A 115,343-nucleotide genomic window follows, 5' to 3' on the forward strand; every position below is an offset into this window, starting at 1 on the left:
CTCGCGCTGCTGGTCCGGCTCACCCGGGCGGCCGCCGTCCTGGAGATCGGCACCTTCACCGGCTACAGCACCCTGTGCATGGCCCGCGCCCTGCCGGCCGACGGGCGACTGGTGACGTGCGACATCACCGATCGCTGGCCCTCGATCGGCGCGGAGTTCTGGAAGCGGGCCGGGGTGGACGGTCTGATCGACCTCCGGGTGGGCGACGCGGCGGAGACCCTGGAGAAGCTGCTCGCCGACGAGGGCCCGGGCGTCTTCGACCTGGCGTTCATCGACGCGGACAAGGCGAACTACCCGCGCTACTACGAGCTGTCCCTGGAACTGCTCGCACCCGGTGGCCTCGTCGTCGTGGACAACACGCTCTTCTTCGGCCGGGTCACCGATCCGCAGTTCACGGACGCCGACACCGCGGGCATCCGTGAACTCAACGCCCGCCTGCGCGCGGACGAGCGGGTGGACCTGAGCATGCTCACCATGGCCGACGGCATCACGCTCGCCCGGCGCAAGGACGCCTGAGGGCCACGAGATGCCTGGTGTGTCGTGGTTGCCGGCTTCCGCTGTCCGGCGATATTCGGACGCTATCCGTCCCGCCTAGGCTCGGCCCGGCCGGGACTGCTCGATGGCCGGCGAGCTGTCAGCTCATCGACGGGCGAGGACCACTGGCAGCAGCGGTACCTGACGCCGACCCCGGCCTGACGCCCGTCCGGCGGAGTGACGGACTCGAGGAGAACGATGCGGATCGTCCTGCTGACCATTGGTTCGCGCGGTGACGTGCAGCCGTTCGTGGTGCTCGGTGCCGAGCTGAAGGCTCGCGGGCACGAGGTGGTGCTGGCAGCCGGGGCGGAGTTCAGGAGCTTGGCCGACCGGACCGGTCTCGGCTTCCGGGCTCTCGAAGCGCTGCCCGCCGGCTACGCCGAGTCGGTGCTGCGCGATCCGAAGGTGCGGGCCGCCTTGCGGCGTGGGCCGTCGATGTACCGGATGGCCATGGCGGCGCCACGGCTGACCGGTGCCCAGCAGCAGGCTCTGATCGACGAGATGGTGGCCGCCGGCGAGGGCGCGGACATGGTCGTCAACACCACGCTGACCCGGATCGGCGCGCTGGCCCGGCCGGACGTGCCGTGGTGTTCGGTCGCGTCCTGGCCGGTGACCGAGACGGCCGCGTGGCCCGCGCTGGGCGCGCCGGAGCTGTCACTGGGCGGCGGTTACAACCGGTTCACCCACCGGGCCATGGGCGCGCTGGAGTGGCTGGTGTACCGGCCCAGCGTGAACCGCGGCCGGACCGCCGTCGGGCTGCCGCGACTCGGGCTCCGCTCGCCCTTCCGTGACGACGGGATCACCCGGCCGCTGCTGTACCAGTTCAGCCCGCACGTGGTCGCGCCGCCCGCAGACTGGCCGGAGCACTGTCACCTCACCGGGTACTGGTCGGACAACACGCGTTGGGACAATCCGGCGGAGGTGACCGAGTTCGTCGAAGGCGGCGATCCACCGCTGGTGGCCACCTTCGGCAGCGCCTGGGCGGTGGACGGTCCCGGCCTGCTCGCGGCGAGCGGGGCGGCAGCGGCGGCGACCGGACACCGGCTGGTGGTCGTCGGCGGCCCGGACGGCCCGCTGCCCGCCGGCGTCGAGGCGATCCGGACCGAAAGCGCCGACTTCGTCTGGCTGCTGCCCCGCGCCGCCGCCGTACTGCACCACGGCGGCCAGGGCACCACCGCGGCCGTGGTGTCCGCCGGCGTGCCACAGGTCGTCGTACCTTGCTATGCGGACCAGCCGGTGTGGGCGAGCCGGATGGCCGCGCTGGGCGTCGCACCGCCGCCGGTGCCGTTCTCCCGGTTGACCGGCGACCGGCTGGCCGCCGCCGTGCGCACCGCCCTCGACGATCCGGCGATCGCCACTCGGGTGGCGGCGCTGGCGGCGGCGGTACGCACTGATCGAGGCGTGGCCGCCGCCGCGGACGTCATCGAGAAGCACGCCGTCACCCGGCGCTGACGGCTTCCGGTGGCAGTCCTTCCCCAGCCGTAACTGGAGGAACCTTGACCGCTCTCCTGGCTTCGGCAGGGGGATCCGACCCTCGCGAGTCGCGCTTTCCGCTTACGAAGGAGTCCGAATGACCGCGTCCCCGGTCACCCCCGGTGGTCTTCTTCGGACCCGCGACCCGTCGGCGGCGCTGCGTGTCGTCCGATCGGCACTGTCCACCCAGGGCACCGTGACGGCCACACCGGACTTCCGGTCCTGGTTCGCCGAACGGCTGGCCGTGGCCAGGACCACCACGGTCGCCGGTATCGACTTCGCCGACCTGGTCGGCTGGCGTTTCACCGACGACACCGGCAACCTGGTGCACGACAGCGGAAAGTTCTTCGCCATCGAGGGCCTGTCGGTGGCCGCCGCTCACGGCCCGGTGGCGAGCTGGTCGCAGCCGATCATCAATCAGCCGGAGACCGGCGTGCTGGGCATCCTGGTCAAGGAGTTCGACGGGGTGCTGCACTGCCTGATGCAGGCCAAGATGGAGCCGGGCAACTGCAACGTGGTGCAACTGTCCCCGACCGTGCAGGCCACGCAGAGCAACTACACCGCGGTACACCGCGGCCGCCGGGTGCCCTATGTGGACATGTTCCTGTCCGCGCCACCGCAGTCGGTGCTCGCCGACGTGCTGCAGTCCGAGCAAGGCTCGTGGTTCTACCGCAAACGCAACCGCAACATCGTCGTGGAGACCACCGCGGACGTCGAGGTGCTGCCCGGCTTCTGCTGGCTGTCACTGGGCCAGGTGCACGCGCTGCTCGCCGAGGACCACCTGGTCAACATGAACACGCGCACGGTGCTGTCCTGCCTGTCCTTCTCCGGACCGAACCTCGTGGGCGAGCTGGGCTGTGGCGCGTCCGGGTTCCGGGCGGCCCTCGTGCGGTCGCTCGGAACGGAGTGGGGCGCACTCCACACCGACGGCGAGATCCTGAGCTGGATCACCGACCTGCGGTCCCGCCGCGAGGTCGAGGCCACCCCGATCCCGCTGTGCGAGGTGCGCGGCTGGCGCCGGCAGCCCGACCGGATCACTCACGACAGGGGCGTCTTCTTCGACGTGCGCGCGGTCGCGGTGGACGGCGGGGACCGCGAGATCGACAGCTGGACGCAGCCGGTCGTCGCCCCGCACGGGCTCGGCGTCGTGGCGTTCCTGGTCGCCCGGTTCGCCGGGGTGTTGCACATACTGGTCGGCGTCCAGGCGGAGCCGGGGCTCCTGGACTTCGTCGAGCTGGCGCCGACGGTGCAGTGCACACCGGACAGCTACGAGCACCTGCCGACCGAGGCCAGACCACCCTTCCTGGACGACGTGCTGGCCGCGCCGGCCGACCGGATCCGGTTCGACACCGAGCTCTCCGAGGAGGGAGGCCGGTTCTTCCACGCCCGCACCCGGCACATGATCGTCGAGGTCGACCCGGTGGTGGCGTACGGTGCCGGCCCGGCCCGGCACCGGTGGATGACCATGGCCCAGATCGTCGGGTTGATAGGGCACAGCCACTACGTGAACGTGCAGGCCCGCAGTCTGGTGGCGTGCCTGCACAGCCTCGTGGCTCGCCTCGACGACGACAGTCCGGTCGCGCAGGGTGGGGGTGCCTGATGGTCCGGCCTCTCGCGGAACCCGCCCCCGGAGCGGACTTCGACCCGGCGGCGACGGTGCGGATCGGTGTGCTGGGGGCGGCATCCATCGCGTGGCGGCGCATGCTGCCTGCTCTGGCCGGTACGGCCGGGGTGTCGGTCGCGGCCATCGCGAGCCGGGATCGGTCCAGGGCCGCGGCGTTCACCGAGCGGTTCGGTGGCGAGCCGGTCGAAGGGTACGCGGCGCTGTTGGAGCGCGCCGACATCGACGCCGTCTACGTCCCGCTGCCGAACTCCCTCCATCACGAGTGGGCTGCGGCCGCGCTCGCGGCCGGAAAGCACGTCCTGGCGGAGAAACCGCTGACGACGTGCGCAGCCGACACCGCTGATCTGGTGCGCCTGGCCGAAGTGAACAACCTCGTGCTGCGGGAGAACTTCACGTTCCTGCACCACCCGGTGCACGCCGTCGTGCGGAACCTGGTGACCGCCGGTCGAATCGGCGAGCCTCGGCACTTCACCAGCTCGTTCTGCTTCCCGCCGCTTCCCGCCGCCGACGTGCGTTACCGGCCCGAACTGGGCGGCGGGGCGTTGCTGGACGTCGGTGTCTACCCGATCCGGGCGGCACAAATGTTGTTCGGCAACGAGATCGAGGTCGCCGGCGCGGTGCTGCACATGGATCCGGTGACCGGAGTCGACGTGTCCGGCAGCGTGCTGCTCACGACCGGCGACGTGATCGTGACGGCCGAGTTCGGCTTCCGGCACAGCTACGGTTCCCGCTACCGGCTGTGGGGCTCGTCCGCCCAGCTGCTGCTGGAGCGCGCGTTCACCCCACCCGCGACCCACCAGCCTGTGCTGCGCATCGATGAACAGGACCATGCCGAGGAGATCGTGACGCCGGCCGCCGACCAGTTCGCCCGATCGGCTGCTGCTTTCACCGCCGAGGTCCGAGCCCGCCGAGCCGGCGTGCCGAACTCGGCAGCGGCGTCCAACGCCGACACCCTGTGCACCGCCGAACTCCTTGACGCCATCAGGGCATCCGCCCGCGTCGTCACCGTGTCCGGAGGACACTGATGCTCGTCATAGGCCGGGGCTTCATCGCAAGCCACCTCAGCACGATCGCCGACCGGCACCCGCACGCCGTGGTGGTGGCTGCCGGTGTGTCCAGCGTACGGGTGACCGATCAGGCGGAGTTCGCCAGGGAGCGGGCGCTCATGGCCGAGGTGACGCAGCGCTGCCTGCGAGAGAACCTGACCGTGGTGGTGCTGTCGACCGCGTCGCACGCCATGTACGGCTCGACCGACCACATCGTGGAGGAACGGGAACCCGTCTCGCCGAGTTCGCCCTACGGGCGACACAAACTCGGGCTGGAGCGGCAGGTGGCGGACTCGGGCGCGAACTGGCTCGTGCTGCGGCTGGCGCACGTCGTCGGCGCACGACAGCGGCCGCACCAACTGCTGCCCGCGTTCGTCGAGCAGGTGCGCTCGGGAACCGTCCGACTGTACCGGGACACCTACCGAGATCTGGTCGACGTGCGCGATGTCGTGTCCATCGTGGACGGTCTGCTGGCGGCCGGCGTGCACGGCGAGGTGGTGCACGTCGCCTCTGGCACACCGGTTCCGGTGGCCGCGATCGCCGCCGGGGTGCGGGCTCGGATGGGCCTGCCGGCCCGGCTCGAGGTCGTCGACGCCCCGCCGGTACGTACGACGGTCTCCACCGCCCGGTTGCGGGCCCTGCTGCCGACCGCCGTCCTGCCGGGCGGCGCCGGTCACCTCGATCGGCTGCTCGACCGGTACGTGGCCGACTACGCCGGCTGAGCTCGCCCCCAGGCGGTGATTCCCGCCAGCCGGAAGTCGATGGATTCGATCGCATCGGTGCCGCCTTCATGGCCACCCTGCCGGCCACGGACGCCACCGGGAGCCCTGGGCCTGCGGTATCAACTTCCGCTTCCGTACAACGAATTGTCGTCCTGACCGGGCGCGTCCGGTCCAGCCGTCGGCGATATTCATCCGCTATCCGTCCCGCCTAGGCTGCTGACGAACTCTCAGGGCCCGCGTCCACTCGGTGTCGTGGTCCGGCAGGGGCCGCCGCCTGACGGCAGGCGGTTTGTCACGTCAACGACTCATTGGGGTGGTCACGATGTTGGTGCTCGGGTTGAGCGGAAACTTCTCCGCGCGGGACTCGGATCTCGTCCCCCTCATGCCGGACCAGTTGTTCCACGACTCGGCTGCGTGTCTGGTGCGGGACGGCGAGGTGATCGCCGCTGTCGAGGAGGAACGGTTCAACCGGATCAAGAAGACCACCAAGTTCCCGGTCAACGCGATCCGCGCGTGCCTGGATGTGGCGGGGGTGACGGTCGACCAGCTCGACGGCGTGGCGTACTACTTCCCTGAGGACTTCGTCGACACCACGCTCAACTTCTTCTACACCGTCCACCCGAAGGTGCCCACGGTGTACTGCCGCCAGCTGATCAAGCAGTGGTTCGCCGAGGAGTTCGACTGGGATCTCGACGACGACAAGCTCGTCTTCACCCCGCACCACGACGCGCACGCGATAGCGGCGGTGGCCCGGTCCGGGATACCGGAGTCGCTGGTGCTGGTCCTGGACGGCCGCGGCGAGGAGAACTCCGGCACCGTCTACCGGTCGGGCGGGGGACAGTTGGAGAAGCTGGCCGACTACCCGGTCTTCAAGTCACTGGGCATGCTCTACCTCAACGCCACCCAGCTACTCGGCTACGGCTTCGGCGACGAGTACAAGGTGATGGGCCTCGCACCCTACGGCGACCCGGCGACCTTCCGCGACGCCGTCAGCTCGCTGTACCTGCTGGGCGACAAGGGCGACTACAACCTGCTGCCGAACATGACGGTGCCCGACCTGGTCGGCCCGTCGATGCTCGCGCGGGGCATCACGCCGCGCCGCAAGGGCGAGCCGTTCACCCAGCAGCACAAGGACTTCGCCGCCGCGACCCAGGAGGCGCTGGAGAAGATCGTGCTGCACGTGCTGACGCACTGGGCCGAGTCGACCGGCCTGTCCCGGCTGTGTTTCGGCGGCGGCGTGGCCCACAATTCCACCCTGAACGGCAACATCCTGCGCTCCGGGCTGTTCCGCGAGGTGTTCGTGCACCCGGCGTCGCACGACGCCGGCGCGAGCGAGGGTGCCGCTTTCCTCGCGGCCGACCAGCTGGGCGGTGCGGCCCGGCCGGTCCGCCGGTCCCGCACCGCGAGCTCGGGCCCCGCGCTGGGCACCGAGGCGGAGGTCCGCGACCGCCTGGGCGAGTGGGGTGCGGTGCTCGACTTCGAGCGGCACGAGGACATCGTGCCGGTCGCGGCCGGACTGCTGGCCGACGGTGCGGTCCTGGGCTGGGCGCAAGGACGTTCGGAGTTCGGCCCGCGGGCGCTGGGCAACCGGAGCATCATCGCGGACGCCCGGCCGGCGGAGAACCAGACCAGGATCAACGCGATGGTGAAGCAGCGGGAGAGCTACCGGCCGTTCGCGCCCGTGGTCACCGCCGAGGCCGCCGCCGACTACTTCGACCTGCCCGCCACCGAGGCGAACTACGACTTCATGTCCTACGTGGTTCCCGTCCGCGAGGAGCGCCGGCCGGAACTGGGCGCGGTCACCCACATCGACGGCACCGCGCGAGTGCAGGTCGTCGACCCGGTCGCGAACGAACGGTTCCACCGGCTCGTCGCGGCCTTCGGCGAGCGCACCGGGACACCGGTGCTGCTCAACACGTCCTTCAACAACAACGCAGAGCCGATCGTGCAGACCATCGACGACGTGGTGACGTGCTTCCTGACCACCGATCTGGACTACCTGGTGGTCGAGGACTTCCTGGTGAGCCGGCGTTCGGCGGACCCATCGGCCGACCTGGACGCACTCGTTCCCCGGTTGCGGCCGGTGACCAGGCTGGCGCGCCGACTCGGCACCGGGGCCGCCGCAGCCGGTCCCGCCTGGCACGAGATCTCCCTGGACTACGCCGGAGCTCCGGTGACCAAGGTGTCGGAGCAGCTGTTCACGCTGCTCAGCGTCGTGGACGGCGTCCGCACCGTCGGCGAGCTGGCGAAGGAGGCCGGTGTCGTCCCCGACGAGGTGCGTGCCGAGCTGTACGAAATCTGGCAGCAGCGGTATCTGACGCTGACCCCGGCCTGACGCCCGGCCGGCGGAGTGACGGACTCGAGGAGAACGATGCGGATCGTCCTGCTGACCATTGGTTCGCGCGGTGACGTGCAGCCGTTCGTGGCGCTCGGCGTCGAGCTGAAGGCTCGCGGGCACGAGGTGGTGCCGGCAGCCGGGGCGGAGTGCAGGGGCTCGGCCGACCGGGCCGGTTCAGGCTCGCGAAGCGCTGCCCGCCGGCTTCGCCGAGTCGGCGCTGCGCGATCCGACGGTGCGGGCCGCGCTGCGGCGTGAGCCGTGGATCCGAGCGGGCGCGCGCACCGGGATACGTGCCGCCGTGGCACAGCTGTCCCACTCGCAGGGTGAGCTGCGGAGGCAGGTCGACCAGGGGCCCGGCACGGTCCGTTCCCTGAACGCCAACACCTTCGACCTCCAGCACGGCATCCGGGACAACTGCGGCGCGCAGGGCGAGCAGTGGTACGAGGCGTTGGAGGAACGGATCGAGCAGGCACGCGAGGAACGCCGCGCGATCGTCGCTCCTCGTAGCCCGGAGACGGTGCGGCTCCCGTACCGTCGTGGACGCCCTCGGCCGGCAGGGCATGGTGCGGGACCACCGAGGAAGGTCAGCGGCGTCCCGTGGGGTGCCGTGAAGGTTCGGGAGGGCCAGTCGTCCCAGCCCGGAGGGCGTGGGTGACGATGTCCGGACAGGCACGGTCTCGCTCGGTTTCGGTTCTCATGGGTCTTCGACAAGCACGTGATCACCGGCGCCGTGCCTGTTCTGCTTCCCGGGGAACATCCCTGTCCGGGCCGGGACATGACGTCACGTCATGTACGAGACCGGCGAACCGGACCGATCCCGAGCATGCGATGCCCCTGCTAGAAGTCCCCCGCGCTGGTCGTCGGCCCCGCTCCCCCAAGACGCGCACGAGAACGGCTTGGGACGGGCCCCCGACGATGCCCAGACACCGATCACGAGGGAGCGTGGAGCGCATGAAGGGGATCATTCTGGCGGGCGGCAACGGCACCCGCCTGCAGCCCCTCACGTTCGCGGGTTCCAAACAACTCGCGCCGGTCTACGACAAGCCGATGATCTACTACCCGCTCTCCATGCTCATGCTGGCGGGCATCCGGGACATCCTCATCATCACGCGTCCTGCCGACCTCCCCGCCTTCCAGGCGCTTCTGGGCGACGGCCGGCAGCTGGGGCTGTCCCTCGACTATGCCACGCAGGACAAGCCGCGCGGCATCGCCGACGCCTTCCTCGTGGGCGAGAACCACATCCGCGGCGAGCAGTGCGCGCTGGTCCTCGGCGACAACCTCTTCCACGGCGCCAACCTGCCCGCCATGCTGCGGCGTACCGCGCTCAAGATGGGTGGCTGTGTGCTGTTCGGCCACGAGGTGGCCGACCCGGAGCGGTTCGGAGTCGCCGAGATCAACGCGCAGGGCGAACTCCTCTCCATCGAGGAGAAGCCCCTCAATCCTCGCTCGAAGCTCGCCATCCCGGGGATGTACTTCTTCGACGCCCAGGTCACGGACATCGCCAGAGACCTGGAGCCGTCCCCCCGGGGCGAGCTGGAGATCACCGACCTGCTGCGCGTCTACCTGAAGATGGGCACCGCCGAACTGGTGTGGCTCGGCAGGGGCGTCACGTGGCTGGACACCGGCACTCATGAATCCCTGCTCGAAGCCGGCACTTTCGTGAGGGACACGCAGCGCAGGCAGGGCACCCGCCTCGCCTGCATCGAGGAGATCGCCATGCACATGGGATACATCGACCCGGACGACTGCCAAGCGCTGGGTGCGAGCATGGGCAATTCGCCCTACGGCGAGTACATCATGGAGCGGGCGCGCCTGTGCAAGGCGGGCGTGCTGCCTCCGCTTCCTTCGGAGGCGCTGTGAATCTGCTGGTCACCGGCGCCGCCGGTTTCATCGGCTCCGCTTATGTACGGATGCTGCTCGCGGGCGACACCGCACAGCGCAGCGGGGTGTCGCAGGTCACGGTGCTCGACAGCCTGACCTACGCCGGGAGCCTGGACAATCTCGATCTCGGCGATCCCCGGCTGACGTTCGTCCGGGGCGACATCTGCGACGCCCCCCTCGTCGACAAGCTGATGCAACAGGCCGACCAGGTGGTGCACTTCGCCGCCGAGTCCCATGTGGACCGCTCGATCGCCTCCGCCGACGCCTTCGTGCGCACCAACGTCACGGGCACCCAGACCCTGCTGGACGCCGCGCTGCGACACGGCGTCGACCGCTTCGTGCACGTGTCCACGGACGAGGTCTACGGCTCGGTGGAGAGCGGCTCCCGCACCGAGCGGGACCCCCTCGACCCCAACTCCCCCTACGCCGCCTCCAAGGCGGCCTCGGACCTTCTGGCCCTGTCGTACCACCGCACCCACGGCCTCGACGTGCGGGTCACCCGGTGCAGCAACAACTACGGGCCACGGCAGTTCCCCGAGAAGATCATCCCGCTGTTCCTCACGACGCTGCTCGACGGTGGTGACGTCCCGCTGTACGGCGACGGTCTCAACCGGCGCGACTGGCTGCACGTCGAGGACCACTGCGCGGCCATCGAGCTGGTCCGGGCCGGCGGTGTCGCGGGCCGTGTCTACAACATCAGCGGCGGTATCGAGCTGAGCAACCGGGAACTGACCGCGCGGCTGCTCGCGGCAGTCGGCGCGACCTGGGCGCGCGTACGGCAGGTACCGGACCGCAAGGGCCACGACAGGCGCTATGCGATCGACTGCACCAGGTTGCGGACCGAGTTGGGCTACCGTCCGCGGCACGACTTCGAGTCCGGGCTGGCCGAGACCTTCGCCTGGTATCGCGACAACCGGGACTGGTGGGAGCCCCTCAAGCGCCGGCAGCCTGCCTGAGAGCGTCGCGTGGCCGGCGCGCGATCTCCGGCGAGGTACTCATCCAGGTCTACGGCACGAGCGAGACGGGCGCGATCCGCATGCTGCGGACAGCGGGAGCTGTCACACAGCCCCGTCAGCGGAGCTGCCGCGGATCTTGTGCCGGCGAGCTTGAGACACAGTGCGGCGGGCATCTGGCCTTGTCCGAACTGCCGGTATGCCTCAACGGTCGTGCCCGCTCTGGAGCAGTTCCTCGGCTCGGCGGCCGGGCTGTCGCCGGCCACTGTCGCCCGGTTGACGAAGCAGTGGACCGATGACCACGCTGCTTTCCAGGCCCGTGACCTCCGGCTCCCGGCCTCCTCGTCGAACGCCCCAAGGCGGCAGCGTGAGCAGCATCGTGGCCCAGACCATCAGCACCGCACGGCTGGACTTGCTGCCGCTTCACGTCGAACATGCCGCAGAGATGGCCGCCGTGCTGTCCGATCCCGCCCTGCACGCCTTCACCGGCGGCACACCGGACACTCCGCAGGCCCTGCGCTCGCGCTACCAGCGCATGACCGCAGGCTCTCCCGACCCGGCTGTCTCCTGGCTGAACTGGGTGATCCGGCTCCGCAGCGTGGCCTGTTTGACGGGCACGGTCCAGGCGACGATCAGCCCTTCCGGACACGGCCCCATCGCCGAGATCGCCTGGGTGGTGGGCACCCCGTGGCAGGGAAGAGGCATCGCCACCGAAGCAGCCCGAGAACTCGTCGACTGGCTCAGCCTGCAGCAGATGCAGACGGTTATCGCCCATATCCACCCCGCACATCAGGCATCCGCTGCCGTCGCCACCGCCGCAGGACTCACGCCCACCGGCAAATGGCACGAAGGCGAGATTCGATGGCGCCGCAGCATCAGGCGATGACTTCACCGATCCACAGGTCTTGACTACTACTCCCAACCCCTCCCGTAAACGCACCGGTGTTGCACGAAGCGGGACGCCATCCCGGACAGACCGCAGTGTCCCGCGGTGACGTTCCGCACCGAACCACGGACACCTGGTGGCTTGTGGCGTGGGCGTTTCGTGTGAGACGTGGATCACGGTGATGAGGAAATCCCGTTGTTCTGGGCGGGCGTCTGGAGGGTGTGGGTTCCGTGGGAGCAGTGCTGCACCAGGTGCGGTGAAGCTCCTGTTGTGAAAGCCGAGAGAAGGCAGAGGAAGTTGAACATGGTTGACATGCGGAGGCGGGACGTGAGGCGGGCAGACAGCGCACAGGCCGTCAGCCGGGCTTCGGCTGGGGGGCTGCTCTCGCGCCGTTTGAGGGCTGGGGTGCTGGCGCTGGGTCTGTCCGCCGGTTTGGCTTTCATGAGTGCCGCTCCCGCATCTGCTGCGCGCTCCATCGGCACGGACTTCCTGCGCAACTGGGCAACCGGGCTGTGTCTGGACAGCAGTGACGGCGGGGAGAGCGGCCGGGGCTTCGTCTACACGAACCCCTGTACGCAGGGGAATGACTACCAGACCTGGAGCGTGGAGTTCCAGGGCCACGACACCTACGACCAGGTCAAGATCCGGAACAAGGCGACCGGGCTGTGCCTGTCCAGGACCTTCGGTCTGTCCACGCTGTCCTGCGGCGACCCGAACACCGAATGGGACGGTGTCGGATCGGACTGGAGCAGGGTCGAGCTCAGGGCACCCGCAGCCGGCCAGTGCCTGGACAGCGACAGCAACGGGAGCGCGTACGTTCTGGGCTGCAATGGCGGCGGTAACCAGAAGTGGAAGCTGGGCTACTGACCCAGAGGGCTGCTGACGTTGTGGTAGGGCTGTCCGGCCGGGGCGGGCAGCCCTTCTCACCGTCGCCGTCGCCGACAGCCCTCGCCAGGAGCCGGGGCCGCCGCCAGCTGACAAGCCCCAGGAGCCCGTGCCCGGCGGCGGCGAAGTGCGCCCGGACCTGCGTGGCGACGGGCGGGGCACGCCGAGCGGCCCCCGGCGCCCCACCTCGTCGCCCTGGTCCGGGCCAGTGCGCGCGTCAGTCAACTCGTTGAGCGTCCCGAGCTCAGTGCAGCCTGAGCTACCTCACCTGATCCACAACTCTTGACGATGACTCCGACTTTTGTGGACCCCGAGCATCCGGGTGCGGATCGCCGCGGGTACTTCGGTCGCGAGGGTGAACAGCACAGGGGACCGGTCCTGTTCGGGCCGGACTCCGATTCGGTGCAGACGCCTGCCGATCTGACTGTCCGTGAGAGGGAGCCCCGGGTGGCCGCCCGGGAACAACCAGGGCACGTCGTCGGGGTTGCCGATCTTGGCTTTGCCGCGGCGGGTCGCGATGAGTTCGCGAACCAGGCTGGCCGGCGGTGCCGGGAGGACGACCGGCGAGGCGCCGAACGTGATGGAGGCGGTGTCGTCGTCGAGGAGGCGCCGGGCGTCGGCCCAGCGTTTCTCTCTGTCGATGGCGCCCCGGGGGCCGGTCCAGCGGACGGTGTCGTAGGTAAGTCCGTGAGCATGCCGGTGCTGTACCGACCAGCGCACGAAGTGGCCAGTCTCGTCGCGGTAGCTGACCGTGGCATCGGCCATCCCCCGTTCCAGGTCCGGCTGGGTGCACGTCCCCAGCGTGAGCCCTTCTCGGTTGAGTCAGGTCAGGAAGTTGCCGGCTGCGGTGACGTGGCAGCGAACGTTCAGATCCTGGAGTCGAGTCGTATGGTCTTCGCCGAGGCGTCGTCGGAGTCGGCGCATGTGGTGCCAGACCGCGTAGCCGTGCAGGATCCGGCGCTCGGCAAGGGCGTGAGCGAGGCTCGTGACCAGCTCGGTGAGTTCCCGCAGCGGATCGCCGTCGGTGTCAGGGCAGTTCTGACAACGTGGCTCGCCGTCGCGGTCCCGGATGACGACGCGTCGTTCTTCGCTCGGCGGGCAGATGATGTGGGGACGGTCGGGTGGCCGGTGCGTTCTCGGCGTGCCGGCCACACCCACGTCGTACGAGGCCTCGGCGGGCCCCCGGACGAGGTGGTCCGGGAGCCCGCCGTGCGCTGTCTTCGGCAGGGGACCCTCAGGCCGGGGCCACGACCGAGGTGTCCGCGGCGGGTCGCGCCGTCAGGTCGGGGGCGATCAGCCGGACGGTCGTGGAGGGGGGCCGGGGTGCGGCGACGAGATGCAGCCGCTCGACCTCCGCTGTCTCCTGCTCCTCCGCTCCCTCCGCTGCCCGTGCCGACGCGGTCCGCACGGCGTCGCGGCAGGCGCAGGGCTCCTCGTCGAAGCCCGCGAACCGGTAGGCGACCTCCATCATGCGGTTGCGGTCCGTCCGCCGGAAGTCGGCCACGAGATGGACCCCGGCCGCGGCGGCCTGGTCCACGAGCCAGTTCAGGATGACCGATCCGGCACCGAAGGACACCACGCGGCAGGAGGTGGCGAGCAGCTTCAGGTGCCAGACGGCCGGGTGCTTCTCGACCAGCGTGACGCCGACGGCCCCGTGCGGTCCGAACCGGTCGGTGAGGGTGGTGACCAGGACCTCGTGGCCGGGGTCCGCCGACAGCTCGCGCAGCGTCCGGTCGGAGTAGTGCACTCCGGTGGCGTTCATCTGGCTGGTGCGCAGGGTGAGTTCCTCGACCCGGGTGATCTCCTCCTCGGTGGCCCGTCCGATGCGCATGACCAGGTCGAGGGAGCGCAGGAACTCCTCGTCGGGGCCCTCGTAGGCGGACCGTTCGGTCTCCCTGCGGAAACCTGCCTGGTACATCTCGCGCCGGCGCCGGGAGTCCACCGTGCTCACGGCGGGGCTGAACTCGGGCAGGCCGGTGAGGGCGGACGCCTCCTCGGCCGGGTAGCAGCGGACGTCCGGGAGGTGGTAGGCGACCTCGGCCCGTTCGGCGGGCTGGTCGTCGATGAAGGCGATGGTCCGGTGGGCGAAGTTCAGTCCCTCGGCGATCCGCCGGACCGCCTCCGACTTGGGTCCCCAGCCGATCTCGGGCAGCACGAAGTACTCGGCGACGCCCAGCTCTTCGAGACGTGCCCAGGCCAGGTCGTGGTCGTTGCGGCTGCAGACGGACTGCAGGACGCCCCGCGCATCGAGTTCGACGATCGTCGCCCGTATCGCGTCGGGCAGCCGTACCTCCGCGTCCTCCAGCAGCGTGCCCTGCCAGAGGGTGTTGTCCAGGTCCCAGACCAGGCACTTCACGAGGGCCGGCGCGTCGGCGCCGGTCTTGTCGCTCATGTCGGCTCCACACTTGTCAACGCGTGCTGGGCGAGCAGGAGTTCGCACATCTCGTTGCTGCCCTCGATGATCTCCATGAGTTTGGCGTCCCGGTAGGCGCGGGCCACCGGATGGCCGTCCTGGGCTCCCGCCGACGCCATGACCTGCACGGCGGACGCGGCCCCGCGGGCGGCGTGGCCGGCGCTGACGTGCTTGGCGAGGATGGTGGCGACCACCATGTCGGGGGACCCGTTGTCCCAGCGGTGGCTGGCGTGTTCGCAGGCGCGGGAGGCGACCTGTTCCGCGACGAAGAGGTCGGCCAGGTGCTTGGCGACGAGCTGGTGACGGGCCAGCGGCTGCCCGAACTGTTCGCGGGACGCGGCGTGCCGGGTCGTCGCGGCCAGGCAGGCGCGCAGGATGCCGACGCATCCCCAGGCGACCGACATCCGCCCGTAGGCCAGGGCGGTGGTGACGAGCAGCGGCAGGGACAGGCCCTCGCCGCCCAGCACGCTGTCGGCGGGGAGGCGTACGGAGTCGAGGCGGACCTCGGCGTGTCCGGCGGCGCGGCAGCCCAGGGGGTCGGCCACCCGCCGTACGTCCACGCCCGGGGCCCGGGCGGGCACGACCACGGCGGCGGCGCCGTCGCCCATCCGTCCGAAGACGATGAGCAGGTCTGCGTAGTGGGCGGCCGTCATCCACACCTTGTGGCCGTCGACCACGACGCTGTCGCCGTCGACGGTGATCCGGGTGTCGATGCCCGACAGATCGCTGCCGGCCTGGCTCTCGCTGAAGCCGACGGCGGCCAGTTCGCCCGAGGTGAGGCGGGGCAGCAGCGCGCGGCGCTGTGCCTCGTCGCCGAGCCGTTCGACGGTCCAGGCGGCCATGCCCTGGGAGGTCATGACGCTGCGCAGGGAGCTGCACAGGCTGCCGACGTGGGCGGTGAACTCGCCGCTGGTGCGGCTGTCCCAGCCGAGGCCGCCGTACTCGGTGGGCACGCCGGTGCACAACTGCCCGGCGGCGCCGAGCTTTCTCAGCAGTTCGACGGGGAGCAGGCCCGAGCGGTCCCAGTCACCGGCCCGGTCACCGACCAGGCCGGTGACCGAGGCCGTCGCCTCGGCGAGGGGCTCACTCACCGCCGTCCCCGGCTGCCGCGCGCAGACGGCGGACCAGTGCCGCCATTCCCGTGACGGTACGGAAGTTGTCCAGCCGCAGGTCGGCGCCCCGGATCGCGATGCCGTAGGACTTCTCCAGGTGGACGACGAGTTCCATGGCGAACAGGGACGAGAGCCCGCCGGCCGCGAAGAGGTCGGTGTCCTCTTCCCAGACGGTCTTGGTGCGTACGTGCAGGAAGTCGAGGAGTTCCTTCTCCACGGTGCCCTCGGATGGCATGGTCATGACTTTCATCCCTCGTATTCGTAGAAACCACGGCCGGACTTCCGGCCGATGTCGCCCGCCCGCACCTTCTCCAGCAGCAGCTCGCACGGACGGCAGCCGCTGTCACCGGTGCGCTCGTACAGCACGTTCAGCGAGTCGACGAGGTTGTCGATGCCGATGAGGTCCGCGGTGCGCAGCGGACCCGTGGCGTGCCCCAGGCAGCCCTGCATCAGGGCGTCGACGTCCTCGGCGGTCGCGGTCCCCTCCTGCACCACCCGGGCCGCGTCGTTGATCATCGGGTGCAGGACCCGGCTGGTCACGAAGCCGGGGGCGTCCCGGACCACGACGGGCTGCCGGCGCAGGGTGGTGAGCAGGGCCCGTACGGAGTCCATGGCGGCCTCGCCGGTGCGGGCGCCGCGGATGACCTCGACCGTGCGGATCAGATAGGACGGGTTCATGAAATGCGTGCCGACGAGTTCCGCCGGACGCACGGCGGCCGAGGCCAGTTCGTCAATGGGAATGGACGATGTGTTGGACACCAGGACAGTACCAGGGGAAACGACCGCGGAAACCTCCGCGATCACTTTCTCCTTGATTTCCGCAATTTCCGTGACGGCCTCGATGACCGCGGTCGATCCGGCCGCTTCCGACAGCGATTCACCGATGACGAGCGACCCGGCGGGAAGGTCGTCCGGCAGCGCGCCCATCAGCCGCGCGAGCCGCAGTTCGTGGGCGATGCGGGCCTCCGCATCCGCACGTTTGGCCTGGTCGACGTCGATGAGCGTCACCGGCACACCGTGTCCGACCGCCAGCGTGGTGATGCCGACACCCATGACGCCGGCGCCGAGCACGGTGAGACGGGGCTTTTCACCCGGGGCATCGGAATCGTTTTTCAACATATCACTCCACTTTTCTTCGGCAGGTTCTTCAGGGTTCCGGAAGTGAATTACGAAATGACCGAATCGAGCCATTCCGTGACGGCGTCGACCGTTGTCCGCAGGTGCTGTTCCATCATCGACCAGTGATTTCCCGGAACGTCCAGGACGGAATGCGCGGACGGCCATGACGCCCGCCAGTCGATGTCGCTGTCCGGTGCCGGCTCCGCCAAGGGGCTCGATGCGCGGACCAGCAGCACGGGCGCCTCGACGGGGGGCGGCACCCAGTCGTCCAGGAGCTGGAAGTAGCGGCCCATGGCGGTCAGCCGGGTGCCGTCCATCGGGGCGGCCCGGTCCTCGCGCTCGAACATGCCGCTGACCAGGACGTCGTCGAACTGGGTCATCGCCTCGTCCCCGGACAGATAGGTGTCCAGCAGCACCACGGCGGCCGGGCCGGCCCCGAGCGCTTCCAGGCGAGCGGCGGCGGCGTGGGCGAGGGTGCCGCCCGACGAGGAGCCGAGCAGCACCTTCGGCCGGTCACCGAGGCGCCGCAGGAGGACCTCGGTCTGGAAGTCCAGCAGGGAGGACATGTCGGCGGGCAGTGGCTCGTCGGGGGCGAAGCCGGGCGCGTCCAGCGCGCTGACCCCGTAGCGGCCCTCGAAGGCGGACGCGAACCGGCTGTACTGATGGGCTCCGCCGAGCGCCACCACCGAGGCGAAGCAGACCAGTTCGGGCGCGTCGTCGCGGACGTGCAGCCGCAGCAGCTCCGGACGCCGTCCGGTCGAGCTCAGCAGCTCGGGGCCGGACCCGAAGTCGGGGCGGAGCTTCGCGGCCTGCTGGAGGATCTGGATGCCCTCGTGGATCCGGCCCACCTCGCACGCCTGCCGGAACAGGGCGCTGACCGGGTCGTGCGGCGGTTCACCGGCCTGTCGCCCGGCTCCGGGAGCGGCGCTGCGGGTCAGTTCCGCCCGCAGGTGCTCGGCCAGCCGGGCGGGGGTTCCCGAGTCGAGTACGGCGGTGGGGCGCAGCCGCAGGTCGAGCGCGGCGGCGAGGCGGTTGCGCAACTCGACGGCGGTCAGCGAGTCGAACCCGCTCTCCAGGAAGGCGTCTCCCTCGGACAGCGCGTCCGGGTCGGCGTGGCCGAGCACCTCGGCCGCCTGGGTCCGCACCAGCCGCAGCAGGATCTCGCCCTGTTCGGCCTCCGGCGCGGCGGCCAGCCGGGGCCGCAGCGACGCGTCGGCCTCCGGGCCGCGCCGGCGTACGGCGGGGGTCCGGACCAGCGACCGCAGCAGGTGGGGCACCGGGCCTCCGGGCCGGGCCCGCAGGTCGAGGCCCACCGGGACGAGGACGGGGTCGTCGCCCGCCAGTGCGGCGTCGAACAGGGCCAGGCCCTCCTCGGTGGGCAGGGCGCGCACCCCGCTCCGGGCCATCCGCCGCAGGTCCGTGTCGCCGAGGCCGTCGGTGAGACCGGTGCGCTCCTCCCACAGGCCCCAGGCCAGGGAGGTGCCGGGCAGCCCCGCCCGGTGGCGGGCGGCGGCCAGGGCGTCGGTGAAGGCGTTGGCGGCGGCGTAGGCGGACTGGCCCGGACTGCCGAAGACACCGGCGGAGGAGGAGAACAGGACGAACGCCGTCAGATCCTGGTCCCGGGTCAGCTCGTGCAGGTTCCAGGCGCCGTCCGCCTTGGGGCGCAGGACGGCCGACAGCCGCTCGGGGGTGAGAGCCTCCAGCAGCCCGTCGTCCAGCACGCCGGCCGTGTGCACGACGGCGCGCAGCGGATGCTCCGGAGGGATCGCCGCAAGGCAGCCCGCGAGCGCCTCCCGGTCGGCCACGTCGCACGCCGCGACGGTGACCTCGGCTCCCGCCGCGGTCAGCTCCTCGGTGAGCGCGGCCATGCCCTCGGCTGCGGCGCCCCGGCGGCCGAGCAGCAGCAGACGCCGTACGCCCTGGGTGGTGACCAGGTGACGGGCCACCAGTCCGCCCAGGGTGCCTCCCCCGCCGGTGACGAGGACGGTGCCCTCCGGGCCGAACCCGGCGGGCCGGTCGGCGGCGGGCGGGCGGACCAGGCGGGGCGCGTACAAGGTGCCGTCGCGCAGGGCCAGTTGGGGTTCGCCCTCGGCCAGGGCGGTGGCGAGGGCCGTTTCGAGGCCGTCGCCGCCGTCGGTGTCCAGCAGGACGAAGCGGCCGGGGTGCTCCAGCTGGGCGGTGCGCAGCAGCCCCCAGGCGGCGGCGCCCCCGAGGTCCGCGGGGGCGCCGTGGAGGTCGACCGCGCCCCGGGTGAGCAGCACCAGGGGGGTTTCGGTGAACTTCGGCTCCGCCAGCCAGCGTTGGAGCAGGTCCAGTACGGCGCCCACGGTGGCGCGGGCCGCTTCGGGGCCCGCGCCCTCGGCGGGCGGGCACAGCGCCAGCACGGCGTCGGACGTGCTCGGCACGTCGGCGAGGGCCGGGCACGGGTCGGCCCGGAAGCCGGCCGGCAGCAGGCCGTCGCCGGAGGTGCCGAGCACGGCCCAGGTGCCGGTGGACGGTTCGGTGCCGGGCAGCCGGGTCCAGTCGAGGCGGAACAGGGACCGCTGGGGTGCGGCGGGGGCGCCCGCCGCCCGCAGGGTCAGCGCTCCGACGGTGACGACCGACCGCCCGGTGCGGTCGGTGATCCGTACCGACACGGCGTCACCACCCTGCGGGGCAGGACTCAGCACCACCCGCAGGACCGGGTCGGCCGCGGGAGCGAGGGTGACGTCGTGCCACGAAAACGGCAGCGGCACTCCTCCCGTACGGCCGGGGTCGGTGGAGTCGGGGCGCAGGGCCACCGTCTGCAGCGCGGCGTCGAGCAGGGCCGGGTGGACGGCGAAGCCGCTCTCGCGGGTCCCCGGTGCCGACTCGGGCAGAGCCACCTCGGCGCGGATCTCGTCGCCGACCCGCCAGGCGGCGCGCAGGCCCTGGAAGAGCGGGCCGTAGTGGACGCCGGCCGCCTCGAAGTCGGTATACAGGCTGTCGAGTTCGAGCCGCTCGGCACCGTCGCCGGGCGGCCACCGGCCGGGGTCACCCGACGCGGAGGCGGGCGTCCCGGCCAGGGTGCCACCCGCGTGGCGTACCCACGGTTCGGTGGACTCGGGGTCGTCGGGGCGGGAGTACAGCGCCACGACCCGGCGGCCCTCGGGGTCGGGCGCGTCCACGGTCAGGCGGAGCCGTCGGGCCTCGTCGGGGGCGAGGACCAGGGGCGCGGCCAGGGTGAGTTCCTCGACCGTGGTGCAGCCGACGTGGACGGCGGCGTGGGCGGCCATCTCCACGAAGGCGACGCCGGGCAACAGCACCGTGCCGGAGACAGCGTGGTCCGCCAGCCACGGATGGGTGCGCGGCGACAGGCGCCCCGTGAAGAGCACTCCGTCGCCGTCCGGCAGATCCACGGCGGCGGTCAGCAGCGGGTGGCCCGTCTCCGTCTGGCCCGCCGACTCGGGGTCCCCGGCGTGCGCGGGCACGTCGAGCCAGTAGTGGGTGCGCTGGAAGGCGTACGTCGGCAGGTCGGTCAGGCGGGCCCCGGTGCCGTCGAACGCGCGCCGCCAGTCGACGGCCACGCCGTTCGCGTGCGCCTCGCCGAGCGCCAGCAGCATCCGGTTCAGCCCGCCCTCGTCGCGCCGCAGGGTGCCCAGCACCACGGCGTCGTCCGCGCCGGCGTCGGCCGCGGTGTCGCCGATGCCGTAGGTGAGCAGCGGGTGGGGGCTCACCTCGACGAAGGTGCGGTGCCCGGCGTCGAGGAGCAGGCGTATCGCGTCGTGGAAGCGGACGGTCTGGCGGAGGTTGCGGTACCAGTACTCGTGGGTGAGGCCGCCGGCACCGATCCAGTCGGCGTCCACCGTGGACACCAGGGGCACGGCCGGGGCCTTGGGAACGACCGAGGACAGGTCCTCGCGCAGCCGGTCCCGTACGGTGCTCACGTCGTCCGAGTGGGAGGCGTAGTCCACCGGGATGCGCCAGGCCATGACGCCCTCGGCGGAGAGTTCGTCGACGAGGGCGCCGACCTCGTCGCCGGGTCCGGCGACGACGAGCACGCGTGGCCCGTTGACGGCGGCGACCGTGACCTTGCCCGAGCGGCGTTCCAGGTACGGGGCGAGTTCGGCCGCGGAGAGCACGACGGTGGCCATGCCGCCGCCACCGGCGAGTCCGGCCAGCGCCCGGCTGCGCAGCGCGACCACCCGGGCCCCGTCCTCCAGGGTGAGTGCGCCCGCGACACAGGCGGCGGCGACCTCGCCCTGGCTGTGGCCGACGACGGCGGCGGGCTCGACGCCGTACGACCGCCACAGCGCGGCCAGCGACACCATCACGGAGAACAGCACGGGCTGGAGGACGTCGACCCGGTCCAGCGACGGCGCGCCCGGCGCGCCGCGCAGGACGTCGGTGACCGACCAGTCGATGTGCGGGGCGAGTGCCTGTGCGCAGTCCGCCATGCCGGCCGCGAACGCGGGTGACTCGTCGAGGAGTTGGGCCGCCATGCCGGGCCACTGCGAGCCTAGGCCGGGGAAGACGAAGACGGCCTTGCGTCCGGGCCGCGCGCGGGCGGAGACGACCGCCGGGTCGGGCCGTCCGGCGGCCAGCGCGGCCAGGCCGGACAGCAGGGCGGGACAGTCGTCGCCGACGACGACGGCACGGTCGGCGAACCCGGACCGGGCGGTGGCCAGCGAGAAGGCCACGTCCAAGGGGTGTGCCCCCGGGGTGTCGGTCAGATGGGCGTGCAGGGCGGCGGCCTGACCGCGCAGTGCCGCCTCGCTCTTCGCGGACAGCGCCCAGGCCATGGGGCCGGGTGCCTCGTCACGTACCTCGTCCTCGGCGGGTGTGTCGGCGGGCGCCGCCTCCAGAACGGTGTGGGCGTTGGTGCCGCTGGCGCCGAAGGAGGAGATGCCGGCCCGGCGGGGGTGGCCGGTCTTCGGCCAGGGGGTGGCCGTGGTGAGCAGGGCGATGTTGCCCTCGGTCCAGTCGACCTGCGGGGTGGGCCGGTCGATGTGCAGGGTGCGGGGCAGCAGGCCGTGGCGCATCGCGAGCACCATCTTCATGACGCCGCCGACCCCGGCGGCGGCCTGGGTGTGGGTGAGGTTGGACTTGAGCGAGCCGAGCAGCAGCGGCCGGTCCGCCGGGCGGTCCTGGCCGTAGGTGGCCAGCAGCGCCTGAGCCTCGATGGGGTCGCCGAGGCGGGTCCCCGTGCCGTGTGCCTCCACCGCGTCGACCTCGGCCGGCGAGAGGCCGGCCGCCGCCAGGGCCTGCTGGATCACCCGTTGCTGGGAAGGCCCGTTGGGCGCGGTCATGCCGTTGCTGGCGCCGTCCTGGTTGACCGCCGAACCCCGGACCAGCGCGAGCACGGGGTGGCCGTTGCGGCGGGCGTCCGAAAGCCGTTCGAGGAGCAGCACGCCGACGCCCTCGCCGAAGCCGGCGCCGTCGGCGGCCGCGGCGAACGACTTGCTGCGGCCGTCCGGCGCCAGTCCGCGCTGGCGGCTGAACCCGACGTACAGGCTGGGGGTGGACATGACGGTGACACCGCCCGCCAGGGCGAGGGAGATCTCCCCCGCCCGCAGCGCCTGGCAGGCCAGGTGGAGGGCGACCAGCGACGACGAGCACGCGGTGTCGATCGTGACGGCCGGGCCCTCCAGGCCGAGGATGTAGGCGATCCGGCCGGTGACCACGCTGGGCACGGTGCCGGTGCCGATGAACGCCTCGACGTCCTCCGGTATCCGCTGCAGCCGGGCGCCGTACTCGTTGTACATGACGCCCGCGTAGACGCCGGTGCGGCTGCCGCGCAGGGACAGCGGGTCGATGCCACCGCGCTCGACGGCCTCCCAGCAGGTCTCCAGCAGGAGTCGCTGCTGGGGGTCCATGGCCAGGGCCTCACGGGGCGAGATCCCGAAGAAGCCGGCGTCGAAGCCGCAGGCGTCGTGCAGGAAGCCGCCCTCCCGGGTGTTGGACGTACCCGGGGTGTCGGGGTCGGGGTCGTACAGTGCGGCAGCGTCCCAGCCCCGGTCGACGGGGAACTCGCTGACCGCGTCGCGTTCTTCGGCGAGCAGCCGCCACAGGTCCTCCGGGGTGCTGACCCCTCCCGGGAAGCGGCAGCTCATGGCGACGATGGCGACCGGTTCCCGGGACTCGTCGCGCAGCCGTGTGTTCTCGCCGCGCAGCCGCTCGTTCTCCAGCAGGGAGGCGCGCAGCGCCTCGACCACCTTGTCCGTGGACATCCTTCTCCTCACATCCCGTTCCGGGCCGGTACGCGGTCAGGCACTCTCGCTCCCCAGTGCCAGCCGTACGAGGCCGTCCACGTCCATCTCCTCGATGCCGGACGTCCGTTCGGACGACGCCGGTGTGCCGCCGTCCCGGTTCTCCGGTCCGGCCAGGCGCAGCAGCGCCTCCAGCAGGCCGGAGTCGCGCAGCCTGTCCAGCGGGATGGTGGACAGCGCGCGGGTGATCTCGTCGTCGGCCGGGGTCGGCGCCGCCGCGGCCCGCGGGGGGCCGGCCGGGGCGAGACGGTCGGCGCAGTACCCGGCGACGGCCGCCGGGCTCGGGTAGTCGAACACCAGGGTGGCGGGAAGCCGCAGTCCGGTCGCCGCGTTGAGGCGGTTGCGCAGTTCCACCGCGGTCAGCGAGTCGAAGCCGAGCTGCCGGAAGGCGCGTTCGGGGTCGACGGCCGAGGCTCCGGCGTGCCCGAGCACATCGGCGGCGTGCGCGCACACCAGGTCGGCGAGGACGGCGCGGGCGTCGTCGGCGGCCAGGCCCGCGAGCCGCCCGCGCAGGGTGTCCGCCGCGTCGGCGGCGCCGGTGGCCGCCGTCCGGCGGGCGGCGCCGCGCACCAGTGAGCGGAAGAGGGCGGGTACGGCGCCGGTGCCCGCCCTGGCGCGCAGCCTGGCCAGGTCGAGCCGGACCGGGACCAGGACCGCGTCGTCCCGTTCGAGCGCGGCGTCGAACAGAGCGAGTCCCTCGTCGGAGGTGAGTGCCCCCACACCGCCCCGGGCGATGCGCCGCAGGTCGACCTCGTCGAGGGTGCCGGTCAGGGTGGAGCGCTCGGCCCACATGCCCCAGGCGATCGACTGGGCGGGCAGGCCCTGGGCGCGACGGTGCTGGGCGAGCGCGTCCAGGAAGGCGTTGGCCGCCGCGTAGTTGCCCTGCCCGGAGCTGCCGACGGTGCCGGAGGCGGACGAGAAGAGCACGAAGGCGGCCAGCGGCAGGTCGCGGGTCAGTACGTGCAGATTGAGCGCGGCGTCCGCCTTGGGGCGCAGGACGTGGTCGAGGCGCTCTGGGGTCAGCGAGCCGATGACACCGTCGTCGAGGACGCCGGCCGAGTGGACCACGGCGGTGAGCGGATGGGTGTCGGGGACACCCGCGAGGAGTCCGGCCAGGGCGTCCCGGTCGGCCGTGTCGCAGGCGGCGGTCTCCACCCGGGCGCCCAGGGCGGTGAGTTCGTCGACCAGGGCGGTCGCCTCGGGGGTGTCGGCGCCGCGCCGCCCGGTCAGCAGCAGGTGGCGTACCCCGTGCTCGGTGACCAGGTGACGGGCGACCAGGCCGCCGAGGACGCCGAAGGCGCCCGTGACGAGCACCGTGCCCTCGGGGTCCCACGGCTTGCCGGCCACGGCCTCGGCATCCGTCGGCGGGGTCCTGGTCAGGCGGGGTGCGAGGGCCCGTCCGTCGCGTACCGCGAGCTGGGGTTCCGTCGCGGACAGCGCGGCGGGCAGGGCCTTGAGCGCCTCGGCCGGGTCCTCGGCGTCGACGAGGACGAACCGGTCGGGGTGTTCGGACTGCGCGGAGCGCACGAGCCCCCACACGGCGGCGGCCGCCAGGTCGCCGATGTCCTCGCCGGGCGCGGTGGCGACACCGCCCCGGGTGATCAGCACCAGGCGGGTGTCGGCCCAGCGGTCGTCGGCCAGCCAGGTCTGCAGCAGACGCAGGGTGGCGGCGAGCGCGGTACGGGTCGCGTCCGCGCTGTTCCCGCCCGGCGGGCAGAGCGTGACGACCACGTCGGGCACGGCGGCGCCCCCGTCCACGGCGGCGGTGAGCGCGTCGAGGTTCTCGTGGGTCTCGGGCAGCAGGTGCTCGGTGCCGAGGGCGGCCCACCGGCCGACGGGCGGCTCGGTGGTGGCGGGCAGGGCGGTCCAGTCGAGCCGGAACAACGAGTCGCGTCCCTGCGCGGCGGCGCCGCGCAGGGTGTCGACGGCGATGGGCCGGATGGCCAGCGCCGTCACGTCGGCGACCGGTCGGCCGGCCGGGTCGGCGGCGGACAGCGCCACCGAACCGGTGTCGTCGTAGCTCAGCCGCACGCGCAGTTCGGTCGCGCCGGAGGCGTGCAGGTGGACGCCTTCCCAGGAGAAGGGCAGCCTGGCGGTGCCGGGCGCGTCGTTCTGGTCGGCACCGTCCGGGGTGGCCAGCCACAGACCGTGCAGGGCCGCGTCCAGCAGCGCGGGGTGCAGACCGAAGCCCGCGGCCCCGGTGTGCAGGTCCTCCGGCAGCCGGACCTCCACGTAGACGTCCTGGCCGAGGCGCCAGGCGGCGTGCAGGCCGTGGAAGGCGGGGCCGTATCCGTAGCCGGCGTCCGCGAACCGCTCGTAGAGGCCGTCGACGGACACGGGTTCCGCTCCGGCGGGCGGCCATGCCGCACCGTACGGGTGGGCCGCCTCGTCGGTGGACCCGGCGGGCGCGAGGACACCGGTGGCGTGCCCGGTCCACGGAGTGCCGGCGCCGTCCTCGCCCCGGGAGAACACGCCGAGGGTGCGCCGCCCGGAGTCGTCGGGCGCGCCGACCCGCACCTGGATCTGGACGGCGGCGTCCCGGTCGAACACCAGCGGTGCCTGGAGGGTCAGTTCCTCGACCCGGGGGCAGTCCGCCTCGTCGCCGGCGCGTACGGCCAGTTCCACGAAGCCGGTGCCGGGCAGCAGGACCACGCCGGAGACCGCGTGGTCCGCGAGCCAGGGGTGGGTGCGGGTCGACAGGCTGCCGGTGAGCACGAGGTCCCCGGTGTCGGCGATCTCGACGGCCGTGCCGAGCAGCGGGTGACCGGTGGCGCCGGGCCCGCGGGGCGTCGACGCGGGCGGCTGGATCCAGTAGCGGCGGCGCTGGAAGGCGTACGTCGGCAGCTCGGCCGTGCTCTCGCCGGGGAACGCGGCGGTCCAGTCGACCGTACCTCCGCGCACCCACAGTTCGGCCGCCGACAGCAGGACGCGTCGCAGGCCGCCCTCGTCGCGGCGCAGCGTGCCGAGGACGACGGCCTCGCGTCCGGCGGTCTCGGCGGTCTCCTCGATGGCCATGGTGAGCACGGGGTGCGGGCTGACCTCGACGAAGGAGGTGAACCCCTCGGCGGCCAGGACGCGGACGGCGGGGTCGAAGCCGACGGTCTGCCGCAGGTTGCGGTACCAGTAACCGGCGTGCATGCCGGTGGTGTCGAGCCAGCCGCCGTCGACCGTGGAGTACAGCGGGACCTCGCTCGGCAGCGGCTTGATGCCCGCCAGGGCGTCCATGAGGATGCCGTGGATCTCCTCGACGTGCTCGGAGTGCGAAGCGTAGTCGACGTCGATGCGCCGGGCCCGTACGCCCTGGGCCTCGCACTGCGCGAGCAGGGCCGCCAGGGCCTCCGCGTCGCCCGCGACCACGGTGGTGGCGGGGCCGTTCAGCGCGGCGACCGACAGGGCGCCGGCCCAGGGGGCGAGGGCGGCCTCGGCCTGGTCGGCGGGGAGGGGCAGGGAGGCCATGCCGCCGCGGCCGGCCAGCGCGTCGAGCGTCTTGCTGCGCAGGGCGACCACTTGGGCGGCGTCCTGCAGGGACAGCGCGCCCGCCACGACGGCGGCGGCGATCTCGCCCTGGGAGTGGCCGACGACGGCGTCCGGTACGACACCGAGCGACCGCCAGACCTCGGCCAGCGACACCATCACCGCGAACAGCGCGGGCTGGACGACGTCCACCCGGTCCCAGGCGCTGCCCGAGCGCACGGCGTCGAGCAGTGACCAGTCGACGAAGGGTGCCAGCGCCTGTTCGCACTCCTCCATGCGGGCCGCGAACACCGGCGACTCGTCCAGCAACTCCCTTGCCATACCGGCCCATTGGGAGCCCTGGCCGGGGAAGATGAAGACCGTGCGGCCCACGGTGTCGGCGACGCCGCGTACCAGGTCGGGGGCGGTGCCGTCGTCGGCGAGGGCGGTCAGCGCGGCGGGCAGCCGGGGGCCGTCGCCGACCAGTACGGCGCGGTGTTCGAACGCCGTGCGGGTGGTCAGGGCCCGGCCGATGTCGGCGGGCGGGAGGCCCGGCATGTCGGCCAGGTGGGCGGTCAGCCGCTCGGCCTGGCCGCGCAGGGCGTCCGGGGACTTGGCGGAGAGCGGCCAGGCGACGGTCCCGGCCGGCACCTCGTCGGGTGTGTCCCGCGGGCTCTCCTCGGGGGCCGGCTCGGGAGCCTGCTCCACGATCGCGTGCACGTTGGTGCCGCTCATGCCGAACGCGGAGATCCCGGCACGGCGCGGCCGGCCCGTCGCCGGCCACGGGGTCGTGTCGGTGACCACGTCCACGGCACCGGCCGTCCAGTCGACCTGGGTCGAGGGCCGGTCGACGTGCAGGGTGCGCGGCACCTGCCCGTGCCGGAGCGCCAGGACGGTCTTGATCACACCGGCGACGCCCGCGGCCGCCTGGGTGTGGCCGATGTTGGACTTCAGGGAGCCGATCAGCAGGGGGCGCCCGTCGGAGCGTTCCTGGCCGTACGTGGCGAGCAGGGCCTGGGCCTCGATGGGGTCGCCGAGCGTGGTGCCGGTGCCGTGGGTCTCGACGACGTCGATGTCGGCCGCCGAGAGCCGGGCGTTGGCGAGGGAGGCCCGGATGACCCGCTGCTGGGAGGGGCCGTTGGGGGCGGTCAGGCCGTTGCTGGCGCCGTCCTGGTTGACGGCGCTGCCGCGCAGAACGGCCAGCACGGGGTGCCCGTGCCGCTGTGCCTCGGAGAGCCGTTCGAGGAGGATCACGCCGACGCCCTCGGCCATGCCCATGCCGTCGGCGGCGTCGGAGAACGCCTTGCAGCGGCCGTCGGCGGCGAGGCCGCGCTGGCGGGCGAAGCTGATGATGGCGCCCGGGCTGGACATCACCGCGACGCCCCCGGCCAGGGCGAGTGAGCAGTCCCCGGCGCGCAGCGCCTGGGCGGCCAGGTGCACCGCGACGAGGGAAGCGGAGCAGGCGGTGTCGACGGTGACGGCGGGCCCCTCCAGGCCGAGGGTGTAGGAGATCCGGCCGGAGATCACGCTGGCCGCGCTGCCGGTGAGGAGGTGGCCCTCGTTCTCCTGGGTCTGGGCCACGGAGGCGCCGTAGTCCTGGTAGTTGACGCCGGTGAAGACGCCGGTGTCGGTGCCGCGCAGGCGCTCCGGGTCGAGACCGGCGCGTTCGAAGGTCTCCCAGGAGGTCTCCAGGAGCAGTCGCTGCTGCGGGTCCATGGCGACCGCCTCGCGCGGCGAGATGCCGAAGAAGTCGGCGTCGAACTCACCGGCGTCGTAGAGGAATCCGCCGTGCCTCACATAGCTGGTGCCGGGCTGGTCCGGGTCGGGGTCGAACATGGACTCCAACGGCCAGCCGCGGTCGGTCGGGAACTCCGAGACGACGTCGCCGCCCTCCTCCAGCAGTCGCCACAGCTGTTCGGGGGTGTGCACCCCGCCGGGGAAGCGGCAGCTCATCGCGACGATCGCGATCGGCTCGTCGGCCGCCGCGCTGCCGGCGGGCGCGGGCTCGCGCGTGGCGGGCGTCCGGTGCTCGCCGAGCACCTCGGCGCGGATGTGGTCGGCGAGCACGGCCGCGGACGGGTAGTCGAACACGAGGGTGGCGGGCAGCGGGAGGCCGGTGGCGGTGCGGAGCCGGTTGCGCAGTTCGACGGCGGTCAGCGAGTCGAAGCCGAGTTCCTGGAACGCCCTGCCCGGCCGCAGCTCCTCCGGCGAGTCGTGGCCGAGGACGGCCGCGGCGTGGGTGCGGACGAGGTCCAGGGCGACGCGGCGCTGCTCGGCCTCGGCGAGCCCGTCCAGGCGCTCGCGCAGCACGTTGGCGGCCGGGGTGGCGTCCGTGCCGGGCGCGGCGGCCTCCTCCAGCTGCCGCCTGGCCTCGGGTACGCCGGTGAGCAGGCGGCTGGGGCGTACGGAGCCGAAGACGTCCGCGAACTGCTCCCAGTCGACGTTGGCGAGGGCGATGACCGTCTCGTCGTCGTCGAGTGCCTGCTGGAGTCCGGCGAGCGCGAGGTCGGGCTCGATGAGCGGCAGGCCCTGCTTCTGCACCCGGTAGAAGTCGGAGTCGTCGACGGTCTCGCGGACGGCCCACGGGTTGGCGGCCGACCAGACGCCCCAGTCGACGGTGGTGGCGCTCAGGCCCCGGGCCCTGCGGTGTTCGGCGAGGGCGTCGAGATAGGCGTTGCCGGCGGTGTAGGCGGCGTGGTTGCTGCTGCCCCAGACGCCGGCGATGGAGGAGAACATGACGAACGCATCGAGTTCGCGGTCGAGGAGTTCGTCCAGGTGCCGGGCGCCGTCCGCCTTGGCGGCGACGACCTCGGCGAAGGCGTCGAGCGGGGTGTCGTCCAGGGAGGCCAGCTGGATGTAGGCGGCGGCATGGAACACGGCGGTGACCGGTGTGCCTTGCTCCTCCAGTCCGGCGAGGAGTCCGGCGATCTGGTCGCGGTCGGCGAAGTCGCACGCGGGCAGGGACAACTCGGTGCCCAGTTCGGCGAGTTCGGCCCGCAGCTCGTCGGCTCCGGGGACGTCGGCGCCGCGCCGTCCGGGCAGCACGAGGTGCTCGGCGCCGCCGCGGGCGAGCCAGCGCGCGACGTGGGGGCCGAGGGCGCCCGTGCCACCGGTGACGAGGACGGTGCCCCGGGGCTTCCACGTGGGCCGGGTGCCCGCCGGGCGGGGGGCGCGGACCAGGCGTCGGCCGAGCAGTCCGACGGAGCGGACGGCGAGCTGGTCCTCACCGGTGGCACCGGCGAGGACCGCGCGGAGCCGGTCGCGGGACAGGGAGTTGAGGGTCGGCGGCAGGTCGACCAGACCGCCCCAGCGGGTGGGGTGCTCCAGTGCGGCGACCATGCCGGTGCCCCAGACCAGTGCCTGGTCTGGGGCGGTGAGCGGGTCGCCGGCGCCGGTGGAGACGGCCCCGTGGGTGGCGCACCACAGCGGGGCTTCGACGCCGAGGTCGCCGAGCGCCTGGACGAGGACGAGGGTGAGGGCCGAACCGGCGGAGACGGCGGGGTGGTCGGGGTGCGGGTGTCCGGCGATCGCGAGGAGCGACAGGATGCCGTGCGGGGTGCGGCCGTCCAGGGCGGTGGTGAGCCGCTCCCCCAGCGTGGCGCGGTCGGCGTCCGCGTCGGTGAGCCGCACGGTCACGACGTCGGCTCCGGCTTCGGTGAGGGCCGCCACGGAGTCCCGCGCGAGCGGGGCGCCCGGTGCGTCGTCGTGCCCTTCGGGCAGGACCACGAGCCAGGTGCCGGACAGGGGTGCGGCGGGCGGGTCGGGGACCGGCTGCCAGTCGACGCGGTAGCGCCAGGTGTCGACGGCGGCGCCCTCGCGCTGCCTGCGGCGCCAGGCGTTCAGGGCGGGCAGCACCGTGCCGAGCGTCTCGGCGTCCACCGCCAGGTCACCGGCGGCCTCGGCGGCGTCACCGCGCTCGACGATCCGCCAGAACGCCGAGTCCACCGCGTCCGTCTCGTCCGCCGTGCCCGACGGGGCGGCCGGCTCGGCGGACTGGAGCCAGTAGCGCCGGTGCTCGAAGGGGTAGGTGGGCAGGTCGGTGCGGCGGGCGCCGGTGCCTTCGAAGAGGACCGGCCACAGCACCGGGACGCCGCGCACCCACAGTTCGGCGGCCGAGGTGAGCGCGCGGGCGAGGCCGCCCTCGTCACGGCGGAGCGTGCCGGTCACCACGGTCCGCGGGGCCTCGGCGGAATCGGCGGACTCGGCGGCTGTGGCGGACTCGATGGTCTCCTGCACGGACATGGTGAGCACCGGGTGCGGCGAGACCTCGACGAAGACCTGGTGGCGCTGGTCGGCGAGGGCGCGTACGGCGCCGTCGAACTCCACGGTCTCGCGCAGGTTCCGGTACCAGTACCCGGCGTCCATCTCCGTCGTGTCCAGCCAGTCGCCGGTGAGTGTGGAGTAGAGGGGCACCCGGCCCGCGACGGGCGCGATGCCGTCCAGTGCGTCGAGCACCTCCGCGCGGATGCGTTCGACGTGCGCGGAGTGGGAGGCGTAGTCCACCGCGATCGTGCGGGCCCGTACGCCGTCCTCCTCGCACACGGCGATCAGCTCGGTCAGGGCCTCCGTGTCGCCGGAGACGACGACGGCGGACGGTCCGTTGACGGCGGCGAGGGAGAGCCGCCCGGACCACCGGGCGACGAGTTCGACGGCGCGCTCGCGCGGGACGGCCACGGAGACCATGCCGCCGTGCCCGGCGAGGGCGAGAATGGCGCGGCTGCGCAGGGCCACGACCTTGGCGCCGTCGTCCAGGGAGAGGGCCCCGGCGACCACGGCGGCGGCGATCTCGCCCTGGCTGTGGCCCAGTACGGCGTCGGGCTCGACGCCCCAGGAGCGCCACTGCGCGGCCAGCGAGACCATCACGGCCCACAGCGCGGGCTGGACCACGTCGACCCGTTCGAAGGGTGGCGTGTCCGGGGCGCCGCGCAGCACGGCGTCGAGCGACCAGTCGACGTACGGCGTCAGTGCCTGCTCGCAGGCGGCCATCGAGGCGGCGAACACCGGGGAGGTGTCCAGCAGTTCCACCGCCATACCGGTCCACTGCGCGCCCTGGCCCGGGAAGACGAACACCCGGCGGCCGTCGGTGTCGGCCACGCCGCGGATCAGCCCCGGGGTGTCCTCGCCGCCGGCCAGCCCGTCGAGGGCGGCCGACGGGGCGTCGCCGCCGGTACCGAGGAGCACCGCGCGGTGTTCGAAGGGGGTACGGCCTGTCGCCAGGGAGTAGCCGGTGTCCAGCGGGTCGGGGGCGCCGCCTCCGGCGAGGTGGCTGCGCAGCCGCTGGGCCTGGTGGGTCAGGGCCTGCGGCGACCTCGCGGACAGCACCCAGGGCACGACCGGCGCGGTGGGCGCGTGCCGCGGCTCCGGGCCGGCGTCCGCGTCCGTTTCTGCGTCTGCGTCCGCGTCGGAGGCGGGGGGTGCCTGTTCGAGGATGGCGTGCACGTTGGTGCCGCTGAAGCCGAAGGAGGAGATGCCCGCGCGGCGGGGTGCGCCGGTGTCGGGCCAGTCGCGTGCCTCGGTGAGCAGCTCCACCTCGCCGGAGGCCCAGTCGACGTGCGGGGAGGGCTCGTCGGCGTGCAGGGTGCGCGGGAGGACACCGTGCCGCAGCGAGAGCACGGTCTTGATCATCCCGGCGACTCCGGAGGCGGCCTGGGTGTGGCCGATGTTGGACTTGAGTGCGCCGAGCCAGAGCGGGCGGCCGTGCGGGCGGTCCTGCCCGTAGGTGGCGAGCAGGGCGTCCGCCTCGATGGGGTCGCCGAGGGTGGTGCCCGTGCCGTGCGCCTCGACGACGTCGACGTCGGCCGCGGTCAGCCCGGCGTTGGTGAGGGCCTGGCGGATGACCCGCTGCTGGGCGAGGCCGTTGGGGGCGGACAGGCCGTTGCTGGCGCCGTCCTGGTTGACGGCGCTGCCGCGCAGCACGGCGAGCACCGGATGACCGTTGCGGCGGGCGTCCGAGAGCCGCTCCAGCAGCACCACGCCGACGCCTTCGGCGAGGCCCATGCCGTCGGCGGAGGCGCCGAACGCCTTGCAGCGGCCGTCGGCGGCGAGGCCGCGCTGCCGGGAGAAGCCGACGAAGACGCCCGGGGTGGCCATCACGGCGACACCGCCGGCGAGGGCGAGCGAGCAGTCGCCGCCGCGCAGGGCCTGCGCCGCGAGGTGCGTGGCGACCAGCGAGGAGGAGCAGGCGGTGTCGACGGTGACCGCCGGACCTTCCAGACCGAGGGTGTAGGCGACGCGCCCGGAGACCACGCTGGCGGCTCCGCCCGCGACCAGATGTCCTTCGCCGCCCTCCGGGGAGGAGCCGGCGAGCGAGGTGTAGTCCTGGTAGTTGACGCCGGCGAAGACACCGGTCGGGGTGGTGCGCAGGGACGCCGGGTCGATGCCCGCCCGCTCGAACGCCTCCCAGGAGGTCTCCAGGAGCAGCCGCTGCTGCGGGTCCATGGCGACCGCCTCGCGCGGCGAGATACCGAAGAAGGCCGGGTCGAAGTCGCCCGCGTCGTGCAGGAAGCTGCCCTCGCGGACGTAGGAGGTGCCCTGGTGGTCGGGGTCGGGGTGGTAGAGGCGGTCCAGGGGCCAGCCGCGGTCGGCGGGCATGCCGGAGAGCACCTCGCCGCCGTCGACGAGCAGTTGCCACAGCCGCTCCGGGGTGTCGATGCCCCCGGGGAAGCGGCAGCTCATCGCGACGATGGCGATGGGCTCGTCGGGGTCCGCGACGGGGACGACGGCCGCCGTGGCCGCGGCCGTGGCGGTGTCGCCGAGGAGTTCGGTGCGCAGGTGCTCGGCGAGGAGCGCGGCGCAGGAGTAGTCGAAGACGACGGTGGCGCGCAGCCGCAGGCCGGTGACCTGGTTGAGCCGGTTGCGCAGTTCGACGGCGATCAGTGAGTCGAAGCCCAGTTCGCGGAAGGCCCGGTCGGGCAGGACGGCGTCGGCGGACTCGTGGCCGAGGACGGCGGCGGCGTTGGTGCGGACGAGCTCCAGCAGGGTCCGGCGGACCTCCGGTTCGGCCAGTCCCGCGAGGGTGCGGCGCAGCGCGGAGGCGTCGTCGGCGTCGTCCGGGTCGGGTTCGGTCCGGTCCTCGGCGGTGGCCAGGGCGCGGACGTCGGGGAGGTCGGCGATGAGGGGGCTGGGCCGTACGGAGGTGAAGACGGGCACGAAGCGGGCCCAGTCGACGTCGGCGACCACGACGACGGTCTCGTCGTCGTCCAGGACGCGCTGGAGCCCGCCGACGGCCAGCCGCGGGTCCATGAAGGGGATGCCGCGTTCGAGGAGGGCGCGTTCGAGGTCGCTGGTGGCGAGGCCGCCGCCCTCGGCGCTCCAGATGCCCCAGACGACGGAGGTGGCGGTGAGGCCCCGGCCGCGTCGGTGGGCGGCGAGGGCGTCGAGGTAGGCGTTGCCCGCCGCGTAGGCGGCGTGGTCGGCGCTGCCCCACACCCCGGAGACGGAGGAGTACAGGACGAACGCGTCGAGGTCGGTGTCGGCGAGGACGGCGTCGAGGTTGGCGGCGCCCTGGACCTTGGCGGCCAGGGTGGCGGCCATGCTCGCCGGGTTCTCGTCGCGTACGGGGAACAGCTGGGCGGCCGCGGCGGTGTGCAGGACGGCGCGGACGGGGTGGCCCTCGGCGGCGACCTGGTCGACGAGCGCGGCGAGCGCCTCGCGGTCGGTGATGTCGCAGGCGGCCAGGGTCACACCGGTGCCCAGGGCGGTGAGTTCGGCCGCCAGTTCGTCGGCGCCGGGGGCGTCGGCACCCCGGCGGCTGACGAGGACCAGGTGGTCGGCGCCGCCCCGGGCGAGCCAGCGGGCGGCGTGCGCGCCGAGCCCGCCCGTGCCGCCGGTGACGAGGACCGTGCCGGAGGGCCGCCAGGGAGCCGACGGCGCGGGGGTGGAGGGGGTGGCGCGGACCAGTCGGCGGGCGTGGGCGCCGGAGGCCCGGATCGCGAGCTGGTCCTCGTCGCCGGCTCCGGCCAGCAGGTCGCCGAGCAGGTGTCCGGCGCGTTCGTCGCACTGCTCGGGCAGGTCGATCAGACCGCCCCACAGGCTCGGGTGTTCCAGTGCCGCCGTGCGGCCGAAGCCCCAGACGAGGGCCTGGACCGGGTGGGGCACCGGCTCGGACGGGTGCACCGGGACGGCGCCGGAGGTGACGCACCACAACGTGGTCCGGACCGAGAGGTCGTCCAGCGCCTGGACGAGCGCGGTGGTCAGCGCCAGGCCGACGGGCAGGACGGGCAGGCCCTCGTGCGGCCGCTCGTCGAGGGCCAGCAGGGACAGCACCCCGGCGGGAGCGGCCTCCGCGCCGGGCCCGGCGGCCAGCAGCTCGCGCAGGTGGTCGGTGAGCCGGGACCGGTCGGTGTGGGTGTGGTCGAGGACGACGAGCTCGGGGTCGGCGCCGCGCTCGCGCAGGGCCTCGACGGCACGGGTCACCGCCGCGTCGGCGGTGTGGCCGTCCGGGACGAGGACCGGCCAGCGGCCCCGCAGCGGTCCGGCGGTCTTGGCCGTGAGCCGCTGCCAGGAGATGTGGTAGCGCCAGCCGTCGAGGACGGCCCGGTCACGGCGGTCGCGGCGCCAGGCGGAGAGGGCGGGCAGGACGTCGCTCCAGCTGGCGGCCTCGACGCCGAGCGTGGCGGCGACCGCGGCGACGTCCTCGCGTTCGACGGCGGCCCAGAAGGCGGCGTCCGCGGGGTCGGCGGTCTCCGGCGCGGTGCCGGGCCGGGTCTGCGGCTCCAGCCAGAAGCGCCGGTTCTGGAAGGCGTACGTGGGCAGTTCGACCCGCTCGGGCCGGTGCCCGGCGAACACGGCCGTCCAGTCCACCGGCACGCCGTGCACGTGCACCTGGGCGAGGGCGGTGAGCACGCGGTGCAGGCCGCCCTCGTCGCGGCGCAGGGTGCCGGTGACCAGGGTCGGCGGGGCCGGGACCGCCGCGTCGGGGTCGTCGAGGTCGTCGAGGGTGTCCTGCGTCGGCACGGTGAGCACGGGGTGCGGGCTGATCTCGACGAAGACGCTGTGGCCGCGCCGGACGAGGTCGCGCACCGCGGCGTCGAACTCGACGGTCTGCCGCATGTTTTGGAACCAGTAGCCGGCGTCCAGGCCGGTCGTGTCGAGGGATCCGCCGGTGACCGTCGAGCAGAACGGGATGGTGGCGGCGGTCGGCCGGACGTCGGCGAGCGCGTCGAGCATGCCGTCGCGCAGCCGGTCCATGTGCGCGGAGTGGCCCGCCACGTCGGCGGCGACCCGCCGGGTCCGCACCTCGCGTTCCTCGCACTGGCGGAGGAACTCCTCCAGGGCCTCGGGATCCCCGGAGACGACCGCGGAGGCCGGGCCGTTGACGGCGGCGACCGACAGGCGGCCCTCCCAGGCGCGCAGGCTCTCCCGCAGGGTGTCGGCGGGCAGCGCCACGGAGGCCATGCCGCCGGTGCCGGACAGTTCCAGCTGGGCGCGGCTGCGTACGGCGACGATGCGGGCGGCGTCGTCGAGCGACAGGGCGCCGGCGACGTACGCGGCGGCGATCTCGCCCTGGGAGTGGCCCACGACGGCGTCGGGTTCGACCCCGCAGGACCGCCACACGGCGGCGAGGGAGACCATCACGGCGAACAGCACCGGCTGGACGACGTCGATGCGGTCCAGCGGCGCCGCGTCGGGCTCGCCGCGCACGACCGCCGACAGCGACCAGTCCAGGTGCGGGGCGAGGGCCTGTTCGCACTCGGCCATGCGGGCGGCGAACACCGGTGACTCGTCCAGGAGTTGCCGTGCCATGCCCGCCCACTGCGAGCCCTGGCCGGGGAAGACGAAGACGGTCCTGCCGTCGCCCGCGCCGGTGCGGCCGGTGACCGTCTCGGCGGCGCTGGTGCCCGCGGCGACGGCGGCGAGCCCGCGCAGGAAGCCCTCGGGCCGGTCGGCCACGACGACGGCCCGGTGCTCGAAGGCGGAGCGGGTGGTCGCGAGCGAGTGGCCGACATCGGCCGGGCGGAGTCCGGGCCGGTCGGCGAGCCAGGAGGCGAGCCGGGCCGCCTGGTCGCGCAGCGCCTCCGGGCTGCGGCCGGACAGCGGCCAGGGCACGGTCGGCAGGGGTTCCGCGCCGGACGCGGAAGCGGACGCGAGACCGGACCCGGCGTCCGGCGCGGTACGCGGCCCGGCGCCGGCGGTCGGCTCGGCCGCGCCCTGCCGGCCGCCCTCGGGCGTCTGCTCGGCGGCGGGCCGCTGCTCGGCCTCGGGTGCCTGCTCGATGATGACGTGGGCGTTCGTGCCGCTCATGCCGAACGAGGAGACGCCCGCGCGGCGCGGGCGGTCGGCGACGGACCAGTCGCGCCGCTCGGTGAGCAGCCGCACGCCGCCGGAGCTCCAGTCGACGTGCGGGGTGGGCGCGTCCACGTGCAGGGTCTGCGGCAGGACGCCGTGCCGGATCGCCATGACGACCTTGATGACACCGGCCAGGCCGGCCGCGGCCTGGGTGTGGCCGATGTTGGACTTGATCGAGCCGAGCCACAGCGGCTGGTCCTCGGCGCGGTCCTGGCCGTAGGCGGCGAGCAGGGCGTCGGCCTCGATGGGGTCGCCGAGCCGGGTGCCGGTGCCGTGCGCCTCGACGGCGTCGACATCGGCCGGTGCCAGCTGGGCGTCGGCGAGCGCGGCGCGGATCACGCGCTGTTGGGAAGGACCGTTGGGGGCGGTCAGGCCGTTGCTGGCGCCGTCCTGGTTGATGGCACTGCCCCGCAGCACCGCGAGGACCGGGTGGCCGTTGGCGCGGGCGTCGGAGAGGCGCTCCACGAGCAGCACGCCGACGCCCTCGCCCCAGCCGGTGCCGTCGGCCGCCGCCGCGAAGGGCTTGCTGCGGCCGTCGGCGGCGAGGCCGCCCTGGCGGGAGATCTCCACGAAGGCGCCCGGCAGGGCCATCACGTTGACGCCGCCGACGAGCGCGAGCGAGCACTCGTCGTTGCGCAGGGACTGAGCCGCGAGGTGCAGCGCCACCAGGGAGGCGGAGCAGGCGGTGTCGACGGTGACCGAGGGCCCCTCCAGGCCCATGACGTAGGAGACGCGCCCGGACATGACGCTGATCGCGTTGCCGGTCATCAGGAAGCCCTGGACGCCCTCGGGCGCCCCGTCGGCCAGCGACATGTAGCCCTGGTCGATGGAGGCGGCGAACACGCCGGTACGGCTGCCGCGCAGCGACACGGGGTCGATGCCGCCTCGTTCGACGGCCTCCCAGCAGGTCTGGAGCATCAGCCGCTGCTGGGGGTCCATGGCGAGCGCCTCGCGGGGCGAGATGCCGAAGAAGGCCGGGTCGAAGCCGCCGGCCTCGTCCAGGAAGGCCCCGGTGACGGGGACGCCGGAGCCGGCCAGCCCCGCGGTGTCCCAGCCCCGGTCGGCGGGGATCCCGGAGTAGGTGTCGCGGCCGTCCGCCACCAGCTCCCACAGGTCCTCCGGACTGTGCACCCCGCCGGGGAAGTGGCAGCTCATCGCGACGACGGCGATGGGCTCACGGCTGCGCTCCTCGACGTCCCGCAGCCGTCGCCGGGTCTGCTGGAGGTCGATGGTGACGCGGTTGAGGTAGTCGCGGAGCTTCTGCTCGGTCCGGTCGCTCACTGTGCGTTCTCGCCTTCTCCTGGAAACGGCTGTACGTGGATCCGGGGCGTCACGAGATGCCCAGCTGGTTGTCGATGAGGTCGAAGATCTCGTCGTGCGAGGCGGACTCGATGTGGTCCGCGGTGACCTGGCCGTCGGGTTCGGTGGCTTCGAGGCGGGCCAGCACCTCGCGCAGCCGCTGCGAGAGCCGGTCGCGGTCGGGGGCGTCCGGCGCGAGGCCGGCGACCAGTTCCGCGAACCGGTCCAGCTCCACGAGCGGCGCGGACGCCTTGGCCGGGGCCGGCCGACCGGTGGTGGCCGCGAGGTGGCGGGCCAGTACGTCGGGGGTGGGGTGGTCGAAGACCATGCCCGCCGGCAGCCGGACGCCGGTCGCGGACGACAGCCGGTTGCGCAGCTCGACCCCGGTGAGGGAGTCGAAGCCGAGTTCCTTGAACGCCCGGGTGGGCTGGACCAGTTCGGGCGAGGGGTGGCCGAGGACGGCCGCCGCGTGGCCGCGCACCAGGTCCAGCAGCGCGGTGTGGGCGTCCGCCTCGGACAGTCCGGCGAGCCGTTCGGCGAGGCCCGCGGCCCGGCCGCCGCCGTCGCCGTTCGCCGCGGCGGCCCGCCGACGCGGCGCCCGGACCAGTCCGCCGAGCAGCGCCGGTACGTCCTGCCCACCGCCGGCGCGCAGCGCGGCGGTGTCCAGGCGCGCGGCCAGCAGATAGGCGTCCTCGGAGCGCAGGGCCGCGTCGAAGAGGGCCAGCCCTTCCTCGGAGGTCAGGGCTGTGACGCCGCTGCGGCTCATGCGCCGCAGGTCCACGTCGCCGAGATGGCCGGTCATGCCGCTGCGTTCCTCCCACATGCCCCAGCCGATGGAGAGGCCCGGCAGGCCCTCGGCGCGGCGGCGTTCGGCGAGCGCGTCCAGGGCGGCGTTGGCGGCCGCGTAGTTGGCCTGCCCGCCACCGCCGAGCAGGGCCGCGGCGGAGGAGAACAGGACGAAGGCGGCGAGGTCGTGGCCCCGGGTCAGCTCGTGCAGGTTCACCGCCGCGTCCGTCTTCGGGCGCAGTACGCGCTCCAACTGGTCGGCGGTGAGGGAGGAGACCACGGCGTCGTCGAGCACACCGGCGGCGTGCACCACGAACGTCAACGGGTGCTCCGCCGGTATGCCGGCCAGGACCTCGGCGAGCCGGTCGCGGTCGGCGGCGTCGCAGGCGACGACGCTCACCTCCGCGCCGAGCGCGGCCAGTTCGTCGCACAGCTCGGCCGCTCCGGGGGCGTCGGGGCCGCTGCGGCTGGTCAGCAGCAGGTGCCGTATCCCGTGTTCGGTGACGAGGTGACGGGCCACCAGGCGGCCGAGGGTGCCGGTGCCGCCGGTGATCAGGGCGGTGCCGTCGGGGTTAGGGGCGGCGGGCGGCAGCAGCACGTTCTTGCCGGTGTGCCGGGCCTGGCCGACGTACCGGAACGCCTCGGGGGCCCGCCGTACGTCCCAGCAGGTGAGCGGCAGCGGGGTGAGTGTGCCCTGCCGGAACAGGTCGAGGATCAGGTCGAGCGTCTGCGCGATCCGCTCCGGGCCCGCCTCCGCCAGGTCGTACGCCCGGTAGCTCACCCCGGGGTGGGCGGCGGCCACGGTGTCGGCGTCGCGGATGTCGGTCTTGCCCATCTCCAGGAAGCGCCCGCCGCGCGGCAGCAGCCGCAGGGAGGCGTCGACGAACTCCCGTGCCAGGCAGTCCAGTACGACGTCGGCGCCGCGTCCGCCGGTCGCGTCGAGGAAGCGGTCGGCGAAGTCGAGGGTGCGGGAGGAGGCGATGTGGGCGTCGTCGAGGCCGAGGCCGCGCAGGACGTCCCACTTGCCGGGGCTCGCGGTGCCGTACACCTCGGCCCCGGCGTGCCGGGCGAGCTGGACGGCGGCCATGCCGACACCGCCGGCCGCGGAGTGCACCACGACCGTCTCCCCCGCCTTGAGGCCGCCGAGGTCGAACAGGCCGTAGTGGGCGGTGAGGAAGGCGATGGGCACGGTGGCGGCCTGGGCGTAGGACCAGCCGGGCGGTATCGGGGCGAGGGTGCGCCGGTCGGCGACCGCGACGGGGCCGAAGGCGCCGCCGAAGACACCGAACACGCGGTCGCCGGGGGCGAGATCGGTCACGCCGGGGCCGGTCTCCAGGACGGTGCCCGCCCCTTCGCTGCCGAGGATCCGCTGGTCGGGGGCGAGGCCGAGGCAGACCGCGATGTCCCGGAAGTTCAGGCCGGCGGCCCGGACGGCCACCCGGACCTCGCCGGGGGCCAGCGGGGCAGCCGCCTCCGGGGACGGTACGAGCGCGAGGGCGTCGAGGCTGCCCTCACCGGTGGTGTCCAGCCGCCAGACCGCTTCGCCGGCCGGGGGTGTCAGCGTGCCGGGCCGCCCGGCCCGGGCCAGCCGGGGTACGAGCGGGTTCCCCGCGCGGGCGGCGAGCTGCGGTTCCCGTGTGGCGAGGGCCAGGCCGAGCAGGTGGGGCAGGGCGTCCGCCGAGTCGGCGGTGTCGTCCAGGTCCAGCAGGACGAAGCGGTCGGGGTGTTCGGTCTGGGCGGCCCGGACCAGTCCCCAGGCGGCGGCCTGTGCCGGGTCGGCGGGGTGTCCGCCGGGCCCGGTCGCGACCGCGTGGCGGGTGACGACCACGAGGGGGGCGTCGCCGGAGCGGGGGTCGGACGGCCACCGCTGGACGACGGCCAGGGTGGCGGTCGCGGTCTCCCGGACGCGGGCGGCCTCGTCGGGCCCGGCGGCGGTGGGGCAGGTCCAGACGACCGCCGTGGGCTGCGCGCCGGAGCCGGTGTCGTCGAGGTCCGCCCAGCCGGTGAGCGGGGCGGTGGCCCCGGCACCGGGGGCCGGTGTCCAGTCCAGGCGGTACAGGCCGTCCCGGCCCGCCACGGCTGCCGCCAGCAGGTCCGGGGAGAGCGGGCGCAGCACCAGCGACTCGGCGGACAGCACCGGCTGCCCGGTCGGGTCCCAGGCGTCCAGGCTCACCGCGTCGGGCCCGGCCGGGCCGATCCGGACGCGCAGTGCGGACGCGCCGGCGGCGTGGGCGGTGACACCGTTCCAGGAGAAGGGCAGCCGGGCGGGGCCGGGCCGGTCGCCGAGGAGGGCGGACGCCTGGAGGGCGCCGTCCAGCAGGGCCGGGTGGACAAGGTAACCGTCACTGTCCGACTGCCGTTCGAGCGCGACCTCCGCGTAGACGTCGGTGCCGTCGCGCCAGGCGGCGCGCAGCCCCTGGAAGGCGGGGCCGTAGCGGTAACCGGCCTCGGCGAAACGGTCGTACACGCCGTCCAGGTCGACCGGCTCGGTGCCGGCCGGCGGCCAGGTGGCGGGCGCGGGCGGGCCGTCGGCGCCGTCGCCGGGCGTGAGGGTGCCGGGGGCGAGGGTGCCGGTGGCGTGCGGGGTCCAGTCGGCGCCGGGATCGGTCTCGGCGCGGGAGTACAGGCCGAGGGTTCGCCTGCCGCTGTCGTCGGGCGGGCCGAGGCGCAGTTGGACGTGGACGGCGTCCCGCTCGGGGAGGATCAGCGGGGCCTGGAGGGTCAGTTCGTCGACGAGGGCGCTGTCGGCCTCGTCGGCGGCGCGCAGGGCGAGTTCCAGGAAGGCGGTGCCGGGGAGCAGGTTCGTCCCGGAGACGACATGGTCGGCCAGCCACGGGTGCGTCCGGGTCGACAGCCGCCCGGTGAGGAGCCGCTCCCCGGAGTCGGCCAGATCGACGCTGGCGCCCAGCAGCGGGTGGTCCGTGGCGCCCAGCCCGGCGGCGGCCACGTCCCCGGTGCGGACGGGGGCGTCGAGCCAGTAGCGGGTGCGCTGGAAGGCGTAGGTCGGCAGGTCCACCGGCCGGCTCGTGCGGCCGAGGTCGTGTCCGCAAAGTCCCGTCGTCCGCCCGGATCGCGGGGCAGACGGGACTTTGGGGACACGGCCGAGGGCCGCGGGCCAGTCGACGGGCACGCCCTGGACATGGGCCTCGCCCAGCGACAGCAGCAGCCGGTCCCGGCCTCCGTCGTCGCGGCGCAGCGAGCCGACGACCACACCCGTGACGGCCCCGTCCTCCAGCACCTCCTGGACGGCCGGGGCGAGCACGGGGTGCGGGCTCGACTCGACGAAGGTGGTGAATCCGGCGCCGGCCAGGGCCCGGACGGCGGGCTCGAACTCGACCGTGCCCCGCAGGTTGCGGAACCAGTAGTCGGCGGTGAGTTCGGGCCCCTCGATCCAGTCGGCCTCCAGGGTGGAGAACATCCGGGTGCCTGCCGTGGCGGGGGTGATGTCGGCGAGGACGTCGAGCAGTTCGGCGCGCAGGGGGTCCATCTCGGCGGAGTGGGACGCGTAGTCGACCTCGATGCGGCGGGCGCGTACGCCGTCCTTCTCGCAGGAGGCGAGGAGTTCCGCCAGGGCCGCGGCCTCGCCCGCGACCACGGTGGAGCGCGGACCGTTCACGGCGGCGACCGAGATCTTCTCGCCCCAGCCGGCCAGCAGCTCGCGGGTGCGGTCGGCGGGCAGCGCCACCGAGGCCATGCCGCCCTGTCCGGCGACGGCGCGCAGCAGCCTGCTGCGCAGGGCGACGACCTTGGCGCCGTCCTCCAGGGACAGCGCCCCGGCGACCACGGCGGCGGCGATCTCGCCCTGGCTGTGGCCGAGTACGGCGTCCGGTTCGACACCGCAGGACCGCCAGGTCTCGGCCAGCGACACCATGACGGCCCACAGCGCGGGCTGGACCACGTCCACCCGCTCCAGGTCCGTGGCGGAGGCCAGGACCCCGGTCAGGGACCAGTCGACGTGCGGGGCCAGGGCGCGTTCGCAGGCGGCCATGCGGGCGGCGAAGACGGGCGAGGAGTCGAGCAGGTCCAGTGCCATGCCGGTCCACTGGGCGCCCTGGCCGGGGAAGACGAACACGGTGCGCCCGACTGCGGTCGCGGTGCCCCGGGCCACGGTGGCGAGGGGTGCGTCGGCCGCCAGGGCCCGCAGTCCGGCGGTCAGTTGCTCGCGGTCGCCGACGAGGACGGCTCGGTGGTCGTGCCGGGTGCGGGTGGTGGCGAGGGCCAGGCCGATGGCGGCGGCGCCGTGCCCGGGGTGGGCGTCGATGTGGTCGGCGAGCCGTTCGGCCTGGGCGCGCAGTGCTTCGGGGGTGTGGCCGGAGAGGACCCAGGGGACGGCGGGTTCCTCGGGGGGCGCGGGCTCGGAGGCGTCCTCGTCGATGTGGTCGACGTGCTCCAGCACCAGGTGGGCGTTGGTGCCGCTCATGCCGAAGGAGGAGACTCCGGCGCGGCGGGGCCGGTCGGGGCCGGCGGGCCAGGAGCGCTCCTCGGTCAGCAGTTCCACCGCGCCGGCGGACCAGTCGACCTGCGGGGTCGGGGCGTCCACGTGCAGCGTCCGGGGCAGCACCCCGTGGCGCATCGCCTCCACCATCTTGATGACACCGCCCACGCCGGCGGCGGCCGAGGTGTGTCCGATGTTCGACTTCAACGACCCCAGCCACAGCGGCTGTTCACGGTCCTGACCGTAGGTGGCCAGCACCGCCTGCGCCTCGATCGGGTCCCCGAGCCGGGTCCCGGTGCCGTGCGCCTCGACGACGTCCACGTCACCGGGTGAGAGCCGGGCGTCGGCGAGCGCCGCGCGGATCACGCGCTGCTGCGAGGGTCCGTTGGGCGCGGTGAGCCCGTTGCTGGCCCCGTCCTGGTTGACCGCGCTGCCCCGCACGAGGGCCAGCACCCGGTGGCCGTTGCGGCGGGCGTCGGACAACCGCTCCAGCAGCACCATGCCCACGCCCTCGCCGAAACCGACGCCGTCGGCGGCCGCGGCGAAGGGCTTGGAGCGGCCGTCGGAGGCCAGGCCGCGCTGGCGGCTGAACTCGACGAACAGTTCGGGGCTGGACATGACGGTGACGCCACCGGCGAGGGCGAGTCCGCACTCGCCGGAGCGCAGCGCGCGCACCGCGAGGTGCAGGGCGACCAGCGAGGACGAGCACGCCGTGTCGACGGTCACCGCCGGGCCCTCCAGGCCCAGGACGTAGGCGACGCGGCCGGAGACGACACTGCCCGAGTTGCCGGCGCCGAGGAAGCCCTCGACCTCCTCGGGGATGTGGGGCAGGAGCCGGGCCGCGTAGTCCTGGTGCATGACGCCGACGAAGACGCCGGTCGCGGTGGAGCGCAGCGTCGCCGGGTCGATGCCCGCGCGCTCCAGCGTCTCCCAGGAGGTCTCCAGCAGGAGCCGCTGCTGCGGGTCCATCGCGAGGGCCTCGCGGGGCGAGATGCCGAAGAAGCCCGCGTCGAACTCCGCCGCGTCGTACAGGAAGCCGCCTTCGCGCGCGTACGAGGTGCCGTGGCGTTCGCTGTCGGGGTCGTACAGGGCGTCCAGGTCCCAGCCGCGGTCGGCCGGGAAGGCGGCGATGCCGTCGGTGCCGGAGGAGACCAGGTTCCACAGGTCCTCGGGAGAGCGGACACCGCCGGGGTAGCGGCAGCCCATGGCGACGACGGCGATCGGGTCCTCGTCGGTCGCCGCTCCCCCGCCGCCGGCGGCCGGGACGGAGGTCGGCACGCGGCCGGTGTCCGCGCCGAGCAGTTCGCCGCCGAGGTGGGCCGCGAGGACCTCGGGGGTCGGGTGGTCGAAGACGAGGGTGGCGGGCAGCCGCAGTCCGGTGGCGTTGCCGAGGCGGTTGCGGAGGTCGACGGCGGCGAGCGAGTCGAAGCCGAGGTCCCGGAAGGCGCGGCCCGCCTCGACGGCCTCGGGCGACGGGTGGCCGAGTACGGCGGCGACCTGACCACGGACCAGGTCGAGGAGTTCGCGGCGGCGGCCGGGGGCGTCCAGGGCGGCGAGCCGCTCGGCCAGGGGGCCGCGGTCACCGTCACCGTCGGTGGCGGAGGCCAGGGCGGCCTGGCGGCGGGCGGGCAGCCGGACCACGCCGTGCAGCAGCCGGGGTACGGGCTCGCTCTCGGCGCGGGCGCGCAGCGCGGCCGTGTCCAGCCTGAGGGCCACCAGCAGCGGTTCGTCGACGGTGAGCGCGGAGTCGAGGAGGGCGAGGCCCTGCGCGTCGGTCAGGGGCGGCAGGCCCGAGCGGGCGATACGGCGGACCTCGTCGTCGCCGAGGTGCCCGGTCATGGCGCTGCGCCGCTCCCACAGCGTCCAGGCGACGGACCGCCCGGCCAGGCCCTGGGCCCGGCGGTGGTGGGCCAGGGCGTCCAGGAAGGCGTTGGCGGCGGCGTAGTTGCCCTGTCCGGGGCCGCCGAAGGTACCGGCGGCGGAGGAGAAGAGCACGAACGCAGCGAGGTCCAGGCCGGCGGTGAGCCGGTGCAGGTTGAGGGCCGCGTCGGTCTTGGGCCGCAGGACGGCGTCGACCCGCTCGGGGGTGAGCGAGGAGACCACGCCGTCGTCGAGCACTCCGGCGGCGTGGACGACGGCGGTCAGCGGGTGACCGACGGGTATGTCGGCCAGGACCTGGGCGAGCCGCTCCGCGTCGGCCGCGTCGCAGGCGACGACGCTCACCTGCGCGCCGAGCGCGGCCAGTTCGTCGCGCAGCCCGTCCGCACCGGGGGCGTCCGGGCCGCTGCGGCTGGTCAGCAGCAGGTGCCGTACGCCGTGTCCGGTGACCAGGTGACGGGCGACGCGGGCGCCGAGCAGACCGGTGCCGCCGGTGATCAGGACGGTGCCGTCGGGGTCCAGGCGCGGGGCCGCGTCCTCGTCCTGTACGGGGATCCTGGCCAGCCTGGGGACGAGGACCTCGGAGCCGCGCACCGCGAACTGCGTCTCGCCGGTGGCGGTCAGCACGGCGGCGAGGGCGGCCGGCAGGTCGGCGTCCGGGTCGAGGTCGACGAGGTGGAGGCGGTCCGGGTGCTCGGTCTGTGCGGAGCGCACCAGCCCCCACACCGCGCTGTGGGGCAGGTTCGGTACGTCCTCGCCGGGCCGGGCGGCGATCGCGCCCCGGGTGACGAGGACGAGCCGTGCCCCGGTGAACCGGTCGTCGGCGAGCCAGTCCTGGACGAGGGCGAGGGCGTCGTGCACTGCGGTGCGGGTGGTGTCGGCGAGCTCGTCGGCCCGGTCGTCCGGGGCCGCGCCGAGGTCGGCGAGGACGAACTCGGGCAGGGGCCCGTCGGCGTCGCGGAGCGCGGCGAGGTCCGCGTGGTGGGCGACTGCCGGGGTGTCCTCGGTGGGGCCGAGGACCGCCCAGGACGCCGCCGTGGGGCCGGGCACCGGGCGGACCGGCGTCCAGTCGAGGCGGAACAGGGAGTCGTGGTGGCGTCCGGCGGCCGGAGCCGTGAAACTCCCGGCGCCGACCGGCCGCAGGGCCAGGCCCGCCACGGTCAGGACGGGCCGTCCGGCCTGGTCGAGGGCGCGCAGTGTCACGGTGTCGGGGCCGGCGGGGGTGATGCGGATCCGCAGACCGGTCGCGCCCTGCGCGTGGAGGACGGCGCCGGTCCAGACGAACGGCATCCGGCCCTCGGCGGCCTCGCCGAGGCCGGTCGCGTGCAGGGCGCCGTCGAGGAGCGCGGGATGCAGCCCGAACCGCGCGGCCTCGGAATGCAGCTCCGACGGCAGGCTCGCCTCCGCGAACACCTCCTCCCCCAGCCGCCACGCCGCACGCAGCCCCTGGAACGCCGGCCCGTACGCGAAGCCGCCCTCCGCGAAGCGCTCGTACAGCCCGTCCAGTTCCACGGGGACCGCGCCGGCCGGCGGCCACACCGCGGGATCGCCCGGGGCCGCCTCCTCGGCGACGGGACCCAGCAGCCCCCGGGCGTGGCACGTCCACGGCAGGTCGTCGGTGCCGTCCGGGCGGGCGTGCAGGCTCAGCGGGCGACGCCCGTCGCGGTCCGGGGCGCCGACGGCGAGTTGTACGGCGACGCCGCCCTCCGGGGGCAGGACGAGCGGGGCCTCCAGGGTGAGTTCCTCGACCTGGCCGCAGCCGACCTGGTCGCCCGCGCGGACCGCCAGCTCCAGGAAGGCGGTGCCGGGCAGCAGGGCGGCGTCACGGACGGCGTGGTCGGCCAGCCAGGGGTGGGTGCGGGTGGAGAGACGGCCGGTGAGGAGCAGTCCGTCGCCGTCGGCGAGGGCGACGACCGCGCCGAGCAGCGGGTGGTCGGCGGCGGCGAGCCCGGCCGAGGCCATGTCGCCCTGGGGCGCGGCGGAGTCCTCCAGCCAGTACCGGCGCCGCTGGAACGCGTACGTCGGCAGGTCGGCCCGGCGGGTGCGCCATCCGGCGTAGGCGGCACGCCAGTCGACGCGTACGCCGTGGACGTACAGCTCGCCGACGGCGGCGAGGAACCTGGCCCGGCCTCCGTCGTCCCGCCGCAGCGTGCCGGTGACCACGGCCTCGTCGGCCCCGGCCGCCCTGGCGGTCTCCTCCATCGGGACGGTGAGCACCGGGTGGGGGCTGACCTCGACGAGGACGTGGTGGCCGGCGGCCAGCAGGGCGCGGGTGGTCTGTTCGAACTCGACGGTCCGGCGCAGGTTGCGGTACCAGTAGCCGGCGTCGAGGCCGGTGGTGTCGAGCGGTTCGGCGGTGACGGTCGAGTAGAAGGGGATGTCGGAGGGGCGGGGGGTGATGTCGGCCAGCAACCGGAGCAGTTCGTCGTGGATGCGCTCGACGTGGGCGCTGTGCGAGGCGTAGTCGACGGGGATCCGCCGGACTCTGAGGTCGCGGGCGGTGAGCCGGTCGATCAGGTCGTCCAGCGCCGACCGGTCGCCGGAGACGACCACGGAGGCGGGCCCGTTGACGGCCGCGACGGACAGCCGGCCGTCCCCGTCGCCCAGCAGGGCGCGGACCTCGTCGACCGGCAGCGGCACGGACGCCATGCCGCCGGCCCCGGCGAGCGCGACGATGGCTCTGCTGCGCAGCGCGACGACCTTGGCGCCGTCCTCCAGGGACAGCGCCCCGGCGACCACGGCGGCGGCGATCTCGCCCTGGCTGTGCCCGGCGACCGCGGACGGCTCGACACCGTACGACCGCCACAGCGCGGCCAGCGACACCATCACGGCCCACAGCGCGGGCTGGACCACGTCGACGCGGTCCAGCGGCGGGGTGCCGGGGGCGTCGCGCAGTACGTCGGTCAGGGACCAGTCGGTGTGGGGGGCCAGGGCGCGTTCGCAGTCGGCGATCCGCTCCGCGAAGACGGGGGCGGTGTCGAGGAGTTCGGCTGCCATGCCGGTCCACTGCGAGCCCTGGCCGGGGAAGACGAACACGGTGTCGGCTCCGGGGGTGCCGGTCCCACGGACCAGTCCGGGCTCCGGGGTGTCCTCGGCCAGGGCCCGCAGGCCGCGCAGGAACCCCTCCTCGTCGGCGGCGACCACGACGGCACGGTGTTCGAGGGCGGCCCGGGTGGTGGCCAGGGCGTGGCCGATGTCGAGGGGCCGCTGTCCGGGGTGCGTGTCGAGGTGGGCGGCGAGGCGGCGGGCCTGGGCGCGCAGGGCCTCGCGGCTGCGGGCGGAGACGGGCCAGGGCAGGGCGGTCGGGAGGCCGGGCTCGTCGGTGGTGTCGGGCGCGTCGGTGGTGTCGGGCTCGGTTCCCGGAGCCGGGGCGGACTCGGGCTCGGGTTCGGGTCCGACCTGTTCGAGGACGACGTGTCCGTTGGTGCCGCTGATCCCGAAGGACGACACGGACGCCCGGCGCGGTGCGCCGGTCTCCGGCCAGGGCATCGCCTCGGTGACCAGTTCCACCGCGCCCGAGGACCAGTCGACCGTGGGGGTGGGCCGCTCGACGTGCAGGGTGGGCGGCACGACGCCCCGGTTCATCGCCATCACCATCTTGATGACACCGCCGACGCCCGCCGCGGCCTGGGTGTGGCCCATGTTGGACTTCAGCGAGCCGAGCAGCAGGGGCCGGTCGGCGGGCCGGTCCTGCCCGTACGTGGCCAGCAGGGCCTGTGCCTCGATGGGGTCGCCGAGCGGCGTACCGGTGCCGTGCGCCTCGACCACGTCGACGTCGGCGGGGGTGAGCCCGGCGTCGGCGAGCGCCCGTCGGATGACCCGCTGCTGGGCGGGCCCGTTGGGGGCGGTCAGGCGGCTGCTCGCGCCGTCCTGGTTGACGGCGGTGCCGCGGACCAGGGCGAGCACGGGGTGACCGTTGCGGCGGGCGTCGGAGAGCCGCTCCAGCAGGAGCATGCCGACGCCCTCGCCCCAGCCGGTGCCGTCCGCCCCTGCGGCGAAGGACTTGCAGCGGCCGTCGGCGGCGAGCCCGCCCTGCCGGCTCATCTCGACGAACGGCACCGGTGTCGACATGATCATGGCGCCGCCGGCCAGCGCCAGCCCGCACTCCCCCCGGCGTAGGGCCTGGGCGGCCAGGTGCAGGGCGACGAGGGAGGACGAGCAGGCCGTGTCCACCGTCACCGCCGGGCCCTCCAGGCCGAAGGTGTAGGAGAGGCGGCCGGAGGCGACGCTGTCGGAGTTGCCGTTGCCGATGTACCCCTGGATGTCGTCCGGGACCTGACGCAGGCGTAGTCCGTAGTCCTGGTACATCACGCCGACGAAGACCCCGGTGTCGCTGCCGCGCAGCGCGCCCGGGTCGAGGCCCGCTCGTTCGAAGGCCTCCCAGGTGGTCTCCAGCAGCAGCCGCTGCTGCGGGTCCATGGCGAGCGCCTCGCGGGGCGAGATGCCGAAGAAGCCGGGGTCGAAGTCGGCGGCGTCGGTGAGGAATCCGCCTTCGGCGGCGTAGGTCGTGCCGGGGCGCTCCCGGTCGGGGTCGTGCAGGGCGCCGAGGTCCCAGCCTCGGTCGGCGGGGAAGCCGGCGACGGCGTCGGTGCCGGTGGCGACGAGCTGCCACAGCTCCTCGGGGGAGACGACGCCGCCCGGGTAGCGGCAGCCCATGCCGACGATGGCCACGGGTTCCTGCTGCCGGGCCTCCACCTCCTGCAGTCGGCGGCGGGTGCGGTGCAGGTCGGCCGCGACCCGCTTGAGGTAGTCGCGGAGCTTGTCGTCGTTGAGCGTGCCGTCAGTCACTGTGCACCGTCACCTTCGGGGCCTTCGTGCGGGAGGGGCCGGGCGTGGGGAGCCGCCGTCGCGCGGATGGGGGCAGGGGGTTCACGACATGCCGAGTTCGTTGTCGATGAACTCGAAGAGCTCGTCGTCGCTGGCCGTGTCCATCCGCTCCTCCAGGCGGTCCTGCGCCGCGCCACCGGTTCCCGGGCGCAGCCTGCTGATCAGTTCCTCGAGCCGGCCGAGCAGCTCCGGCCCGGCCGTGCCGTTGTCCAGGGCGCCTTCCAGCAGGCCGAGTTCGGCCAGGCCCGCGGTGTCGGCGGCGAGATCGGGCCCGGCGCTCTCGGGGGCGAGTTCGACGGACAGTTGGCGGGCGATGGCCGCCGAGGTGGGGTGGTCGAAGAGCAGGGTGGCGGGCAGCCTGAGGCCGGTGGCGGCGCCGAGCCGGTTGCGCAGTTCGACCGCGGTCAGCGAGTCGAAGCCCAGTTCCAGCAGGCCGCGTTCGGCGTCCACCGAGGCGGGCCCGGGGAAGCCGAGCACGGTGGCGGCGTGCCCGCGCACCAGGTCGAGCAGGGTCCGTTCGCGCCGCTGCTCGGACTGGCCGGCCAGGGTGCGGCGCAGGGTGTCGGCCGCGTCCGGGGCCGCCTCGCCGACCGCCGCGCTACGGCGGGCGGGCGGGCGCATGAGTCCGCGCAACAGCGCCGGAACGCCGCCGGTGCCGGTCTGGGCGGCCAGGGCCCCGGTGTCCAGCCGCAGCGGCAGGACGACGGGTTCGCCCGTGGCGTTGGCCGAGTCGAACAGGGCCGCGCCCTCGGCCGGGGAGAAGGCGACGATGCCGCCGCGGGCGATGCGCCGGAAGTCGGCCTCGTCGAGGCCTCCGCTCATGCCGCCCTTGTTGGCCCACAGGCCCCAGGCGAGCGACGCGGCGGGCAGGCCGTTCGCCCGGCGGTGGTGGGCCAGCGCGTCCAGGAAGGCGTTGGCCGCCGCGTAGTTGCCCTGGCCCATGCCACCGAAGATCCCGGCGATGGAGGAGAACACCACGAACGCCGACAGGTCCATGCCCTCGGTCAGCTCGTGGAGGTTCCAGGCCGCGTCGACCTTGGGCCGCAGGGCGGTGTCCAGCTGGGCCGGGGTCATCGCGTCCACGACCCCGTCGGCGATGGTCCCCGCCGCGTGCACGACAGCGGTCAGCGGGTGGGCGTCCGGCAGCGAGCCGAGCAGCCGGGCCAGTGCGTCCCGGTCGGCGGCGTCGCAGGCCACGACCTCCGCGTGGGCGCCGAGTGCGGCGAGGCCGACGACCAGGTCGGCGGCGCCCTCGGCGGCGGGGCCCCGGCGGCTGGTGAGCAGCAGGCGCTTCACGCCGTGTTCGGCGACCAGGTGATGGGCGAGCACGGAGCCGATGGCGCCGGTGCCGCCGGTGATCAGCACCGTGCCGGGGCGTCCCCAGTCGGGTGTCCCGGGCTGTTCGGTGACGGGCACCTTGGCCAGCCGGGCGATGTACGTCCGGCCCTCACGCAGGGCGAGTTGGGGTTCGCCACTGGCGACGGCGGCGACGAGCGCGTCCTCGGAGGCGTCGTCGAGGTCGGCGAGGACGAAGCGGCCCGGGTTCTCGGTCTGCGCGGACCGCACCAGCCCCCACACGGCGGCGTGGGCCAGGTCCTGCGCGACCTCGTCGGCGCTCACCGGGACGCCGCCCCGGGTGACGAGCACCAGCTTGGCGTCGGCGAACGTGTGGTCGGCCAGCCACTCCCGTACGAGGGTGAGGGTGTGCCCGGTGACGTGCCGTACCGCGTCGGGCTGCCGGAGTCCGGCCGGAGCGGCGGGGACGTGCGCGAGGACGACCGTGGGCGGAGCCACTCCCCCGGCTTCCCCGGCGATCTCCCGGGACAGCGCTTCCAGGCCGGTGGCGGAGCGGGTGATGCCGTGGGCCGCCCAGTCGGGTGCCTCGGCGCCGATGACGGCCCAGCCGTCGGGGTCGACGGCGGCCGGCCGGGACAGCGTGGGCCATTCGACGCGGTACAGGTCGTCGTGATGTGCGGTCCGGGCGGCGCGTACCTGGTCGGGGTTGACCGGGCGGAGCACCAGGGAGCGGATGGAGGCGACCGGTTGTCCGGCCGTGTCGGTGGCACGCACCGACACGGCGTTGTCGCCGATGGGCGTCAGCCGGATGCGTACGGCGCGGGCGCCGGAGGCGTGCAGGCGGATGCCGTTCCAGGAGAACGGCAGCCATCCCTGGTCGGTCCCTTCGAGGACACCGAAGATCAGCGAGTGCAGGGCGCTGTCGAGGAGCGCGGGATGCAGCCCGAACCGCGCGGCCTCGGCCTGCTGTTCGGACGGCAGGCTCGCCTCCGCGTACACCTCGTCCCCGAGCCGCCACACCTCGCGCAGCCCCTGGAACGCGGGCCCGTATCCGAAGCCGCCTTCGGCGAACCGCTCGTACAGCCCGTCGATCTCCACGGGCTGCGCGCCGGCCGGCGGCCAGGTCACGGAGTCGACCGGTTCCGTCTCGTCGGCGGCGGGGACGAGCAGCCCCCGGGCGTGGCAGGTCCAGCCCATGTCGTCCGTGTCTCCCGGGCGGGTGTGGACGCTGAGCGGGCGGGCGCCGGTGGAGTCCGGGGCGCCGACGGTCAGTTGCAGTGCCACCGAGCCCTGGGCGGGGATCACCAGCGGGGTTTCCAGGGTGAGTTCCTCGACCTGGCCGCAGCCGACCTGGTCGCCGGCCCGGACCGCCAGTTCCAGCAGGGCGGTGGCGGGGAGCAGGGCGGTGCCGAAGACACCGTGGTCGGCCAGCCAGGGATGGGTGCGTACGGAGAGCCTGCTCGTGAACAGGACTCCGTCGGTGTCGGCGAGCGGCACGGCGGCGCCGAGCAGCGGGTGGTCCGCCGACAGGAGCCCGGCGGCGGCCATGCCTCCGGATGCCGCGGTGGCCTCCAGCCAGTAGCGCTCGCGCTGGAAGGCGTAGGTGGGCAGTTCGACCTGGCCGCCCCTGCCGGTGGCTTCCAGGACCGTGGGCCAGTCGACGGCCGTCCCCCGGACGTACAGCTGGGCGAGGGCGTCGGTGAGGGCCCGGGTCTCGGTGCGGTCCTTGCGCAGCAGCGGCACGAGGGGGCCGGCGGCGGACGGGTCCACCGGGTCGTCGGAGCCGATGGGATCGGCTTCGGCGAGGCAGTCGCGGCCCATGGCGGTGAGTGAGCCGTCGGGGCCGAGTTCGAGGTAGGTGACGGCGCCCTCGGCGGCGAGCCGTCGCATGCCGTCGTGGAAGCGGACCGCCTCGCGGACGTGCCGCACCCAGTACTCGGGCGATGCCAGCTGCTCGGGGGTGGCGAGTTCGCCGGTGACGTCGGAGACCAGCGGGATGCGCGGCGCCCGGTAGTCCAGGCTCTCGGCGACCCTCCGGAACTCGTCGAGCATGCCGTCCATGTGCGGCGAGTGGAACGCGTGGCTGACGGTGAGCCGCCGGGCCTTGCCACCGCGCTCGCGCCACTGTTCGGCGACGTCCAGGACGGCGTCCTCGTCGCCGGAGACGACGACGGAGGCCGGCCCGTTGACGGCGGCCACCGCGACGCGGCCGTCGTAGGGGGCCAGGAGCGCCATGGCGTCCGCCTCGGACGCGGTGAGCGCGACCATGGCGCCGCCCTCGGGCAGTGCCTGCATCAGGCGGCCCCGGGCCGCGACCAGCGCGGCGGCGTCGGGCGCCGACAGCACCCCGGCCACATGCGCGGCCGCCAGCTCGCCGATCGAGTGCCCGAGCAGCAGGTCCGGTACCACGCCCCAGTGTTCGACCAGCCGGAAGAGGGCGACTTCGACGGCGAAGAGCGCGGGCTGCGTGTACTCCGTACGGTCCAGGAGGGCCGCCGCGTCGGAACCGGCCGGGGCGAAGACGACCTCGCGCAGCGGGCGGTCCAGCAGCGGGTCCAGTTCGGCGCAGATCTCGTCGAAGGCGTCCGCGAACACGGGGTACCGGGCGTACAGTTCGGCGCCCATCGCGGCGCGCTGGCTGCCCTGTCCGGCGAAGAGGAAGGCGACCTTCCCCGCCACGGCCGTGCCCTGGGTGACACCGGGCGCGCTTCCGCCGGTGGCGAGTGCCTTCAGTCCGCCGGTCAGGGCCTCGCGGCTGTCGCCCACGACGGCGCCCCGGTACTCGAAGGCGCTGCGGCCGGTGGCCAGGGTGTGCGCGATGTCGGCCGGACGCAGTCCGGGCCGGGCGTCGGTGTGCTCCAGCAGCCGCTGGGCCTGGGCGCGCAGCGCGGCCCGGCTGCGGGCCGACAGCAGCCACGGCAGGACGGTCCCGTCGTCAGCGGCGTCGTCACCGGCCTCGTCCAGGCCGTCCGGGGCGTACGCGTCCGGTACGTGTTCCAGGATCGTGTGCGCGTTGGTGCCGCTCACGCCGAAGGAGGAGATGCCGGCGCGGCGCGGGTGGCCGTTGTCCGGCCACGGGGTGTCCTCGGTGAGCAGCGACACGGCGCCCGCCGACCAGTCGACGAACGGGGTCGGCGCGTCGACGTGGAGGGTGCGCGGCAGGACTCCGTGCCGCATGGCCAGCACCATCTTCTGCAGGCCCGCGATACCGGCGGCGGCCTGGGCGTGTCCCATGTTGGACTTGAGGGAGCCGAGGAGCAGCGGCCGGTCGGCGGGCCGGTCCTGGCCGTACGTCGCCAGCAGTGCCTGCGCCTCGATCGGGTCGCCGAGCCGGGTGCCCGTACCGTGCGCCTCCACCGCGTCGACGTCCGCGCTGTTCAGCCCGGCGGAGGCGAGTGCCTGCCGGATGACGCGCTGCTGGGAGGGTCCGTTGGGGGCGGTGAGGCCGTTGCTGGCGCCGTCCTGGTTGACGGCCGAGCCGCGGACCAGGGCGAGCACCGGGTGGCCGTTGCGGCGGGCGTCGGACAGCCGTTCCAGTACGACCAGGCCGGCGCCCTCGGCCCAGGCAGTGCCGTCGGCGGCCTCGGCGAAGGGCTTGCAGCGGCCGTCGGCTGCCAGGCCGCGCTGCCTGCTGAACTCGATGAACGCGCCGGGGGTGGACATCACCGTGACACCGCCCGCGAGGGCGAGTGTGCACTCGCCGGAGCGCAGGGCCTGGGCCGCGAGGTGCACGGCGACCAGGGAGGACGAGCAGGCCGTGTCCACGGTGACCGCCGGGCCCTCCAGGCCGAAGGTGTAGGAGATCCGGCCGGAGGCGACGCTGCCCGCGCTGCCGATGCCGAGGTAGCCCTCGGTCTCCTCGGTGGGCTCCTGGACGCGGGAGCCGTAGTCGCGGTAGCTGGACCCGACGAAGACGCCGGCCCTGCTGCCCTTCAGCGACGACGGGTCGATGCCGGCCCGTTCGAAGGCCTCCCAGGAGATCTCCAGGAGCAGCCGCTGCTGCGGGTCGATCGACAGCGCCTCACGCGGGGAGATCCCGAAGAACGCCGGGTCGAAGTGGTCGGCGTCGTGCAGGAATCCGCCCTCTCGGGCGTAGGTCCGGCCGATCTTCTCCGGGTCCGGGTCGTACAGCTCGTCGAGGTCCCAGCCACGGCCGGTGGGGAACTCGGTGATGGCGTCGGCGCCCGAGGCCACCAGCCGCCACAGCTCCTCCGGGGTGGTGACACCGCCGGGGTAGCGGCAGCTCATCGAGACGACGGCGATGGCGTCGTCGTCGACGACCGGCATGGCCGGCGAGTCGGGCACCACCGGGGCGGATGTCGACACCGGTGCCGTGCCGCCCAGTTCGGACCGTACGTGGTCCACCAGGGAGGTGACGGTGGGGTGGTCGAAGACCAGGGTCACCGACAGACGCAGCCCGGTGACCTCGGAGAGGCGGTTGCGCAGGTCGACGGCGGTGAGCGAGTCGAAGCCGAGGTCCTTGAAGACGCGGTCGGGGTCGATGTCGGCGGGGTCGGCGTAGCCGAGGACGGCGGCGACCTCGATGCGGATCAGCCGGACCAGTTCCTCCTGCCGCTCCTGTACGGACAGGGCGGCGAGGCGTCCGGCGAGGGAGTCGGCCCCGGTGTCCTGCCCGTCGGCCCCGGCGGCGGCCAGGATGTCGCGGGCCTCGGGCAGTTCGCGCAGGACGGCGCTGGGCCGCAGCGCGGTGTAGGCGGGGGCGAACCGGTCCCAGGCGAAGTCGCAGAGGATCAGCCTGTTCTCGCCCTGTTCCACGGCCTGTTCGAGGGCGGTGACGGCCAGTTCCGGGTCCATCGGCGGGATGCCGTTGCGGACGAGCTGTTCGCGGGCGGAGTTGGCGGCGCTGTCGCCCGCCCACAGGCCCCAGGCCACGGCGGTGGCGGGCAGGCCGAGTGAGCGTCGGTGCTCGGCGAGGGCGTCGAGGTAGGCGTTGGCGGCGGCGTAGCTGCCCTGGCCGGTGCCGCCGAGGGTGCCGGCGAGTGAGGAGAACAGGACGAACGCGGTCAGGTCCAGGTCGCGGGTGAGGGCGTCCAGGTTGCGGGCGGCGTCCATCTTGGGGCGCAGGACTCCGGCGGCCCGTTCGGGGGTGAGGGTGTCGAGGACGCCGTCGTCGAGGACACCGGCGGCGTGCACGACGGCGCGCAGCGGGCGGTCGTCGGGGATGCCGGCGAGGAGGACGGCGAGCGCGTCGCGGTCGGCGGCGTCGCAGGCGGCGACCCGTGCCTCGGCGCCCAGGTCGGCGAGTTCGGCGACGAGTTCGGCGGCGCCGGGGGTGTCGGGGCCCCGGCGGCCGGTGAGCAGCAGGTGCCGGGTGCCGGAGCGGGCGAGCCTGCGGGCGATGTGGGCGCCGAGGGCGCCGGTGCCGCCGGTGATCAGTACGGTGCCGTCCGGTTTCCAGGCGACCGGGGCCGTCTCGTCGCCGGGCAGGGCCCTTACGACCCTGCGGCCGTAGATTCCCGAGGGCCGGATCGCGACCTGGTCCTCGCCGTCGAGGCCGGCCAGTACGGCGGCGAGCCGGCCGCCGGAGCGGTCGTCGAGGTCGGCCGGCAGGTCGACCAGTCCGGCCCAGCGTTCCGGGTACTCCACGCCGGCCACGGCGCCGAGTCCCCACAGGGTCGCCTGGGCGGGTGCGGTGAGGGCGTCGGAGCGTCCCACGGACACCGCGCCGCTGGTGGCGGACCACAGCGGGGCGTTGATGCCGGCGTCGCCGAGCGCCTGGAGGAGGGTGGTGGTGAGGGCGAGCCCGGTCGGCAGAGCCGTCCCGTCGGTGTACGGCTCCTCGGCGAGGGCGAGCAGGGAGAGCACGCCGCCGCTCGGGACGGTCAGGGTGCCCAGCCGGGCGGCCAGCGCGGCCCGGTCGGTGTCGGCGGCGCCGATCTCGACCGGTACGGCCAGGGCGCCGTGCCGGTCGAGGGCCCGCAGCGCGCCCGTCACCACGGGGTGGCCGGCCGCGTCTGCCGGTATGACGACCCACCAGGTGCCGGTGAGGACAGGGGTGCCGGGCGCGGGGTGCAGGGTCTTGTAGGTGACGCGGTAGCGCCAGCCGTCGATGGCGGTACGGCTGCGGCGGCCGCGCTGCCAGTCGGCGAGCGCGGGGAGGACTCCGCCCAGGGAGGCGCGGGCGCTGTCGTCCTCGTCGGGCAGGTTCAGCGCGGTGGCGACGGCGCTGAGGTCGTTCCGCTCGACGGCGTCCCAGAAGGCGGTGTCGCCGGGCCGGGCCGCGCCCGGGGCCCCGGCGGCGGTGCCGGCGGCCGTGGCGGTGGGCTCCAGCCAGTACCGCTGCCGCTGGAAGGCGTAGGTGGGCAGTTCGACGGGTCGGGCGTCGGCGTCCGCGAACACGGCGGACCAGTCGACGGGGACGCCGTGGACGTGCGGTGCGGCCAGGGCGGTCAGGAACCGGTCGGGGCCGCCGTCGTCGGTGAGGAGGGTGCCGGTGACCCGGCCGGTGACGTCCGCGGCCTCCAGGCTCCGTTCGATCCAGACGGTCAGCACCGGGTGCGGGCCGGTCTCGACGAAGGTGTCGTGGCCGTCCTCGATCAGCGCGGCGACGGTCCGGTGGAACTCGACGGGCTCGCGCAGGTTGCGGTACCAGTACTCGGTGTCCAGGGCCGTGGTGTCGAGGACACCTCCGGTCACGGTGGAGTAGAAGGCGATGTCGGATCGGCGCGGCGTGATACCGGCGAGCGCGTCCAGCAGTTCCCGGCGCAACTCGTCGACCTGGGGCGAGTGTCCGGCGAAGGTGACGCCCGGGATCGTCCAGCGCATCACACCGTCCTCGGACAGCCGCTCGCCGAACTCCTCCAGGGCCTCGGGGTCACCGGAGACGGTCACGGCGGCGGGCCCGTTGACGGCGGCGACGGACAGCTTCCCCGCCCAGGGCGCGAGCCGTTCGCGTACCTCCTCGTCGGGGAGGGCGACGAAGAGCATCGTGCCCCGGCCGACCAGCGCGGTGAGGATCTGGCTGCGCCGCGCGACGATCCTGGCGCCGTCCTCCAGGGTCAGCGCCCCCGCCACGACGGCGGCGGCGATCTCGCCCTGGCTGTGCCCGACGACGGCCGAGGGCTCGACGCCGTACGACCGCCAGAGCGCGGCCAGCGACACCATCATGGAGAACAGCACCGGCTGGACCACGTCCACCCGGTCCAGCGGCGGGCTGTCGGGGGCGGCCCGCAGCACGTCCGTCAACGACCAGTCCAGGTACGGCGACAGGGCGCGCTCGCACTCGGCGATCCGCTCCGCGAAGACGGGCGCGGAGTCCAGCAGCCCGACCGCCATGCCGACCCACTGCGAACCCTGACCGGGGAAGACGAAGACGGTACGGCCGGGGGTGGCTGCGGTGCCGTGGACCACGGCGGGGTCGTTCTGTCCGGCGGCGAGTGCGGCCAGGCCGGTGAGCAGGGTGGCCCGGTCGGCGCCGACGACGACGGCACGGTGTTCGAAGGCAGACCTGGCGGTGGCCAGGGTGAGGCCGACGTCGTGGGGCCGCAGTTCCGGACGGTCCGTCAGATGGGTGTGGAGTCGCGCGGCCTGCTCGCGCAGCGCTTCCGGGGTCCGGCCGGAGAGCAGCCACGGCACGGCGGTCCCGGGGGCGTTGCCCTCGGGCGCCTCCCCGGGCTCCTCGTCGTACGGCTCCTCGATGATCACGTGGGCGTTGGTGCCGCTGAGCCCGAAGGAGGAGACGCCGGCGCGGCGCGGGTGGCCGCCCCGGGTCCACGGCCGGGGCTCCGTCAGGAGTTCCACGGCGCCCGCGGACCAGTCGACGTTGGGGGTCGGCTCCTCGGCGTGCAGGGTGCGGGGCAGTACGTCGTGGCGCATCGCCTGGACCATCTTGATGATTCCGGCGACGCCGGCGGCGGCCTGGCTGTGCCCGATGTTGGACTTCAGCGAGCCGAGCAGCAGCGGCCGGTCCGCGGGGCGGTTCTGGCCGTACGTCGCGAGCAGCGCCTGCGCCTCGATCGGGTCGCCGAGCCGGGTGCCCGTACCGTGCGCCTCCACGACGTCGACCTCGGCCGGAGCCACTCCCGCGCCGGCCAGCGCGCTGCGGATGACCCGCTGCTGCGCCAGGCCGCTGGGGGCGGTCAGCCCGTTGCTGGCCCCGTCCTGGTTGACGGCCGAGCCCCGCACGAGGGCGAGCACACGGTGGCCGTTGCGGCGGGCGTCCGACAGCCGCTCCAGGAGCAGCAGTCCGACGCCTTCGGCCATGCCGAAGCCGTCGGCGTCGGCGCCGAAGGACTTGCAGCGACCGTCCGCGGCGAGACCGCGCTGCCTGCTGAAGCCGGTGAAGGACAGCGGGGTGCCCATGACGGTCACACCGCCCGCGAGCGCCAGGGAGCACTCGCCGGAGCGCAGGGCCTGGGCCGCCAGGTGCACGGCGACCAGCGAGGACGAGCAGGCCGTGTCGACGGTGACCGCCGGTCCTTCGAGGCCGAGGGTGTAGGCGATCCGGCCGGACAGGATGCTGGTGGAGATACCGGCGATGAGGTGTCCCTCCACCTCCTCGGGTACGTCGCTCAGGCCGCCGTAGCCCTGGTAGGCGGCGCCGGCGAACACGCCGACCTGTCCGCCGCGCAGGGAGGCGGGGTCGATGCCGGCCCGCTCCAGGGCCTCCCAGGAGGTCTCCAGGAGCAGCCGCTGCTGCGGGTCCATGGCCAGCGCCTCGCGCGGCGAGATCCCGAAGAAGGCGGGGTCGAACTGCCCGGCGTCGTAGAGGAATCCGCCTTCGGAGCTGTAGGTAGTACCGGGCCGGTCGGGGTCGGTGTCGTAGAGGCCGTCCAGGTCCCAGCCGCGGTCGGCGGGCAGTGCGGAGATGACGTCCCGGCCCTCGGCGACGAGCCGCCAGAGGTCGTCGGGGGTGCGGACGTCGCCGGGGTAGCGGCAGCTCATGCCGACGATGGCGATCGGGTCGTCGGCGTCGGCGAGCACATGGGCGGGCACGGCCGGGGCGGCCGGGGCGGCGGTGTCGGGGCCGAGGAGTTCCTCGCGCAGATGCCGGGCGAGCGCGTCGGCCGAGGCGTAGTCGAAGAGGACGGTGAGCGGGAGCCGCAGACCGGTGGCGGCGTTGAGCCGGTTGCGCATCTCCACGGCGGTCAGCGAGTCGAAGCCCAGCTCGCGGAAGGCGCGTTCGGGGGCGATGGCGTCGGCGGAGCCGTGGCCGAGCACGGCGGCCGCGTGGCCGCGTACGAGGTCGGTGAGCAGGCGGTCGCGGTCGGCGGCGGGCAGGTCCGCGATGTGGTCGCGCAGCGAGGAGGCGGTGTCGTCGCCGTCCTGGCCGGGCGCGGTCTCCTCGGCGAGCGCGCGGCGGACCTCGGGCAGGTCGCCGATGAGCGGGCTGGGCCGGGCCGAGGTGAACACGGGCGCGAAGCGGTCCCAGTCGACGGCGGTGACGAGGACGACGGTCTCGTCGTCGGTCAGGACCTGCTGGAGCCCGGTCAGCGCGACCTGGGGGGCCATGAAGGGGATGCCCCGGCCGCGCAGCTGCTCCTCGACGAGGTTGGCGGCCATGCCCGCGCCGCCCTCGGGGTCCCAGATGCCCCACACCACGGAGGTGGCGGTGCGGCCCTGCGCCCGGCGCCGGTCCGCGAGCGCGTCGAGGTGGGCGTTGGCGGCGGCGTACGCGCCGTGGTCGCCGCTGCCCCAGACGCCGGAGATGGAGGAGAACAGGACGAAGGAGTCCAGGTCGTCCCGGTCGAAGACGGCGTCCAGGTTCTCCGCGCCGGCGACCTTGGCGTAGAGGATGTCGGCGAACTCGTCCGGGTCGGTGTCGGACAGCGGCACGAGCAGGCCCGTGCCGGCGGCGTGGATGACGGTCCTGATCCGGGGGCCGTCCTGTTCGAGCCCGGCCACCAGTTCGGCGAGCCGGTCGCGGTCGGCGACGTCGCAGGCGGCGACGGTGACCCGGGTGCCGAGCGCGGTCAGCTCGGCGGTCAGGTCGGCCGCGCCGGGGGTGTCGGCGCCCCGGCGGCCGACCAGCACGAGGTGCTCGGCGCCTTTCTTGGCCAGCCAGCGCGCGAGGTGCGCGCCCACGCCGCCGGTGCCGCCGGTGACCAGGACCGTGCCGCGCGGCTGCCAGGCGTCCGCGCGGGCGGGGTCGGCGGGCCGGGCGCGGACCAGCCGTCGGCCGTACGCGCCGGAGTGGCGTACGGCGACCTGGTCCTCGTCGTCCCGGCCGGCCAGGATGCCGCACAGCCGGGCGGCGGCCCGCTCGTCGAGCGTGTCGGGCAGGTCGACCAGACCGCCCCAGCGCTGCGGGTGCTCCAGCGCGGCACACCGGCCGAGGCCCCAGACCATGTGCTGCCCGGGACTGGTCACCGCGTCGTCGCGGCCCGTGGTGACCGCTCCCCGGGTGGCGCACCAGAGCGGGGCGGTGACGCCGGCGTCGCCCAGGGCCTGCACGAGGGTCAGGGTGAGCGCGAGGCCGAGGGGAAGGTGGGGGTGGCCCGGGTGGGGGCGCTCGTCGAGGGCGACGAGGGAGAGGACGCCGCTGACGGGGCCGGTGCCCGCCTCGGCCAGGTGCGCGGTCAGCGTGGCCCGGTCGGCGTGGGCCCCGGTCAGGACGACGGGCACGGGGACGGCGCCGGCCTCGCGCAGCGCCCGGACCACGGCTTCCCGCGCCGGGTCGCCCTCCGTGCCGTCGGTGACCGCCACCAGCCAGGTGCCGGTCGGGGCGGCGGCCGGGCGGCCGGCCGGGGCGGCGGCGAGGGGCCGCCAGTCGACCCGGTAGCGCCAGGAGTCCACGGTCGCGCGTTCGTCGCGCCGCCTGCGCCAGTCGGCCAGCGCGGGCAGGACGACGGTCAGCGGATCCTCGGGGCGGACGCCGAGCGTCGTGGTGAGGGCCGGGAGATCCTGTCCGCCGACGCTCTCCCAGAAGGCGGCGTCCGCCGGGTCGGTGGCGGCGGTGTCCCCGGCGTCGGCCGAAGGCCGTTCCAGCCAGTACCGGCGCCGCTGGAAGGGGTACGTGGGCAGGTCGACGGTGTCGCCCGGGTGCCCGGCGAGCAGGGTGTCCCAGTCCGGCGCGAGTCCGCCGGTGTGGGCCTCGGCGAGGGAGAGCAGGAACCGGTCCAGGCCGCCCTGGTCGCGGCGGAGGGTGCCGACGGCGACGGCGTCGGACTCCTCGGCCTCGGCGGTCTGGCTGATGCCCACGGTGAGCACCGGGTGGGCGCTGGACTCGACGAAGAAGCGGAAGCCCTGGGCGAGCAGGGTGCGGGTGGCCTCCTCGAACCGCACGGTCTGCCGCAGGTTGCGGTACCAGTACTCGGCGTCCAGCGTGCCGGAGTCCTGCCAGTTCAGGTCCACGGTGGAGAAGAACGGCACTTGGCCGGCCGTCGGCTCGATGTCCGCGAGGCACTCCAGGAGCCTTTCGCGGATCTCCTCGACGTGCGCGGAGTGGGAGGCGTAGTCGACGGGGATGCGGCGGGCCCGTACGTCCTCGGCCTGCAACTGGGCCACGATGCCGTCGATCGCCTCGGTGTCGCCCGACAGCACGGTGGCGGCCGGGCCGTTGGCGGCGGCGACGGACAGCCGGTCGCCCCACAGGCCGAGATGGCCGGCCAAGTCCCCCGGCGGCAGCGGGACGGAGGCCATTCCACCGCGTCCGGCGATGGCCGTGATGGCCTGGCTGCGCAGGGCGACGACCTTTGCGCCGTCCTCCAGGGACAACGCACCCGCCACGACAGCAGCGGCGATCTCGCCCTGGCTGTGGCCGAGCACGGCGTCCGGCTCGACACCGGCCGAGCGCCACAGCGCCGCCAGGGAGACCATGACGGCCCACAGCGCGGGCTGGACCACGTCGACACGGTCCAGCGGCGGGGTGCCGGCCTCGCCGCGCAGGACGGCGGCGAGCGACCAGTCCACGTGCGGAGCGAGGGCGCGTTCGCAGGCGGCCATGCGGGCGGCGAAGACCGGCGAGGAGTCGAGCAGGCCGAGTGCCATGCCGGTCCACTGGGAGCCCTGGCCGGGGAAGACGAACACGGTGCGGCCCGCGGGTCCCGCGACACCGCGGACCACACCCGCGGCCTCGCCGCCGGTCACCAGGCCGGTGAGTCCCGCACGGAAGCCGTCCGGGTCGCCCGCGACCACCACCGCACGGTGCTCGAACGCCGACCGGTCGGTGGCGAGGGCCCGCGCGACGGCACCTGCGCGGAGGCCGGAGTCCGCGTCGAGCAGGTCGACGAGGGGCAGCAGCTGCCGCGCCCGCTCGGTCAGCGCCTCCTCGCTGCGGGCGGAGAGCACCCAGGGCACCAGCGGCAGGGGCATCGGGTCACCGGACTCGGTGGCCCGGGTCGTGCCGTCGGGTTCGGTGGTCCCGGCGGTCTCGTCGGGCTCGGTGGGGGTGGCGGGGGCGGAGTCCTCCGCCGGGGGTGCCTCCTCCAGGATCACGTGGGCGTTGGTGCCGCTCACGCCGAACCCGGAGACGGCGGCCCGGCGGGGGCGGTCGGGGTCGAAGGCCCAGGGGCGTTCCTCCGTGAGGAGTTCGACCGCGCCCGCCGACCAGTCGACCTGCGGGGACGGCGCGTCCACGTGCAGCGTCCGGGGCAGCACCCCGTGCCGCAGCGCCTGGACCATCTTGATGACGCCGCCCACACCGGCGGCGGCCGAGGTGTGCCCGATGTTCGACTTCAACGACCCCAGCCACAACGGCTCTTCACGGTCCTGGCCGTACGTCGCGAGCAGCGCCTGCGCCTCGATCGGGTCACCCAGCCGGGTTCCCGTACCGTGCGCCTCCACCGCGTCCACATCACCCGGCAGCAGCCGGGCGTCCGCCAGCGCCGCCCGGATCACCCGCTGCTGCGAAGGGCCGTTCGGCGCCGTCAGACCGTTGCTCGCGCCATCCTGGTTCACCGCGCTGCCCCGCACCACCGCCAGCACCCGACGACCATGGCGGCGCGCGTCCGACAACCGCTCCAGCAGCAGCACACCCACACCCTCGGACCACGAGGTGCCGTCGGCGCCGGCCGCGAAGGCCTTGCAGCGGCCGTCGGGTGCCAGGGCGCGCTGGCGGCTGAACGCGACGAAGGGGTCGGGGTGCGGCATGACGGTGACACCGCACGCGAGGGCGAGGGAGCACTCGCCGGAGCGCAGCGCCCGTATCGCGAGATGCAGGGCGACCAGCGAGGACGAGCACGCGGTGTCGACCGTCACCGCCGGGCCCTCCAGGCCCAGGGTGTAGGAGATCCGGCCGGAGATCACACTGCCGGCGGTGCCGGTGTGGAGCAGGCCCTGGACGTCGGACTGGTCCCGGGAGCCGTCGCCGTAGCCGTTGGTCATGGCGCCGACGAAGACGCCGGTCGGGGTGCCCTTCAGGACCGCCGGGTCGATGCCCGCGCGTTCCAGCGTCTCCCAGGAGGTCTCCAGGAGCAGCCGCTGCTGCGGGTCGGTGGCGAGTGCCTCACGCGGCGACATGCCGAAGAACGCGGCGTCGAACTCCCCCGCCCGGTGCAGGAATCCGCCGTGCCGGGTGTAGGAGGTGCCCGGCCGGTCGGGGTCCGGGTCGTAGAGGGCGGCCGTGTCCCAGCCCCGGTCGGCCGGCCATTCGGAGATGGCGTCGGTGCCGGAGGACACCATGTCCCACAGTTGCTCGGGGTCGTCGGCGCCACCGGGGTAGCGGCAGCTCATCGAGACGATCGCGATCGGCTCGTGCCTGGCGTCCTCCTCCTCGCGCAGCCGCTGGCGCGCCTGCCCGAGGTCCGCGGTCGCCCGCCTGAGGTACTCAAGAAGCTTCTGTTCGTCCGGCATGTTCGCGGTGCTCCTCAGGCCATTCCGAAGTTGTTGTCCAGCAGGTCGAACAGTTCGTCGGCGCTGGCCGACCCGATCGCGTCGGTGTCCGCCGGGCCGGTGTCGGGCGCCGTGCGCCGGGCCCAGGTCCGTACGAGGTCCTGCAGGCGTGCGCCGAGCTCGTCGGCGCCGTCGGCGCGTGGGTCGGCGGAGGTCAGGGCCGCCTCCAGCGCCCGGAGTTCGGCGAGCGCGGGAACGGCCGGTCCGGGACGGGCGCACAGCCCGTCGTACAGGTGGTCGGCGAGGGCGGTGGGGGTGGGATGGTCGAACACCACCGTCGCGGCGATGGGGACGCCGGTCGCCGTGCGCAGCCGGTTGCGGAAGGACACGGCGAGCATCGAGTCGAACCCGACGGCGGAGAACGCCTGGTCGGCCGGGACGGCCTGGCGGCCGGTGTGGCCGAGGACCGCGGCCGCGTGGTCGCACACCAGGTCGAGCAGCAGCCGGCGTCGCGCGGATTCGTCCAACGGGTCGAGCCGGCGGGCGAGTTCGGCGGCCGCGTCGTCCTCGTCGTCCCCCGTGGCGTCGCCCGGTGCGGAGGCCGCCTCGGGCAGTTCGCTGAGCAGCCGCAGTGCTCGGGGGTCGGGCACGGCCGCCACGAGGCGGTCCCAGCGGACGTCGGCGAGGATCGCGGCGGGTTCGTCGTGGTCCAGCGACTGTTGCAGGGCCGCGAGGACGGTGTTCGCGTCCAGCGGGCTCTCCACCGGGTCGGATCCGGCGGGCGCGGGTTCCAGGCCGCCGAGGGCGAGGGTGACGCAGCGGCTGCCCCGGTCGCGGCGGTCGCGGGCCAGCGCTTCGAGGGCGGCGTACGCGCTGGTGGCGGCGCCCCGCCGGGCGGCGCCCCAGACACCGCTCAGCGGGAACAGCACGGCGAGGGCGACGGAGTCCGGTGCCGGGTGGCCGTCGAGCAGCGCGTCGAGGCCGGCCACCGGGCCGAGGGCGGAACGCAGGGCGGCCTCCAGATCCTCGGGGGTGAGTTCGGCGAGCGAGGCGCCGGGGTCATGGGCGCGGGCGAGGTGGACGGCGACGGTCAGGGGTGCCCCGCCGGGCAGGGCGGCCAAGGGGTCCCCGCCGTCGGAAACGGTCAACTCGGCGCCCAGTTCGGCGAGTTCGTCGCGCAGGGCGGCCACGGCCACCTGATCCGCGCTCCGGTCCCCTGCCAGGACGACCTGGCGGGCGCCGCGCCGGGCCAGCCAGCGGGCGATGTCCGCGCCCAGCGTCCCGGTGTCGCCGGTGATCAGGGCGGTGCCTCCGGCCGGCGTCCGGTCGCGGCCCGCCGAGGCGTCGGGGGCCGGGGCGTGGACGAGCCGGCGCGCGTGAGCGCCGGTGGGCCGTACGGCGAGGTGGTCCTCCTCGTGGCCGCCCGCGAGGAAGGCGGCGAGGCGGCGCGCCTCGTCGGGGCCGGGGCTCGGCGGCAGGTCGGCGATGCCGCCCCAGCGCCCCGGCTGTTCCAGGCCGACGACCCGGCCGAGCCCCCACAGCTGGGCCCCGCCCGGACGGGTGAGCCGCTCGTCGGGGTGGACGGCGACCGCGCCGCCGGTCACGCACCACAACGGGGCGTCGATCCCCAGGATGTCCAGGGCCTTGAGCAGTTCGAGGGTGGCGGCGGTTCCCGCGAGCACCGGGGCCCCTTCCGCCGCCGCACGCTCGTCCAGGGCCAGCAGCGACAGCACGCCGGAGACCGGCCGCGCCGCGTCCGCGACGGCGTCGGCGACGTCCTGCGCGGTCCGGGCCGCGTCGCCCGCGTCGACGGTGACGGTACGGGCCCGCGCGCCACCGAGCCGCAGCGCGTCCTGGCACGCGCCGACGAGCGGGTCGTCGGTGTGCTGCTTCGGTACGACGAGAAGCCAGTCGCCGTCGAGCGGCGCGGCGGGCGGGTCGGCCACCGGCTGCCAGCGGACCCGATAGCCGAGGGACCGTACGGCGTCCCGGTCGAGCCGGGCGCGACGCCAGCCGGACAGCACCGGCAGCACCTCGCGCAGCGCCGGGGCGAAGCCCTCCGGCGTGGCGTCGGCGTCCGCGCCGAGGGCGGCGGCCAGCCCGGCCGGGTCGCCGCTGTCCACGGCCGCCCAGAAGCGGTCCTGTGCGGCGCCGCCGCCGGCCGCGCCGGCCGCCGGGGCGGTCCGGCCCGGGGTGGGCAGCCAGAACCGGGTGCGCTGGAAGGCGTAGGTGGGCAGGGGGACGGGTCGGGCGCCGGGCGCGGCCTCGGCCACGACGTCCGGCCAGGCCACCGTGGCTCCGGTGGTCCAGGCCTCGGCGAGCGAGGCGAGGACCCGTGCGGAGTCGCCGTCGTCGCGCCGCAGCGTCCCGACGGTGGTGACGGTCCGGCTCGCCCGTTCGGCGGTTCCCTCGATTCCGGCGGTGAGCACGGGGTGCGGGCTCGTCTCGACGAAGAGGTCGAATCCGGCGTCCAGCAGCCGTGCGGTGGCCCGCGCGAACTCGACGGGTTCACGCAGGTTCCGGTACCAGTAGTCCGCCGTCAGCAGCGATCCGTCGAGGGGTTCGCCGGTGACCGTGGAGTACAGCGGTGTCCCGCCCGTGCGGGGCGTCACGTCGGCCAGCGCGGCGAGCAGGTCGTCGCGGACCCGGGCCACCTGGTCCGAGTGGGCCGCGTAGTCGACGGGGATGCGTCGGGCCCGTACGCCGTCCCTCTCGCAGGCCGCGAGGAGGTCCGTGAGCGCGTCCGGCCGACCGGCCACCACCACCCCGTCGGGGCCGTTCACGGCGGCCACGCAGACACGGTCGCCGTGGGGTGCCAGGAGGACCCTGGCCCGGTCCTCGGAGACGGCGAGGGACACCATGCCGCCGGCCCCGGCCAGCGCCACGAGGGCCCGGCTGCGCAGGGCGACGACCTTGGCCCCGTCCTCCAGGGACAGCGCCCCCGCCACCACGGCGGCCGCGATCTCCCCCTGGCTGTGCCCGACCACCGCCGACGGCTCCACACCGCAGGACCGCCACAGCGCGGCCAGCGACACCATCACCGCCCACAACGCGGGCTGCACCACATCCACCCGCTCCAACGACGGCGCACCCGGCTCGCCCCGCAGCACACCGGTCAACGACCAGTCCACGTACGGCGACAGCGCCCGCTCGCACTGCGCCACCCACTCCGCGAAGACCGGAGCCGCATCCAGCAGAGCCGATCCCATCCCCGCCCACTGCGAACCCTGACCGGGAAAGACGAAGACAGTGCGGCCGCCGCTGCGGGCCTGTCCCTCGACGGCTCCGGACGCGGCCGACCGGTCCGCGAGGGCGGCCAGCGCGTCCAGCAGTTCACGGCGGCCGGTGCCGACGACGACGGCCCGGTGCGGGAGGGCGGACCTGGTGGTCGCCAGCGCGTGGGCGACGTCGGCCGGCCGCAGTTCGGGGCGGTCGGTGAGGTGGGCGTGCAGCCGCGCGGCCTGTTCGCGCAGGGCCGGCTGCGAGCGGGCGGAGAGAAGCCAGGGCAGCGCGGGCGCCGCGTGGACGTCGGGCCGGGCGCCGGTGTCCTGAGCGGCGGTCGGCGGCTCAGGGACGTCCGGCTCAGGGACGTCCGGCTCAGGGACGTCCGGCTCCGGTACGGCCGGCTCCGGTACGGCCGGCTCCGGGGGCGCCTCCTCCAGGACCACATGGGCGTTGGTGCCGCTCATGCCGAACGCCGAGACTCCGGCGCGTCGGGGGCGGCCGGGGGCCGGCCAGGGGCGGGCCCGGTCGAGGAGCCGGACGGCGCCGCCGGACCAGTCGACCCGGGAGGTGGGGTCGTCGGCGTGCAGGGTCCTGGGCAGTGTGCCGTGCCCCATGGCCAGGACGGTCTTCATCAGTCCCGCGACGCCCGCCGCGGCCTGGGTGTGGCCGAGGTTGGACTTAAGTGAACCCAGCCAGAGCGGCCGGTCCGCCGGGCGGCCCTGGCCGTAGGTGGCCAGCAGTGCCTGGGCCTCGACGGGGTCGCCGAGGACGGTGCCGGTGCCGTGCGCCTCGACCATGTCGACGTCGGCGGTGGTCAGGCGGGCGTGGGCGAGCGCCTCGCGGATCACTCGCTGCTGGGCGAGGCCGCTCGGGGCGGTGAGGCCGTTGCTGGCGCCGTCCTGGTTGACCGCCGAACCACGGACCAGGGCGAGCACGGGGTGACCGAGCCGCCGGGCGTCGGACAGCCGCTCGACCAGGATCATGCCGGCGCCCTCGCCCCAGCCGGTGCCGTCGGCGCCGTCGGCGAACGAGCGGCAGTGGCCGTCGGGCGAGAGACCGCCCTGCTTGCTGAACTCCACGAACACGTCCGGGGCGGCCATCACGGCGGCGCCGCCGACGAGCGCGAAGGAACAGTCACCGGCGCGCAGCGCCTGACCGGCGAGGTGCAGGGCGACCAGTGAGGAGGAGCAGGCCGTGTCGAGGGTGACGGCCGGGCCCTCGATACCGAGCGTGTAGGCGATCCGCCCGGACGCCACGCTGGTGACGTTGCCGCTCAGCAGATGCCCTTCGACGCCGTCGGAGGATGTGCCCGGCCCTGTGCCGTAGCCCTGGGAGGCCACGCCGACGAAGACGCCGCCCCGGCTGCCGCGGACCGACAGCGGGTCGATCCCGGCACGTTCGAGGACCTCCCAGGAGGTCTCCAGGAGGAGCCTCTGCTGCGGGTCCATGGCCAGCGCCTCGCGCGGCGAGATCCCGAAGAAGCCGGCGTCGAAGTCGCCCGCCCCGTCGAGGAATCCGCCGCCGGAGCTGTAGAAGGTGCCCGGCCGGTCCGGGTCGGGGTCGTACAGGGAGTCCAGGTCCCAGCCCCGGTCGGTGGGGAAGGCGCCGATGGCGTCCACCTCGTCCGCCACCAGCCGCCACAGGTCCTCCGGGGCGCGCACGCCCGCGGGGAAGCGGCAGGCCATCGCGACCACGGCGAGCGGGTCGTCGGCGGGATCGGTGGCGTGCGGGGCCGGGGGTGCGGTGGTGTCCGGGCCGGCGGCGGGCCGTGCGGCGCCCGTCAGGCCCTCACGGATGTGCCGGGCGAGGCCGGTCGCCGTGGGGTGGTCGAAGAGCCCGGTGACCGGCAGTCGGAAGCCGGTGGCGGAGACGAGCCGGTTGCGCAGTTCGACGGCCGTGATGGAGTCGAAGCCGATGTCGCGCAGCGGGCGTTCGGGGTCGACCCGCCTGGCCGACTCATGGCCGAGGATCGCCGCCGCCTCGGTGGTGATCAGTTCGACGAGGAGCCGGTCGCCCTCCGCCTCGGGGAGAGCCTTGAGCCGCTCGCGCCACCCGTCGGCGTGGTCCTCGGGCAGGGCGGTGCCGGCTGCGGGCCCGCCCTCGAAGGGTTCGTCGGCCCCGGCCGCCCCGACGGTCTCGGGCAGTGCGCCCAGGAGCCTGCTGGGGCGCCCGGAGGTGAAGACGGGGACGAACCGCCGCCAGTCCACATCGGCGACGACGACCTCGGTGCGCCCCGTTTCCAGCGCCTGGCGCAGTGCGGTCAGCGCCGTGTCGGGCCGTAGGCCCACGAGGCCGTGCCGGCGCAGTCCGGCGCCGGCGTCGCCCTCGGCCATGCCGGTGTCCTCCCAGGGGCCCCACGCGACGGAGAGCGCGGTGCGCCCCTGGGCCCTGCGCCGGGCGGCGAGGGCGTCCAGATGCGCGTTGGCGGCGGCGTACGCGGCCTGGCCGCCGCTGCCCCAGGTGGCCGCGATGGAGGAGAACAGTACGAAGGCGTCGAGCGGTTCGTCGGTGAGGAGTGCGTCGAGGTGGTCGGCTCCGTCCGCCTTGGCGGCCAGTTCGGCGTGGAGTTGTGCGGGTGTGCACTGCTCGGTGCGGGTGTCGGAGACGGTGCCCGCCGCGTGGAAGACCGCGCGCGGTGTGTCCCCGGCCGCCCGGAGCCGCTCGACGAGCGCGGCCGTGGCGTCCCGGTCGGCGAGGTCACAGGCGGCCACGGTGACCCGGGCCCCCGCCTGCTCCAGCTCGGCGACGAGCGCCGCCACGCCGGGGGCGGCCGTTCCCCGCCGGCCGGCCAGCACGAGGTGCTCGGCCCCTTCCCGGGCGAGCCAGCGGGCGACGTGCCGACCGATACCGCCCGTGCCGCCGGTGACCAGAACGGTTCCCTGAGGGCGCCAGCCGGTGGGGGCCGCTGCGGCGCCGGGGGTGACCTGGCGGCCGGGGGTGACGTCGTCGCCGGGGGTGACACGGCCGCCGGGGGCCGGGACGTCCGTCGGAGCCGCTGTCAGCCGTCGGCCGAGCAGGCCGGACGGGCGGACCGCGATCTGGTCCTCACCGGCGAGCCCGCCCGTCGTACCGTCGCCGTGACCGGCGTCGACGCCGGCCACGCTCCCCAGGCATGCGCACAGACCGCGCAGGGCGGCGGGGTCGAGCCGCTCGGGCAGGTCGACCAGACCGCCCCAGCGGTCGGGGTGTTCCAGGGCGGCGACCCTGCCGAGTCCCCACACCCGGGCCTGGGCGGGCGACGGCGGCGTGTCCTGGCCCGCCTCGACCGCGCCGGACGTGACGCACCACAGCCGGGCGCGGCTGCCGGTGTCGCCGAGGGCCTGGAGAAGGGTCAGGGTGAGGGCGAGCCCCGCCCCGAGCGGCGCGTGGTCCGGGTGAGGGAGGTCGGACAGGGCCAGCAGGGAGAGCACACCGGTGACCCCGGCGGGGAGTTGGCCGGCCAGCTCCGCGCGCCCGGTGCCGGCACCGATCCGCACGACGGTCGTCTCGGCGCCGTGCTCCGCGAGGGCTCGTTCGACGGCCGCGGCCGTCTCCGTGACCGCGGAGTCGTCCGGCACCGCGAGGAGCCACGAGCCGGACAACCGGATGCGGGCGGGCAGGGCGAGCGGCTGCCAGTCGACGCGGTAGCGGTGCCGGGCGGCGGCCGACTCCTGGTCCCGGCGCGCGCGCCAGGCGGACAGCGCGGGCAGTACGTCACCGAGCTGCGCCCGCTCGTCGAGTCCCAGCAGCGAGGCGACCGACGGCACATCTTCCGTGCCGACCAGGTCCCAGAAGGGGTCCGAGCCCGTGGTGGCGCGGTCCGCGTCCTTCCCGGCGGCGGGGCGCGGCCAGAACCGCTCGTGCTGGAACGGGTAGGTGGGCAGGTCGACATGCGCGGCGGCGGTGCCCTCGTGCCCCGCGGTCCAGTCGACGGCGACCGCACGGACGTGCAGGCGGGCGAGGGCCGCGACGACCGAGGCCGCCTCCGGCCGGCCCTTGGGCAGCAACGGGATCGCCGTCACACCGGGCGCCCCGGACCCGTCCTCCGGCAGACAGGCGGGCACCAGCGCGGAGAGCACGCCGCCCGGCCCGGCCTCCAGGAACGTCGTCGCGCCCTCGGCCACCAGCCGCCGTACGCCGTCCATGAACCGCACCGCGCCGCGCACGTGCCGCACCCAGTACTCCGGGGAGCACAACTCGGAGGCGGGGGCGAGTTCACCGGTCAGGTTGGAGATCACGGGGATGCGGGGCTCGGCGTACGTCAGGCCCTCGGCCACCTCGCGGAAGGCGTCGAGCATGCCGTCCATCCGGGCGGAGTGGAACGCGTGGCTCACGGTGAGCCGCCGGGTCCGGCTGCCCTGGCGGCGGAACTCCTCGGCCACGCGCAGGACGGCGTCCTCGTCACCGCTGATGACGGTGGCCGCCGGTCCGTTGACGGCCGCGATGCCGACCGTGCCGTCTGCGGTCTCTCCGAGGAGGCCGAGTTCGCCGAGCACCCGGAGCACTTCGTCCTCGCCGGCCTCGACCGCCATCATGGCGCCGCCGCCGGGCAGTTCGTCCATCAGGCGGCCACGGGCGGCGACCAGGGCGCAGGCGTCGGGCAGGTCCAGCACTCCGGCGACGTGCGCGGCGGCGAGCTCGCCGACCGAGTGGCCGATGAGCAGGTCCGGGACGACTCCCCAGTGGTCCAGCAGCCGGAACAGGGCCACCTCCAGCGCGAACAGCGCGGGCTGGGTGTACCGGGTACGGTCCAGAAGTGGGGCCCGCTCGTCGCCCTCGGCGGCGAACAGGATGTCGCGCAGCGGCACGTCGAGGTGCGGGGCGAAGTGGGCGAGCACGTCGTCCAGCGCGTCGGCGAACACCGGCTCGTCGCGGTACAGCGCGGCTCCGGCGGCGGCCCGCTGGCTTCCCTGACCGGGGAAGAGCAGCACGGTACGCCCGGGTGCCGCCAGGCCGGTGACCAGGTCCGGGTCGGATGTCCCGGCGGCCAGGGCGCCCAGCGCGCGACGCGCGGCCGTCCCGTCGTCCCCGGGCACGGCGGCCCGGTGCTCCAGCGCGGCCCGTCCGCGGACGAGCGCCAGGGCCACGTCGGGCAGCGGCGTGCCCGGGTTCGTGTCGAGGTGGGCGAGCAGTCGGGCGGCCTGGGCGCGCAGCGCGGCGGGCGTCCGGGCGGACAGGAGCAGCGGCAGCGTCCGGGCAGGGAAGGGGCGGGTCCGCCCCACGCCGCCGGTCGCGGTCTCTCCGGCCGTGTCCTGCGCCTCGTCCGCGCCCTGCGCATCGTCCGCCTCGGGTGCCTGTTCCACGATCACGTGGGCGTTGGTTCCGCTGATGCCGAACGAGGAGACGCCGGCGCGGCGCGGGCGTCCGGTCCGGGGCCACGGGGTGGGCTCGCCGAGGAGCCGCAGGCCCGCCGTGTCCCAGTCGATGTGGGTGCTGGGCTCGTCGGCGTGCAGGGTCCGGGGCAGTTCGCCGTGGCCGATGGCGAGCACCATCTTGATGACGCCGGCGACCCCGGCGGCGGCCTGGGTGTGGCCGATGTTGGACTTGACCGACCCCAGCCACAGGGGCTCCTCGGCGGTCCGTCCGGCGCCGTACACGGCCTGGAGGGCCTGGGCCTCGATGGGGTCGCCGAGCCGGGTGCCGGTGCCGTGCGCCTCCACGGCGTCGATCTCCGCGGCCGTGACCCGGGCGTCGGTGAGCGCGGCCCGGATGACGCGCTGCTGCGCAGGTCCGCTGGGCGCGGTCAGGCCGTTGCTGGCGCCGTCCTGGTTGACGGCGGTGCCGCCGAGCACCGCGAGCACCCGGTGGCCTTCGCGGCGGGCGTCCGAGAGGCGTTCCAGGAGGAGCATGCCGACGCCCTCGGCCCAGCCCGTGCCGTCGGCGCCGGCCGCGAACGCCTTGCAGCGGCCGTCCGGGGCCAGTCCGCGCTGGCGGCTGAACTCGACGAACAGCTTGGGCGTGGTCATGAGGGTGACACCCCCGGCGAGGGCCTGCGCGCACTCGCCCCGGCGCAGGGCCTGGGCCGCCAGGTGCAGGGTCACCAGCGAGGAGGAGCACGCGGTGTCCACGGTCAGCGCGGGCCCGTCGAGGCCCAGTTCGTACGAGATGCGGCCCGACATCACACTGGCGGTGTTGCCCGTCATGACGTGGCCCTCGGAGACGCCGGGCGCGCCGTCGAGGACGCCGGGGTAGTCCTGGCCGTTGGTGCCGACGAACACGCCGACCGGGCGGCCGCGCAGTGCGGTCGGGTCGATACCGGCGTGCTCGACGGTCTCCCAGCAGGTCTCCAGGAGGAGCCGCTGCTGCGGGTCCATGGCCAGGGCCTCGCGGGGCGAGATCCCGAAGAAGGCGGCGTCGAAGCCTCCGGCGTCGTGGAGGAATCCGCCGCGTCGGCTGTAGGTGGTGCCGGGCCGGTCCGGGTCGGGGTCGTAGAGCCCGTCGGTGTCCCAGCCCCGGTCCGCGGGCCAGTCGGCGATGACGTCCCGTCCCTCGGTGAGCAGCTGCCAGAAGGCGTCCGGGCCGTGGACGGCGCCGGGGAAGCGGCAGCCGATGCCGATGATCGCGATCGGGTCGTCGTCGACGGCGGTCGTCCCCCTGGGGAGGAGCGCGCCGGCCTCCTCGGTCGGGGGGCCCGACGGGGCGAGTTCGGCGAGGAGATGGGCGGCGAGTGCCTGCGGTGTGGGGTGGTCGAAGAGCAGGGTGGTGGGCAACCGCAGTCCGGTGGCCGTGCCGAGCCGGTTGCGCAGTTCCACGGCGGTGAGGGAGTCGAAGCCGAGTTCGGCGAAGGCCCGGCCGGGGGCGATGTCGGTGGCCGCGCCGTGGCGCAGCACCGTCGCGGCGTGGGTGCGCACGAGGTCGGTGATGTGGCGGGACCGTTCGGCGGCGGGGAGCGCGGCGAGCTGCCCGCGCAGCTGCCCGTCCTGCACGTCGTGCTCGGCGGGTCCGGCCTGGGCCGGGGTCCGCGCGGCGGCGGCTCCGGGCAGGCTGCTCAGCAGTGCCGTGGCGCGCAGTCCGGCGGCCTCGCGGAAGCGCTGCCAGTCCACGTCGACGACGACGCAGAGTTCGTCGTGGTCCGTGAGGGCGGCGGTCATGGCCCGGACGGCCGCCCGGGGCTCCATGGGGGTGATGCCGAGGCGGCGGAGGCGGTCGGCGATCCGGTCGTCGACCATGCCGCCGCCGGCCCAGGCACCCCAGGCGACGGACGTGCCCGGCAGTCCGGCGGCCCGGCGCTCGGCGACCAGGGCGTCGAGCGCGGCGTTGGCGGCGGCGTAGTTGCCCTGGCCGGCGCTGCCGAGGACGCCCATGAAGGAGGAGAACACGACGAAGTCGGCGAGGCCGATGCCGTCGGTGACCTCGTGCAGGGTGCGGGCGGCGGTGACCTTGACGCGCATCAGGGTGGCGAGACGGGCCGGGTCGAGGGCGTCGAGGGTGCCGTCGTCGAGGACCCCGGCGGCGTGCACGACCGTGGTGAGCGGCTGCTCCTCGGGGATCGCGGCGACGACCGCCGTCAGCTGCGCGCGGTCGGCGACGTCGCAGGCGGCGACGGTCACCCGCGCGCCGAGCGCGGTGAGTTCGGCGCGCAGTTCGTCCGCGCCGGGGGCGTCGGGTCCGCGGCGGCTGAGCAGCAGCAGGTGGGCGGCTCCCCGCTCGGCGAGTTCGCGGGCGACCTGGGCCCCGATCCCGCCGGTGCCGCCGGTGATGAGGACGGTGCCACTCGGACTGCGGGGGGCCTCGGCCGGACGGCCGGGACCGACCGGGAGCAGTCGGCGGCCGTACACGCCGGAGGAGCGCACGGCGACCTGGTCCTCGTCGGTGACGTCGGCGAGGACCGCGCCGAGCCGGTCGGCGGCCCGCTCGTCCAGCACGGTGGGCAGGTCGACGAGGCCGCCCCAGGTGTCGGGCCGTTCCAGGGCGACGGTCCGGCCCAGTCCGGCGACCGCGGCCTGCGCACTCGCTCCCGGCCGCTCGCCGCCGCCCACGGCCGCCAGGGCCCGGGTCGCGCACCACAGCGGGGCGTCCGTCCCGGTGTCGCCGAGCGCCTGGACGAGGGCGAGGGTCAGGGACAGCCCGGCGGGCACGTCGGGCTGGGCGGGGTGCGGGCGCGTCTCCTCGGCCAGCAACGAGAACACGCCGGCCACGGGCTCCGCGCCCGACGCGGCACGCAGGGAGGTCGCGAGGGATTCCCGGTCCTGGTCGGGGCCGGAGACGACGACGGGGACCGGTGCGGCCCCGGCCGCCGTCAGCGCGGCCAGCACATCGGCACCGCTGTCGGCCGCCGGAAGCACGACGAGCCACCGCCCGGACAGCGACGCCCTCGGCGCGAGCGTCAGCGGACGCCACCCCACACGGTGACGCCAACTGTCGGCGCGCCGCCCCCGAATCCGTTCGGAGCGCCACGCGGACAGGGCGGGCACCACCTCGCCGACCGCCCCGGGGTCGACCCCCAGGGTGTCGGCGAGGGCCGCGGAGTCCTGGGTCTCGATCTCCCGCCACAGACCGTCGTCGGCCGGGGCGGCCAGGTCCGACGCCCGCGGGGTCTCCAGCCAGTAGCGGCGGCGCTGGAACGGGTAGGTGGGCAGGTCCACGAGGCGGGCACCGGTGCCGGCGAGGGCCGGCTTCCAGTCGACGGGGAGCCCGCGTACGAAGGCTTCACCGAGCGCGTGGTGCAGGCGCCGCAGCCCGCCCTCGTCGCGCCGGAGCGTACCGAGCACCACGGCCTCGGAGCCGGTCTCGTGGACGGTCTCCTCGATGCCCATGGTGAGCACGGGGTGCGGGCTGACCTCGATGAACCCCGTGTACCCGGACTCGGCGAGGGTGCGGACGGCGGGTGCGAAGCCGACGGTGGCCCGCAGGTTGCGGTACCAGTAGTCGGCGTCCATCCGAGCGGTGTCCAGCCAGCCGCCCTCGACGGTGGAGTACAGCGGCACGTGGGCGGCCGTCGGCCGCAGTCCGGTCAGGGCTTCCAGAAGCGTCTCGCGTATCTCCTCCACGTGGGCGGAGTGCGAGGCGTAGTCGACGTCGATGCGCCGGGCCCGTACGCCCTGCGCCTCGCAGTGCGCGAGCAACGCGGCCAGGGCGTCGGGGTCGCCGGAGACCACCCCGGCGGAGGGGGCGTTGACGGCGGCGATCGACAGTCCGGGGCGGTCGGCGAGCAGCTCGGCCAGGCGGTCGTGCGCGAGGGCCACGGAGACCATGCCGCCGCGTCCGGCCAGCACACCCAGCGCCCGGCTGCGCAGGGCCACGACCTTGGCCCCGTCCTCCAGGGACAGCGCGCCCGCCACGACGGCGGCGGCGATCTCGCCCTGGCTGTGGCCCACGACCGCGTCTGGCATCACACCGAACGACCGCCACACCTCCGCCAGGGACACCATCACCGCGAAGAGAGCGGGTTGGACCACATCGACCCGGTCCCACGCCTGCCCCGAGCGCACGGCGTCCAGCAACGACCAGTCCACGAACGGCGCCAGAGCCCGCTCGCACTCCTCCATCCGAGCCGCGAACACCGGCGACTCCGCCAGCAACTCCCCCGCCATACCGACCCACTGCGAACCCTGACCGGGGAAGACGAACACGACCGGCCCGGTGGCGGAGGCCTCGCCCGCCACCACGTCCGCGCCGGACGCACCGCCGGCGAGCGCCGCGAGCCCTTCCTTCCATGCCCGCCGGTCCCCGCCGACCACGGCACGGTGGTCGAACAGCGAACGGGACGTCAGCAAGGAGAAGGCGAGGTCGCGGGCGGCGGGCCCGGCGGTGTCCCGAAGCAGGGGCAGCAGGCGGCGTGCCTGGTCGCGCAGCGCGTCCGGGGTACGGGCGGAGAGCACCAGCGGCACCAGGGAGGTGTCGGGCTCGGGGGTGGCTTGCGGTTCGGGGGCGGGGGTCGCTTCCGGTTCGGGGGCGGAGGGCGCTTCCTCCAGGATGAGATGGGCGTTGGTGCCGCTGATCCCGAAGGACGACACCCCCGCCCGGCGCGGACGCCCCTCGACCGCCTCCCACTCCCGCTGCTCCGTCAGCAACTCGACCCCACCCGAAGCCCAGTCCACCAACGGTGTCGGCTCGTCGACGTGCAACGTCCTGGGCAGCGCGCGCTGCTGAAGCGCCATCACCATCTTGATCACACCAGCCACACCCGCAGCCGCCTGCGCATGCCCGATGTTCGACTTCAACGACCCCAACCACAACGGCCGCCCCGCCGCACGATCCCGCCCATACGTCGCAAGCAACGCCTGCGCCTCGATCGGATCACCCAACCGCGTCCCCGTACCATGCGCCTCCACCACATCCACCTCAGCAGCAGACACACCCGCCGACGACAACGCCGCCCGGATCACCCGCTCCTGCGCCCGCCCACTCGGCGCCGTCAACCCATTACTCGCACCGTCCTGATTGACAGCGCTCCCCCGCACCACCGCCAGCACCCGATGCCCATGGCGCCGCGCATCCGACAACCGCTCCAACACCAGCAGACCGACCCCCTCGGCCCACCCCGTCCCCCCGGCCGACGCCGCGAACGACCGACACCGCCCATCCACCGACAACCCACGCTGCCGCGAAAACTCCACAAACGTCCCCGGCGACGACATCACCGTCACCCCACCCGCCAACGCCAGCGAACACTCCCCCGCCCGCAACGCCGACACCGCCAGATGCACCGCCACCAACGACGACGAACACGCCGTATCCACCGTCACCGCAGGACCCTCAAGCCCCAACGAAAACGCCACCCGACCCGACAGGACGCTGCCGGCACCACCGGTCAGCCGCTGGCCGTCGACGCCTCCGGCGGGTATGTGCAGTGCGGGTCCGTAGTCGTGGTACATGATTCCGGCGAAGACTCCGGTGCGGCTGCCGCGCAACGCGTGCGGATCGATGCCGGCCGACTCCACCGCCTCCCACGACGACTCCAGCAACAACCGCTGCTGCGGATCCATCGCCAACGCCTCACGCGGCGAGATCCCGAAGAACTCCGCATCGAACTCCGCCGCATCATGCAAAAACCCGCCATGCCGCGTGTACGACGTCCCCGGCCGATCCGGATCCGGATCGAACAACCCCTCCACATCCCAACCCCGGTCCACCGGAAACCCCGACACACCGTCCCGACCCTCAGCCACCAACTCCCACAACCCCGCAGGCGACACCACCCCACCCGGCAACCGACACGCCATCCCCACGACCGCCACCGGCTCCCCCACACCCGCCTGGGTGGGGGCCTCCGGGGCAGGCCTGCCGTCGCCCGCCGCGTTCCCCAGGTGCCGGATCAGGGCCTCGGGTGTCGGGTGGTCGTAGATCAGGGTGCTGGGCTGGCGTGTGCCGGTCGAGCTGCTGAGGAGGTCGCTCAGTTCGACGCCCATGAGGGAGCTGAAACCGAGTTCCTTGAAGGAGGTGCCGATCCGCACGGCGTCGGGCGAGTCGTGGCCGAGCACGCGGGCCACGTGTGCGCGCACCAGCTCCGCCGGTGCGGGTCGCCGGTCGCCGGGGGCGGTCGCGGAGGCCATGTCGGGTTCCGGCGACGGGAGTTCCGGGGCGGCGGGGCCCTGCGGGAGCGATGCGCCGGTGGAGCCGAGCCAGTAGCGCTGCCGTTGGAAGGCGTAGGTGGGCAGGGCGACGCGGTGTGCTCGGGAGCTGGCGAAGATCTGGTTCAGGGCGCCGGTGGCGCCGCCCACGTGGAGCTCCGCGAGTGCCGAGTAGAGAGTGGCCCCTTCGTCGCGGTCCTTCCGCAGGGCGGGGACGTAGAGCTGGTCGGCGCCGTCGGGCGCACAGTCGCGGGCCATGGTGGAGAGCACCGCGTCCGGCCCGATCTCCAGGTGGAGGACGATGCCGCGGGCGTGCAGGGTCCTGACCCCGTCGAGGAAGCGGACCGCGTCGCGGGCATGGCGGACCCAGTGGTCGGGAGAGCGCAGTTCGTCCTCGGTGGCGGTCCGGCCGGTCAGGTTGGAGACCACGGGAAGGTGCGGTGTGCGGTAGGTGAGGCTCTCGGCGACCTGGCGGAACTCGTCGAGCATGCCGTCCATGTGGGGTGAGTGGAAGGCGTGGCTCACCCGCAGTCGGCTGGTCCTGCGACCGCGGTCGCGCCAGCGTCCGGCGAGGCGGAGCACGGCACTCTCGTCGCCGGAGAGCACGGTCGAGGCCGGTCCGTTGAGCGCGGCCACGGCGATCCGGCCGGCGAACTCGGCCAGGTCGGGGCCGAGTTCCTCCTCGGACGCCTGGACCGAGACCATCGCGCCGCCGCCCGGCAGGCCGTCCATCAGACGCCCTCGGGCCGCGACGAGCGAGCAGGCGTCCCGCAGGTCCAGCACGCCGGCCGCGTGTGCCGCGACCAGTTCGCCGACGGAGTGGCCCAGTACGGCGTCCGGAGTCAGACCCCAGTGTTCGAGCAGCCGGTAGAGCGCCGTCTCGAAGGCGAAGAGCGCCGGCTGGGTGTAGCCGGTCCGGTCGAGCAGGGCCGCGTCAGGGGTGCCACCGCTGTCGAGGACCAGGTCCCGCAGCGGCCGGTCGAGGTGGCGGTCCATCTCCTCGCACGCCGCGTCGAAGGCGTCCGCGAAGACGGGGAACGTGGCGTGCAGCGACGCGCCCATGCCGGGCCGTTGACTGCCCTGCCCGGTGAACAGGAACGCGAGGCCACCGTCGCGTGCGGTGCCCTCCACCAGGCGCGGCGCGGGGCGGCCTTCGGCCAGGGCCGCGATCGACGCGAGGAGGTCGTCGCGATCGGTGGCGAGGGCGACCGCGCGTCGCGCGAAGTGGGTACGGGTCGTGGCGCAGGAGTACGCGATCTCGCCGGTCCCTAGTTCGGGGCGGTCGGCGAGATGGCCGAGCAGGCGTGCCGCCTGGGCGCGCAGGGCGGGCTCGTCGCGGCCGGAGAGGGCGACGAGGGCGGGCAGCGGGGCGTACGACGGGTCGGGCGCGGCGGCCGGTGTGCCCCGGCCGCACCAGTCCGACAGCACCAGGTGGCAGTTGGTGCCGCCCATGCCGAACGAGCTCACCCCCGCGGTCCTCGGCAGGTCGTCGTGGGGCCAGGGCGAGAGTTCCCGCTGGACCGTCAGATTGAGGCGGTCCAGGGGCACCGAGGGGGGCGGGGCGGTGAAGTTGAGGCTGGGTGGCAGGGCCTGGTACTCGATCGACAGGATGACCTTGAGCAGGCCCACGACTCCGGCGGCGGCCTCCAGATGGCCCACGTTGGTCTTGGCGGAGCCGACGGCCAGGGGCCTGCCGGGCGTCCTCGCGGTGCCGAGGGCCGCGCCGAGTGCCGCGGCCTCGACGGGGTCGCCGGCCTTCGTCCCGGTGCCGTGCAGTTCGACGTACTGCACCTGGTCGGGGCGGGTCCCGGCGCGCCGGTGGGCGAGCCGGATCACCTCGCGCTGGGCGCTCTCGTCGGGGACGGTCAGCCCGGAGGAGGAGTTGCCGGCGTTGTTCACGGCGCCGCCGAGGATCAGGCAGCGGATGCAGTCGTCGTCGGCCATGGCCCGGTCGAGGGTCTTGAGGACAACCAGGGCTCCGCCCTCGCCGCGTACATAGCCGTTGGCGCGTTCGTCGAAGGTGTGGCATCGCCCGTCCGGCGAGAGCGCGCCGGAGCCAGCGGCGACGAGCGCGCCGTCCAGGGCGAGGTTGAGGTTGACCCCTCCGGCCAGGGCGGCCGTGCAGTCGCCCGCGCGCAGGCTCTCGCAGGCCAGTTGGACGGCGACCAGGGAAGAGGACTGTCCGCTGTCGACGGTCTGGCTCGGCCCCCGCAGGTCGAGGGCGTGGGAGAGCCGGTTGGCGATCATGGTGCGCTGGGTGCCGACGGCCGTGTGGCGGGTGATGCCGGCGGCGCCCAGGCGGGCGCGCAGGGTCGCGTAGTCGTCGGTGGCGGCGCCGACGAAGACGGCGGTCGGGCTGTCGGCCAGGGTGCCGGGGACGACGCCGGCGTGTTCCAGGGCCTCCCAGCCGAGTTCCAGCACCAGGCGCTGCTGGGGGTCCATGGCGGCGGCCTCGCGCGGGGAGATCCCGAAGAAGGCGGCGTCGAAGAGGTCGGCCCGGTCGAGGAAACCGCCCCACCGCACGCGTTCGGCGTCCGGTGCCGCCCCGGCCGACGTGATCGCGTCGGCGTCCCAGCGGTCGGACGGCGCCTCGGTGATGGCGTGCCGACCCGTCGCGAGCAGCCGCCAGAACGCCTCCGGGTCGGGCGCGCCGGGCAGTCGGCAGGAGTATCCGACGACCGCAATCGGCATGCGGGGATCGCCGTCGTCCGTGTTTGGCATTTCTTCCATTTCCGGCTTCCCGGCCATCCGGGTAAGAGAAATTACTCGGGCCACGGAAGAACTCTGACAGTCCCGCATATCGTTCCGATAGCGCGGCCCGCGACACCCGACGGTGGCTCGTAACAGAGTCAGATGACCCTTTTCGCAGGGCCGGGCGATGGGTACGGTAGCTGCGCATCAGTGGTCTCGCCCGCCTTGTAGCGCAGTTGGCACACCGAGAGCACCATGTCCTTTTCACGCCTTTTTTGTTCGAGGTACGCGGGAGTCGGCTATGGCATTGGGCTTTCTGTTCGGCGGCGGAGTCGGTACGGAAGTGCGTGGTCTGGAGATGTACGGGGCCCATCCCGCGATGCGGGACCTGTACGAGCAGGTCTCGCAGTGGACGGGTCTGACGGTGGGACAGATCCTCGAGGAGGAGCTGCCGGAGCCCCAGGAGGAGCGGCAGAGCGCCGGGACGATCCGCGAGACGGCGCTCGCCCTCGGCATCCACGACGTGCTTGCGGAACAGGGGCTCAGCCCGGCGGTGCTGGGCGGACTGAGCCTCGGCGCGATGACGGCGAGCTGCCTGGCGGGCTCGATCGGGCGGCGGGAGCTGTTCGAGATGCTGGCGTACGCACGTCACACACCCGAACTGTCCGCCGAGGAGCCGGAGCAGGGTCTCGCGCTGGCGTTCGCGCCGGCCGAGGGTGACCTGGTGGCGGCGTACCGGGGCGACGGGCGGGCCGGGGTGCACCTGTCCGGGGACTTCGGGCCGACGGCCGACGGGGCCATGCGGATCCTGATGCTGTCGGGCGAGCGGAAGGCACTGGACGCGCTGGCGGCCGACCTTCCGCCGGGTACCGTCGCCCCCTTGCCGGACCGGCCGATCGCCGTGCACTCGCCGCTGCGCGGTCACTTCCGCGAGTTCATGGCGCCGTACATCGACGCGATGCCGTTCAAGGCGCCCGAACTGCCGCTGGTCTCCTGCCTGGAGCGCAAGACCCTGACCACGGCGGAGGACGTTCGGGATCTGTTCGACCGGAACCCCACGGACCCGATCAGCCTGGTGGACGTCTGCGACGAGATGAAGGACCAGGGTGTGCGCCTCGGCCTCATCATGGGCGGCTCGATCCCGGACGGCATCCTCAGGTTCCCGTTCCCGGTGGTGCACGTCGACAAGCCGGAGCACATCCAGCAGGTGCTGACCAGTGTGTACGAGTTCGGCATAGACCTTTCGCCGGCGCGGGCCCGGTGAGCGCGCCGGCCGACGTGTCGCCCGCCGTGCGGGGCACTGGGTGCGACACGCTGATCGAAGACTGGCTCGAAACCGACCTGGACGCGTGGACCCGGAAAGTGGTGGCGCGGCACTTCCACCCGGAGACCGGCAGCCCGTACTGGCTGCGGCGCGCCGCCCGACTCGACTTCGACGCACGGGACATCACCCGCTATGAGCAGCTCACGGCGTTCGGCCCGTTCCCGGTGGACATCCTGCGCTCCCAGGACCCGGCGGACCTGGTGCCGCTCGACGTGCCACGCCCGCTGACCGGCCGCGTCTGGGACACCGGCGGCACCACCGGCACGCCCTGCCGGGTCTTCTACACGCCCGCCATGCTGCTGCACCGCGGAGCGTGGCGCCGCTGGTCCTTCGTCACCGAGGGGTTCGCCCAGGGGCGGACCTGGCTCCAGGCGACGCCCACGGGACCGCATCTGATCGGCAACGGCGTGTGGGAGGTGTCGGACCTGTACGCCGGGCAGGTGTACGCCGTCGACATGGACCCGCGCTGGGTCAAGCGACTCATCCGGGCCGGCCGACTGGCGGACGCGGGCGAGTACACCTCCCATCTGCTGGAGCAGGTCGCCGACGTGCTCACCCACGGCCGGATCGACTACATAAACACCACCCCCGCGCTCTTCCAGGCGCTGGTGCGCCGCAATCCCGAACTGGTCGCACCGCTGCGGGGGGTACGGCTGAGCGGCACGCAGTTGAGCCCGGACATGTACCGGGCCTTCGAGGCCGCGATGGACGACGGCATCTGCGGTCGCAGCTACGGCAACACCTTCGGCAACGCGGCGGGCCTGCCCGTCGAGCAGAACGCCGAACTCATGCCTTATGTTCCGAATTACCCGCAGGTGACAATGAATGTCGTACGCAAAGAGGACTGGTCAACGGCGGTGGAATACGGCACCGTAGGACAGGTTCGACTGACCGTGCTGCACGAAGACCTGTTCCTTCCCAACATCCTGGAACGCGACCAGGCGCTGCGTTACGACACCGGCTCGAGATGGCCGTCCGACGGAGTCGCGAATGTGACTCCGCTACAGACCACTTCATCGGCTCCCGAGGGGCTCTACTAGGACTCCGCAAAGAAACCTCAAGCCTCCGGAAATCTACTCGCCAGTTTACGAATAGAATTCCGACGTGCCGCAAAGAGTACACGCATGATACTGATCGACCGCAAAGACGAACTGTTCACGTTACACGAATTCCTCGCGAGCAGCCGCCGCGGCAATGGACACGTCGCCCTCGTCAGCGGCCCCGTAGGCATCGGCAAGTCCGAGTTGCTCTATGCCTTCGCCGAGGAGGCGTCCGCGACCGGTTCCGAAGTCCTGCGAGCCGTCGGCCGGCAGGAGGAGCGCGACGTCCCGTTCGGTATCGTCCATCAACTCGTCCGGGACATTCCGCTGCCCGCCCCGCTCCGTACGCAGATGACCGTCCTGGAGAACAGTTTCGCCTCCGGTCCGCCCCCCCGTCATGAGTCGGCCGCCCTGCAGGCCCATGTCGCCCGCGCCCTGTGCCGTGCGCTGCTGCACGCGGCCGGGGCGAGCGGCCTGCTGCTCTGCGTCGACGACGTTCAACACGCCGACTCCGCTTCCCTGAGCTGTCTGCTGCAACTGCTCCCGCACACCAGATCCGCGCCGGTGATGCTGGTGTTCAGCCGCCCGGACACCGCCCGCCACCGTCTTCCGTTGTTGAGCACCGAACTGCTCCGCCATCCCTTCTACCGGCGGGTCCGGTTGGCTCCCCTGTCCCCGGAGGGCACGACCGAGCTCACGACGCAGGTCCTGGGCGCGGAGGAGGCACAGGTCCTCGGTCCCGTCTACCACTCCCTCAGCGGAGGCAATCCCCTGCTCGTCCACGCCCTGCTGAGGGACCACCGCGACCGGCTGGTGGACGGTGACGGCGACGCCGGGTCCGAAGTCCCGCCCGCCGGGGAGGAGTTCGCGCAGGCGGTGCTCGCCTGTCTGCACGGCAGGGAACCGGACATCCTCGGCGTGGCCCGCACGATGGCGTTGCTGGACTCCTGCTCCTCCCCCGACCGCATAGACCGCCTGCTCCAGCTCGGTCCGTCCTCGGTGGCGAACGCGCTGCGGCACATGGAGGCCGCCGGGCTCGTCGCCGGCAACCGTTTCCGTCATCCGGCGGCACGGTCGGCCGTCCTGGACGACATCCCCTCGGGCGTGCTCCGGCGACAGCGCCTCGACGTCGCGGAGTTACTCCACCGCGAAGGACTTCCGACACCCACGGTCGCCCGGCATCTGGTCGCCGTTCGACACGTGCCACCCTGCTGGGCCGTCCCCGTGCTGATGGACGCCTCCGAGCAGGCGCGCCGAAGCGGCGACATCGGCTTCGCCCTGGAGTGCCTGGAACTGGCGCTGTCCGGCTCCGACGACGCACAGGAGCGGGCGCTCATGACGATGATGCTCGCGCGGCTGGAGTGGCAGCTCAACCCCTCCGCGGTGACTCCCCGTCTGGGGCCGCTGTCCGAAGCGCTGCTGACGGGCGTCCTGCCCGCCCAGCTGGCCGTGCCGCTCTCCCGTGCCCTGCTGTGGCACGGGCGCTTCGACGAGGCCGCCGAGGTGATCCGCGCGCTGGGCCCGAACGTCCCGGGCCCCCACGGCCTGTTCACGGAGAACAGGGAGTGGCTGCGGAACCGCTACCCCGTGATGGTGCCTCTCCTCCCCGCCGCCGAGGACGGCCCGGGCATCCGCGACGGCAGGGAACCCGCGGCGGTCAGACCCGTCCTGCTCGCCGAGACCGTCCTCGGCTCGACACTGCGCAACGGCGGCGACGAGTCCAGCGCCTGGAGCGCCGAACAGGTGCTGCGCTCCTGCCCCCTGGACGACAGCACTCTGTACGCGCTGGAGTCCGCGCTGCTCGCGCTCGTCTACGCGGACCGGCTGGGCCAGGCCTCCATCTGGTCGGCCAAGCTCCTGCAGGAGGCCACCGCCCGGAAGGCGCCCACCTGGCAGGCGAAGCTCACCGCGATACGCGCCGAACTGGCCCTGCGACAGGGCGATCTGATCGAGGCCTGCGCCCTCGCCCGCTCCGCCATGACCCACCTCTCGCCCCGCAGTTGGGGAGTCGCCGTCGGTGCGCCGCTGAGCACGCTCGTCCTGGCCGCGACCGCCATGGGGGCGGACGACGTCGCCGAGGAGTACCTGCGGCACTCGGTACCGGAGGCGATCTCCGAGTCACGGTACGGCCTGCAGTATCTCTACGCCCGGGGCCATCACCACCTGGCCGCGGGCCGGGTGCACGCGGCCCTGGACGACTTTCTGCGCTGCGGCGACCAGGCCCGCGCCTGGGACATGGATCTGCCGTCCTTCCTGCCCTGGCGCAGCGGCGCGGCGGCCGCGCATCTGCGCCTCGGGCAGCGGGACCAGGTCCGCCGACTCGCGGACGCGGAGCTGGCCCGCCCCGGCAGCGCCAAATCCCGCAGCCGCGGCGTCGCCATGTGCCTGCTCGCCGAGATCGCCGAACCGCGGCGCCGGGCGAGCCTGCTGCTGGAGGCGGTCAGCATCCTGCGGCTCACCGGGGACAGGCTCGAACTGGCCCGGGCACTGGCCGCGTTGAGTTCCGCGCAGCGCGCGATCGGTGAGGCGGAACAGGCACGGCGAGCGCTGTACCAGGCGCTGCACCTGGCCGATGTGTGCGGCGCCGAACATCTGCGGCCCTCCCTGTCGCCGCGCGGCAGGGAGGAGACATCGCCCGACCCGGGCACCGTTCCACGCGATCCCCTCAGCGCGGCGGAGCGACGGGTCGCGTCCCTGGCCGCCCTGGGCAACTCCAACCGTGAGATCGCCGACCAACTGTGCGTCACCATCAGCACGGTGGAACAGCATCTGACCCGCGTCTACCGCAAGCTCAACGTCACCAGGCGCGCGGATCTCCCCAGAGAGTTCAAGACCCTGACCGTCGGATCCATCTGAACAACCGCGCCGCCCCCTCCCCATGACGGGCGTCGCCGAGCCTCGCGGCGCCCCTGGCGCCCTGGCCCGTTGCCGGGGCGTCGGTCGTCCTCAGGGGATCGATCCTGTCCCGCGTTCGGGCGGCTGCCGGGCATCGGCGTCGCGGAGCCGCCGAACTCTTGAGCATCCCCACCGCCTTGATGAGTGGATCAACGCGCGCGAAGATGCGAGGAGCGTCGAAGCCAGGGGGAGAGCAGTGAGTCTGGGAACAGTGGCGGTGACAGGGGCGGCAGGCACCATCGGTTCCGTGGTACGTGAGGCGCTACGCCGCGAGGCGGAACGCCTGGTCCTGCTTGACCGCGTACCGCTCCGCCCGGAGACCGAGAACGAAGACGTGCACACAGTGGACCTGCGGGACGTCGTCGCAGTGGAATCGGCCCTCGCGGGAGCCGACCGCGTACTCCACTTGGGCGGCGTGCCCGACGAGGCTCCGCTTGCGGACCTGCTCGAAGCCAATGTGCTGGGCACGCACCACGTCCTGGAGGCGGCGCGGCGCACGGGAATCGAGCGGGTGGTGCTGGCGAGCAGCAACCGTGTGACCGGCTTCTACCCCGCCGCGCATCTCACCGGTCCACAGGAGCCGGCACGCCCTGACGGCCTCTACGGGGTGAGCAAGGTGGCCATCGAGGCGCTCGGGCAGTTGTACGCCGACAAGTTCGGTCTGTCGGTGATCTGCCTGCGTATCGGCAGTTTCGAGCACACGCCCACCGAACCACGGCACCTGGCGACCTGGCTGAGCCCGCGCGACGCCGTCGGCTACATCCGGGCCGCCCTGACCGCACCGTCCTCCACCCGCTTCGTCACGGCGTACGCCGTCTCTGCCAACTCCCGCCGCTTCTGGAAACTCCCCGACGTCTCGGAACTGGCCTACGTCCCCGCCGACGACGCCGAAGCCCACGCTGCGGACATCCCGGGGGATCTTCCAGCCGATCCGACCGGAGTGCAGGCCGGCCTCTACGCCGAGCCCGAGTTCACCCTCAAGCACCTTCGATCCTGAGAGGCATGCAGCGCCGGGGCCGAGCCCATCGTTGGATGGGCTGATCACACGCGGCTGTTCAGCCGGGCGACGAAGTCGTCCACCATGGCGATCTGCACGCCCTCGGGAAAACGTCCGGGGTCGAAGAGGGCCTGGACGACGAGTCCGTGGACGAAGGCGACGACGGACGCGGCCAGTCGGCCCGTGTCGGCGCTCGCCGGGATCTCCCCGAGGTCCCGTGCCGTCTCCAGATGAGGGCGGAAAGTGTCGCGCAACCGCCTGTAGCGGTCGCCCTGTTGGGCGGCGAGCGCCTCGTCGGCGAGGGACAGGTCCCAGGAGCTGACCCAGATGCGGTTACGGGCGGTGTCGGCCGGAGTGAGCGGCAGGACGTCGAGCAGCATGGCCCGTACGGTGGGCAGGCCGTCGGCGGGAGGAGTCCGGCGCGGGCGTCCCGCCGTGTCCTGTTCCAGCAGGTCCAGCGCGTGCGTGACAAGGGCACGCTTGCTCGGGAAGTAGTGCGTCAGCATGCCGGTCGTGACACCCATCTCGACGGCGACCGCGCGCAGTGTCAGACCACCGAACCCTTTGGCGGCCAGCACGCGCCACACCGCCTCGGACACGTCCTTGCGGCGGGCTTCGTGATCTCCGGGCGCGGGTGGCGGCATGCCCTTACCGTACGTACCGAACGCTTGTTACGCACCTTCTTCACCATGCGCCTGCCCGCGGCTTCCCTGCCTGCGCCACCGGCCGGCCCGACCCGGAAGGCGGAACGTCCATGTTCACCATCCCGCTCGACGACCACGCGCAGCTCCGCCCCCTGGAGCCCTGGCAGGCACCGGAGTTCCTGGCGCACATCGACCGGGCCCGCCCCCTGGTCGACCCGTGGATCCCCTGGGCGTCGCTCACCACGGACCTGGCCTCGGCCAGGTCGACCCTCCAGCGCTACGCCGACCTCTCGTCCTCCGACAGCGGCCGGATATACGGGATCTGGCTGGGCGGGGTGCTCGTGGGCGGCGTCATGTTCACCCGCTTCGACGCCGCCTCGGGAGTGTGCGAGATCGGCTGCTGGCTGGAACAGGCCGGGCAGGGCCGAGGGCTGGTGACCCGCGCGTGCCGGGCACTGATCGACTGGGCCTTCACCCGGCGCGGGATGAGCAGGGTCGAGTGGTGGGTCGCCTCCGGCAACACCCGCAGCATCGCGTCCGCACGTCGTCTGGGCATGACCCGGGACGGCGTGCTCCGGCAGCGCTATCCGTACCGGGGACTGCGGCACGACAGCGAGGTGTGGTCCGTCCTGGCGCAGGAGTGGCCGCCGGCAGAGGTTCAGGCCGCGCCCGAGCCGGCGCCCACGTCGGGCGACCAGGCGGAAATCGACCGGCTGATGGGCCTGTTCATGGCCTCCTTCACCAACACCGGCGGAAGGCACCCCGATCTGGAGATCATCCGCGAACTCTTCGTCCCGGAGGGGCGGATCATCTCGAACACCGGAAACGACCCCGTGATCATGGACTTGGACGCATTCGTCGAGCCACGCCAGAAGATGCTCACCGACGGAACGCTGACAGAGTTCTCCGAGTGGGAGGTTTCCCAGCGAACGGAGATCTTCGGATCGGTCGCGCACCGGTTCACCGAGTACCGCAAGTCCGGTGTCCGCAGCGGAGAACACTTCGAAGGGCACGGCCACAAGACCACCCAGTTCCTTCGGACCCCGGCAGGCTGGAGGATGTCCTCCATGGCCTGGGACGACGAACCGACCCGCCGTCTGTGAGTTCTCCCGCAGGGGACGCCCTCGTGGTGCCGACGGAGGCGTCGCCGCCACCCAGGGACAGGGCTGGTGCCGGCACCCGCACACGCCGGTCGGGGCTCGTGGCCGGACCACCGGCTCGACAGTGGGAGACCCGCTCGCCGAAGCCCTCCGAGCGGAGCGCTTCCGTCTACATCTTCTGTTGAGATGGGGGCTCATCCCTCAATGAAGGGTCGACACACGCCTGCTCCCTCATTCTTCCGTGCAGATCCGAATCGGTCCGGTCGACCGATGACCTCTCTCCGAGGGCCCTGCGACGATGGAGCGGCTGTGAACGAGTCGCTGACTGCGGGTCAGTAGTCGCGAGAAGGATGCATGGTCGGCCGGCGCCGATGAAATCACGTACCAGCACGCGAGGGGACGTTGTGACTATCCATCTTCTCGGTCCGATATCCGTGTTCACGGACGGCCATCCGCACGGTGTGGGATCCAGCAAAGTCCGGACCATGCTTGCCGTCCTCGCCCTGGAAGCAGGCCAGGCGGTTTCCCATACGGATCTGGCGGACGAACTCTGGTCGGGCGACACCGTCCGCAATCCCCTCAACGCCATGCAGGCACATGCCACCCGGGTGCGCAGGGTGCTGAAGGGCGAGGGCGGGCGGTGCGGCTCGGGGACCACCGTGCTGCGCTCCGTGCCCAACGGCTACGTCCTGGACGTCCCGCGCGAGCACATCGACGGGCACCGGTTTCTCGACCTGGCATCCCAGGCCGCGACAACGCTGGCCGACGCCCCCGAACGGGCACTTCGGCTGCTGGACTCCGCGCTGCTCCTGTGGCGTGGTCCGGCCCTGCTGGACGCGGGCGACGGGCTGCGCTGCCGCAGCGCGGCCCGGCTGTTCGAGGAAAGACGTCTCTCAGCCCTGGCGGATCAGGTGCGGGCCCGCATCATGCTCGGAGATCACGCTCGGGCGATCGCCGAACTGCACCGGCTGGTGGCCCAGTTCCCGCTGCGGGAACATTTCTGTGATCTGCTCATGCTGGCGTTGTACCAGGTCGGGCGCCAGAGCGACGCCCTGGAGCAGTTCCGGCTGGCCCGGCAGCGTCTCGACGAGGAACTGGGCATCAGGCCCGGGGAACTGCTCCAGCGCCGGCACGCCGAGATCCTGGCGCAGGATCCCGCGTTGGCGCATGCCGGCCTCGTGTGAGCTGCCGGCACGCCGCGCCGCCCCGCGTGGTCGGCGGCGCATCGACGGCGCCTGAGCGCCGCGTCCTGCGGAACAGAGAGTGGGAGTCTCGTCATGGCCTCTGGGTCGCGTGTGCGTTCCGAAGGACACGGTCCCTCGGTGATTCCCGAGGCGATCGCGGTGGTCGGCATCGGGGCGCTGTACCCGGCTGCTCGGGGGGCCGAGCAGTACTGGCGGTTGCTGACCGCCCCGGCGACCGAGGGCGCCCCCGCTCCCGCTGAGGGCGGACTCGGCGACATCGAGGTCGATGTCGCCGGATTCGGGATTCCCCCCGCGCAGACGGGGACGATGTCCCGGATGCAGCTGCTGGCCCTGGAGGCGGCCCGTCAGTGTCTTCAGGACGCGGGCTACGACCGGCGACCGCTGCCGTCGGATCGCGTCGATGTGACGGTGGGCACCTGCTTCGGCCTGGACCGCCAGTACGCCAACGCCTTGCGGATCGAGGGCGCTCGCTACGCCGTCGAACTGGGGCGGACGCTCGCCGAGCACGGCGGCCACGCGTCGGACGCGAACGCGGGCGCCACCGAGGAGTTCCGCGCCGCGCTGATACGGCGGCTGGGCGCGTCGCCGCACGACAGGGTGAGCGAGCTCGTCAGCTCCATCCCGGCGCGGGTCGCGTCCGCCTTCAAGCTGCGTGGGCGGACGCTGGCACTGGAGTCCGCCGATGTCACGTCGTACCTGGGCCTCGCGTACGCCATGGACAGCCTGCGTGCCGGTCTGTCGGACGCCGTCCTGCTCATCACCGGGCAGCGCCACGAGGGCCCGTTCGTCGCACGGGCTTTCGCCGCCAGGGGGCTGGGAGGGGAGGCGTCCACCCGTGCCACGGAACCGTGCGACACGGGCCCGTTCAGCGAGGGTGTCGGGGCACTGCTGGTCAAACGCCTCTCGTCCGCCGAACAGGACGGCGACCGGGTGTACGCCACCGTGCGGTCGTGCGTCCTGCGGCACGAGGGGCGCCCCGGCGCCTTCCGCTACCCGGTCCGGGACGGGCTGTGGGAGGAGGCGGCCGTCGCGGGGCGTACGACCTGTGCGGCGGCGGCCGAGTCGGTGCAGTACGTCGAAGCCGCGGGGTCCGGCGCTGCCGGCGAGCCGCACGCCGAACAGCGGGCGCTCGCTGCCTCGTTCACCGGCGCGGCGCCCGGCTCGGTGGCGGTCGGTTCGGTCCGGGACCGGCTGGGGCACACCTTCGCGAACGCCGGACTCGCCGGCGTCAGCAAGATCGCGCTGGCGCTGCATCACCGCAGGCTGCCCGGCGGTGGGACGCGGTCGCAGATGCCGCACGGCGGTGCCCTGCGCGCGGTGCCCGGGACCGAGGACTGGCCCGCGCCGTCCGGCGGCGGGCCGCGCCGGGCGGCGCTCGTCGGTTCGTCGTTGACCGGGACCGTGGCCCATGTCGTCATGGAGGAGTACGGCACCCCGCACAGCGGTGGCGGCGCGCCACCCGAGGGTCATCGGGCGGTCACCGGGGCCGGGACGGTGGGCAGGGACGGGCCGATACCGATCGCCGTGGTGGGTTTCGCCGGACGCTTCGCCGGTTGCCCGGATGCCGAGGCGTTCTGGGCACAGACGCTGGCCGGTCGGAGCATGGTCGGTCCGGTGCCGGACGACGTCTTCGACCGGAGCATCTACTACGCGCCGGGAGCCCTCAGCCTCGACCGTTCCTACACCGACCAGGGTGCGTCCGTGCCGGTGCCGGACGGGCCGCCGCCCGGTCTGCGTCTCCCGCCGGACCGCTACGCCGCGTTGGACGCGGCCCAGCGGCTGACGCTCGACGTCGCCGCCGCGCTCTTCGCCCGGCGCGGGTGCCCGCCCGGCGGCCTGCCGGGCTCCGGTCTGGTGGGCTCCGGTCTGGTGGCGGTCGGTAGCAACCTGGGGCTGCACAACGAGCGCCGCCTCAACTCCCTGCTCTGCGTCGATGTGCTGGAGCAAGTGGCCGACGGCCTGGACGCCCTCGGCGCGCTGTCCGCGCGGGCCAGACGGGAAGTGCTGCGGCTCGTGAGGGACCGGACCGTGGCCGACGCGGACTTCACGCACGCGCTCGACGGCTGCCTGGCCAGCGGTGTCGCGGCCCTGATCGCCAACGAGTTCGCCCTGGACGCCGTGCCCGTGGCGGTGGAGGCGGCGTGCGCCTCGTCACTGGCCGCGTTGGACCTGGCCGTCGGCAGACTGCGCTCGGGGGCGGTCGACTACGCGTTGGCCGGTGGTGTGGAACTGCCCTGCAACGCCCGCGACATGGTGCTGTGCTCCTCGCTCGGCCTGCTGTCGCACGGGCGGATCACCCCTTTCGACGAGGCCGCCGACGGCTTCTCACCCGGAGACGGCTGCGCGTTGTTCCTGCTCAAACGGTACGACGACGCGCTCCGGGACGGCGACCCGATCCACGGCCTGCTGCGCAGCATCGGCGCCTCCAACGACGCGAGGTCGCTGATCGCTCCGGACATCACGGGCCAGGCCTCGGCCATGCTCCAGGCTTTCGGCCAGGTCGAGTTCGAGCCCTCCGACGTCGGCTATCTGGAGGCGCACGGCACCGGCACGCGCGTCGGCGACCGAGTGGAGATCGCGGCGGTGGCACAGGTCTACGGTGCCGTACCCCGTCGGCGCCCGTTGGACATCGGCAGCGCCAAGTCGTTCTTCGGCCATACGTTCGCGGCGGCCGGCGGGGCCGGACTGCTGCGCGCGCTGCACGCGGTGCGTACCGCGACCGTCCCACCCAACACCGGTCTGTGCACCCTCAGTCCCGAACTGGCCCTCGATCGCATTCCCGGGCGTATCCGCACCGATGCCGCGCCCTGGGAGGCACCGGCCGGACATCCGCGGCGGGCTGCCGTGAGCTCCTTCGGCACCGGCGGCATCAACTACCACCTCCTCCTTGAGGAATACCAGGGCAGGCCACGATGAACGTGTACTTCGACCCCGAATTCGACCCACAGACACGGGAAATGCGCGACATGGTGGTGCGGTTCGCCCGCCGTGAACTCGTGGGGCCGGCCACCTCCGACCCGGACGAATTCCGCCGCCGCTGGCAGCTGGCGGGCAAGCAGGGACTGGTCGGGAGCAGCGTGCCGGTCGACTACGGCGGCAGCGGTCTGGACGCCGTCGCGGCGGCGGCGATGATGGAGGCGCTCGGTGAGGGAGGCAGCGACACCGGCTTCGCCTTCTCCATGGCAGCACACCTGTTCGCCGCCGTCATGCCCGTCGTGGAGTTCGGCAGCGAGAAGCAGAAGAACCGCTGGCTGCCGGCCCTGTGTTCCGGGGATTCGATCGCGGCCCATGCCGTCACGGAGCCGGCTGCCGGTTCCGACGCGTTGAGCCTGGAGACCTCCGCCGTGCGCGACGGGGGCCAGTACCTGCTCAACGGGAGCAAGTGCTTCATCACCAACGCCCCGGTGGCGGACCTCTTCGTGGTGCAGGCAGCCACCCGGGCCGGGGGCGGCTTCTTCGGCCTGACCACCTTCCTGGTGCCCGCCGACACGCCGGGCCTGACCGTCGGGCGGACCTACGACAAGGTGGGGCTGCGCGGATCGCCGATGGCAGACGTGCACTTCACGGACTGCGTGGTGCCCGCGGCTCAGATGCTGGGCTCGGAGGGCGCGGGCGCGGTCGTCTTCTCCACGTCGATGAAATGGGAGCGAACCTGTCTCTTCGGCATCTATCTGGGCGTGATGCGACGGGTCCTGGACTCCACGATCGATCACGTGCGGCAGCGGGAGCAGTTCGGCACGGTCGTCGGTGGGTTCCAGGCCGTGAGTCACCGGATCGTCGACATGCTGGCGCGGTACGAGTCCGCCCGGCTGATGCTGTACCGGTCGGCGCGCGGTATCGACGCGGGAAGCGAGAGCACTGTCGGCCCTGCCCTCGCCAAACTCGCGGTCAGTGAGGCCGCGGTGCAACTGGGCCTCGACGCGATCCAGTTGCGCGGCGCGCTGGGCCTTCTGGACGGCGAGGCGGAGACCCTGCTGCGTGATGCCCTGCCGGCCAGGATCTTCTCCGGGACGAACGAGATCCAGAAGAACAACATCGCCCGCGAACTGCGCCTGGGCAGTCGCCGCCGAGAAAACCGGCGCTGAGCAGAGAGGCAAGGACATCATGCATGTCATCGTTCACCGCATCCGGCTCCACGAGGGCGTCGACCCCGCCCGGTTCGAGACCTGGGTGCGGGAAAGCGACTACCGCGCTGCCGCCGACCTCAAAAGCCTGCATTCCTTTGCAGTGCACCGCGCCCCGGTAAATGCGGAGGCTCCCCACCAATACTTCGAGGTTATTTCTGTGACCAGTCCGGAGGAGTTCGAGCGGGATATGGAGACCGACACGTTTCGGCGCCTGGTCGCCGTTTTCGACACCATGGCCTCGGTCGTTGACGAGATCTCCGGAGAGCGGATCGAACCGGGGTACTCCGCGGACTGAGGCGTGCGCATCATGAACGGGTGCCGGGATCGGACATCCCCGGCACCCTTTCTTGACGGACCGTCGATTTCGTCAGGAAATGCTGACCTGTTGCGCGATCCTGCTGATGAGGCCCGACTCGTAGGCGATGGCGACCGCCTGGGTGCGCGTCCGCGCCTGCAGCTTCTGCAGGACGTGATGCACATGTGATCGCACGGTCGCGTTCGAGACGGTCAACCGCTCGGCGATCTCGGCGTTGGACTTGCCCCGGGACAGCAGCAGCATCACTTCACGCTCGCGTCGGGTGAGCATGGGACCCGCCCCGGTCGGCACCAGGGTGAGGTGCACGTCGGCGAGCGCCAGCGACCTGCCGACCTCGTCCGGCAGCACAAGGACGTTGACCGTGGTGACCGTCCTGATCACGTGGACCAGGTCCTCCACCGAGGACTCCACGGAGAGTACGGCACGCACACTGACCCGGAGGGCTTCCAGCGCGCGATGGGTGTTCTGAGGGGGGCAGAGCAGGATCACCTTGCTGAGTTCGGCCAGTTCGGCGAGTTCCTGACGATCGTCGATGGTGAGCAGGGGCGAGATGACGATGACAGCTTCGGGGGACGTCTCGGCGGCCACGGCGAGGGCGCGGCGCACCGATGTCTCCACGGTGACATCGAGGTGATAACGCCCCAGCAGCGCCTGAATTCCCGCTCCGACAATGGCGTTTTCGCAGCACACCAGCAATCTGATACTCATGATGCGACACAAAGGAGGCCGCGAGCGGAATATGATGCCGTTAATTGCGGGGCGCCCCTCCGAATAAGGGCCGTTGTGATCCCGGAGCGGAGCAAGAACTGAAGAATGATATTCATTGGAACAGCCGTCGGCACGTGTTCCCCTTCAGTATCACAACCTTTAACTTTACACTATCGACGGCACGTTATCACGCCCGCACACCGATGAGAAGCGCTTACATATCGTCGAGATGTCGTCGAGATATCACCGAATGCGCCTAAGTTCCCCTCGAACGGTGCACGCAAACACCGACAGTTCACACTGAACGGAATTCAGCGGAGCCCGGGCGTCGGAAGGAGGCGGGCGCCGGAGTGGGCGGGACGCCGAGACGGCTGACGAAGAAGGGGCGTCCGGCCAGGCCCAGCAGAGCCTTCAGATCGCGGCGCAGGTCCTCGTGCTGCACGACGATGCTGAGTGGGTTGAGTGCCAGTCCTGCCTCCGTGGCGGCCAGCCAGTAGTCCAGCAGCCGCGCGCCGCCCCGCAGTTGTCCGGCCACACCCGGTGATTCCCTGGTGAATCCGAGCACCACCACGGCGGGCGTCCGAAGCCGCACGTGCCCCGCCACTTCCGCGGCGAGCCGGTGGTGGAAGCCGGCCATGCACAGGAGCCGCATCACCGGTGGGGCCAACGTGAGGCGCTTGCCCAGGCGCTGGAGCGGCGTGAGCGGTCCGAACAGCTGAGCTGCCGTGAAGCCGTCTCCGTGCCGACGCGCCTCGGCGGCGTTCCACCGCACGTACGCATGGGTCTCCCGCCACGCCGCCGGGTGGCTGAAGTCGCGCCCGGCGTGAGACGCCAGGAAGTCCGCGAAGAGGGACCTTTCCGGACTCGACGTCAGGTGCCGGACCGTCACACCGCCCTTCTCCGCCCCCTGCGGGTCGTCGGCCCGGACCGGGACGGCGACCGTGCGGGCCAGCTCCCCGAGTGTCCCGTCGTCGAGAGCGGTGTTCCGGTACGGCCCACGGTGGGTGCGCCGACCGCGGGCCAGCGCCCACAGTTCGTCGATCCCTTCCCCCGAGGGCCGGTCGCGCCGCAGCGCCGCCACGCACAGCGGAGTCCAGTCCGACGGCCACCGCGCGGCGAACCGGAGCGGTTCGGGCAGCACCTCGACGGCGCGCACCTGCCGCGCCGCCCACCCCTCGGCGGCCAGCGCCCGCCGCAGCAGCCGCCAGTACGCTCCGCAACTGACATGCATCTCCATGGCGTGCGCGGCCAGAGCGCGCAGTTCACGGCTGCGGTCCAGGGCGAGAATCACGTACTCGGTGCCCGCTTCGTCGCCCATGCCGAGGAAACGGGCGGCGGCCTGCCGGGCCCCCGGCGAGTCCGCCCGGGCGAGCCTCCAGGGTTGGCAGTTGTGGGAGGAAGGACTGAGTGAGGCCAGCGCGGTGGCGTCGGCCAACGCCTCTTCGAACGGCCGGGCAGGAGCGACGGACGGACGTGTCACGGCAGCGGTCCTCACCTTCTGTCGACTGTCGACTACGTGCTCGCAGGGTCACTCCACACCAGGGCCAGGTGGTAGCCGTCCAGCTCGCAGGCCCGGGTTCGCAACTCGCCGCCGTCGGCGGGTGCGTGCCGCAGCAGCTCGGGGCCCGGCCGCCACGCGAAGCGCCCGTCCTCGTGCCACCCGGTGAGGCGCACCTCACGCGTGTCGACGCGCAGACCGAACCCGTAGTACTTGAGGACGGCCTCCTTGCACGCCCAGCGCAGGAGCAGCGGCATGACGCGCAGGCGCTGCCCGGCGAGGTCCGTACCCGCGCTCTCGCCGTCGTCCGAGAGGATGCGGGCCAGCGGGGGCGAGACGGTGCGCGGACGCTCCAGGTCCACTCCGACCGCGCCCGGCCCGCACACCGCGACGGCGTAGTCGCCGGAGTGCGTCAGGCCCACCTCCACCGGCAGGTCGGTCACGGGCTTCCCGGCGCGCAACCCCTGCGTCACCCGTTCGATGCGGATGTCACGGCAGGCGGTCGGCGTCCCCCCGGAGTGCTCCTGGTGGGCGCGCACGGCGTACTTGAGCGCCATCCGGCCCGCCAGCCACTCCTCGCGCCGACGCCGCAGCGTGAGCGTGCCCACGTAGGACGCCTCTTCCGGTCCCAGGTGATACGACGTCAGCCGGGCGCGGACGTCGTCCCCGGCAGCGCGCAGCCAGGCGAGCGACACCACGCTCAGGGCCAGCCCCGGCGTGGGCCGGAGCACCCGCAGCGGCACCTCCGGATCGAGAACGAGAGGGCCGGTGTCCGTCCGGGGCCGGAGCTCGCCGGGTGCCGACGCGGCCTCAACGGTCGACATCGGGCGGCAGCAGGAACGGGTACGTACGCCGCCGGATCCTGCGGTGCCAGAAGCGGTCCGCCCGGCGCAGGCGTTGGATCAGTTCCCACATACGGGCGTCCTCGCGGTAGTACCCGGCCACCTCGTCGGCGGTGACCGGGGCGTCGAAACGGCCCACGCTCTGCGCCAGGAAGCCCGGAATCAGCCGCGCCAGCCGTTCCTTGTGCAGATTGCCGAGGAAGTCGAGGACGGCGCCGCGCGGCTCGTAGTACTTGTCGAAGATCGCCCGGGTCTGGGACACCCGCACGGCGTCGCGCAGAATCCAGGGGAGCGAGGTGAAGAACAGCCGCACATCGAGCCGTTCGCGCCGCCGCGCGTCTCGCAGCAGGGGGGTGGTGACATCGAGGTAGACCAGTTCCCCGTCGAGATCCATCCAGTTCGACGCCTGAGCGTCCAGCCCGACGCCTGGGGTCACCGCTTTCTCGACCAGAGCGAGGAAGCGCGCGTAGAAGTCGCCGGCCCATGCGTCACCCTCGGTGTGCAGCAGCCGGGAGCACAGCCGGTCGCCGGGCAGAGCCTCCTGCACGCAGTACCCGACGACCTTGCCCGAGGGCAGCCGGGTGTGCCACAGCCTGGTGTCGGCGACGCGCACGCCGGCCTTCTCCAGCTGCTCGACGTACTCACCGACCAGCGACTCGTGGCGCCTGAAGCTCTCGTAGGAGGGGAAGACCGGCAGCCGCTTGCACGCGAACGAGCCGTACGCGGTGTCCAGGCGCAGGACGAGGGTGACCTCACCGAAACCGAGAACGGCCAGCGCCGAGGGATCGGCGTTGTCGAGGGCGCGTTGTACGCGCCTCTCAAGCGCGGCGATGTCCCGCTCGGGAAGAACGAAGGACATGGGACGCCGTCACCTCCCCCGCCCTGACGCGGCGGTGGCCGAAACAGCGCTTACGCGGCGGTGAAGACGAGCACGGCATTCTGCCCCCCGAATCCGAACGAATTGCTGACGGCCACATCGACCTTCGTCTGGCGGGCCGTGCCGGAGACCACGTCCAGGTCGAGGTCGGGATCCTGCTGTTCCAGGTTCGCCGTGGGGGGAACGGTGGAGTGCTGGACGGCAAGCACGGTCAGGGCGGCCTCGATGGCGCCGGCGGCGCCGAGGGTGTGGCCCAGGACCCCCTTGGTGGAGGTCACGGCCACACCGTCGCCGAACACCGCGCGCAGGGTTCGTGCCTCGATCGCGTCGTTCATCCTGGTCGCGGTGCCATGCGCGTTGACGTGCCGCACCTCGTCGGCCCCCACCCCGGCCTGCGCCAGCGCGTCCCGCAGGGCGCGCCGGACACTGCGCCCTTCGGGCTCGGGAGTGGTGATGTGGTGGGCGTCGGCGGAGGCACCGTACCCGGCCAGCCGCGCCCGCACCGGGGCACGCCGCGCCCGGGCATCCGCCTCGCGCTCCAGCACGAGTACGCCGCTGCCCTCGCCGATGACGAAGCCGTCGCGGGCCGCGTCGAACGGGCGGGAGGCGGCGGTGGGATCGTCCACCCGGCGGGAGAGCACACCCATCTGTGCGAACCCGGTCACCATGAGAGGGCTGACGTTGGCCTCGGTACCGCCGGTGAGCACCACGTCGCAGACGCCTTCCCGCAGCAGCCCGGCGGCGGTGCCGATGGCCGTGGCCCCGGAGGCACAGGCGCTGGCGGTCACGAAGTTGGGGCCGGTGGTGCCCAGGTCCATCGCCAGATGACCCGCGACCATGTTCGGCACCAGCATCGGAAGCAGCAGGGCGGAGACCGCCTGGGGCCCCTTCTCCAGGAGTCGGCGGTGCTGTTTCTCGAAGGTCGTGATGCCGCCGAGCCCGCAGCCGATCACCACACCGACCCGGGCGCCGTCCCAGGTGAGCGGGTCGAGGCCGCTGTCCGCGACGGCCTCACGGGCGGCGACGATCGCCAGCTGGATGAAACGGTCGTGGGTGAGCCGGCTGCGTGGTCCGACGTGCCGGGCCGGGTCGAGGTCCGGCACGGTGCAGGAGATGTCGATCGGCAGATCGGCGAGTACCGGGTTCCTGGTGGCCTTCGACCGGCCGTCGCACACGCCCTTCCACGTCACGTCCGTGCCGATACCGGCCGCGGTGACCAGACCGAGTCCGGTGACGGCGATGCTGTCACCGGACGTCACGGCGCGACCCCGATCCCGGACTCGACGATGCCGGCCAGGTGCCCGATGCTGTCGGCCCGGCCCACCGCGTCGTCCGGAATCTCCACGTCGAACTCGGACTGGATCACGAGCATCAGTTCGACGACGAACAGCGAATCCATGTCGAGTTCCTCGAACGTGGCATCCGGCCTGATCTGCGCCCGCGGCACCGCGAAGTGATTGACGAGCAGGTCGACCAGCTTTTCGTACACAGCGCCCATGAGGGTGTTCTGCCTTTCCGCTGGGTGAGTGGGATGCGACATCTGGCGGAAACTATCCCCACACCCACTGACCGTCCGCTGACCGGTGCCTGACAAGTGCACCCGTCAGGCACCGGTCAGCGGACGGTCAGCGTTGGCCGGAAGACTCCTACCGGTCAGGGCCTTTTCGGCCGCACCGCTCTGCGAGGAGTCACAGTTTTGGCCACCTGCCGCCGTGCTCGCACGCCCCGCCGAGCCGCCGCCCCTAGGGGGTGTTCTGAAAGTCCCGCACAGCACCCACGGCGCCCGGCACGCTCCCCCAGTCTCGGCTTCGCTCGACCGGGAGGTGCCCCCACCGCCGCACCGGTCAAAGACCCAAGTAGCTCCTCCCCCACTCTCGGCTTCGCTCGATCGGGGGGACCCCCATCGAGGGCCTTCATCCGGCACGCCGAGGCCACGCACCGAACACCGCGGGCACCGCACAGGACTTTCAAAACACCCCCTACCGGAGACGCCCGATGACCCCGGCAGCCGTTCTCGCCGGGCTGGGCAGCCAGCTGCCACCCCGGCTGGTGACCAACGACGAACTGGCGGCCCGGCTCGACAGCTCCGACGACTGGATACGCACCCGGACCGGTATCCGGCAGCGCTACGTCGCCACCGAGGGGCTGCTGACCTCCGACCTGGCCGCCGGAGCCGGGGCGCTCGCCCTGAAGTCGGCCGGCCTCACGCAGGTCGACGCCGTCCTGGTGGCCACCACCACACCGGACCGCCCCTGCCCCGCCACCGCCCCGACCGTGGCCGAGAAGCTGGGCCTGGGGCAGGTGGCCGCCTTCGACGTCTCGGCGGTGTGCACGGGATTCCTCTACGCACTCGCCACCGCGTCCGGCCTCATCGCATCCGGTACGGCCCGGCACGTCCTGGTGATCGGGGCGGAGACGTTCTCCCGGATTCTCGACCCGGCCGACCGCGCCACCTCCGTCATCTTCGGCGACGGAGCCGGCGCCGTCGTGCTGCGTGCGGGACATCCGGAAGAGCCGGGCGCCCTCGGGCCGTTCGCACTCGGCAGTGACGGCAGTGGCCAGGACCTGATCACCGTGCCGCGCGGCGGCCCGCCGGCACCGGCGGAGACGGCCACCGACGGCTACTACTTCACGATGCAGGGCAAGACGGTCTTCCGGCTCGCCGTGCAGCGGATGGGACAGAGCATCCGGGCCGCCCTCGACCGGGCCGGGCTGCGTATCGACGACATCGACCGGCTCGTCGGCCACCAGGCCAACCTCCGCATCCTGCTGCGGCTGGCCGACGAGATCGGGCTGCCGCGTGAGCGCAGCTACAGCCACATCGCCGAGGTGGGCAACACCGCCGCGGCCTCCCTGCCGCTGGCCTTGGACCACGCGCATGCCGAAGGCGCCCTGCGTCCCGGCGACCGTGTGCTGCTGGCCGCCTTCGGCGGCGGGCTCACCTGGGGGGCGGTCACGCTCACCTGGCCCGCCGTCGACCGGGGCTGAGGGCGGCGGGATCCGGCTCGACAGCCCTGCCATCGCAGGACCGAACCAAGGACGGCAATGACCTCTCGGGAACTGATCACCGACTACATCGTCGACGTCTGGATGGACGGCGACGCCGAAAGCCTGGAGCCGGAGACACCGATCACGGAACTCAACATCATCGATTCCGCAGGAATCTTCGATCTTGTCCATTACCTGCAGAGCGAATTGCGGATCAGCATTCCCGTCCAGGAGATATCGCCGAAGAACTTCCGGTCCGTCAATGCGATCGCCGAACTGGTCGACCGTCTCCGGAAAGGTGAAGGAGGAAGCGCGGCATGACGCACGGCACGGACGACCCGATCGACACCACCCGACTGTATGAACGGGTCGTGGAGATCATCGCGGACCACACCGGTTACGACCGGTCCTACCTGCTGCCGGAGAGTCACTTCGAGGCGGAGCTCGGCATCGACTCCATCACGCTCCAGTCCATCCTGGAGACGGTTCGCGAGCGCTTCGGTACCACCGACGACGGATCGCTCGCCGAGTCGGCCACCGTCGGGGACCTCGTCGACGCGCTCGGCCGCGTCCTGCGCCTGCCGGAGACCGACCGACGCGCACCGGCGGACACGGCGGTCACCGGACAGACCGACGCGGCCCCCGAGGACCCGGTGCTGGCGGCCGTGCTGACCTCCGCCATGCACCACACCGGTTACCGCAGCGACCAGTTGGACCTGGACACCGAGCTGGAGAGCGAGCTGGGCATCGACTCCGTGATCCTCGCCTCCGTGGTGGCCGAGACCGCCGACGCTCTCGGTCTGGACGGATCGCTGCTCGGCCCGGTGCAGGCCACGACGCTGCGCGAACTCGTCGCCGTCCTGGCCTCGGCCCGCCGCACGACCGCCCCCGAACCCGAACCCGGTGCCCACGACGGCGCATGGGACTCCCGTTCGACCAAGGACTTCGTCGAGCAGCGCGACCCGGACCTGTTCGCCAAGACCCGCAGCTTCCGGTCCTACCTGCGGGGACGGGAACAGCAGCACCTGTACTGGTACGGCATGCCGCTCCGGTCCCGAAGCAGCAACCGAGCCGTGATCTTCGACGAACTGACCGGCCGGGAACGCGAGTTCCTCATGTTCGCCTCCAACAACTACCTGGGCCTCGCCAACCACCCGCGGGTCGTGGAGGCGGTGTGCGACGCCACCCGCGCCTACGGGGCCACCCACACCGGTTCGCGCTTCATCGGCGGCACCAACATGCTGCACAAGGAGCTGGAACGGCGGCTCGCGGCCTTCAAGCAGCGTTCCGCCTGCATCGTCTTCCCCGGCGGCTACGCCGCGAACCTCGGCACCGTCTCCGCGCTGGTCAAGAACTACGACACCCTCGTGGTCGACCGGCTCAACCACATGAGCATCGTCGACGGCGGCCGGCTGTCGGGCGGCATCCGCAAGATCTACCAGCACAACGACATGGCGGACCTGGAGCGGATCCTCGCCCGTACCGCCGAGCAGTCCGACGGGGGCACCCTCGTCGTGGCCGACGGCGTGTTCAGCATGCACGGCGACATCTGCGACCTGCCCGAGATCGTCCGGCTCGCCAAGACGTACGGCTCCCGTGTGCTGATCGACGACGCGCACTCCACCGGCGTCCTCGGGGCCCGCGGCTCCGGCACCGCCGAGCACTTCGGCCTCAAGGGGGAGGTCGATCTCGAACTCGGCACCATGAGCAAGGCGCTGGCCGGCATGGGCGGGTTCGTCGTCGGTGACGAGGACGTGATCGAGTACCTGCGCTACTACGCGAACTCCTACGTCTTCGCGGCGAACATCCCGGCAGGCGTGGCGGCCGGTCTCATCGCCTCCCTCGACGTCATCGAGACCGAGCCGGAACGGCTGAAGCAGCTCTGGACCAACATCGAGCTGCTGCGCGGCAACCTGCTGGACGCCGGCTTCGACCTGGAGCACTCGCAGAGCGCGATCCTGCCGATCGTCATCGGCGACGAACGCAAGGCGATGGAGATGGGCCGCGCGGTCCGCGCCCGCGGTCTGTTCTGCCAGACGGTCGTCTATCCCGGAGTGTCCCTCGGCGACGCGCGCCTGCGCGTCAGTGTCACCTGCGAGCACACCCGGCAGGACCTGGACCTGGCCACCGAGATCTTCACCGACGCCGCCCGCGAGACCGGTGTCCTTGCGGAGGCACGATGAGCACCCGCGAGCCACGCGCAGAAGCAGAAGCGGATGCGTCCCGGGTGGCCCTCCGCCTGCCGCCGGTGAGTGCCGGATCGGAGGCGCGTCCCGCCTTCGTGGGGCCGGGAGCCGCGACGTACGGAGAGGTACGGGCCCGGGTCGACGCGGTGTCGGCCCGTCTCGTGGACCAGCTGGAGGTCCGTCCCGGCGACCGGGTCGCGATCTGGGCGGACAAGCATCCGCACTGTGCCGAGGCGATCCTGGCCGCCCTCCAGGCCGGCTGCGCCTACGTTCCTCTCGACGGCGGGCAGCCCGTCGCCAGGGTGCGGACCATCCTCGCCGATGCCGAGCCGGTGGTGCTGTTCACCGACCGGCGCCACCTGGAGCTGCTCGGTCAGGGGCCGCTCCCGGCCTCGGTCCGGACGGTCGTGGCGGCGGGCGAGGACCTGCCCGACACGGTCGGCGGTGTACCGGTGCGCTCCTGGTCCGGCTTCGCCGAAGCGGCCGTACGCCTCGTCGGCACCCTGCCCGCACCGGGCCCGCACGACCTGGCCGCGCTGCTGTACACCTCCGGTTCCACCGGCACACCCAAGGGTGTGCGGATCTCGCACGGCAACCTCATCTCCTTCGTGAGCTGGTGCCGAGAGGAGTTCGGCGTCGGCCCCGGGGACGTCCTGTCCAACCACGCCTCCTTCAGCTTCGACCTGAGCACCTTCGACCTGTTCGTCGCGCTCACCTCGGGTGCCGCCCTCTGGATCGTCCCGGACGACGAGGCGAAGGACGTGACGGCGCTGGCGCGGGGCATCCGGGAACACGGGGTGAGCGTCTGGTACTCGGTGCCCTCGGCACTCGGCCTGCTCGCCTCCTCCGGTGCGCTCACCCGTGACGGGGCGAAGAGCCTGCGGCACGTGCTCTTCGCCGGCGAGGTGTTCCCGATGCCGCGACTGCGCGCCCTGGCCCGGCTGCTGCCCGAGGACGCGACGCTGTACAACCTCTACGGCCCCACCGAGACCAATGTGTGCGCCTGGCACCGCGTCCGCCCCGAGGACCTGCACCGCACGGCACCCGTACCCATCGGCGGTCCCGTCCCGGGCGCCCTGCTGCACGTCGTGGACGAGCAGGGCCGCGCCCTCACGGAGCCCGGCGCGATCGGTGAACTCGTGGTGGGCGGCGACTGCGTGACACCGGGGTACTGGCGGCGCACGGCGGACCCGGTGGCCGATCTGCACCGCCAGGGTCTGCACCCCACCGGTGACCTGGTCAGCTACGAGGAGGACGGGCTGCTCGTCTACCGGGGGCGCAAGGACCGCATGGTCAAACTCTCCGGCTACCGGGTCGAACTCGGCGAGATCGAGGCGGCCGTGCAGCAGCACCCGTCGGTGGCCGAGGCAGCCGTCCTCGTCACCGAAGGTCCCAGCGGCGGCCGTCTCACGCTCTACTACACCCTCCGCGAAGGCGCCGAGGCACCGGGCCTGATCCAGCTCAAGCGGCACTGTGCGGCCCTGCTGCCCACCTACATGGTCCCGCACCTCGCACGGCGTCTCGACGCCATGCCGCACAACGCCAACGGCAAGGTCGACCTCCGCCGACTCGGCGGGGCCGCGAACCGGTCCACCGCGGGGAGCGCCGGCACCGGCCGGTGACCGGCGGAAGAGGGGAACATCGTGAAAGCAGCACCGACCGGCACCCCGCGTCAGGGCGGCGGCGCCCCGCAGACGATCGCCGCGCAGACGGTGGCCGCGCTGCTGAGGCAGTGGTCCGACACGCGTCCCGACGCGCTCGCCTACCGCTTCCTCACCGACAGCGCCGGCACCGACACGTCACTGACCTACCGTGAACTCGACGCACGCGCACGCGCCGTCGGGGCACACCTGCAGGACCAGGGGGTCGCCGGCCGACCCGTGCTGCTGCTCCACCCGCCGGGCCTCGACTACATCGCGGCCTTCTTCGGCTGCCTGTACGCCGGCGCCCTCGCCGTGCCCGCCTACCCGCCGGACCGTACCCGCGCCGGCCGCACCGCCTCCCGGCTGGCCGCCGTCGTCCGCGACTCGGGCGCCCGCCACGCCCTGACCACACGCGCGGTCCTCGACACGGTCCGCGCCGGCCAGGCCGAACCGAGCGTCGCGGGGCTCGCCGGGCTGCGGTGGACGGCGAGTGAGGAGCTGGCGCCCGACCTCGCCGACGGCTGGCAGGAACCCGACGTCACGACCGAGGCGGCGGCCTTCCTGCAGTACACCTCCGGCTCGACCTCGACCCCCAAGGGCGTCGTGGTCACCCACGCCAACCTGATGCACAACCTGCGGGCGATGCACACCTGGCTGGAGCACGGTGCGGACGCGCAGATGGTCTCGTGGCTGCCGCCGTACCACGACATGGGACTCATCGGTGCCATCCTGCATCCGATGTACGGCGGTTTCCCCGCCCACCTCATGGCCCCGAAGACCTTCGTGCAGCGCCCCCTGCTGTGGCTCGACACCCTGTCCCGCACCGGCGCGACCCTCAGCGCCGCCCCCAACTTCGGCTACGAGCAGTGCCTGCGCAGGATCACTCCCGAGCAGCGGGACACCCTGGACCTGCGCAACTGGCGACTGGCGCTCAACGGGGCCGAACCGGTGCGCGCGGACACCCTGGACCGGTTCGCCGCCTACTTCGCCCCGGCCGGCTTCGCGCGCACGGCGCTCATGCCCTGCTTCGGGCTCGCCGAGGGCACCCTCATGGCCACCGGGGTCGGACCGCACGAGGCTCCCGAAGCGGGTCTGTTCAGCGCGGCGGGCCTGGAGGCGGGCGTGGCCGAACCCGTCGAGTCGGCCGGGGCGGACCCGGCGCGGGCCCGCCGGGTCGTGGACTGCGGCTCCCCGGTCCCCGGTGTCGAGGTGGCCATTGTCGACCCCAGGACCAAGCGGCGGCTCGCTGAGCACACGATCGGCGAGGTCTGGCTCGCGGGCCCCAGCGTGGCGCAGGGCTACTGGGGGAAGCGCAAGGCCGGCAGAGAGACGTTCGAGGCGCGGATCAGGGGCGAGCGGGACACCGCCTGGCTGCGCACCGGTGACCTCGGCTTCCTGCGGGCGAACCGGCTGCACCTGACCGGCCGCCTCAAGGACGTCGTGGTGGTGCAGGGGCGCAACTTCGCCGCGCACGACGTCGAACTCACCGCCGAACGTGCCAGCGAGGCCGTACGACCCGGCAGCGGGGCGGCCTTCGGTGTTCCCGCCCCGGACGGCGAACAGCTCGCCCTGGTCCAGGAGTTGGGCGGCCCCGGCGCCGAGGATCCCGGTGCCGTACTGGCCGCGCTGCGCACCGCCCTCGCCGAGGAGCACGAGGTCGCGCCGCACACCATCGCCCTGGTCCGGCACTCCGCCGTACCGAAGACCACCAGCGGCAAGATCCAACGCCAGGGCGCCCGCGCCGCGCTGCTCTCACTGGAGCTGCCGGTCGTGGCGGCGAGTGTGGTGCCCACGACCGACCTGGAACCCGGGGCCGCGGCCAGGGACCCGCTCGGCCTCACCGGTCTGTCACCCGCCGGGCGCCGTACCCGGGTGGCCGAGGCGGTGGCCCTGGCCCTCACCGGGAGCACGGGACGGCAGATCACCGCCGCCGACGCGGACGGTCCCCGGCCGCTGGCCGAACTCGGACTCGACTACCCCCGGCTCCTCGACACCGTCGGCGCCCTTGAGGCGCGGCTCGGCGTCCGGATCCCCGTCGGGGAACTGCTCGTCCGCCCGCACGCCGGCCGGCTCGTCGAGCTCTGCCTCGGCGGGGAGACCGAAGGCCGGGCCGGTGGACGGGAGCGGCACTCCTCTGTCAGCGCGGCGGACCGCGCCGGCATCGAGCCGGCGTCCTCCGCGCGGGAGCGGCACGTCCTCCTCGGCGAGGCACAGGCCCCGGACGCGGCCCACTCCGCGGCCGCGCTGGAGGGCTGGCTGCGCGCCCGTGTCGCGGACCGGCTGGGCCTTCCGGTCACGGCCGTGGACGTCACACGCCCGTTCGCCTCGCTCGGCCTCGACTCCAGGCAGGCGGTGGCTCTCGGCGCCGAACTCGGCGGTCTGCTCGGCCGGGAGCTGCCCGCCGCCGCCGTCTTCGACCACCCCACCATCAGCGCGGTGGCGGCCCGCTTCGGCACCGGGCCCGCGCCGTCGCAACCGGCCCCCGCCGTGTTCGCCACGGCCACGACCGCCGCCGCGGACCCCGCCGAACCCATCGCCGTCGTCGGCATGGGCTGCCGGTTCCCGGGCGCACCGGATGTCGACAGCTACTGGCGGCTGCTGCTCGACGGCCGGGACGCCGTGGGCGAGGTGCCGCCCAGCCGCTGGGACAGCGCCGAGGTGGCCGCACCGCGCCACGGCGGATTCCTCGACCGGGCCGACGAGTTCGACGCCGCCCTGTTCGGGATCTCCGCCCGCGAGGCCCACCGGATGGACCCGCAGCAGCGCCTGCTCCTGGAGACCGCCTGGCAGACCTTCGAGGACGCCGCGATCCCGGCGACGCGGCTGGCCGGCAGCCGCACGGGGGTCTTCGTCGGGATCAGCAGCCAGGACTACGCGCAGGTGCAGCTGCCGCGGCTCGACAGCGTCGATGTGTACACGGCGACCGGCAACGCCCAGTCGATCGCCGCCAACCGGCTCTCGTACGTCTTCGACCTGCACGGCCCGAGCCTCGCCGTGGACACGGCCTGTTCCTCGTCGCTGGTGGCGGTGCACATGGCCTGCCGGGCTCTGCGGGAGGGCGAGTGCGGCGTCGCGCTGGCGGGCGGTGTCTCGCTGATGCTGACCCCCGCCCTGTCGGTGGCGTTCGCCTCCGGCGGCATGCTCAGTCCCGGCGGCCGTTGCCGCACCTTCGACGACCGCGCCGACGGGTACGTGCGCGGGGAGGGCACCGGCCTCGTCCTGCTCAAGCCGCTGACCGCCGCGCTGGCCGACGGCGACCGCGTCCATGCCGTCATCCGGGGCTCCGCGCTCGGCCACGGCGGACGCGGCAACGGCCTGACCGCGCCCAGGAGTTCCGCGCAGGAACGGGTCATGACCGAGGCGCTCGCCCGCTCCGGGCTCCGCGCGGACCAGGTCGACTACGTCGAGGCGCACGGCACCGGCACCTCGCTCGGCGATCCGGTCGAGTGGGAGGCCCTGGCCGGTCTGTACGGCCGCGGGCGGCCCGCCGACGCGCCCTGCCTGATCGGCTCGGTCAAGACCAACATCGGGCATCTGGAGGCGGCCGCGGGCATCGCCGGGCTGATCAAGGCGGCCCTGGTCGTGCGGGACCGCCAGGTCCCGGCCCTGCTGCACCTCGACAAGCCCAACCGCCACCTCGACTGGGCGGGCTCGGGACTGTCCGTGCCCACCCGCCACCGCGCGCTGCCCGACGGCGGCACCGCCCGCGCCGCGGTCAGCTCCTTCGGATTCGGCGGCGCCAACGCCCACGTGATCCTCGAAAACCCACCCGCGCCCCCACGGGAGGCCCCCACCGTGACGCATCCCCGGCCGGTGCACGCACTGTGCCTGTCGGCCCACACACCGACCGCGCTGACCACGCTCGCCCGCTCCTGGCGCACCCACCTCGCCGCACACCCCGACGTCACCGTGGCGGACCTCTGCCACGCCGCGAACACCGGCCGCGCCCACCTGCCGCACCGCGCGGTCCTGACGGTCGCCGCGACCTCCTCGACCTCCTCGACCTCCTCGGCCACCTCGGCCACCTCGGCCACCGAGCTCGACGCGGCCCTCGACGCACTGATCCGGGACGAACCCACCCCAGCCGTGCTGCGCGGCCACACGTCCACCGCGCCCGCGCCCCGCACCGCCTTTCTCTTCAGCGGGCAGGGCACCCAGCACACCGGCATGGGCAAGGAGCTGTACGAGGGCCACCAGGGCTTCGCCGCCACCCTCGACCGGGCCGCCGAGATCCTGCGCCCCCATCTCGAAGTCCCCCTGCTCGACCTGCTCTTCGACCCGGCGCACGAGGAAGCCCTGCGCGGCACGCGCAACTGCCAGCCCGCTCTGGTCGCCCTCGAGGTCGCCCTGGCCGGGCTGTGGGGCGAGGTGGGCGTGCGCCCGACCGCGGTTCTCGGCCACAGCGTCGGCGCGCTCGGCGCGGCCTGCGTGGCGGGGGTGCTGTCCTTCGAGGACGCGCTGGTCCTCGCCGCCGAACGGGGCCGGCTCATGGCCGGGCAGCCGGGCGACGGCGCGATGATCTCGTGCGTCGGTGACCCGGAGGCCGTCCGGGCGGTCGCCGCCGAGTTCGCCTCCGTCGCGGTGGCCGCCGTCAACACCCCCGACCACCTCGTTCTTTCGGGAGCCGCCGAGGAGGTCGGCCAGGTGCGCGGGCTGCTGGCGGAGCGCGGCGTCACGGTACGGCCGCTGGCGGTGTCGCACGCCTTCCACTCCCCGCTGATGACCGGGGCTGCCGCACCACTGACCGAGGCCGCGGGCAGGCTGGCCTTCGCCGCGCCGGGCATCCCCTGGATCTGTGACCTCACGGGCCGGCCCACGCAGCGCATCGACGCCGGCCACTGGGCACAGCACATGCTCTCCCCGGTGCGGTTCCTGGAGGGCTTCACCGAACTCCGGCGGATGGGCTGCGACTCCTTCGTCGAGATCGGCCCGCACCCGACGCTGATCAACCTGTGCCGGAGCATCGTCGCCTCCCAGGGCGGCGCCGACCAGGAGACCGGCAGGCCGCTGTGGCTGCCCTCGCTGAACCGGCAGGGCGGCGGCTGGCGGACGTTCCTGCGGTCGCTCGGCCGCCTGCACTGCGCGGGTGGCGAGGTCGACTGGTCCGGCCTCGACCGGGACGCGCCGACCGCGCGGGTCCCACTTCCGCACCTCCCCCTGGAGCGCGAGCGGTACTGGTTCCGTCCGGAGGCCGCGCCGGAGGACGGCCGCCCGCACACCCCGCCCGCCGCGGACCCCGCGGCCGTAGCCGCCCCGGGCGCGCACGCGGCGGCCCTCCCCGTCGGCGCCGCACCGTCCCCGGCAACCGCGTCCGGTTCCCCCGATGTCCCGCACCCGCTTCCCGGCACGCCCCAGCCGATGGCCGCCACGCCCCACCCGATGGCCGTCGTGCCCTGGCCCGGGCCCGGCATGCCCTACCCCCTGTGGGGCGGCGTCCCGTACGCGACGGCCGGTATGCCGTACGCGACGCCCGGTATGCCGTACGCCCCCGCACCGTACGTGCTCGTCCCGTACGCCGGCGGGCCGCCGCTGCCGCCGCTCCCCCACCCGGCCGCCGGTCCACCGGGCGGGGTGCCCGGCGCGTTCCCCGTACCGGGCGTCCACGGCGCGCCGTCGTCGTCCCCCGACGGCGGTGCCGCACCGGGTGCGGACTTCCTGTCGTACGTACGCGAATGCACCGCGCTGGTCTGCGGGTTCCCCGCGCACCGGGTGGCGCCGTACGCGCGGCTCGGCGCGGATCTGGGTCTGGACTCGCTGATGCGGACCGACCTCCAGCGACGGATCGCCGCCCGGTTCCCCCACGAGGCGGAGCGGTTGCGGCACGGGCTGCCCGAGGACCCGACGGTGCAGGACGTGGCCGACCTGCTCGCCGGGCGGGCCACGTCCGCCCCGGACCCGCGGACCGCGCCGCCGGCCACGGGCGAGCAACCCCCTCGGGCGGTTCCGGTACGGCAGGAGTACGCGTTCGAGGAGTGGCCCGAGTACGCCGAGCACCTGGGGCGCCTGCGGCAGGTCGGCAGCGGGCCCGCGAATCCCTACGGGCGCGTCCACGAGGGCTTCAACGGCGCCGTCGCGCAGGTCGGCGGGGAGCAGGTCGTCAACTTCGCCTCGTTCAACTACCTGGGTCTCTCCCACCACCCGCGGGTGCGGGAGGCGGCGCGGGCGGCCATCGACCGGTACGGCACCTCCAGTTCGGCGACCCCGCTGCTGTTCGGCGAGACCCCGCTGCACCACGAACTCCAGGCCGAGATCGCCTCGTTCCTCGGCACCGAGGACGCGGTCGTCTTCGCCGGCGGCCATGCCACGAACGTGGCCACTGTCGGCCATCTGTTCGGCCCCGAGGACCTGATCGTGCACGACGAGTGGATCCACGACAGCACGGTGCGCGGCGCGATGCTGTCCGGCGCGCGGCGCCGCCCCTTCCCGCACAACGACTGGGAGGCGCTCGACCGGATCCTGTCCACCGCGCGCGGCGAGTACCGCCGGGCGCTCGTCGTCATCGAGGGCGCCTACAGCCAGGACGGTGACATCCCCGACCTGCCGCGCTTCATCGATGTGAAGCGGCGTCACCGGGCGCTGCTGATGATCGACGAGGCCCACTCGCTCGGCGTGCTCGGCCGCACCGGCCGTGGCATCGGCGAGCACTGGGACACCGACCCCGCCGATGTCGAGCTGTGGATGGGCACGCTCAGCAAGGCCATCGGCAGCCTCGGCGGGTACATCGCGGGCCGCGCCCCGCTCGTCGACTACCTCAGGTACACCGCGCCACTGCACATCTTCAGCACCGGTATCTCACCGGCCAACACGGCGGCCGCGCTGGAGGCGATCCGGGTGCTGCGCGACGAGCCGGAGCGGGTGGCGCGGGTCCGGGAGCTCGCCGAGTTCTTCCGCACGCAGGCCCGCGCCCGCGGCCTGGACATCGGGGTCTCGCGGGCCTCCGCGGTGATCCCCGTGATCACCGGGGACTGGGAGCGGACCATCGCGCTGTCCAACACCCTCCTGGGCAAGGGCGTGAACGTGATGCCCATCGGCTACCCGGCCGTGCCCCGCGACCGGTCCCGGCTGCGATTCTTCGTGAACGCCGAGCACAGCGAAGCCGACCTCGAACTCTCCCTCGACCTTCTGGTGTGATCCATGACCTCGTACAGCAACGAGTCCGCCGCCGCCCCCGAGGCACCCGCTTCCGGCCACACGCCCGACGTGCTGGTCACCGGAGCCAGCGGCTTCCTCGGCCGTCATCTCGTCCGCAGGCTGGCCGAGCGTGGGCACCGGGTCCGGGTCCTCGCCCGCTCCGGCAGCGACCGCTCGCACTTCGCCGACACGGCCGACGACGTCGTCACCGGCTCCCTGGAGGACGCCGACAGTCTGCGCCGGGCCACCGCCGGCGTCACCCACGTCTACAACTGCGCCGGGATGTCGGCGGACTGGGGCCCCTGGGAGGAGTTCCGCCGCGCCAACGTCGACGGGCCCCGGCACCTCGTGGAGGCCGCACACCGCGCGGGATCCGTGGCCCGTGTGCTGCACGTCAGCACCACCGACGTGTACGGCTACCCGCGAACGGCCTGCGACGAGAGCCGGCCCCCGCACGACATCGGACTGCCGTACAACCGGAGCAAGATCCTCGGTGAGCGCGCGGTCCTGGAGACGTCCGAAGCGACCGGCGTGCCGGTGACGATCGTCCGGCCGGTGTCCGTCTACGGGCCCGCCAGCAAGGACTTCGTGATCGAGATCGGCGGTCTGCTCCTGAAGAACCAGATGATCTACATCAGGAAGGGCGAGGTTCCCGCCGGCCTGCTCTACGTGGACAACGCGGTCGACGCGATGATCGCGGCGGCGCTGTCGCAGCGGACCGTGGGCCGCGCCTACAACCTGCGTGATCCGGAGCGGACCACCTGGCGCGAGTTCGTCGAGGCGCTCGCCGAGGGGCTCGGCACCGGCAAGCCGAAGCTGAGTCTGCCGACGCCGCTGGCCACCGCCATCGCGGTCGTCTCGGAACGGCTGTACGGCATGCTGGGCGTCACGTCCAGGCCGGTGCTGACCCGGCACGCCGTCCACCTCTTCGACCGCGACCAGTCGTACGGAATCGGCCGTGCGCAGGAGGACTTCGGCTTCAAGAGCGAGGTGGACTTCGCGGAGGGCATGCGCCGCACCCTCACATGGCTCGACTCGGACGAAGGGCGCCGCCATGTCGCCCGCTGAGGCGCACGCGGGCGGGACCGGCTGGTTTCCCGCCTTCGAGTCCCGGGCCGGCAGCACCGCCGAGCCGTCCGGGCCCGCTTCCCACGACGGCGCTCCGGGCAACGGGCCGTACCTGATCTGCCTGTCCTACGCGGGCGGCAC

46 protein-coding genes and 1 pseudogene (2 of these 47 only partly in view) are annotated in these 115,343 nt (G+C 73.5%); 28 read left to right on the forward strand and 19 right to left on the reverse strand.

Annotated elements, in window-relative coordinates; genetic code table 11:
* The 12 genes from ACZ9QC_RS04295 to ACZ9QC_RS04350 form a co-directional block, all read left to right on the forward strand.
* Window positions 1-516, forward strand: the 3' portion of a protein-coding gene (locus tag ACZ9QC_RS04295; RefSeq protein ID WP_472918894.1) for an O-methyltransferase. 153 nt of this gene lie to the left of the window's left edge; the window shows 516 of its 669 coding nt (coding positions 154-669); its start codon lies off the left edge, out of view; its stop codon occupies window positions 514-516.
* Between the two features lie 216 nt (window positions 517-732).
* Window positions 733-1,986: a glycosyltransferase gene (locus tag ACZ9QC_RS04300; protein WP_472918895.1), complete on the forward strand. Its 1,254-nt coding sequence runs from the start codon at window positions 733-735 to the stop codon at window positions 1,984-1,986.
* Between the two features lie 118 nt (window positions 1,987-2,104).
* Window positions 2,105-3,607 carry an NDP-hexose 2,3-dehydratase family protein gene (locus ACZ9QC_RS04305; RefSeq protein ID WP_472918896.1) on the forward strand — a complete coding sequence of 501 codons (1,503 nt, stop codon included), beginning with the start codon at window positions 2,105-2,107 and terminating at the stop codon, window positions 3,605-3,607.
* Complete coding sequence (locus ACZ9QC_RS04310) at window positions 3,607-4,656, forward strand: Gfo/Idh/MocA family protein (RefSeq protein ID WP_472918897.1); 1,050 nt, start codon at window positions 3,607-3,609, stop codon at window positions 4,654-4,656. The genes ACZ9QC_RS04305 and ACZ9QC_RS04310 overlap by 1 nt, the downstream gene beginning before the upstream one ends.
* Window positions 4,656-5,399, forward strand: coding sequence for an NAD-dependent epimerase/dehydratase family protein (locus ACZ9QC_RS04315; RefSeq protein ID WP_472918898.1), 744 nt, complete (start codon window positions 4,656-4,658; stop codon window positions 5,397-5,399). Before ACZ9QC_RS04310 ends, ACZ9QC_RS04315 begins: the two co-directional genes overlap by 1 nt.
* 382 nt (window positions 5,400-5,781) lie before the next feature.
* Window positions 5,782-7,734, forward strand: a complete 1,953-nt coding sequence (locus tag ACZ9QC_RS04320) for a carbamoyltransferase family protein (RefSeq protein ID WP_472918899.1) — start codon at window positions 5,782-5,784, stop codon at window positions 7,732-7,734.
* A gap of 36 nt (window positions 7,735-7,770) precedes the next feature.
* Entirely contained in the window at window positions 7,771-7,992 is a 222-nt protein-coding gene (locus ACZ9QC_RS04325) for a glycosyltransferase (RefSeq protein ID WP_472918900.1), read from the forward strand.
* Window positions 7,993-8,035: 43 nt separating this feature from the next.
* The gene (locus ACZ9QC_RS04330) at window positions 8,036-8,392 is read left to right on the forward strand and encodes a hypothetical protein (protein ID WP_472918901.1); all 357 of its coding nucleotides are present in this window, start codon (window positions 8,036-8,038) and stop codon (window positions 8,390-8,392) included.
* A gap of 296 nt (window positions 8,393-8,688) precedes the next feature.
* Window positions 8,689-9,597 carry a glucose-1-phosphate thymidylyltransferase RfbA gene (gene rfbA, locus ACZ9QC_RS04335; protein ID WP_472918902.1) on the forward strand — a complete coding sequence of 303 codons (909 nt, stop codon included), beginning with the start codon at window positions 8,689-8,691 and terminating at the stop codon, window positions 9,595-9,597.
* Entirely contained in the window at window positions 9,594-10,574 is a 981-nt protein-coding gene (gene rfbB, locus ACZ9QC_RS04340) for a dTDP-glucose 4,6-dehydratase (RefSeq protein WP_472918903.1), read from the forward strand. The genes rfbA and rfbB overlap by 4 nt, the downstream gene beginning before the upstream one ends.
* A gap of 364 nt (window positions 10,575-10,938) precedes the next feature.
* A complete protein-coding gene (locus ACZ9QC_RS04345) occupies window positions 10,939-11,457 on the forward strand; it encodes a GNAT family N-acetyltransferase (RefSeq protein WP_472918904.1) in 519 nt (172 codons plus the stop codon).
* A 441-nt stretch (window positions 11,458-11,898) separates the two neighbouring features.
* The gene (locus ACZ9QC_RS04350) at window positions 11,899-12,324 is read left to right on the forward strand and encodes an RICIN domain-containing protein (RefSeq protein WP_472918905.1); all 426 of its coding nucleotides are present in this window, start codon (window positions 11,899-11,901) and stop codon (window positions 12,322-12,324) included.
* A gap of 282 nt (window positions 12,325-12,606) precedes the next feature.
* Here the strand turns inward: ACZ9QC_RS04350 and ACZ9QC_RS04355 are convergent, their stop codons facing one another.
* From ACZ9QC_RS04355 to ACZ9QC_RS04410, 12 genes and pseudogenes are all read right to left on the reverse strand, one after another.
* Entirely contained in the window at window positions 12,607-13,107 is a 501-nt protein-coding gene (locus tag ACZ9QC_RS04355; protein ID WP_472918906.1) for a hypothetical protein, read from the reverse strand.
* A gap of 57 nt (window positions 13,108-13,164) precedes the next feature.
* A complete protein-coding gene (locus ACZ9QC_RS04360; protein WP_472918907.1) occupies window positions 13,165-13,494 on the reverse strand; it encodes a hypothetical protein in 330 nt (109 codons plus the stop codon).
* Window positions 13,495-13,576: 82 nt separating this feature from the next.
* The gene (locus ACZ9QC_RS04365) at window positions 13,577-14,734 is read right to left on the reverse strand and encodes an HAD-IIIC family phosphatase (protein ID WP_472918908.1); all 1,158 of its coding nucleotides are present in this window, start codon (window positions 14,732-14,734) and stop codon (window positions 13,577-13,579) included.
* On the reverse strand, window positions 14,731-15,846 hold the full coding sequence (locus tag ACZ9QC_RS04370) for an acyl-CoA dehydrogenase family protein (protein ID WP_472918909.1): 1,116 nt from the start codon (window positions 15,844-15,846) through the stop codon (window positions 14,731-14,733). The genes ACZ9QC_RS04365 and ACZ9QC_RS04370 overlap by 4 nt, the downstream gene beginning before the upstream one ends.
* On the reverse strand, window positions 15,839-16,117 hold the full coding sequence (locus ACZ9QC_RS04375; RefSeq protein ID WP_180303649.1) for an acyl carrier protein: 279 nt from the start codon (window positions 16,115-16,117) through the stop codon (window positions 15,839-15,841). Before ACZ9QC_RS04375 ends, ACZ9QC_RS04370 begins: the two co-directional genes overlap by 8 nt.
* Window positions 16,114-16,986, reverse strand: a complete 873-nt coding sequence (locus tag ACZ9QC_RS04380; RefSeq protein ID WP_472921598.1) for a 3-hydroxyacyl-CoA dehydrogenase family protein — start codon at window positions 16,984-16,986, stop codon at window positions 16,114-16,116. Before ACZ9QC_RS04380 ends, ACZ9QC_RS04375 begins: the two co-directional genes overlap by 4 nt.
* A gap of 47 nt (window positions 16,987-17,033) precedes the next feature.
* A complete protein-coding gene (locus ACZ9QC_RS04385) occupies window positions 17,034-23,174 on the reverse strand; it encodes a type I polyketide synthase (protein ID WP_472918910.1) in 6,141 nt (2,046 codons plus the stop codon).
* A 36-nt stretch (window positions 23,175-23,210) separates the two neighbouring features.
* Window positions 23,211-38,234, reverse strand: coding sequence for a type I polyketide synthase (locus ACZ9QC_RS04390; protein WP_472918911.1), 15,024 nt, complete (start codon window positions 38,232-38,234; stop codon window positions 23,211-23,213).
* A 49-nt stretch (window positions 38,235-38,283) separates the two neighbouring features.
* Window positions 38,284-46,554: an SDR family NAD(P)-dependent oxidoreductase gene (locus ACZ9QC_RS04395; protein WP_472921599.1), complete on the reverse strand. Its 8,271-nt coding sequence runs from the start codon at window positions 46,552-46,554 to the stop codon at window positions 38,284-38,286.
* A pseudogene (locus ACZ9QC_RS04400) lies at window positions 46,531-50,139 on the reverse strand (type I polyketide synthase); the annotation flags it as partial. The pseudogene ACZ9QC_RS04400 and the gene ACZ9QC_RS04395, both read right to left, overlap by 24 nt.
* Window positions 50,140-50,220: 81 nt before the next feature.
* Complete coding sequence (locus ACZ9QC_RS04405; protein ID WP_472918912.1) at window positions 50,221-65,226, reverse strand: type I polyketide synthase; 15,006 nt, start codon at window positions 65,224-65,226, stop codon at window positions 50,221-50,223.
* A 14-nt stretch (window positions 65,227-65,240) separates the two neighbouring features.
* Window positions 65,241-82,652 (reverse strand): type I polyketide synthase, encoded by a 17,412-nt coding sequence (locus ACZ9QC_RS04410; RefSeq protein WP_472918913.1) that lies wholly within the window; start codon window positions 82,650-82,652, stop codon window positions 65,241-65,243.
* A gap of 262 nt (window positions 82,653-82,914) precedes the next feature.
* On the opposite strand from ACZ9QC_RS04410, the gene ACZ9QC_RS04415 reads away from it, so the two are divergent.
* From ACZ9QC_RS04415 to ACZ9QC_RS04430, 4 genes are all read left to right on the forward strand, one after another.
* Window positions 82,915-83,877 (forward strand): ACP S-malonyltransferase, encoded by a 963-nt coding sequence (locus ACZ9QC_RS04415; protein WP_472918914.1) that lies wholly within the window; start codon window positions 82,915-82,917, stop codon window positions 83,875-83,877.
* Window positions 83,874-84,977: an acyl-CoA synthetase family protein gene (locus tag ACZ9QC_RS04420; protein ID WP_472918915.1), complete on the forward strand. Its 1,104-nt coding sequence runs from the start codon at window positions 83,874-83,876 to the stop codon at window positions 84,975-84,977. The genes ACZ9QC_RS04415 and ACZ9QC_RS04420 overlap by 4 nt, the downstream gene beginning before the upstream one ends.
* A gap of 84 nt (window positions 84,978-85,061) precedes the next feature.
* The gene (locus ACZ9QC_RS04425) at window positions 85,062-87,833 is read left to right on the forward strand and encodes an ATP-binding protein (RefSeq protein WP_472918916.1); all 2,772 of its coding nucleotides are present in this window, start codon (window positions 85,062-85,064) and stop codon (window positions 87,831-87,833) included.
* A 22-nt stretch (window positions 87,834-87,855) separates the two neighbouring features.
* Window positions 87,856-88,869, forward strand: a complete 1,014-nt coding sequence (locus tag ACZ9QC_RS04430) for an NAD-dependent epimerase/dehydratase family protein (RefSeq protein ID WP_472918917.1) — start codon at window positions 87,856-87,858, stop codon at window positions 88,867-88,869.
* A 44-nt stretch (window positions 88,870-88,913) separates the two neighbouring features.
* On the opposite strand, the gene ACZ9QC_RS04435 is transcribed toward ACZ9QC_RS04430, so the two are convergent.
* A complete protein-coding gene (locus ACZ9QC_RS04435) occupies window positions 88,914-89,513 on the reverse strand; it encodes a TetR/AcrR family transcriptional regulator (protein WP_472918918.1) in 600 nt (199 codons plus the stop codon).
* Between the two features lie 110 nt (window positions 89,514-89,623).
* Here ACZ9QC_RS04435 and ACZ9QC_RS04440 point away from each other — a divergent pair, with 110 nt between their 5' ends.
* The 5 genes from ACZ9QC_RS04440 (at window position 89,624) to ACZ9QC_RS04460 (ending at window position 96,240) form a co-directional block, all read left to right on the forward strand.
* Window positions 89,624-90,616, forward strand: coding sequence for a GNAT family N-acetyltransferase (locus tag ACZ9QC_RS04440; protein ID WP_472918919.1), 993 nt, complete (start codon window positions 89,624-89,626; stop codon window positions 90,614-90,616).
* A gap of 482 nt (window positions 90,617-91,098) precedes the next feature.
* Window positions 91,099-91,797, forward strand: coding sequence for an AfsR/SARP family transcriptional regulator (locus ACZ9QC_RS04445; protein WP_472918920.1), 699 nt, complete (start codon window positions 91,099-91,101; stop codon window positions 91,795-91,797).
* 138 nt (window positions 91,798-91,935) lie between these two features.
* Window positions 91,936-94,734: a beta-ketoacyl [acyl carrier protein] synthase domain-containing protein gene (locus tag ACZ9QC_RS04450; RefSeq protein WP_472918921.1), complete on the forward strand. Its 2,799-nt coding sequence runs from the start codon at window positions 91,936-91,938 to the stop codon at window positions 94,732-94,734.
* Between the two features lie 41 nt (window positions 94,735-94,775).
* The gene (redW, locus tag ACZ9QC_RS04455; protein WP_472918922.1) at window positions 94,776-95,903 is read left to right on the forward strand and encodes an L-prolyl-[peptidyl-carrier protein] dehydrogenase; all 1,128 of its coding nucleotides are present in this window, start codon (window positions 94,776-94,778) and stop codon (window positions 95,901-95,903) included.
* 19 nt (window positions 95,904-95,922) lie between these two features.
* The gene (locus tag ACZ9QC_RS04460) at window positions 95,923-96,240 is read left to right on the forward strand and encodes a RedY protein (RefSeq protein WP_472918923.1); all 318 of its coding nucleotides are present in this window, start codon (window positions 95,923-95,925) and stop codon (window positions 96,238-96,240) included.
* A 72-nt stretch (window positions 96,241-96,312) separates the two neighbouring features.
* Here the strand turns inward: ACZ9QC_RS04460 and ACZ9QC_RS04465 are convergent, their stop codons facing one another.
* The 6 genes from ACZ9QC_RS04465 to ACZ9QC_RS04490 all read right to left on the reverse strand — a co-directional run bounded on the left by ACZ9QC_RS04465 (window position 96,313) and on the right by ACZ9QC_RS04490 (window position 101,684).
* Window positions 96,313-96,969 (reverse strand): helix-turn-helix transcriptional regulator, encoded by a 657-nt coding sequence (locus ACZ9QC_RS04465; RefSeq protein ID WP_472918924.1) that lies wholly within the window; start codon window positions 96,967-96,969, stop codon window positions 96,313-96,315.
* A 295-nt stretch (window positions 96,970-97,264) separates the two neighbouring features.
* On the reverse strand, window positions 97,265-98,449 hold the full coding sequence (locus ACZ9QC_RS04470) for a nitroreductase family protein (protein WP_472918925.1): 1,185 nt from the start codon (window positions 98,447-98,449) through the stop codon (window positions 97,265-97,267).
* Between the two features lie 32 nt (window positions 98,450-98,481).
* Window positions 98,482-99,291: a 4'-phosphopantetheinyl transferase family protein gene (locus ACZ9QC_RS04475; protein WP_472918926.1), complete on the reverse strand. Its 810-nt coding sequence runs from the start codon at window positions 99,289-99,291 to the stop codon at window positions 98,482-98,484.
* Window positions 99,278-100,168, reverse strand: coding sequence for a DUF6206 family protein (locus tag ACZ9QC_RS04480; protein WP_472918927.1), 891 nt, complete (start codon window positions 100,166-100,168; stop codon window positions 99,278-99,280). Before ACZ9QC_RS04480 ends, ACZ9QC_RS04475 begins: the two co-directional genes overlap by 14 nt.
* Before the next feature lie 50 nt (window positions 100,169-100,218).
* A complete protein-coding gene (locus ACZ9QC_RS04485; protein ID WP_472918928.1) occupies window positions 100,219-101,445 on the reverse strand; it encodes a beta-ketoacyl-[acyl-carrier-protein] synthase family protein in 1,227 nt (408 codons plus the stop codon).
* A complete protein-coding gene (locus tag ACZ9QC_RS04490) occupies window positions 101,442-101,684 on the reverse strand; it encodes an acyl carrier protein (RefSeq protein WP_472918929.1) in 243 nt (80 codons plus the stop codon). The genes ACZ9QC_RS04485 and ACZ9QC_RS04490 overlap by 4 nt, the downstream gene beginning before the upstream one ends.
* Before the next feature lie 497 nt (window positions 101,685-102,181).
* Here ACZ9QC_RS04490 and ACZ9QC_RS04495 point away from each other — a divergent pair, with 497 nt between their 5' ends.
* The 7 genes in view from ACZ9QC_RS04495 to ACZ9QC_RS04525 are tightly spaced (at most 57 nt apart) and all read left to right on the forward strand, a layout consistent with a single transcriptional unit that may run on beyond the window.
* Window positions 102,182-103,174: a beta-ketoacyl-ACP synthase III gene (locus tag ACZ9QC_RS04495; RefSeq protein ID WP_390944624.1), complete on the forward strand. Its 993-nt coding sequence runs from the start codon at window positions 102,182-102,184 to the stop codon at window positions 103,172-103,174.
* Between the two features lie 57 nt (window positions 103,175-103,231).
* Window positions 103,232-103,495: an acyl carrier protein gene (locus ACZ9QC_RS04500; protein WP_472918930.1), complete on the forward strand. Its 264-nt coding sequence runs from the start codon at window positions 103,232-103,234 to the stop codon at window positions 103,493-103,495.
* Entirely contained in the window at window positions 103,492-105,357 is a 1,866-nt protein-coding gene (locus ACZ9QC_RS04505; RefSeq protein ID WP_472918931.1) for an aminotransferase class I/II-fold pyridoxal phosphate-dependent enzyme, read from the forward strand. Before ACZ9QC_RS04500 ends, ACZ9QC_RS04505 begins: the two co-directional genes overlap by 4 nt.
* The gene (locus ACZ9QC_RS04510; RefSeq protein WP_472918932.1) at window positions 105,354-106,982 is read left to right on the forward strand and encodes a D-alanine--poly(phosphoribitol) ligase; all 1,629 of its coding nucleotides are present in this window, start codon (window positions 105,354-105,356) and stop codon (window positions 106,980-106,982) included. The genes ACZ9QC_RS04505 and ACZ9QC_RS04510 overlap by 4 nt, the downstream gene beginning before the upstream one ends.
* 21 nt (window positions 106,983-107,003) lie before the next feature.
* Window positions 107,004-114,134, forward strand: a complete 7,131-nt coding sequence (locus ACZ9QC_RS04515) for an aminotransferase class I/II-fold pyridoxal phosphate-dependent enzyme (protein ID WP_472918933.1) — start codon at window positions 107,004-107,006, stop codon at window positions 114,132-114,134.
* Window positions 114,135-114,137: 3 nt separating this feature from the next.
* A complete protein-coding gene (locus ACZ9QC_RS04520) occupies window positions 114,138-115,202 on the forward strand; it encodes an NAD-dependent epimerase/dehydratase family protein (RefSeq protein ID WP_472918934.1) in 1,065 nt (354 codons plus the stop codon).
* Window positions 115,189-115,343, forward strand: partial view of a thioesterase II family protein gene (locus ACZ9QC_RS04525; RefSeq protein ID WP_472918935.1) — the 5' end (the start) only. Its footprint extends 739 nt past the window's final position; the window shows 155 of its 894 coding nt (coding positions 1-155); it begins with the start codon at window positions 115,189-115,191; its stop codon lies beyond the right edge, outside the window. The genes ACZ9QC_RS04520 and ACZ9QC_RS04525 overlap by 14 nt, the downstream gene beginning before the upstream one ends.

It is taken from the genome of Streptomyces sp. HUAS MS02, from assembly GCF_055702265.1.

Bases quoted from the DNA above. Each gene is read 5' to 3' on its own strand.
- ACZ9QC_RS04300 (WP_472918895.1), top strand. From the start codon at position 733: ATGCGGATCGTCCTGCTGACCATTGGTTCGCGCGGTGACGTGCAGCCG.
- ACZ9QC_RS04305 (WP_472918896.1), top strand. From the start codon at position 2,105: ATGACCGCGTCCCCGGTCACCCCCGGTGGTCTTCTTCGGACCCGCGAC.
- ACZ9QC_RS04310 (WP_472918897.1), top strand. From the start codon at position 3,607: ATGGTCCGGCCTCTCGCGGAACCCGCCCCCGGAGCGGACTTCGACCCG.
- ACZ9QC_RS04315 (WP_472918898.1), top strand. From the start codon at position 4,656: ATGCTCGTCATAGGCCGGGGCTTCATCGCAAGCCACCTCAGCACGATC.
- ACZ9QC_RS04320 (WP_472918899.1), top strand. From the start codon at position 5,782: ATGCCGGACCAGTTGTTCCACGACTCGGCTGCGTGTCTGGTGCGGGAC.
- ACZ9QC_RS04325 (WP_472918900.1), top strand. From the start codon at position 7,771: ATGCGGATCGTCCTGCTGACCATTGGTTCGCGCGGTGACGTGCAGCCG.
- rfbA (WP_472918902.1), top strand. From the start codon at position 8,689: ATGAAGGGGATCATTCTGGCGGGCGGCAACGGCACCCGCCTGCAGCCC.
- ACZ9QC_RS04350 (WP_472918905.1), top strand. From the start codon at position 11,899: ATGAGTGCCGCTCCCGCATCTGCTGCGCGCTCCATCGGCACGGACTTC.
- ACZ9QC_RS04355 (WP_472918906.1), bottom strand. From the start codon at position 13,107: ATGGCCGATGCCACGGTCAGCTACCGCGACGAGACTGGCCACTTCGTG.
- ACZ9QC_RS04365 (WP_472918908.1), bottom strand. From the start codon at position 14,734: ATGAGCGACAAGACCGGCGCCGACGCGCCGGCCCTCGTGAAGTGCCTG.
- ACZ9QC_RS04375 (WP_180303649.1), bottom strand. From the start codon at position 16,117: ATGAAAGTCATGACCATGCCATCCGAGGGCACCGTGGAGAAGGAACTC.
- ACZ9QC_RS04380 (WP_472921598.1), bottom strand. From the start codon at position 16,986: ATGTTGAAAAACGATTCCGATGCCCCGGGTGAAAAGCCCCGTCTCACC.
- ACZ9QC_RS04385 (WP_472918910.1), bottom strand. From the start codon at position 23,174: ATGTCCACGGACAAGGTGGTCGAGGCGCTGCGCGCCTCCCTGCTGGAG.
- ACZ9QC_RS04405 (WP_472918912.1), bottom strand. From the start codon at position 65,226: ATGCCGGACGAACAGAAGCTTCTTGAGTACCTCAGGCGGGCGACCGCG.
- ACZ9QC_RS04410 (WP_472918913.1), bottom strand. From the start codon at position 82,652: ATGGAAGAAATGCCAAACACGGACGACGGCGATCCCCGCATGCCGATT.
- ACZ9QC_RS04415 (WP_472918914.1), top strand. From the start codon at position 82,915: ATGGCATTGGGCTTTCTGTTCGGCGGCGGAGTCGGTACGGAAGTGCGT.
- ACZ9QC_RS04425 (WP_472918916.1), top strand. From the start codon at position 85,062: ATGATACTGATCGACCGCAAAGACGAACTGTTCACGTTACACGAATTC.
- ACZ9QC_RS04430 (WP_472918917.1), top strand. From the start codon at position 87,856: ATGACGGGCGTCGCCGAGCCTCGCGGCGCCCCTGGCGCCCTGGCCCGT.
- ACZ9QC_RS04435 (WP_472918918.1), bottom strand. From the start codon at position 89,513: ATGCCGCCACCCGCGCCCGGAGATCACGAAGCCCGCCGCAAGGACGTG.
- ACZ9QC_RS04440 (WP_472918919.1), top strand. From the start codon at position 89,624: ATGTTCACCATCCCGCTCGACGACCACGCGCAGCTCCGCCCCCTGGAG.
- ACZ9QC_RS04445 (WP_472918920.1), top strand. From the start codon at position 91,099: ATGCTTGCCGTCCTCGCCCTGGAAGCAGGCCAGGCGGTTTCCCATACG.
- redW (WP_472918922.1), top strand. From the start codon at position 94,776: ATGCGCGACATGGTGGTGCGGTTCGCCCGCCGTGAACTCGTGGGGCCG.
- ACZ9QC_RS04460 (WP_472918923.1), top strand. From the start codon at position 95,923: ATGCATGTCATCGTTCACCGCATCCGGCTCCACGAGGGCGTCGACCCC.
- ACZ9QC_RS04465 (WP_472918924.1), bottom strand. From the start codon at position 96,969: ATGAGTATCAGATTGCTGGTGTGCTGCGAAAACGCCATTGTCGGAGCG.
- ACZ9QC_RS04475 (WP_472918926.1), bottom strand. From the start codon at position 99,291: ATGTCGACCGTTGAGGCCGCGTCGGCACCCGGCGAGCTCCGGCCCCGG.
- ACZ9QC_RS04480 (WP_472918927.1), bottom strand. From the start codon at position 100,168: ATGTCCTTCGTTCTTCCCGAGCGGGACATCGCCGCGCTTGAGAGGCGC.
- ACZ9QC_RS04490 (WP_472918929.1), bottom strand. From the start codon at position 101,684: ATGGGCGCTGTGTACGAAAAGCTGGTCGACCTGCTCGTCAATCACTTC.
- ACZ9QC_RS04495 (WP_390944624.1), top strand. From the start codon at position 102,182: ATGACCCCGGCAGCCGTTCTCGCCGGGCTGGGCAGCCAGCTGCCACCC.
- ACZ9QC_RS04500 (WP_472918930.1), top strand. From the start codon at position 103,232: ATGACCTCTCGGGAACTGATCACCGACTACATCGTCGACGTCTGGATG.
- ACZ9QC_RS04505 (WP_472918931.1), top strand. From the start codon at position 103,492: ATGACGCACGGCACGGACGACCCGATCGACACCACCCGACTGTATGAA.
- ACZ9QC_RS04510 (WP_472918932.1), top strand. From the start codon at position 105,354: ATGAGCACCCGCGAGCCACGCGCAGAAGCAGAAGCGGATGCGTCCCGG.
- ACZ9QC_RS04520 (WP_472918934.1), top strand. From the start codon at position 114,138: ATGACCTCGTACAGCAACGAGTCCGCCGCCGCCCCCGAGGCACCCGCT.